The 85,278-nt window shown below is 74.0% G+C and carries 77 protein-coding genes and 1 tRNA gene; 34 read left to right on the top strand and 44 right to left on the bottom strand.

Annotation, left to right across the window (positions count from 1 at the left end):
• The coding region (locus tag KMZ30_RS19535; RefSeq protein ID WP_264318927.1) for an acyltransferase family protein at window positions 1-1,177 on the top strand (1,177 nt) is incomplete at its 5' end.
• Here KMZ30_RS19535 and KMZ30_RS19540 read toward each other — a convergent pair.
• The 6 genes from KMZ30_RS19540 to KMZ30_RS19565 form a co-directional block, all read right to left on the bottom strand.
• The gene (locus tag KMZ30_RS19540) at window positions 1,167-3,173 is read right to left on the bottom strand and encodes an ABC transporter ATP-binding protein (protein WP_215512877.1); all 2,007 of its coding nucleotides are present in this window, start codon (window positions 3,171-3,173) and stop codon (window positions 1,167-1,169) included. The two genes, KMZ30_RS19535 and KMZ30_RS19540, sit on opposite strands and share 11 nt — an antisense overlap.
• Window positions 3,170-4,903 carry an ABC transporter ATP-binding protein gene (locus tag KMZ30_RS19545; protein WP_215512878.1) on the bottom strand — a complete coding sequence of 578 codons (1,734 nt, stop codon included), beginning with the start codon at window positions 4,901-4,903 and terminating at the stop codon, window positions 3,170-3,172. Before KMZ30_RS19545 ends, KMZ30_RS19540 begins: the two co-directional genes overlap by 4 nt.
• The gene (locus tag KMZ30_RS19550; protein ID WP_215512879.1) at window positions 4,903-5,505 is read right to left on the bottom strand and encodes a TetR/AcrR family transcriptional regulator; all 603 of its coding nucleotides are present in this window, start codon (window positions 5,503-5,505) and stop codon (window positions 4,903-4,905) included. Before KMZ30_RS19550 ends, KMZ30_RS19545 begins: the two co-directional genes overlap by 1 nt.
• Before the next feature lie 239 nt (window positions 5,506-5,744).
• Window positions 5,745-7,253 carry a DUF7059 domain-containing protein gene (locus tag KMZ30_RS19555; protein WP_215512880.1) on the bottom strand — a complete coding sequence of 503 codons (1,509 nt, stop codon included), beginning with the start codon at window positions 7,251-7,253 and terminating at the stop codon, window positions 5,745-5,747.
• A gap of 84 nt (window positions 7,254-7,337) precedes the next feature.
• Window positions 7,338-9,701 (bottom strand): sodium-translocating pyrophosphatase, encoded by a 2,364-nt coding sequence (locus KMZ30_RS19560; protein WP_215512881.1) that lies wholly within the window; start codon window positions 9,699-9,701, stop codon window positions 7,338-7,340.
• 200 nt (window positions 9,702-9,901) lie between these two features.
• Window positions 9,902-10,237 (bottom strand): STAS domain-containing protein, encoded by a 336-nt coding sequence (locus KMZ30_RS19565; protein ID WP_215512882.1) that lies wholly within the window; start codon window positions 10,235-10,237, stop codon window positions 9,902-9,904.
• Window positions 10,238-10,325: 88 nt separating this feature from the next.
• Here KMZ30_RS19565 and sftH point away from each other — a divergent pair, with 88 nt between their 5' ends.
• Window positions 10,326-12,608 carry a DEAD/DEAH box helicase gene (gene sftH, locus KMZ30_RS19570; protein ID WP_215512883.1) on the top strand — a complete coding sequence of 761 codons (2,283 nt, stop codon included), beginning with the start codon at window positions 10,326-10,328 and terminating at the stop codon, window positions 12,606-12,608.
• Window positions 12,609-12,740: 132 nt separating this feature from the next.
• Window positions 12,741-13,223 carry a hypothetical protein gene (locus KMZ30_RS19575; RefSeq protein WP_051750060.1) on the top strand — a complete coding sequence of 161 codons (483 nt, stop codon included), beginning with the start codon at window positions 12,741-12,743 and terminating at the stop codon, window positions 13,221-13,223.
• Between the two features lie 23 nt (window positions 13,224-13,246).
• Here the strand turns inward: KMZ30_RS19575 and KMZ30_RS19580 are convergent, their stop codons facing one another.
• From KMZ30_RS19580 to KMZ30_RS19620, 9 genes are all read right to left on the bottom strand, one after another.
• Window positions 13,247-13,597: an Rv3654c family TadE-like protein gene (locus KMZ30_RS19580; RefSeq protein ID WP_215512884.1), complete on the bottom strand. Its 351-nt coding sequence runs from the start codon at window positions 13,595-13,597 to the stop codon at window positions 13,247-13,249.
• Window positions 13,594-13,962: a TadE family type IV pilus minor pilin gene (locus tag KMZ30_RS19585; protein WP_215512885.1), complete on the bottom strand. Its 369-nt coding sequence runs from the start codon at window positions 13,960-13,962 to the stop codon at window positions 13,594-13,596. Before KMZ30_RS19585 ends, KMZ30_RS19580 begins: the two co-directional genes overlap by 4 nt.
• Window positions 13,959-14,111 (bottom strand): DUF4244 domain-containing protein, encoded by a 153-nt coding sequence (locus KMZ30_RS19590; protein ID WP_308279734.1) that lies wholly within the window; start codon window positions 14,109-14,111, stop codon window positions 13,959-13,961. Before KMZ30_RS19590 ends, KMZ30_RS19585 begins: the two co-directional genes overlap by 4 nt.
• Window positions 14,112-14,331: 220 nt before the next feature.
• On the bottom strand, window positions 14,332-14,880 hold the full coding sequence (locus tag KMZ30_RS19595) for a type II secretion system F family protein (protein WP_215512887.1): 549 nt from the start codon (window positions 14,878-14,880) through the stop codon (window positions 14,332-14,334).
• Entirely contained in the window at window positions 14,880-15,437 is a 558-nt protein-coding gene (locus KMZ30_RS19600) for a hypothetical protein (RefSeq protein ID WP_215520175.1), read from the bottom strand. The genes KMZ30_RS19595 and KMZ30_RS19600 overlap by 1 nt, the downstream gene beginning before the upstream one ends.
• 164 nt (window positions 15,438-15,601) lie before the next feature.
• Window positions 15,602-16,795: a TadA family conjugal transfer-associated ATPase gene (locus tag KMZ30_RS19605; RefSeq protein WP_308279735.1), complete on the bottom strand. Its 1,194-nt coding sequence runs from the start codon at window positions 16,793-16,795 to the stop codon at window positions 15,602-15,604.
• A complete protein-coding gene (locus tag KMZ30_RS19610; protein ID WP_215512889.1) occupies window positions 16,792-17,520 on the bottom strand; it encodes a CpaE-like family protein in 729 nt (242 codons plus the stop codon). The genes KMZ30_RS19605 and KMZ30_RS19610 overlap by 4 nt, the downstream gene beginning before the upstream one ends.
• 853 nt (window positions 17,521-18,373) lie before the next feature.
• Window positions 18,374-19,240, bottom strand: a complete 867-nt coding sequence (locus KMZ30_RS19615) for a Fic family protein (RefSeq protein WP_215512890.1) — start codon at window positions 19,238-19,240, stop codon at window positions 18,374-18,376.
• Window positions 19,241-19,249: 9 nt separating this feature from the next.
• A complete protein-coding gene (locus KMZ30_RS19620) occupies window positions 19,250-20,122 on the bottom strand; it encodes a thioesterase family protein (RefSeq protein ID WP_308279736.1) in 873 nt (290 codons plus the stop codon).
• A gap of 57 nt (window positions 20,123-20,179) precedes the next feature.
• Here KMZ30_RS19620 and KMZ30_RS19625 point away from each other — a divergent pair, with 57 nt between their 5' ends.
• The 4 genes from KMZ30_RS19625 to KMZ30_RS19640 are packed head-to-tail and all read left to right on the top strand — an operon-like array spanning window position 20,180 to window position 24,094.
• A complete protein-coding gene (locus KMZ30_RS19625; RefSeq protein WP_030526549.1) occupies window positions 20,180-21,376 on the top strand; it encodes a sensor histidine kinase in 1,197 nt (398 codons plus the stop codon).
• 22 nt (window positions 21,377-21,398) lie between these two features.
• Window positions 21,399-22,181, top strand: a complete 783-nt coding sequence (locus tag KMZ30_RS19630) for a LytR/AlgR family response regulator transcription factor (protein WP_215512891.1) — start codon at window positions 21,399-21,401, stop codon at window positions 22,179-22,181.
• Between the two features lie 3 nt (window positions 22,182-22,184).
• Window positions 22,185-22,565, top strand: coding sequence for a DUF485 domain-containing protein (locus KMZ30_RS19635; protein ID WP_215512892.1), 381 nt, complete (start codon window positions 22,185-22,187; stop codon window positions 22,563-22,565).
• Complete coding sequence (locus tag KMZ30_RS19640) at window positions 22,562-24,094, top strand: sodium/solute symporter (RefSeq protein ID WP_215512893.1); 1,533 nt, start codon at window positions 22,562-22,564, stop codon at window positions 24,092-24,094. The genes KMZ30_RS19635 and KMZ30_RS19640 overlap by 4 nt, the downstream gene beginning before the upstream one ends.
• 106 nt (window positions 24,095-24,200) lie before the next feature.
• Here KMZ30_RS19640 and KMZ30_RS19645 read toward each other — a convergent pair whose 3' ends face one another.
• A complete protein-coding gene (locus tag KMZ30_RS19645) occupies window positions 24,201-25,394 on the bottom strand; it encodes a glycine C-acetyltransferase (RefSeq protein ID WP_215512894.1) in 1,194 nt (397 codons plus the stop codon).
• 162 nt (window positions 25,395-25,556) lie between these two features.
• The gene (tdh, locus tag KMZ30_RS19650) at window positions 25,557-26,597 is read right to left on the bottom strand and encodes an L-threonine 3-dehydrogenase (RefSeq protein ID WP_215512895.1); all 1,041 of its coding nucleotides are present in this window, start codon (window positions 26,595-26,597) and stop codon (window positions 25,557-25,559) included.
• A gap of 212 nt (window positions 26,598-26,809) precedes the next feature.
• Between tdh and KMZ30_RS19655 the strand changes: the two genes are divergently transcribed.
• The 3 genes from KMZ30_RS19655 to KMZ30_RS19665 all read left to right on the top strand — a co-directional run bounded on the left by KMZ30_RS19655 (window position 26,810) and on the right by KMZ30_RS19665 (window position 29,523).
• Window positions 26,810-27,148, top strand: a complete 339-nt coding sequence (locus KMZ30_RS19655) for a DUF485 domain-containing protein (protein WP_215512896.1) — start codon at window positions 26,810-26,812, stop codon at window positions 27,146-27,148.
• Window positions 27,149-27,150: 2 nt separating this feature from the next.
• Window positions 27,151-28,800 (top strand): monocarboxylic acid transporter, encoded by a 1,650-nt coding sequence (locus KMZ30_RS19660; RefSeq protein WP_215512897.1) that lies wholly within the window; start codon window positions 27,151-27,153, stop codon window positions 28,798-28,800.
• Between the two features lie 150 nt (window positions 28,801-28,950).
• Window positions 28,951-29,523 (top strand): AMIN-like domain-containing (lipo)protein, encoded by a 573-nt coding sequence (locus KMZ30_RS19665; protein WP_215512898.1) that lies wholly within the window; start codon window positions 28,951-28,953, stop codon window positions 29,521-29,523.
• Between the two features lie 22 nt (window positions 29,524-29,545).
• On the opposite strand, the gene KMZ30_RS19670 is transcribed toward KMZ30_RS19665, so the two are convergent.
• Entirely contained in the window at window positions 29,546-30,442 is an 897-nt protein-coding gene (locus KMZ30_RS19670; protein ID WP_215512899.1) for a phenylalanine 4-monooxygenase, read from the bottom strand.
• 383 nt (window positions 30,443-30,825) lie between these two features.
• On the opposite strand from KMZ30_RS19670, the gene acs reads away from it, so the two are divergent.
• The 3 genes from acs (at window position 30,826) to KMZ30_RS19685 (ending at window position 34,824) form a co-directional block, all read left to right on the top strand.
• On the top strand, window positions 30,826-32,793 hold the full coding sequence (acs, locus tag KMZ30_RS19675) for an acetate--CoA ligase (protein ID WP_215512900.1): 1,968 nt from the start codon (window positions 30,826-30,828) through the stop codon (window positions 32,791-32,793).
• 225 nt (window positions 32,794-33,018) lie between these two features.
• Window positions 33,019-34,386: a Na+/H+ antiporter NhaA gene (gene nhaA / locus KMZ30_RS19680; RefSeq protein ID WP_215512901.1), complete on the top strand. Its 1,368-nt coding sequence runs from the start codon at window positions 33,019-33,021 to the stop codon at window positions 34,384-34,386.
• Between the two features lie 48 nt (window positions 34,387-34,434).
• Window positions 34,435-34,824, top strand: a complete 390-nt coding sequence (locus KMZ30_RS19685) for a phage holin family protein (RefSeq protein WP_215512902.1) — start codon at window positions 34,435-34,437, stop codon at window positions 34,822-34,824.
• 16 nt (window positions 34,825-34,840) lie between these two features.
• Here the strand turns inward: KMZ30_RS19685 and KMZ30_RS19690 are convergent, their stop codons facing one another.
• Together KMZ30_RS19690 and KMZ30_RS19695 are read right to left on the bottom strand one after the other, a co-directional pair.
• Entirely contained in the window at window positions 34,841-36,052 is a 1,212-nt protein-coding gene (locus KMZ30_RS19690) for a MarP family serine protease (RefSeq protein WP_215512903.1), read from the bottom strand.
• On the bottom strand, window positions 36,049-36,744 hold the full coding sequence (locus tag KMZ30_RS19695) for an NUDIX hydrolase (protein WP_226902457.1): 696 nt from the start codon (window positions 36,742-36,744) through the stop codon (window positions 36,049-36,051). Before KMZ30_RS19695 ends, KMZ30_RS19690 begins: the two co-directional genes overlap by 4 nt.
• Window positions 36,745-36,925: 181 nt before the next feature.
• Between KMZ30_RS19695 and KMZ30_RS19700 the strand changes: the two genes are divergently transcribed.
• A complete protein-coding gene (locus KMZ30_RS19700) occupies window positions 36,926-38,647 on the top strand; it encodes a thiamine pyrophosphate-dependent enzyme (RefSeq protein WP_215512905.1) in 1,722 nt (573 codons plus the stop codon).
• Between the two features lie 3 nt (window positions 38,648-38,650).
• Here KMZ30_RS19700 and nth read toward each other — a convergent pair whose 3' ends face one another.
• Entirely contained in the window at window positions 38,651-39,439 is a 789-nt protein-coding gene (nth, locus tag KMZ30_RS19705; protein WP_215512906.1) for an endonuclease III, read from the bottom strand.
• Between the two features lie 113 nt (window positions 39,440-39,552).
• Between nth and KMZ30_RS19710 the strand changes: the two genes are divergently transcribed.
• Window positions 39,553-40,230 carry a Crp/Fnr family transcriptional regulator gene (locus tag KMZ30_RS19710; protein ID WP_286175981.1) on the top strand — a complete coding sequence of 226 codons (678 nt, stop codon included), beginning with the start codon at window positions 39,553-39,555 and terminating at the stop codon, window positions 40,228-40,230.
• A 135-nt stretch (window positions 40,231-40,365) separates the two neighbouring features.
• Here the strand turns inward: KMZ30_RS19710 and KMZ30_RS19715 are convergent, their stop codons facing one another.
• The 4 genes from KMZ30_RS19715 to sp36 form a co-directional block, all read right to left on the bottom strand.
• The gene (locus tag KMZ30_RS19715) at window positions 40,366-41,202 is read right to left on the bottom strand and encodes an MBL fold metallo-hydrolase (RefSeq protein ID WP_215512907.1); all 837 of its coding nucleotides are present in this window, start codon (window positions 41,200-41,202) and stop codon (window positions 40,366-40,368) included.
• A 139-nt stretch (window positions 41,203-41,341) separates the two neighbouring features.
• Window positions 41,342-42,049, bottom strand: coding sequence for an NUDIX hydrolase (locus KMZ30_RS19720; protein WP_308279737.1), 708 nt, complete (start codon window positions 42,047-42,049; stop codon window positions 41,342-41,344).
• A complete protein-coding gene (locus tag KMZ30_RS19725) occupies window positions 42,042-42,515 on the bottom strand; it encodes a RidA family protein (RefSeq protein WP_215512909.1) in 474 nt (157 codons plus the stop codon). Before KMZ30_RS19725 ends, KMZ30_RS19720 begins: the two co-directional genes overlap by 8 nt.
• Before the next feature lies 1 nt (window position 42,516).
• Window positions 42,517-42,669 (bottom strand): Sp36 family protein, encoded by a 153-nt coding sequence (sp36, locus tag KMZ30_RS19730; RefSeq protein WP_157577275.1) that lies wholly within the window; start codon window positions 42,667-42,669, stop codon window positions 42,517-42,519.
• A 47-nt stretch (window positions 42,670-42,716) separates the two neighbouring features.
• On the opposite strand from sp36, the gene KMZ30_RS19735 reads away from it, so the two are divergent.
• Genes KMZ30_RS19735 through bagB form a run of 3 tightly spaced genes read left to right on the top strand, consistent with a single transcriptional unit; the run spans window position 42,717 to window position 45,723 of the window.
• Entirely contained in the window at window positions 42,717-43,505 is a 789-nt protein-coding gene (locus tag KMZ30_RS19735; protein ID WP_215512910.1) for an alpha/beta hydrolase family protein, read from the top strand.
• Window positions 43,506-43,534: 29 nt separating this feature from the next.
• Window positions 43,535-44,548: an ATPase BagA gene (gene bagA / locus KMZ30_RS19740; protein ID WP_215512911.1), complete on the top strand. Its 1,014-nt coding sequence runs from the start codon at window positions 43,535-43,537 to the stop codon at window positions 44,546-44,548.
• The gene (gene bagB / locus KMZ30_RS19745) at window positions 44,548-45,723 is read left to right on the top strand and encodes an ArsA family ATPase (protein WP_215512912.1); all 1,176 of its coding nucleotides are present in this window, start codon (window positions 44,548-44,550) and stop codon (window positions 45,721-45,723) included. Before bagA ends, bagB begins: the two co-directional genes overlap by 1 nt.
• A 145-nt stretch (window positions 45,724-45,868) precedes the next feature.
• Here the strand turns inward: bagB and KMZ30_RS19750 are convergent, their stop codons facing one another.
• Window positions 45,869-46,192: a WhiB family transcriptional regulator gene (locus tag KMZ30_RS19750; RefSeq protein ID WP_051750177.1), complete on the bottom strand. Its 324-nt coding sequence runs from the start codon at window positions 46,190-46,192 to the stop codon at window positions 45,869-45,871.
• A gap of 235 nt (window positions 46,193-46,427) precedes the next feature.
• Here KMZ30_RS19750 and KMZ30_RS19755 point away from each other — a divergent pair, with 235 nt between their 5' ends.
• Window positions 46,428-48,842, top strand: coding sequence for a penicillin-binding protein (locus tag KMZ30_RS19755; protein WP_215512913.1), 2,415 nt, complete (start codon window positions 46,428-46,430; stop codon window positions 48,840-48,842).
• 84 nt (window positions 48,843-48,926) lie between these two features.
• Here the strand turns inward: KMZ30_RS19755 and KMZ30_RS19760 are convergent, their stop codons facing one another.
• Window positions 48,927-49,391, bottom strand: a complete 465-nt coding sequence (locus KMZ30_RS19760) for a GatB/YqeY domain-containing protein (RefSeq protein ID WP_215512914.1) — start codon at window positions 49,389-49,391, stop codon at window positions 48,927-48,929.
• A 79-nt stretch (window positions 49,392-49,470) separates the two neighbouring features.
• On the opposite strand from KMZ30_RS19760, the gene KMZ30_RS19765 reads away from it, so the two are divergent.
• A complete protein-coding gene (locus KMZ30_RS19765; protein WP_215512915.1) occupies window positions 49,471-50,451 on the top strand; it encodes a metallophosphoesterase in 981 nt (326 codons plus the stop codon).
• Between the two features lie 109 nt (window positions 50,452-50,560).
• Window positions 50,561-50,634: transfer RNA gene (locus KMZ30_RS19770), tRNA-Pro, on the top strand.
• A 158-nt stretch (window positions 50,635-50,792) separates the two neighbouring features.
• Here KMZ30_RS19770 and KMZ30_RS19775 read toward each other — a convergent pair.
• Both KMZ30_RS19775 and KMZ30_RS19780 read right to left on the bottom strand, forming a co-directional pair.
• Window positions 50,793-52,691: a potassium transporter Kup gene (locus tag KMZ30_RS19775; protein WP_308284337.1), complete on the bottom strand. Its 1,899-nt coding sequence runs from the start codon at window positions 52,689-52,691 to the stop codon at window positions 50,793-50,795.
• A gap of 46 nt (window positions 52,692-52,737) precedes the next feature.
• Window positions 52,738-53,889, bottom strand: a complete 1,152-nt coding sequence (locus KMZ30_RS19780) for an ROK family transcriptional regulator (protein WP_215512916.1) — start codon at window positions 53,887-53,889, stop codon at window positions 52,738-52,740.
• Between the two features lie 94 nt (window positions 53,890-53,983).
• On the opposite strand from KMZ30_RS19780, the gene KMZ30_RS19785 reads away from it, so the two are divergent.
• Window positions 53,984-55,294 (top strand): DUF1479 domain-containing protein, encoded by a 1,311-nt coding sequence (locus KMZ30_RS19785; protein ID WP_215512917.1) that lies wholly within the window; start codon window positions 53,984-53,986, stop codon window positions 55,292-55,294.
• 46 nt (window positions 55,295-55,340) lie between these two features.
• Here the strand turns inward: KMZ30_RS19785 and KMZ30_RS19790 are convergent, their stop codons facing one another.
• Window positions 55,341-56,930, bottom strand: coding sequence for an alpha-amylase family glycosyl hydrolase (locus KMZ30_RS19790; protein WP_215512918.1), 1,590 nt, complete (start codon window positions 56,928-56,930; stop codon window positions 55,341-55,343).
• A 132-nt stretch (window positions 56,931-57,062) separates the two neighbouring features.
• On the opposite strand from KMZ30_RS19790, the gene KMZ30_RS19795 reads away from it, so the two are divergent.
• Window positions 57,063-58,505: an HNH endonuclease signature motif containing protein gene (locus tag KMZ30_RS19795; protein ID WP_215512919.1), complete on the top strand. Its 1,443-nt coding sequence runs from the start codon at window positions 57,063-57,065 to the stop codon at window positions 58,503-58,505.
• A 218-nt stretch (window positions 58,506-58,723) separates the two neighbouring features.
• On the opposite strand, the gene KMZ30_RS19800 is transcribed toward KMZ30_RS19795, so the two are convergent.
• The gene (locus tag KMZ30_RS19800) at window positions 58,724-58,915 is read right to left on the bottom strand and encodes a hypothetical protein (RefSeq protein WP_215512920.1); all 192 of its coding nucleotides are present in this window, start codon (window positions 58,913-58,915) and stop codon (window positions 58,724-58,726) included.
• 860 nt (window positions 58,916-59,775) lie between these two features.
• On the opposite strand from KMZ30_RS19800, the gene KMZ30_RS19805 reads away from it, so the two are divergent.
• The 3 genes from KMZ30_RS19805 (at window position 59,776) to KMZ30_RS19815 (ending at window position 61,299) form a co-directional block, all read left to right on the top strand.
• Entirely contained in the window at window positions 59,776-60,207 is a 432-nt protein-coding gene (locus KMZ30_RS19805) for a hypothetical protein (protein WP_215512922.1), read from the top strand.
• A 101-nt stretch (window positions 60,208-60,308) separates the two neighbouring features.
• Window positions 60,309-60,965: a hypothetical protein gene (locus KMZ30_RS19810; protein ID WP_215512923.1), complete on the top strand. Its 657-nt coding sequence runs from the start codon at window positions 60,309-60,311 to the stop codon at window positions 60,963-60,965.
• A gap of 118 nt (window positions 60,966-61,083) precedes the next feature.
• Complete coding sequence (locus KMZ30_RS19815; protein WP_372447514.1) at window positions 61,084-61,299, top strand: hypothetical protein; 216 nt, start codon at window positions 61,084-61,086, stop codon at window positions 61,297-61,299.
• Between the two features lie 65 nt (window positions 61,300-61,364).
• Here the strand turns inward: KMZ30_RS19815 and KMZ30_RS19820 are convergent, their stop codons facing one another.
• The 4 genes from KMZ30_RS19820 to KMZ30_RS19835 are packed head-to-tail and all read right to left on the bottom strand — an operon-like array spanning window position 61,365 to window position 66,743.
• Window positions 61,365-63,536 carry an alpha-galactosidase gene (locus KMZ30_RS19820; RefSeq protein WP_215512924.1) on the bottom strand — a complete coding sequence of 724 codons (2,172 nt, stop codon included), beginning with the start codon at window positions 63,534-63,536 and terminating at the stop codon, window positions 61,365-61,367.
• Window positions 63,533-64,465 (bottom strand): carbohydrate ABC transporter permease, encoded by a 933-nt coding sequence (locus KMZ30_RS19825; RefSeq protein ID WP_215512925.1) that lies wholly within the window; start codon window positions 64,463-64,465, stop codon window positions 63,533-63,535. Before KMZ30_RS19825 ends, KMZ30_RS19820 begins: the two co-directional genes overlap by 4 nt.
• Window positions 64,462-65,370 (bottom strand): carbohydrate ABC transporter permease, encoded by a 909-nt coding sequence (locus KMZ30_RS19830; RefSeq protein ID WP_215512926.1) that lies wholly within the window; start codon window positions 65,368-65,370, stop codon window positions 64,462-64,464. Before KMZ30_RS19830 ends, KMZ30_RS19825 begins: the two co-directional genes overlap by 4 nt.
• A 20-nt stretch (window positions 65,371-65,390) precedes the next feature.
• Window positions 65,391-66,743, bottom strand: a complete 1,353-nt coding sequence (locus KMZ30_RS19835) for an ABC transporter substrate-binding protein (protein WP_215520176.1) — start codon at window positions 66,741-66,743, stop codon at window positions 65,391-65,393.
• A gap of 235 nt (window positions 66,744-66,978) precedes the next feature.
• Between KMZ30_RS19835 and KMZ30_RS19840 the strand changes: the two genes are divergently transcribed.
• The 6 genes from KMZ30_RS19840 (at window position 66,979) to KMZ30_RS22535 (ending at window position 73,183) form a co-directional block, all read left to right on the top strand.
• The gene (locus KMZ30_RS19840; RefSeq protein ID WP_215512928.1) at window positions 66,979-68,967 is read left to right on the top strand and encodes a beta-galactosidase; all 1,989 of its coding nucleotides are present in this window, start codon (window positions 66,979-66,981) and stop codon (window positions 68,965-68,967) included.
• Window positions 68,967-69,770 (top strand): DeoR/GlpR family DNA-binding transcription regulator, encoded by an 804-nt coding sequence (locus KMZ30_RS19845; RefSeq protein ID WP_215512929.1) that lies wholly within the window; start codon window positions 68,967-68,969, stop codon window positions 69,768-69,770. Before KMZ30_RS19840 ends, KMZ30_RS19845 begins: the two co-directional genes overlap by 1 nt.
• A complete protein-coding gene (gene galT, locus KMZ30_RS19850) occupies window positions 69,767-70,885 on the top strand; it encodes a galactose-1-phosphate uridylyltransferase (RefSeq protein WP_215512930.1) in 1,119 nt (372 codons plus the stop codon). Before KMZ30_RS19845 ends, galT begins: the two co-directional genes overlap by 4 nt.
• A 247-nt stretch (window positions 70,886-71,132) precedes the next feature.
• The gene (locus KMZ30_RS19855; RefSeq protein WP_215520177.1) at window positions 71,133-71,765 is read left to right on the top strand and encodes a ScbR family autoregulator-binding transcription factor; all 633 of its coding nucleotides are present in this window, start codon (window positions 71,133-71,135) and stop codon (window positions 71,763-71,765) included.
• Window positions 71,766-71,802: 37 nt separating this feature from the next.
• Window positions 71,803-72,411, top strand: coding sequence for a flavodoxin family protein (locus KMZ30_RS19860; RefSeq protein ID WP_215512932.1), 609 nt, complete (start codon window positions 71,803-71,805; stop codon window positions 72,409-72,411).
• Window positions 72,412-72,511: 100 nt separating this feature from the next.
• Window positions 72,512-73,183: an HNH endonuclease family protein gene (locus tag KMZ30_RS22535; RefSeq protein WP_215512933.1), complete on the top strand. Its 672-nt coding sequence runs from the start codon at window positions 72,512-72,514 to the stop codon at window positions 73,181-73,183.
• A 69-nt stretch (window positions 73,184-73,252) separates the two neighbouring features.
• Here KMZ30_RS22535 and KMZ30_RS19870 read toward each other — a convergent pair whose 3' ends face one another.
• The 7 genes from KMZ30_RS19870 to KMZ30_RS19900 form a co-directional block, all read right to left on the bottom strand.
• Window positions 73,253-73,558, bottom strand: a complete 306-nt coding sequence (locus KMZ30_RS19870) for a hypothetical protein (protein ID WP_215512934.1) — start codon at window positions 73,556-73,558, stop codon at window positions 73,253-73,255.
• A gap of 47 nt (window positions 73,559-73,605) precedes the next feature.
• On the bottom strand, window positions 73,606-74,334 hold the full coding sequence (gene cuyB / locus KMZ30_RS19875; protein WP_226902459.1) for a cysteate racemase: 729 nt from the start codon (window positions 74,332-74,334) through the stop codon (window positions 73,606-73,608).
• A complete protein-coding gene (locus KMZ30_RS22540) occupies window positions 74,331-75,614 on the bottom strand; it encodes a carboxylate--amine ligase (protein ID WP_215520178.1) in 1,284 nt (427 codons plus the stop codon). The genes cuyB and KMZ30_RS22540 overlap by 4 nt, the downstream gene beginning before the upstream one ends.
• Before the next feature lie 58 nt (window positions 75,615-75,672).
• Complete coding sequence (locus tag KMZ30_RS22545) at window positions 75,673-76,419, bottom strand: class F sortase (RefSeq protein ID WP_308279741.1); 747 nt, start codon at window positions 76,417-76,419, stop codon at window positions 75,673-75,675.
• Window positions 76,416-77,384 (bottom strand): DUF4397 domain-containing protein, encoded by a 969-nt coding sequence (locus KMZ30_RS19890; protein WP_215512936.1) that lies wholly within the window; start codon window positions 77,382-77,384, stop codon window positions 76,416-76,418. Before KMZ30_RS19890 ends, KMZ30_RS22545 begins: the two co-directional genes overlap by 4 nt.
• A gap of 71 nt (window positions 77,385-77,455) precedes the next feature.
• The gene (locus KMZ30_RS19895) at window positions 77,456-78,931 is read right to left on the bottom strand and encodes a hypothetical protein (RefSeq protein ID WP_215512937.1); all 1,476 of its coding nucleotides are present in this window, start codon (window positions 78,929-78,931) and stop codon (window positions 77,456-77,458) included.
• 283 nt (window positions 78,932-79,214) lie between these two features.
• Complete coding sequence (locus KMZ30_RS19900; protein WP_215512938.1) at window positions 79,215-80,894, bottom strand: phospholipase D family protein; 1,680 nt, start codon at window positions 80,892-80,894, stop codon at window positions 79,215-79,217.
• 46 nt (window positions 80,895-80,940) lie between these two features.
• Here KMZ30_RS19900 and KMZ30_RS19905 point away from each other — a divergent pair, with 46 nt between their 5' ends.
• Complete coding sequence (locus KMZ30_RS19905) at window positions 80,941-81,696, top strand: response regulator transcription factor (protein ID WP_443678501.1); 756 nt, start codon at window positions 80,941-80,943, stop codon at window positions 81,694-81,696.
• A gap of 2 nt (window positions 81,697-81,698) precedes the next feature.
• A complete protein-coding gene (locus KMZ30_RS22550) occupies window positions 81,699-82,919 on the top strand; it encodes a sensor histidine kinase (protein ID WP_215512939.1) in 1,221 nt (406 codons plus the stop codon).
• Window positions 82,920-83,145: 226 nt separating this feature from the next.
• Here KMZ30_RS22550 and KMZ30_RS19915 read toward each other — a convergent pair whose 3' ends face one another.
• Together KMZ30_RS19915 and KMZ30_RS19920 are read right to left on the bottom strand one after the other, a co-directional pair.
• Window positions 83,146-83,379, bottom strand: coding sequence for a hypothetical protein (locus tag KMZ30_RS19915; protein ID WP_215512940.1), 234 nt, complete (start codon window positions 83,377-83,379; stop codon window positions 83,146-83,148).
• A gap of 10 nt (window positions 83,380-83,389) precedes the next feature.
• Complete coding sequence (locus tag KMZ30_RS19920; RefSeq protein WP_215512941.1) at window positions 83,390-84,589, bottom strand: pyrophosphate--fructose-6-phosphate 1-phosphotransferase; 1,200 nt, start codon at window positions 84,587-84,589, stop codon at window positions 83,390-83,392.
• Window positions 84,590-85,278 lie beyond the last annotated feature (689 nt).

An 85,278-nucleotide genomic window follows, 5' to 3' on the forward strand; every position in this document is an offset into this window, starting at 1 on the left:
CGGCCGCATCTCCTACGGCCTCTACCTCTGGCACTGGCCCCTGCTCACCCTCGCCCCCACCTACCTCGACACCACCCCCACCCCCCTGCAGACCACCGCCACCCTCGCCCTGGCCCTCTGGCTCTCGACGATCTCCTACTTCGGGCTCGAGGACCCCGTGCGGCGGATGCGGGCGCTGGCGCGGCTGCCGTGGCGGGCGGTCGGCGCGGGCCTCGGCGTCGCCGGTGTCACCGCGTCGGTGAGCCTCGCCGCGGCGGTGCTCATCCCCGACCCGAAGGGGACGGGAGCGGAGGCCGCGAGCGTCGACCCCGCCCGGATCGTCGCCGCGGTCGACGCCGCGACGACGCTGCGCGCGCTGCCCGCCAACCTGTCGCCGGCCCTCGCCGACGTGCCACGGGACACCCCCTCCCCGACGACGGGCGACGGCGTCTCGTGCATGGTCGACCTGCTCGACACGACCATCGCCCGCGACCCGGCCGGCACCTGCGTCTTCGGCGACCCGGCCGCCGACACCACCGTCGTCCTCGCCGGGGACTCCCACGCCTACCAGTGGCTGCCCGCGCTCGAGGCCGTGGCGGTCCAGCGGCACTGGCGCGTCGTGTCGATGACCAAGTCCGGCTGCCCGCTGTACGACGTCCGGCTGGTCAACACCCTGCTCAAGCGCGACTACCGCGAGTGCTACGCCTGGCGGGGCGAGGTGCTCGCGCGGATCGCGGCGGAGAAGCCGGACCAGGTGCTGCTCAGCGCCTTCACCGGCTCCGAGAAGCCCGACCCCGGGTTCACCGGGCGCTGGGCCGACGGCGTGGAGACGACGGTCGGCGGCCTGCGCGCACAGGGCATCGGGGTGACGGTGATCGCCGACACGCCCTACCCCCGCCGCGACGTGCCCGAGTGCCTCGCCACCCACCTGGACGACGCCCGGTCGTGCGCGGTCGCGCGGAGCGAGGCCCTCAGCGACCCGACGCGCCGAGCCGCGACGCTCCGGGCCGCGCGAAAGGCCGGCGCGAGCACCGTCGACCCCACCGCGTGGTTCTGCACGCGCAGCACCTGCCCGGTGGTCGTCGGCACGACGGTCGTCTACAGCGACAACAGCCACATGAGCGCAACGTGGTCCACGGCCACGCGCCGGCTGCTGGCCGACGAGCTCGCCCGCGTCTCGCCGGTCCTCAGGGGCTGACCGCCGCCTCCTCGAGGTCGCCGACGGCGCCCTCGAACTGGGCGGCGTGCAGCCGGGCGAACGCGCCGCCGGCGGCGAGCAGCTCGGCGTGCGAGCCGCGCTCGACGATCCGTCCGGCCTCCATGACGAGGATGAGGTCGGCGTCGCGGATCGTCGAGAGCCGGTGCGCGATGACGAAGCTCGTGCGGTCGCTGCGCAGCGCGGCCATCGCGTGCTGGACGAGCAGCTCGGTGCGGGTGTCGACCGAGCTCGTCGCCTCGTCGAGGATGAGCAGCGACGGGTCGGCGAGGAACGCGCGGGCGATCGTGATGAGCTGGCGCTCACCGGCGCTGATGTTGTCGGCCTCGGCGTTGAGGACGGTGTCGTAGCCGTCCGGCAGCGAGTGCACGAAGCGGTCGACGTACGTGGCGCGGGCGGCCTCGAGGATCTCGTCCTCGGTGGCGCCCGGCCGCCCGTAGGCGATGTTGTCGCGGATCGTGCCCGCGAACAGCCACGTGTCCTGGAGGACCATCCCGGTGCGCGAGCGCAGGTCGTGACGGGTCAGCTCGCGGATGTCCTTGCCGTCGAGGGTGATCCGCCCGCCGTCGAGCTCGTAGAAGCGCATCACGAGGTTGACCAGCGTCGTCTTGCCGGCGCCGGTCGGGCCGACGATGGCGACGGTCTGGCCGGGCTCCACGAGCAGGTCGAGGTGCTCGATGAGCGGCTCGTCGGGGCGGTACGAGAAGGACACGTCCTCGAAGGCCACCCGGCCGCGCGGGTCGTCGATGCGGGCCGGCGTCCCCGAGTCGGGCTCCTGCTCCGGGGCGTCGAGGACCTCGAACACCCGCTCGGCGGAGGCGACCCCGCTCTGCATGAGGTTGGCCATCGACGCCACCTGGGTCAGCGGCTGGGTGAACTGGCGCGAGTACTGGATGAACGCCTGCACGTCACCGAGGCTCATCGTGCCGCTCGCGACCCGCAGGCCGCCGACGACGGCGATGGCGACGTAGTTGAGGTTCCCGATGAACATGAGCGTCGGCATGATGACGCCGCTGATGAACTGCGCGCGGAAGCTCGCGTGGTGCAGCGCGTCGTTGGAGACGGCGAACTCGCGGTCGGCCTCGGCCTGGCGGCCGAAGACCTTGACGAGCTCGTGCCCGGTGAAGGTCTCCTCGACGACGGCGTTGACCTCGCCGGTGCTCTTCCACTGCTGGACGAAGTGCCCCTGCGAGCGCTTGCCGATGGCCGCCGTGACGACCATCGTCACCGGGATCGTCACGAGGGCGATGACCGCGAGCAGCGGCGAGATGTAGACCATCATCGCGATCATCGCGACGACCGTGAGCAGCGAGGTCACGAGCTGGCTGAGGGTCTGCTGGAGGCTCTGCGCGACGTTGTCGATGTCGTTGGTGACCCGGCTCAGCAGCTCGCCGCGCGGCTGGGCGTCGAAGAACGGCAGCGGCAGCCGGTTGAGCTTGTCCTCGACGGCCTCGCGCAGCCGGTAGACGGTGCGGTTGACCGCGCTGACGAGCAGCCTGCCCTGGACGAGCTGGAGCACCGCGGCGACGACGTAGATGCCGAGGACGAGCAGCAGCACCCGCCCGACCGCACCGAAGTCGATGCCCTGCCCGGGCACGACGTGGTCCATCGCGGCGAGCACGTCGGCGACGGTACCCTGCCCACGCTGCCGCAGCGCCTCGACGAACTGCTCCTGCGTGACCCCGGCGGGGATCTGCCGGCTGAAGACCCCGGCGAAGATCAGGTCGGTCGCCCGGCCGAGGATCTTCGGGCCGACCGCGTTGAGCACGACCGAGCCGAGGGCCAGGACGAGCGCCCCGACGACGACCGGGCGCTCCGGGCGCAGCAGGCCGAGGACGCGCTTGGCCGACGGCCCGAAGTTCTGGGACTTCTCGGTCGGCATCCCGAGCTGGGCGTGCGGCGGGCCGCCGCGGCGGGCCCCCGCCGGGCCGCGCCGGGCCTCGGCCGCCTTCTCCTCCTCGTTCTTCAGCTCGCTCATGCGACCTCCTCCATCGCCTGCTGGCTCTCGACGATCTCGACGTACGTGGGGCACGACGCGACGAGCTCGTCGTGGGTGCCGACCCCGACCACCGCGCCGTCCTCGAGGACGACGACCTGGTCGGCGTGGCGGATGCTCGACACGCGCTGCGCCACGACGACGACGGTCGCCTCGCGGGTGACCGGCCGCAGGGCCGCACGCAGCCGCGCGTCGGTGGCGACGTCGAGCGCCGAGAACGCGTCGTCGAAGAGGTAGACGGCCGGGCGCCGGACGAGCGCCCGGGCGATGGCCAGCCGCTGGCGCTGGCCGCCGCTGACGTTGGTGCCGCCCTGCGCGATCGGCGTCTCGAGGCCCTGCGGCATCGCCCGGACGAAGTCCTCGGCCTGCGCGATGCGCAGCGCCTCCCACAGCTCCTCGTCCGTCGCGTCCGGGTCCCCCTGGCGCAGGTTGCTCGCGACCGTCCCGCTGAAGAGGTAGGGCCGCTGCGGCACGAGCCCGACCCGCGACCACAGGTCCTCCGGCGCGGCGTCGCGCACGTCGACCCCGCCGACGAGCACCGCCCCCTCGGAGACGTCGTGCAGGCGCGGGACGAGGCCGACGAGCGTCGTCTTGCCCGAGCCCGTCGAGCCGATGACGGCCGTCGTCGTGCCCGGCCGCGCGGTGAACGACACCTCGCGCAGGACCGGCGCGTCGGCGCCGGGGTAGGCGAAGGTCGCGGCACGCAGCTCGACGGCGACCGGGCCGTCCGGGAGGGCGACCGGCTGCTCCGGCGGGTGCACCGACGAGCGGGTGTCGAGCACCTCGACGATGCGCCCGGCCGAGACGGTGGCCCGCGGGATCATCATCGACATGAAGGTCGCCATCATCACCGACATGAGGATCTGGATCAGGTAGGACATGAAGGCGGTCAGCGCCCCGATCTGCATGGCGCCGGAGTCGATCCGCATCGCCCCGAACCACAGCACCGCGACGGTCGAGGCGTTGAAGACGACCATGACGATGGGGAAGGCCAGGGCCATGAGCCGGCCGACCGCGAGCGCGGTGCCCGTGTAGGTGTCGTTGGCGTCGGCGAACCGCTGCCGCTCGACGTCCTCGCGGACGAAGGCGCGCACGACGCGGATGCCGGTGATCTGCTCGCGCAGGATCCGGTTGACCGTGTCGACGGCCTTCTGCATCGCGCGGAAGTGGGGGATCATCCGGCTGATGACGAGCCCGACCGAGGCCCCGAGCAGCGGGACCGCGACGGCGACGAGCCACGAGAGCCCGATGTCCTCGCGCAGCGCCATGACGACGCCGCCGACCATCATGATCGGCGCCGACACCATGATGGCCAGCCCCATGTAGACGACCTGCTGCACCTGCGTGACGTCGTTCGTCGAGCGGCTGATGAGGGTCGGCGCGCCGAACCGCGAGACCTCGCGCGCGGAGAACGACCCGACCCGGCTGAACACCGCCGCCCGCACGTCGCGACCCATCGACGCCGCGGTGAGGGCGGCGATCCGGGTCGCGGCGATCGTCGCGACGACCTGGAGCAGGGAGACACCGAGCATGAGCATCCCCGCGTTCAGGATGAACCCGGTGTCCCCCACCGCGACTCCCTCGTCGATGATGCGCCCGTTGAGGCTCGGCAGGTAGAGGGAGGCCAGCGTGCCGGCCAGCTGGAGGAGGAGCAGCAGCGCGAGCGGACCGGCGTACGGGCGCAGGTGCGTGCGGACGAGGCGGACGAGCATCAGCGGGCCTCTCGGTCGGTGTGGTGGCGGGTGCCGTCGAGGACGACGGAGACGATCTCGGCCGGCGTCATCGACCGGACGGGGAACATCGGGTGGGCGCTCGAGAGCGTCAGGTGGGCGAGGATGTTGACGACGGTCGGGGGGTCGAACCTCAGGGAGTCCGCGTCGGGGCCGATGAGGTCGACGAAGGCGGCGTCGACGGCCGGGTCGCTCATCGAGCGGCGCTTCGGCGGGCCGTCCGGCGGGCGCTGCGGCGGCACCGCGGCCGAGTGCAGGGTCGCCATGAGCCCGATGGCCCGCTCGAGGTGCGCGTGCATCACGGCGACCCCGGCGGCCAGGCGCTCGTCGAGCGTGAGCCCGGGGTCGATGCCCCGCAGCCGGGCCACCGCCGCCGTGGTGTCGAAGACGGCTGCGGCACAGGCGCCGACGAGCTCCTCCTTGGTGCCGAAGGCGCGGAACACGGTGCCCTCGGCGATGCCCGCGGCCTCGGCGACCTGCTTCGTCGTCAGCGCCGGGCCGTGCTCGCGCAGGAGTGGGATCGTCACCTCGACGATCGCCGAGCGACGGTCCTCGGGGCTCATGGCGGGGGCGCGGGGGGTCACGAGCAGCCATCGTAAGTGAGTGAGCACTCACTCACAAGCGGTTTTCCCGGACGCGGCAGACCCCGCCCTCCGGGCAGGGGTGGAGGGCGGGGTCGAGGAGCCGCGGGTCGGGCGGGAACACGTTCCCGTGCAGGGGGTCCCGACCGCAGCGCGTTCATCCTGTCCGGAGGTGGACACGGGTGCCCCACCCCGGCCCGGCGTGCCGCTGTGGCCTGCGTCACACCGGACGGACGGGCAGGTCAGCGGGTCTCGACGAGCAGCCCGTCCTTGACCGCGTCCCGCAGGAAACGGGTGACCTCGGTCCGCACGGCCGCGTCGTCGGCCCCGAGCAGCCCGCCGATGGCCGCGGCCGCCTGCCGCGCGGTGAGCTCGCCGTCACACACCGAGACGAGCGCGGCGGTCACCGTCGACAGGGTCAGCTGGCGACGCAGCCCGCCGCCCTGGCGCAGGAGGACGAGCAGCGCGTCCTCCTCCCCCGGCGTGCGGTGGGTCTCGACGTCGACGTCGGCGGCGCACCGCCAGGCGACGTCGAGGAGCGCGTCGTCGTCGTGCTCGGCGAGCCACGTCCGTGCGTCGAGCCCGGCGAGGACCGTCGGGCCCATCGGCGTGGCCACCGGCCAGCCGACCTCGACGAGGTCGCGGAAGGGCGCGCGGTCGGTCCGCGGACGCTGCAGGGTGATGACGCCGAAGCCGATGGACTCGACGTCGCGCGCGGCGAAGTCGTCGAGCCACGCGGCGTACATGGCGTTGAAGTCGGCCGTGCCCGGGTGGTGCCCGCCGTCGCGCGACCACGTCTCGGCGTACTCGGCCGGGTCCTGGACCTCGCGCTGGACGACCCACGCGTCGAGGCCCGTCCCCTCGAGCCACTCCTCGACCCGGCTGCGCCAGTGGGCGCCCCGCGGCACCTCCCAGTTGCCGAGCAGCTGGGCGATGCCGCCCGGCTCGAGGTGCTCGCCCACGGAGCGGACGAGGTCGCGGACGACGTCGTCGCCGGAGGCCCCGCCGTCGCGGTACTCGAAGAGCGGGACCGCGCCCGAGCGCGGCGTGATGACGAAGGGCGGGTTGCTCACGACGAGCCCGAAGCGCTCGCCCGCCACCGGGGCCAGCATCGAGCCGGCGCGCACGTCCCACTCGGCGCCGTCGAGGAGCGCGTTGAACCGGGCGTAGCCGAGGGCCCGCTCGGACAGGTCGGTGACGACCACCTCGTCGGCGTGGTCCTCGAGGTGCAGGGCCTGCACCCCGCACCCCGTGCCGAGGTCGAGCGCCCGCTCGACGTGCGGCCGGGGCGTCCACGCCGCGAGGGTCGCGGAGGCGCCGCCGATGCCGAGGACGTGGTCGGGCTCGAGGGGTCGGCCGAGCGCGAGCTCCCCGAGGTCGGAGGCCACCCAGCGGTCGCGTCCGTCGGCGGCGTAGGGACGCAGGTCGCAGAGCGCCACGAGGGCGTCCCCCTCCGGCGCGACGAGCCCGAGGGCGACCGCGCCGTCCACGCCGAGGCTCGGCAGGGCCGTGGCCACCTCGGCGGCGTCGACGGGGTCGCCGAGCGTGAAGAGGCGCACGAGCACGGCACGCGGGTCGGTGGAGTCGGCGGTGGCGCGACGGGCGGGCAGGGCCTGCTCGCGGTCGAGCGCGGCGGCCGCCATCGGGCCGAGGAGGTCGGTGACCCCGCCGACGGTGAAGCCGGTCGCGGTGAGGTCGTCGCGCAGGCGCCCGACGAGGTCGGCGTCGGCGAGGGGCGGGTTCGCGGTCATCGGGACGAGCCTAGGGGGTCCGCCGGGACGCGACGAGGGGCCGGCCCCGGGTGGGACCGGCCCCTCGTCGAGGGTGGGCCGGGGTCAGACCTGCGCGGGGCGGGTCTCTTCCGCCGGGGCCGCCTCGGGGTCCTCGTCCCCGCCGATGGCGAGGTCGCGGCTCTTGGAGACCGCGACCGCCGCGACGACGACGACGAACGCCAGGGCGGCGATGCCGAAGCGGATCGGCGCGGAGGCGTCGGGACCGATCGACAGGGTGACGATCGCCGGCGCGATGAGCACCGAGACGAGGTTCATCACCTTGATGAGCGGGTTGATGGCCGGGCCGGCGGTGTCCTTGAACGGGTCGCCGACGGTGTCGCCGATGACCGTCGCGGCGTGGGCCTCGCTGCCCTTGCCGCCGTGCGCGCCGTCCTCGACGATCTTCTTCGCGTTGTCCCACGCGCCACCGGAGTTGGCGAGGAAGACGGCCATGAGCGCACCGGCGCCGATGGCCCCCGCGAGGAACCCGGCGAGCGCCCCGATGCCGAGGCCGAAGCCGACCGCGACCGGCATGAGCGCCGCGAGGAGGCCGGGGGTCGCGAGCTCGCGCAGCGAGTCCTTCGTGCAGATGTCGACGACCTTGCCGTACTCGGGCTTGGCCGTGCCCTCCATGATCCCGGGGATCTCGCGGAACTGGCGGCGCACCTCGAAGACGATGGCGCCGGCGGCCCGGGTCACCGCGTTGATCGCGAGGCCCGAGAAGAGGAACACGACGGCCGCCCCGATGATGAGGCCGACGAGGGTGCCGGGCCCGGTGACGAGGCCGTAGGCGTTCTGCAGCCACTGGGCGTCCTCGATCGAGCGCGGCGCGAGGCCCGGCAGGACCTCGTCGACCGCGGTCTGCCAGGCGTCGGTGTACGAGCCGAAGAGCGCGGTCGCCGCGAGGACGGCCGTCGCGATCGCGATGCCCTTGGTGATGGCCTTCGTCGTGTTGCCGACCGCGTCGAGCTCGGTGAGGATCTGCGCGCCCTCGCCGTCGACGTCGCCGGACATCTCGGCGATGCCCTGGGCGTTGTCGGAGACCGGGCCGAAGGTGTCCATCGCGACGATGACGCCGACCGTGGTCAGCAGGCCGCACCCGGCGAGGGCGATGAGGAACAGCGCCAGCGCCGTCGAGCCGCCGCCGAGGAGGAAGGCGAGGTAGACCGCACCGCCGATGATCGCCGCGGTGTAGACGGCCGACTCGAGGCCGACGCCGATGCCCGAGAGCACGACCGTGGCGGCACCCGTGAGCGAGGTACGGGCGACGTCCTTCGTCGGACGCTTGTCGGTGCCGGTGAAGTGGCCGGTGAGCCAGAGGATGACGCCGGCGAGCGCGATGCCGATGACGACCGCGAGGACCGCCGCCTGGCGCGGGTCACCGGAGAGCTGCTTGATCCCCTCGTTCGCGCCGTTCAACTCGGCGTAGGTGCTCGGCAGGAAGACGTAGGCCGCGACGGCCGAGAGGACGACCGAGACGCCGGCGGCGATGTAGAAGCCGCGGTTGATGGCGCTCAGGGGGTTCTCGCCCGGGCGGGCCTTGGTGATGTAGACGCCGAGGAGGGCGGTCAGGGCACCGATGGCCGGGACGATGAGCGGGAAGACGAGTCCCTTCTCGCCGAAGGCGACCGAGCCGAGGATGAGCGCCGCGACGAGAGTCACCGCGTAGGACTCGAAGAGGTCCGCGGCCATGCCGGCGCAGTCGCCGACGTTGTCACCGACGTTGTCGGCGATGGTCGCCGCGTTGCGCGGGTCGTCCTCCGGGATTCCGGCCTCGACCTTGCCGACGAGGTCGGCGCCGACGTCGGCGGCCTTCGTGAAGATGCCGCCGCCGACGCGCATGAACATCGCGAGGAGGGCGGCGCCGAAGCCGAAGCCCTCGAGGACCTTCGGGGCGTCGCCCTTGTAGAGCAGGACGACGACCGAGGCACCGAGCAGGCCCAGGCCGACGGTCGCCATGCCGACGACACCACCGGTGCGGAATGCGATCTTCATGCCGAGGTCACGGCCGCCCGGCTGGCGGGCCGCGGAGGCGACGCGGACGTTGGCCTTGACCGCGAGGCTCATCCCGAGATAGCCGATGGCCGCGGAGAAGAGCGCGCCGACGACGAAGAACGCCGAGCGGCCGACGCGGACCCCGAAGGTGTCGGCGGGGAGCAGGAACAGGAGGCCGAAGACGAGGACGACGAAGATGCCGAGGGTGCGGAACTGGCGGCTCAGGTACGCCTGGGCCCCCTCCTCCACGGCGGCGCCGATCTCCTGCATCTTCTCCGTGCCCGGGTCGGCGGCGAGGACCTGCCGACGGAACACGACGCCCATGACGAGGGACACGAGCGCGATGACCGCGACCGTCACCACCAGCGTCAGGTTCGTGCCCGTGAGGTCCAGGCCTCCTGACTCGGCGGTCGCGAGTGCGAGGGGTGCCATTCCATCCTCCTTGACGGCGTGGACCGCCCCCGAGCGCGAACAGCGCCTCGACAAGGGCGGACGGCACGGACCCTACCGGTCTCCTCCGCCGACCCGCCCGCGCAGGGCGGAGTGACGCGTTTCACACCCCGTGATGACGCCGCTGGTCAGGGGCGTGCGGCAGCGACCGCGCCGGCGTCCGGCGGGGACGTCGGCGCCGGTCAGGCGGCCAGGGCGTCGTCGAGCGTGCCGTGGATCCCGAAGACCTTGTCGAGGCCCGTGATCCGGAAGACGCGCAGGATGCGGTCGCTCGTGCAGACGATGCGCAGCCAGCCGCTGCTGTTGCGGACCGTCTTGAGCCGGCCGACGAGCACACCGAGACCGGTGGAGTCGAGGAACGAGACGGCGTCGAGGTCGACGACGAGGCGCGTGTGCCCCTCGGCGATCTCCTGGTCGAGCGTCTGGCGCAGCTGGGCCGCGGTGTAGACGTCCACCTCGCCCTCGACCGTGACGACGCTGACGTCGTCGTGGTGGGACGTCGTGACGGAAAGCTCCACGCGTCGTACTCCTCGGGTGGCTCAGGCAGGGGTCGGTGCTGGTCACCGGGCTCTGGGGGCGTCGGGACCAAGGATTACCGTAACCGGCGTGTCCAGCCCCGCGCAGCACCTCTCCCGGCTCGCCGGTGACGGGCCGCCCGGTCGGCTGGTCCACGTCGAGCAGATCCCGGCCCGCCCGGCACGCCTCGCGCAGTGGCCGGACGACCTCGAGCCGGCCGTCCTCTCGGCCCTGCTGGCCGGTGGGCTGGAGCGTCCGTGGAGCCACCAGCGCGAGGCCATCGACCTCGCCCGGGCCGGAGAGCACGTCGTCCTCGCCACCGGCACCGCGTCCGGCAAGAGCCTGGGCTACCTCGTGCCGGTGCTGTCCTCCGTGCTCGAGGCGTCGACCCGTGGTGGCGTGCGCGGCCCGACGGCGCTGTACCTCGCGCCCACGAAGGCCCTCGCCGCCGACCAGCTCGCGCGCATCGAGGCCTTCGCCGTGCCGGGCGTGCGGGCGGCGACCTACGACGGCGACACCCCACCCGACGAGCGCCGCTGGATCCGCGAGCACGCGAACGTCGTCCTCACCAACCCCGACCTGCTCCACCACTCGCTGCTGCCGGGGCACGCGCGCTGGTCGCGCTTCCTGCGGGATCTCCGGTACGTCGTCGTCGACGAGTGCCACGTCTACCGTGGCGTGTTCGGCGCCCACGTCGCCGCGGTGCTGCGGCGGCTGCGTCGAGTGGCCGGCCGGTACGGCGCGTCCCCGACCGTCGTCCTCGCCTCCGCCACCGTCACCGACCCGGCGGCCCACGCCTCGCGCCTGACCGGGCTGCCGGTGCACGCCGTGACGACCGACGGCTCGCCCCGCGGGGCGATGACCTTCGCCCTCTGGGAGCCGCTCACCGACGCCGACGGCACGCGGCGCTCGGCGACGACGGAGGCCGCCGAGCTGCTCGCCGACCTCGTCGGGCACGGCGTGCAGACGGTGGCCTTCGCCCGCAGCCGGGCCGGGGCGGAGTCATTGGCCACCGGGGCGCGACGCCGGCTCGAGGCCCTCGACCCGGGGTCGGGCGCCGCCGTGGCCGCCTACCGGGGCGGCTACCTGCCGCAGGACCGCCGCGAGCTCGAGCGCGGGCTGCGGTCCGGCGCGGTGCGGGGGCTCGCGGCGACGAACGCGCTCGAGCTCGGCATCGACGTCGCCGGCCTCGACGCCGTGCTCGTGGCCGGGTGGCCCGGACGGCGGGCGAGCCTGTGGCAGCAGGCGGGTCGCGCCGGCCGCTCCGGCGGCGAGTCCCTCGCCGTGCTCGTCGCCGCCGACGACCCGCTCGACAGCTACCTCGTGACCCATCCCGAGGCGATCTTCGAGGCGCCCGTCGAGGCCACGGTCGTCGACCCCGAGAACCCCCACGTCCTCGCCCCGCACCTCGCTGCGGCGGCCGCCGAGCTGCCGCTCGGCAAGGCCGACCTCGAGCTCTTCGGCCCCGGCAGCCGGCGCCTGCTCGACGTCCTCGTCGCGGGCGGCATCCTGCGACGCCGCCCGACCGGGTGGTTCTGGGCCCGGGAGGACCGGCCGGCCGAGCACATCTCGCTGCGCGGGGCCAGCGACGTCGTCGCCGTCGTCGAGACGCGCACGGGCCGGGTCGTCGGGACCGTCGACGAGGCCTCGGCGCACGCCCAGGTCCACACGGGGGCCGTGCACGTCCACCAGGGCGAGGCCTGGGTCGTCACCGAGCTCGACCTCGAGGGCCGGGCGGCGCACGTCGTCCGGGGGGACCCGGGCTGGTCGACCTTCGCGGAGTCGGTGAGCCGCTTCGACGTCCTCTCGACCGACCGGGTGGCGCAGCGGGCGCGGGTCCGTGCCGCGTACGGGTCCGTGCGCGTCACCGGCCAGGTGACCGCCTTCACGCGGCGGCTGCCGAGCGGCGAGGTCATCGGCCGGCACGCTCTCGACCTGCCCGAGCGATCGCTGACGACGAAAGCGGTGTGGTGGACGGTCGACCCGGACGTGCTCGTCGCGGCCGGGGTGGCCGAGGAGGCCGTCCCCGGGGCGCTGCACGCCGCCGAGCACGCGGCCATCGGGATGCTCCCGCTCGTCGCGACCTCCGACCGGTGGGACGTCGGCGGCGTCTCGACGGCGCTGCACCCGGACACCGGTCTGCCGACCGTCATGGTCTACGACGGCTACCCCGGCGGCGCCGGGTTCGCGGAGCGGGCCTTCGTCGCGTTCGAGGCCTGGGTCCGCGCGACCCGGGACGCCGTGCTCGGCTGCCCGTGCCGCAGCGGCTGCCCCGCGTGCGTGCAGTCGCCGAAGTGCGGCAACGGCAACGAGCCGCTGGACAAGGCCGGGGCGGTCGTCGTCCTCGAGCTGGCCCTGGCCGCCGCGGGCTGACCGCCCCACGGGCGCCGGCCGCCATCCCTCCCGCGGCCCGCTGCCGACGGCCCGCGGCACCGACCCTCGACACCGGACGACGGGTGCCACGCAGGGCGCTCCGCCGCTGGTCAGGGCGGTAGCCTCCGGGACATGGTCCTCCTCGGTGTCGTCCTCGTCGTCCTCGCCCTCGGCGTGGGGGCTCTCCTCGTCCTCGGCGCCGTCCGCCTCGACGACCCGGTGGTGATGAACGTGCTCGGCGGTCAGGTCGAGCTGCCGCCGATCGTCTTCCTCGTGAGCGGCATGGTCGTCATCTCCCTCTTCTGGCTCGGCTGGGTCGTCCTGCGCAGCGGCCTCAAGCGCGGCCACCGCCGCCGGGTCCAGGCCCGCGAGGCCGACCGCACCGCGCAGGAGGAGCGCGCCGCCGAGCAGAAGCGCCTCAAGGAGGAGGTCGACGCCCGCGAGCGCCAGCTCGCCGAGGAGCGTCGCCGCCACGAGGAGGAGGCCGCCGAGCTGCGCCGCCAGGCCGACGAGCGCGTCGCCGAGCAGCACGTCGCGACCGAGACCGCCCGCCGCCGGGCCGAGGTCGCCGAGTCCCGCACCGACGGCACGCCCACCGACGTCCGCCGCGACTGACCCGCCCCTCTCCGTCCCGCACGTCACCCCGGGCCGCCTGTCACGGGCCCGGCGCGGGCCGTCGCGTCGACCACCGAGGGCACGCCCGGCCGGCCCACGACGCCGAGCGGGACGGACACCCGCACGACGACCGACCCGTCCTCCCCTGTGCCACAGGCGACCAGCCGCGCCCCGTTGCGGGTCGCCACGTCGGCGGCCGCGGTGCAGTCGGGCGGGCCTCCACCCACGAGCGGACCGGCCGCCGCCAGCGCCCCGAGGTCCGCGGCGGCGCGGGCGCGGTGGACGTCCGTGGCGACCCCGGCGAGGACGAGGCCCCCGGTGGCCACCGCCACGACCGCCCCCGCCGCTCCGACCACGAGCACGGTGGCGCTCACGGGAGGGCCTGACCCGCGTCCTCGCGCCGCGCGACGACGACCGCCTCGGCGGGGGGCACCGTCCCGAGCGTGCCCAGCAACGGCGGACCCGCCGACCGGACCGCCACCTCGACCCGGTCGCCCGCCACCGACACCCCGATGACGGCGTCGCGCGGCGCGACCCGCTGCGCCGCCGCGCGCGCGAGCGCCTCGTCCTCGCCCCGCGCGAGCAGCCTCGCCCCGACCTGGGCGGCGTCCGCGCAGCGCAGCCGGTCGACCCCGAGCTGCAGCGCGGACAGGGCCAGGGCCAGCACGAGGAGGAGCGCCGGGACGGCCACGGCCAGCTCGGCCGTGACCGCCCCGCGCTCGGACCGACGACCGGTCACGTCCCGAGCGCCGACACGATGATGCTCGTCAGCGCACCCTTGACCGGGCCGGACTTGACCACCACCAGCAGCAGCGCCGCGAACGCGACCGCGGCGACGGTGCCGACGGCGTACTCGGCCGTCGTCATCCCGGCCTCGCCGCGCGGCACCCGACGGACCACCCTCCCGACCAACCGAACCACCCGTGCTCCCATCGGAGACCTCCCTGCGTCCGGGGCGCGACCGCTCGCGCCCTCCTCGCCCCACCGTCGCCCGCCGCGGTCCGCGGGTCGAGGGGCGCCGGCCGATCTGTGGACGACGGCGGCGCGTCGGTGCCCCTGTGGACGACGCGCCGGGTGCGCCGGCCCGGCACCCGTCGGCATCCGGGCGTCAGCCCCAGCGGGAGAGCAGCGTGAGGACGACGGGCACGACCGTCGTCGCGACGAACCCCGGGAGGAAGCACAGCCCGAGCGGCAGCACGAGCAGCACACCGGCCCGGGCGCCCGCGGCCTCCAGGCGGCGGGACTCGGCGACGCGCATCCGGTCCGCCGCGTGCTCCACGAGGTCCGCGGGCGGCGCCCCGGCGGACGCGGCGGCGTGCCACGCCGCCGCGGCGGGCGCCCACCCCGGGCCGACCCGGGCCCAGGCGCGGTCCGTGGGTTCGCCCCAGCGCTGCGCGGCCGCGACGACGCCGAGGGCGCTGCCGGCCGGCCCGTCGTCGACGGCCGCGACGGTCTCGAGGGCCTCGACCACCCCGCCACCGCCCCGGACGACGGCCGCGAGCAGGAGCAGGGCCGTCGCCGCCTCCTCGACCGTCGCCGGGGCCGACCCGTCGGGCCGTCGGTCCCGTGGCCGCCGCGGCCACGGGGCGCCCCGTCGGCGCCGCAGCAGCAGCAGGGCGAGCGCGGACGCGAGGGCCGCGAGGGCCGCGAGCAGCATCAGGTGCTCCCGTCGGTGCGGCCCGGTCGCCCGGCCGCCCCGACGAGGCGACGCGCCCACGCCCAGCCCGCGAGCGTCAGCAGGGCGCCGACGCCGGCGGAGAGCCGGGCCGCGGGCGTCGCGTAGAGGACGGCCGGTGACAGGCCCAGGGCGAGGCCCACGGCCGGCCCGACCAGCGGCAGTGCGGTGAGGACGCGCATCGAGGCCCGGGGCCCGGCGAGCGTCGCATCCCGGAGGTCGCGCGCCGTCGAGCGCGCGCGCAGCGACGCGGCCGCCGCGGCCGTCGTGTGCGCGGCACCCGCCCCGGTGCCCTCGGACAGGCTCCAGGCCCGGGCGAGCAGCCGCAGGTCCTCGCCCGTCCGCGGCGGAAGGTCCACGGACGGCGCCGTGAGGGCACCGGCCACGCCGTCACCGCGCGCCACGGCCGCCTCCAGGTGCGACGGCAGCCACGGCGCGGCCGCCACCACGCCGGGAGAGCGGGCCGCCACGAGCGCGGCCGCGGCCAGGGGCACGCCGGCGCGCAGCGCGACCGCGGCCACCTCGGCCACCTCCGCCACCCAGGACTCCTCCCCGCGCCGCCTGAACCCGGGCACCGACCGCGTGGAGGGCAACCCGGACCGTTCGCGTCCGCTCGGGCCCCGCCCGGCACCGGCGGAGTCGAGCGCGGGTCCGGGCCACGCCAGCAGGACCGCGGACACGACGAGGAGCGCGGCGACGAGGATCACCCCACCCCCTGTGGCAGGGGGCCGGTGCCCGGCGGCAGGAGCGCCGCGAGCTGCGGCCACGCCGGGCCGGCCCGGGCGCCCGCCGGCCCGTCCTCCAGCGCCACGGCCACCCGGACGAACCCGTCGGCGCCCGGTCGCAGCACCCCGACCGACCCGACCCGCCGGCCGCCCCCGTCACGCACGACGTGGACCACGGCGTGCAGGGCACCGCGCAGCTGGGCGTGCACCGCGGCCCGGGGCATCCCGACGAGCGAGGCGAGCGCCTCGAGGCGGGCCGGGACCTCCTCGGGGCCGTTGGCGTGCAGCGTCCCTGCCCCACCCTCGTGCCCGGTGTTGAGGGCGGCGAGCAGGTCGCGAACCTCGCCGCCGCGTACCTCGCCGACCACGAGGCGGTCCGGGCGCATCCGCAGCGCCTGCCGGACGAGCACCGACAGCGAGACCTCTCCGGCGCCCTCGACGTTGGCCGACCGTCCCTGCAGCCGCACGACGTGGGGGTGGAGCGGGTCGAGCTCGCGCACGTCCTCGACGACGACGATCCGCTCGGTGGCAGGACACTGCGCGAGCAGCGCGCCGAGGACGGTGGTCTTGCCGGCTCCGGTGCCGCCCGTGACGAGCAGGCTGCGCCGGGCCGCGACGAGCCCGCCCAGCACCGCTGCGGTCGCGGCGTCCGCCATCCCGTGCTCGACGAGCGAGGGCACCCCGGGGAGCCGCCGCCGGGGGATGCGCAGGCTGAGGTGCGCGCCGTCCTCGACGAGCGGCGGCAGGACTGCGTGGAGACGCACGCCCCCGGGCAGGAGGCCGTCGACCCACGGCTGGGCGTCGTCGAGCCGGCGGCCGGCCAGCCCGGCGAGCCGGGTCGCCAACGGCCGCACCCCGGCCCGCGGGACGCGGACGTCCGCGGCGTGGACGCCGTCACCGCGGTCGACCCACACGGAGCCGTCGCCGTTGACGAGGACGTCGGTGACCGCATGGTCCTCAAGGAGCGGGGCGAGGGGCCCCAGGCCGACGAGAGCGACCTCGAGCTCGCGACCGGCGCGGGCCCCACCCTCGTGCCCGAGCAGCGACACCGAGGCCCGGGCGACCGCGGCGATGCGGGCCGGGGTCGGCCCCTCCCCCGCGGCGATGGATCGCTCGACGGGGCCGGCGAACCGGACGGGCGGCGCCGGGCCCCGGCGACCGCCGGGCCTCACGACGCCTCCGCGAATGCCGCGGCGACGGCCTCGGCACACCGGCGCAGGGCCCCTCGGGTGCTGCCCGGCCACAGTCCTCGCTCGGCCTCGCGCTCCACCTGCGGGTCGTCCGGGAGGTGGTGCAGGTGCGGAACCCCGAAGTGGTGGCGAAGGTCGTCGAGCACCGCCTCGTCCGGGCGGGGCCCCCGGGTGACGAGCCGGAGCCCGGGCGTCTCCACACAGCCGTCGGCGACGTCGACGAGGTGGCCGACGAGGGCGTCCGCGTCGGCCAGCCGCCGTGTCTGCAACCCCGCGAGGACGACGACGAGGCCGGACCGGGGCAGGAGGTCGGACAGGTGGGGCGAGGCGGCGGGGAGGTCGACGACGACCGGTTCGCCGCCCTCGGCGAGGCAGGTGAGGGTGTCCGTCACCGCCTCGGGCGGGAGGTCGCGGGTCGAGGCCCCCGAGGCCGCGAGGACCCGGGCCCCGGACTCGGCCGGGAAACCGTCGAGGAGCGGCCGGGCGGGTGCGGTCCCCCGCAGGCGGGCGAGCGCCGCCCACCGATGGCCCGGCAGGTGCTCCACCCCGGCCGTGACGTCCAGGCCGCCGCGCCCGACATCGAGGTCGACGACGGTCGCGCCGCCGTGCGTCCCGGCGAGGCGCCGCCCGACGGCCAGGGCGAGGCTGCTGGCGCCGAGCCCGCCCGAGGCGCCGACGACGAGGAGGAGGGGTGCACGTGCGTCCATGGCGGCAGGCTGGCCCGCCGGCTCCTCGGCCCACCAGGGGTCCGCGCGCATCTGTGGACGAGCGCGCCCGCGTCCCTCACCTGTGGACGACCGAGGGCTGGGTGCGCAAGTGACCGGGTCCGGACATGGGACGGCCCCGGTCGGGGGCGGGGTCCCCGCGACCCGGGGCAGGGATGGGTGTGACCGGGCCCGGACATGGGACGGCCCCGGTCGGGGGGACAACCGGGGCCGTCGGCGAGCCGAGCTCCGGGGGGGAGAAGCCGGTTCGCCGGTCGCTCAACCCCGAAGGGGAGCGAGTGAGTACATCGTGACCCATGGATGGCCTCGCGCGCAAGCCCGGCGCATCGACTACGGAAAAGTACCTGAGAATGTCCTCAGGAATGCGGGATCCGTAGGTTTTGTCCGGCTTCTGCCACGATTGCCGACAGTTTGTCCCCGCCCATTCGTGATCGACACCGTCCACCGGCCGAGCACGAGTTCCGGCGGCCTGCTGCACCCCGGTTCGTGCACGAGACCCCGCCTCGGAACCGGGGTCTCGTGGACATCTCGGGGTCACCCCGACATGTGGAGGAGGGAGGGGCGCGAGGGGTGGCGACGACGGGCCGGGCCGGGCGCACGACGACGCCCCCGTCGGGGGACGAGGGCGTCGTCCTGCCGCGGTCTCCGGGCGACCAGGCGTGCTGTCGTGCCGTGGCCGTGGGACGAGCCCGACGGCAACCGGTCCATCAGTGGACTGCCCGCGCGTGGGTACCCGTCGTCCGCGGTAGGTCTGGCGTGAGGGCCGGGGCCCTCACCACCAGTTGTACTCCTGCGCACCGCCGCCGACAACCGGTCGCGACGGACCGGGTGGGGCTCAGCCGAGGCGGCCGGCGAGCACGGCGTCGGCGACGAGCACGCCCTCGTCGGCGGCGGCGTGGACCGCGGTGCAGCAGTGCGAGACCCAGAGGCCGACGCCCGCCGCGTCCCCGCGTCCGTAGGCCGCGAGCGCGCCGAGGTAGGCCGCGCCACCGCCGGCCGCGTGCCCGGCCTCGGTCACCGCGACACCGGTCGGGTCCAGGCCACCGGCGTGGACGACGGCCCGGTCGAGGGCGCGGGCGACGACCGCGTTGCCCCGGACGAACGGGCGGACCGTCGCGAGCTCGGCGTGGACGACGGCCGCCGCGACGACGACGGGCAGGCGCGGGAGGGCGAGCAGCACCTCGGCGACCCCCCGCAGCCGACCGGCGACCTCGACGGCGGCCGGCGCCGGGCCGAGGTCGGTCAGCTCGCCGCAGTCCTCGCCGGGCAGCCGCGGGCGACCCAGGGCGTCGTCGGGCACGAGGCCGGCCGCGGCCACCGTGTGCAGCCGGGCGAGCGCCTGGGCCGGGGCGCGCAGGACGAGGGCCTCGACGTGCTCGGTCTCGGCGGTGGCCGCCACCGCGCCGCGCGCCACGCGCTCGACGGGGTCGGGCTGCGGCGTCCAGGTCGCCGCGCCGCGGACGATGTCGCGGACGGCGTCGAGCGGGACCGTCGCGCCCTCGAGCCCGGCGCTCGCGACGGCGCCCCGCACCCGGGACTCGGCCGCGGCCTCCGCGGTACGGCGGCGCAGCGCGTTGTGCCAGCGCAGGCGGGTGCACGCCTCGCGGGCGGCCTCGACCTGCTCGGGCAGCCCCGGCAGCTCGGCGAGCCGGGCGACGGCCTCGACGGCGGGCGACGGGCCGGACGGCGGGGCAGCAGGCACGCGCGCAGCCTAGCCAGCGGGGTCGACGAGGCCCCCGGCCGGGACCCGGATGCCCGCCAGCTGCCGGGCGCGGGCGACGAGCCGTCCGGTGGAGTCCCACACGTCGGCGTCCTCGACGTAGACCGAGCCGGCGACGGCGTCGGCGCGCAGGGCGACCTGCAGCCACCCCGGCGCGGGCCGGCCGAGCACCTGCCCGCTCATCTCGTACGTCGGGGCCCAGCCCGCGACCCCGAGGTCGAAGGCGACGGGCATGAGGCAGTCGACGACGAAGGGCAGCATCGCGACGTCGGGCTCGCGGCCGTCGGCCATCCGCACCCAGGCGCGCAGCTCGCCGCGCCCGGTCGGGCGTCCCACGGCGAACCCGGCCGTCGCGGGGTCGACGCGCACGTCGAGGCGGTCGAGCAGCGTGATGCCCTCACCGGGACCTCCGGCCTCGCGCCGCGCCGGCACGCAGGCCTCGGGCGGCGGCATCGCGGGCGCCGCGGGCCAGCGGTGCCCCGGCTCGGCGGTCACCGAGAGGTCGCCGAGCGTGGCGGTGACCCTGGCGCGCTCGACCGGCCCGTCACCGGCGTCCTGGAGCAGGCGCACCGCCCCGGTCGACACGGAGCGGCCGACGCGCAGCACCTCGGCGCGCACCTCGACCGGGCCGGGCTGCGCCGCCGAGAGGAAGAAGGTGCTCCACGCGAGGACGTCGGGATGCCCCGCCCCCGCCGGTCCCTCGACGAGCGCGCGCGCCCCGAGCGCCATGAGCACGCCGCCGTTGACCGCCGCACCGACGACCCATCCGTCGCCGAGCTCGCCGACCCCCACGGCCTCACCCGCGCCCACGGTCGCCGGCCCGTCGGGCCAGGACAGCCGCAGCACCTCGTCGAGCTCGCCCACGCACCACACCTCTTCGTCGCTCTGCCGCACCGGACCCCGCGAGCCTAGGGTGTGCCCATGACGGGCAGCATCCACTGGCCGACGGCGGTGCTCGTCGCCGGGACGATGCTGCTGCTCTGGCTCGGTGTCGCGCTCCTGCGGCGCAGCCGGCGGCGCGGCTTCATCTCCGAGACCGACCGCGCGACGTACGCCACGCTGCACACCGCCTCGCTCGCCTCGCGCCACCTCGCGGACGGCCTCACCCCCGAGTCGGCCGAGCGCGCCGGGCGCCACCTCCTGTCCATCCTCGGCGCCCACGCCGTGTCGCTCGCGACGCCCGGCAGCGTGCTGTCGTGGACCGGTACCGGCGAGCACCACCGCGACCTCGCCGTGCCCCTCGGCGAGCAGACCCTCGAGACCGGCCGCACCGTCGCGCACGGCCCCGACACCGTCGGCTGCTCCGACCCCGACTGCCCGGTGCGGATGGCCGTCACGGCGCCGCTCGTCTCGGACGACCTCGTCGTCGGCACCCTCACGGCGTGGACCGCGTACTCCTCCCCCGGCCTGACCCGCGCGACCCAGGAGGTCGCCGCGTGGGTCTCGAGCCAGCTCGCCCTCGCCGAGCTCGCGCGCACCCGCGGGCAGGTCGTCGAGGCCGAGCTGCGGGCGCTGCGGGCGCAGATCAGCCCGCACTTCATCTACAACAGCCTGGCGGCGATCGCCTCGTTCGTGCGCACCGACCCCGACCGCGCCCGCGAGCTGCTGCTCGACTTCGCCGACTTCACCCGGTACGCGCTGCGCACCGGCGGCACGTTCACGACGCTCGCCGAGGAGCTGCGCAACGTCGAGCGCTACCTCGTCCTCGAGCAGGCGCGCTTCGGCGACCGGCTCCAGGTGTCGCTCCTCGTCGCGCCGGAGGTGCTCACCGTCACCGTCCCCTACCTCGCGGTGCAGCCCCTCGTGGAGAACGCGGTCCGCCACGGGCTCGCGACGAAGGAGGGGCCGGGGCACGTGAGCATCACCGCGACCGACCTCGGCACCGAGGCCGAGATCGCCATCGAGGACGACGGCGTCGGCACCGACCCCGAGCACGTCCGGACCATCCTCGACGGCGCCCGGGCCACCGACTCGGTGGGCCTCGGCAACGTCGACGCGCGGCTGCGGCAGGTCTACGGCGACGAGTTCGGGCTCGTCGTCGAGACCGCCCCGGGGGCCGGGACGCGGGTCAGCTTCCGTGTGCCGAAGTTCGCACCCGGGGTCCACGCACAATCCTGACCGGTGGCCTAGGCTGCCCGGCATGTCCGCGGAGCGGGGGCTGGTGGTGCTCGTCGTCGACGACGAGCTCCCCGCGCTGTCCGAGCTCGGGTACCTCCTCGAGCGCGACGAGCGCGTCGCCGAGGTCATCACCGCGAGCAGCGGCACCGAGGCGCTCCAGGTGCTCGACGCCCGCGACGTCGACGTCGTCTTCAGCGACATCTCGATGCCCGGCCTGGACGGGATGGCCCTCGCGCGGGTCATCAGCCGGTTCAGCGAGCGGCCGCAGGTCGTGTTCGTCACCGCGCACGAGCGGCACGCCGTCGACGCCTTCGCGCTCGACGTCACCGACTACGTCATGAAGCCGGTCCGCGACCAGCGCATCGCCGAGGCCGTCCGCCGCGTCGTCGAACAGCGCGAGCGCGGCAGCGCCCGTCCAACGGCCGATGCGCCGCCCGCCGCCCCGGCGGTCGAGGACGAGACCATCCCCGTCGAGCTCGGCGGCGTCACCCGCTTCATCACGCGCAGCCAGATCCGCTACGCCCAGGCGCACGGCGACTACGCCCGCCTGCACACCGAGGCCGGCAGCCACCTCGTCCGCGTGCCGCTCAGCCTCCTCGAGGAGAAGTGGGCGGACTTCGGCTTCGTCCGCATCCACCGCAGCACCCTCGTCGCGCTCCCCCACGTCTCCGAGGTCCGGATGGACCACGGCCGCTGCTCGGTGCTCGTCGGTCGCGTCGAGCTGCAGGTCAGCCGCCGCCACACCAAGGAGCTGCGCGACACCCTCCTGCGCCGCCCGCTCGGCGAGCGCCACGCCGGGGACTGACCGGTGAGCACGCCCGCGCAGCCCCCGCCGCGGGTGCGGGTCACGAGCTCGCGCCGCGGCGCCGCCCCGCTGCGCTCGCGTCCGCCGGCCCGCGACATCGACGAACAGACCGAGCTCGGCGACGTCTACCTCGAGGGCCTGATGCGGGCCCAGCTGCGCCTCTCGCTGGCCGTCCTCGCGATCACCGTCGCGGGGCTGACCGCGCTCCCCGTCGTCCTCCTCCTCGTGCCCGCGACCCGCGGGGTGACCGTGTTCGGGGTCCCCTTCGCGTGGCTCGTGCTCGGCGTGGCCGTCTACCCGGCGGCCTGGGTGGTGGCCCGCTGGTACACCCGGCAGAGCGAGCGCGTCGAGTCGGACTTCGTCGACGTCGTCGAGGACCCGTGAGCCAGCCGCTGTCGCTCGCCGCCGTCGTCGCGGTGTGCCTGACGACCCTCGCCGTCGGCGGCCTCGGGCTGCGCCTCTCGCGCCGCACGAGCGACTTCTACGTCGCGGGCCGCACGGTGTCGCCGCGCCTCAACGCGTCGGCCATCGGCGGCGAGTACCTGTCGGCGGCGAGCTTCCTCGGGGTCGCCGGCCTGGTCTACGGCGGCGGGGTCGACCTCCTCTGGCTGCCGGTCGGGTACACGCTCGGCTACCTCGTGCTCCTCGTGATGGTCGCCGCCCCGATGCGCCGCTCCGGTGCGTACACGCTGCCCGACTTCGCCGAGGCCCGGTTGGGGTCCAAGGCGATCCGCCGCGTCTCGTCGGTCCTCGTGCTCGCCATCGGGTGGCTCTACCTCGTGCCGCAGTTCCAGGGCGCGAGCCTGACGCTCACCCTCGTCACCGGCGCCCCCGAGTGGGTCGGCGGGCTCGTCGTCATGGTCGTCATCGCCGCGGCCGTCGGCGCCGGCGGGATGCGCTCGATCACCTTCGTCCAGGCCGTGCAGTACTGGGTCAAGCTCACCGCGCTCGCGGTGCCGGCGTTCGTCCTGCTGCTCCTGTGGTTCCGCGACGGCCACCCCGCGCCGGTCGTCCCGCCGGAGTGGAGCATCCCCCTGACGCCCACCGGCCCCGAGGACCACCCCGTCTACCGCAACGCCTCGACCGTCCTCGCCCTCTGCCTCGGCACGATGGGCCTGCCGCACGTGCTCGTCCGGTACTACACGAACCCCGACGGCGTCGGCGCGCGCCGCACGACCGTCACGGTCATCGCCCTGCTCGGCACCTTCTACCTCATCCCCCCGGTCTACGGGATGCTCGGCCGGGTCGCCTTCCCCTCCCTGCCCGACGGGATGCGCTCGGACTCGGTCGTGCTCCGGCTGCCCGGCGAGCTCGTCGGCGGTCTCGGCGGTGACCTCCTCACCGCGATGCTCGCGGGGGGCGCGTTCGCGGCGTTCCTGTCGACGGCGTCCGGCCTCGCGATGTCGGTGACCGGCGTCATCGACCAGGAGCTGCTGCGCCCCCGGCTCGCGCGGTTCACCGGCGGCGACGCCCCGGGCGTCCGTGGCTTCCGGTTCGCCGCCGTCGTCGGCGTGGTCGTCCCCTACGTCGTCAGCCGCGTGGCCGAGCCGCTCGGTGTCGCGACGACGGTCGGGCTCGCGTTCGCCGTGGCCGCCGCGACCTTCGCCCCGCTCATCATGCTCGGGGTCTGGTGGCGGCGGCTGTCGACGACCGGTGCGCTGGCCGGGCTGCTCGTCGGCGGCGGCGCCACCGTCTCGGCGCTCGCGCTGACGATGACCACGAGCCACCTCGGTGGATGGCCCGCCGCGCTGCTCGCGAACCCGGCGCTGTGGGCGGTGCCGCTGGCCTTCGCGACGGCCGTGCTCGTGTCGTACGCGACGCCGGGCCGCGTGCCGGCGTCGACGACCCGCATCCTCGTGCGGCTGCACACGCCGGAACGGGTCCGGTTGGCGCGCAGCCGCGTCCGGGACTGACCCCACGATCGACCCCACCGCCGGCTCTCCTGCGAACGTGTGTGAAATCGCCGGGGACCCCCGGCGGTTTCACACGCGTTCGCGGGAGGTCGAGCCGGCCGAGCGGTCAGGCCACCGCGTCGCGCCCCGCCACGAAGGCCTCGACGCAGCGCCGCACGTCGGCCTCCGAGTGCGCCGCCGACAGCTGCACCCGGATGCGCGCTTTGCCTCGCGGGACGACCGGGAAGCTGAAGGCGATGACGTACACGCCGTTCGCGAGCATGTGGTCGGCGATCTGCGTCGCCTGGCGCGCGCCGTCGTCGCCGGGGAACATCACGGGGACGATCGGGTGGCTGCCCGGCAGGAGGTCGAAGCCGGCCTCGTCCATCAGCTCCCGGAAGAGGGATGCGTTGCGCCGCAGCGTCTCCCGGGCGTCGTCGGACGAGGCGACGAGGTCGAGCGCGGCGAGCGAGCCGGCGACGACCGCCGGCGCGACGGAGTTGGAGAACAGGTACGGGCGGGAGCGCTGGCGCAGCAGCTCGACGACCTCGCGGTGGCTCGCGACGTAGCCGCCGGACGCGCCGCCGAGGGCCTTGCCGAGCGTGCCCGTGAGGATGTCGACGCGGTCGCGTACTCCGAACAGCTCGGGGGTGCCGCCGCCGTGCTGCCCGACGAAGCCCACCGCGTGGCTGTCGTCGACGAGGACCATCGCCTCGAACTCCTCGGCGAGGTCGCAGATCTCGTCGAGCGGCGCGTACGAGCCGTCCATCGAGAAGACGCCGTCGGTGACGACGCACACGCGGCGGGCGCCGGCCTCGCGCGCGGCGACGAGCTGGGCGCGCAGGTCGTCCATGTCGGCGTTCTTGTAGCGGTAGCGCGCCGCCTTCGACAGGCGCACGCCGTCGATGATCGAGGCGTGGTTGAGCTCGTCGGAGACGATCGCGTCCTCGGCGCCGAAGAGCACCTCGAAGACACCGCCGTTGGCGTCGAAGCACGAGCTGTAGAGGATCGTCGCCTCGGTGCCGAGGAACTCCGAGAGGCGGCGCTCGAGCTCGGTGTGCTGCGTCTGGGTGCCGCAGATGAAGCGGACCGAGGCCATCCCGAAGCCCCAGGTGTCGAGGGCGGCCTTGGAGGCGCCGACGACCGCCTCGTGGTCGGCCAGGCCGAGGTAGTTGTTGGCGCAGAAGTTGAGCGACTCCCCCGCCGTGGTCCCGACGTGCGCCGACTGCGGCGTCGTGATCTCGCGCTCGCGCTTGGTGAGCCCGGCGTCCTCGATCTCCTGCAGCGTCGCCTGCAGCTGGTCCTTGACAGCGCCGTACACGGGGGGGCTCCTCACGAGGTCGGGGTCGGGGCGGGCGTCGGGGTGGCCGACCGATCCAGCCTAGGCCCGCCGGCACATCGGTCGTCCCCCGCCGGCCCACGTCCTCGACAACCTCGCACGTGCGGGGTGGGCAGGAGCAGGAAGCCGTCGACGCCCCCGGCGTCAGGACCAGTCGAGGACGACCTTGCCGCCGGTGCCCGAGCGGGTCTCGGCGAACGCCGCCTCCCAGTCCTCGGCAGCGTGCCGGCCGGTGACGACGGACGACACCGCCGAGCGCAGCCGCTCCGACGTCGCGAGCATCGAGCCCATGAGGTACCAGGTCTCGAACATCTCACGGCCGTAGATCCCGCGCAGCGTGATCATGTGCGTGATGACCCGGCCCCAGTCGATGGCGTAGCGGTCCTTGGGCAGCCCGAGCAGCGCCACCTTGCCCCCGTGGTTCATGTTGTCGAGCATCTCCTCGACGGCCACGGGCGACCCGGACATCTCCAGCCCGATGTCGAAGCCCTCGAGCATCCCCAGCTCCGCCTGCGCCGCGCGCAGCGACCCGCCGCGGGCCACGTTGACCCCGCGGTCGGCGCCGGCGGCCTCGGCGAGCGCGAGCCGCTCGTCGGACAGGTCCGTGACGACGATGCGCCGCGCGCCGGCGTGCCGGGCGACGGCGGTGGCCATCACGCCGATCGGGCCGGCCCCGGTGACGACGACGTCCTCGCCGACGACCGGCCACTGCAGCGCCGTGTGGACGGCGTTGCCGAGCGGGTCGAAGAGCGCGCCGAGGTCGGGGTCGAGGTCGGCCGGCTGCACCCAGGCGTTCGTCGCGGGGATGACGACGTAGTCGGCGAAGGCGCCGTCGCGGTTGACCCCGACGCCGACGGTGTTGATGCACAGGTGCCGTCGTCCGGCGCGGCAGTTGCGGCACGTGCCGCAGACGAGGTGCCCCTCACCGGAGACGCGGTCGCCGACGGCCACGTGGTCGACGTCGGCGCCGACCTCGACGACCTCGCCGAAGAACTCGTGCCCGAGGGTCATCGGCGCCTGAACGGTCGCGGCCGCCCACTCGTCCCACTGCTCGAGGTGGAGGTCGGTGCCGCACAGGCCCGCCCGCAGCACCCGGATCTTCACGTCCTTCGGGCCGCACTCGGGCTCGGGCACGTCGACCAGCGACAGCCCCGGACCGGCGGAGACCTTCCTCAGCGCACGCACGGCGCCCATCATGCCGGGGCGACCGCTCGTCGCACCACGCGGCCCGTTCGGCGCACTGTGACCCACCGCACACCGTGGTCGGCGCCCCGCCCACCGACGCGGGGCGCCGCCCGCCGAGGGACCCGGCGCGGGGTCTCGCCAGCGCACCCCCGGGGCGCCCACCCTTGGGGCGTTCCGGGCAGAGCCGCTCGGACCCGACCCTGGAGGTGACCGTGAGCAACGAAGCTCGCACGCAGGCCGAGGACCCGTACCTCGCCCTGCAGACCACGTCGGAGTTCCAGGAGCTGCGCCGCAAGTTCCGGGGCTTCGTGTTCCCGATGACGGCGTTCTTCCTCGCCTGGTACTTCCTCTACGTCCTGCTGTCGATCTTCGCCCCGAGCTTCATGGGCACCAAGGTCGCCGGCAACATCACCATCGGCCTGCTCTTCGGCCTCGGCCAGTTCGTGACGACCTTCGCGATCACGATCATCTACTCGCGCTGGGCCACCCGTGAGTTCGACCCGGCCGCCGACGCCCTCGGCGCGCGCCTCGACGCCGGCAAGGAGCACTGACCATGGCGCTCACCCTCCCGATGGCCGACGCGGCCACGACGGTCGGCTCGCCGGCCCTCAACATCGGCATCTTCGCGGCGTTCGTCGTCGTCACGCTCGTCATCGTCATCCGCGTCGCCGCGGGCAAGAAGACGGCCGAGCAGTACTACACCGCCGCGGGCGCCTTCAACGGCCGCCAGAACGGCATCGCCATCGCCGGCGACTACCTGTCGGCGGCGTCCTTCCTCGGCATCGCCGGCGCCATCGCCCTCCAGGGCTACGACGGCTTCCTCTACTCGATCGGCTTCCTCGTCGCGTGGCTCGTCGCGCTGCTGCTCGTCGCCGAGCTGCTGCGCAACACCGGCCGGTTCACGATGGCCGACGTCCTCAGCTACCGCCTCAAGCAGCGCCCGGTGCGCATCGCGACCGCCATCTCGGTCATCGCGGTGTCGTTCTTCTACCTGCTCGCGCAGATGGCCGGTGCCGGTGGCCTCGTGTCGCTGCTGCTCGGCATCTCGGGCGAGACCGCGCAGGACCTCGTCATCGCGATCGTCGGCGTCATCATGATCGCCTACGTCCTCATCGGCGGGATGAAGGGCACGACCTGGGTGCAGATCATCAAGGCGGTGCTGCTCATCGCGGGCACCTTCGTCATCACGGTCTGGGTGCTCGGCAAGTACTCGTTCAACATCAGCTCGCTCTTCCAGGCCGCGGCCGACAACTCCCCGAAGGCCGGCGAGAAGCTCTTCGAGCCGGGCCTGAAGTACGGCAAGAACCTCACGACGAAGATCGACTTCATCTCGCTGTCGATGGCCCTCGTCCTCGGCACCGCCGGTCTGCCGCACGTGCTCCAGCGCTTCTACACGGTCCCGACGAGCAAGCAGGCCCGCAAGTCGGTCGAGTGGGCCATCTGGCTCATCGGCGGCTTCTACCTGCTGACCCTCGTCGTCGGCTACGGCGCCGCCGCCCTCGTCGGCCCGGCGACGATCAACGCCGCCCCCGGCAAGGCGAACGCGGCCGCCCCGCTGCTCGCCTACGAGCTCGGGGGCTCGGTGCTCCTCGGCATCATCTCGGGTGTCGCCTTCGCCACGATCCTCGCGGTCGTCGCCGGCCTGACCATCACGACGTCGGCGACCTTCGCCCACGACCTCTACAAGGAGGTCTTCAAGCGGGGCCAGAGCTCCCAGGAGCAGGAGGTGCGGGTCGCCCGCACCGCGGCCATCGTCATCGGCATCGTCGCGATCGTGGGCGGCATCTTCGCCAAGAGCCAGAACATCGCGTTCCTCGTGGCGCTCGCCTTCGCCGTCGCGGCGTCGGCCAACCTGCCGACGATCCTCTACTCGCTGTTCTGGAAGGGCTTCAACACCCGCGGCGCCCTGTTCTCCATCTACGGCGGCCTCATCAGCGCGATCGGCCTGATCATCTTCAGCCCGGTCGTCTCCGGCAAGCCGCCGCTGGAGCCGGGCGGACCCAGCCAGTCGATGATCCAGAACACGGCGATCGACTTCCACTGGTTCCCGCTCGACAACCCGGGCCTGGTCTCCATCCCGCTCGCGTTCTTCCTCGGCTGGCTCGGCTCGGTGACGAGCAAGGAGCACAACGCCGCGAAGTACGCCGAGATGGAGGTCCGCTCCCTCACCGGCCACGGCGTCGGCGAGGCGATCGACCACTGACCGGTCGGGTCGGGGGACCGCCTCCCCCGACCCGACCCACCGGCAGCAGCGGCCGCGGGGCTGGAGAGCCCTCCGCGGCCGTTGCGTCGTGTCCGGGGTCTGGCGCGTCGCCCCTCCACCGGCGTATACCGGCGGTGAAGGAGGCAGACCATGTCCACGACCCGACCCGCCCGCCGCCGTTCCTCCGTCACCGCCCGGGGCCGGGTCACGGTCCTCGTCGCGGCGCTCGCCGTCGCGGCCGCTCCCGCCCTCGTCACCGCCACCCCCGCCACGGCGCAGCCCACCGCCGCGAGCGCCTGCTCGACCGCCTGGGGGTCGCTGCCCAGGACCTCGGCCCCGCTCGTGACCGGACGCCTCACGGGGGTCCGGGCGGGCCACCACGCGTGCTACGACCGGCTCGTCGTCGACATGACGGGGGTCGCCCCCGGCTACGACGTGCGCTACGTGAGCAGCGTCCGTGCCGAGGGCTCGGGGTCCGTCGTGCCGGTGGCCGGCGGTGCGCGCCTCGCGGTCGTCGTCAAGAAGGGCGCGACGAGCGTGCCCTCGATGCCGTCGGTCGCCGGCTACCCGACGTTCCGGCAGGTCCGCTGGGCCGGCTCGTTCGAGGGGTACACGACGATCGGGCTCGGGGTGCGGGCCCGCCTGCCGTTCCGGGTCTACACCCTCGAGGACCCCACGACCCGCACGAGCCGCCTCGTCGTCGACGTCGCCCACACGTGGTGAGCGAGCACGGAGCGCGTCGGGGTCAGACCGCGGCGCCGGCCTGCGCGCGCAGCCGGGCGGCGAGGTCGTCGTCGACGGTCTCGAAGAAGGCCCCGACGACGTCCTCGAGCTGCTCGACGCTCTCGGCCCGGAACAGCACCGGCTGGTAGGCGGTGATGTCGTAGTTGAGCGTGCCCATCGCGACGAGGTCGAGCGGGCGGATGTCCATCGACCGGAACTCGTCCATCTCTCCGTAGCTGCTGAGGATGCCGGCGCCGTAGGCCTTGAGCTCGTCGCCGTCGGCCATGACCCCGAACTCCATCGAGAACCAGAAGACGTCGGCGACGAACTTGACGGCCTCGTCGGTCTCGAGGCGGGTCGTCGCCTCGCCGGCGGCCTGCGTCACGGCGGCGAAGCGGGGGCTCGCGAGCTGGTTCCCGTGACCGACGACCTCGTGGAGGATGTCCGGCTCGGGCGTGTAGAGCGGCCGGCTGTCGTGCCGCAGGTACTGCGTCGAGCTGAAGACCCGGCGGCCGAGGTCGCGGTAGAAGTCGCGCAGCGGGACCAGGCCCGGCGCGCACGTGTAGGACCAGCCGGTGAGCGGCAGGAGGCGCTCGGTCACCTCGTGCAGCTGCGGCACGTGGTCGACCGGCAGGTCGAGGGCGGCCTTGCCACGGAGGAACTCCGGGTGGGCGTAGCGCTCGTGCTTCGGCGCCAGCTCGGTGCTCACGGTGCGCCAGACGGCGTGCTCGGCCTCGGTGTACTCGATCGTCGGGACGGGGTCCCCGGGGCGGTGGGCCAGCGACACGGCGGCGATCTCGCCTCGGCGCCGCAGGTAGGCCTCGTCGTGCAGCCCGGGGTGGTTGTCCGACAGGTGCACCCTGACGGTGCCGTCGTCCTCGGTCGTCACGGCCGAGTACAGCTGTCCTTCCTCGAACACCGCGCTCACCTCCTCGTGAGTGGTCGTGGCCTCGTGGGCCGGACCTCCACGGAAGCATGCGATCGCGCAGAGCGGAACCCTTGACCCCGCTCCTGGGCAACGAGCGCACATTTTCGCCACCCCGTTCCGCGTGTCGCTGCACATCCTGTCCAGTCGTCGCCCGGGCCGCCTTCACCTCGCCCCGCCGCGTCCATCTCACCTCGCCGCCGCCACCTCGCCCCGCCGCCCGTCACGGCACCCCGGCACGGCGAGACACCACCCCGAGGATCCGCTCGGCGCGCCGCACACCCCGCTGGACCGGTCCCTCCGGACGGACGGTTGCCTCGCTCGCCCGCGTCGGGTTGGCTGTGGCCGTACCCGCCACTCGACGACGAGGAGGACCCGTGACCGACGACAGCCTGTCGAGCCACCTGCACGAGCTGGACCTGAGCCCCGACCCGGCGTTCACCGCGCAGGCCAACGGCACCGCGGAGATGTACGACGAGGCCGCGGCCGACCACGAGGGCTTCTGGGCGCGGCAGGCGCGCGAGCGGATCACCTGGGCCAAGGAGTTCGACACCACGCTCGACTGGAGCGAGGCCCCCTTCGCGAAGTGGTTCGTCGGTGGCGAGCTCAACGTCGCCTACAACTGCGTCGACCGCCACGTCGAGGCCGGGAACGGCGACCGTGTCGCCATCCACTTCGAGGGCGAGCAGGGCGACACCCGCACCATCACCTACGCCGACCTCCAGCGCGAGGTGAGCAAGGCCGCCAACGCGCTGGCCTCGCTCGGCGTCTCGACCGGCGACCGTGTCGCGGTCTACATGCCGATGATCCCCGAGACGGTCTTCACGATGCTCGCCTGCGCGCGCCTCGGGGCCCCGCACTCGGTGATCTTCGGCGGCTTCTCGGCCGAGGCGCTGCACACCCGCATCGCCGACGCCGAGGCCAAGGTCGTCGTGACGACAGACGGCCAGTGGCGCCGCGGCAAGCCGGCGCCGCTCAAGGCCGCCGTCGACGCCGCCATCCACCACGGCGACGACGCCTCCCCCGTCGAGAAGGTGCTCGTCGTCAAGCGCACCGACACCGAGGTCGAGTGGGACGACGAGCGCGACGTCTGGTGGCACGACCTCGTCGAGGGCCAGCCCGACACGCACGAGGCGGTGCCGGTCGACAGCGAGCACCCGCTCTTCATCCTCTACACCTCCGGGACGACCGGGAAGCCGAAGGGCATCTTCCACACGACCGGCGGCTACCTCACGCAGGCCGCGTACACGAACGCCGTCGTCCACGACCTGCACCCCGAGACCGACGTCTACTGGTGCACCGCCGACGTCGGCTGGGTCACCGGCCACAGCTACATCGTCTACGGGCCGCTGGCCAACGGCGCGACCCAGGTGCTCTACGAGGGCACCCCGGACAGCCCGCACCAGGGCCGCTGGTGGGAGATCGTCGAGAAGTACAAGGTCTCGATCCTCTACACGGCGCCGACCGCGATCCGCACGTTCATGAAGTGGGGCACCGACATCCCCGCCAAGTACGACATGTCCTCGATCCGCGTCCTGGGCAGCGTCGGCGAGCCGATCAACCCCGAGGCCTGGCTCTGGTACCGCAAGCACGTCGGCGGCGACCGGGCGCCGATCGTCGACACGTGGTGGCAGACCGAGACGGGCGCGATCATGATCAGCCCGCTGCCCGGTGTGACGACGCTCGAGCCGGGCTCGGCGCAGCGGCCCATCCCGGGCATCTCCGCCGAGATCCTCGACGACGACGGCAACCCGTTCACCGAGGGCGAGAAGGTCGGCTACCTCGTCCTCACGAAGCCGTGGCCCTCGATGCTGCGCGGCATCTGGGGCGACCCGGAGCGCTACAAGGAGACGTACTGGTCGCGGTTCGGGCCGAAGTACTACTTCGCGGGCGACGGCGCCAAGTACGACGACAAGGGCAACATCTGGCTGCTCGGTCGCGTCGACGACGTCATGAACGTCTCCGGCCACCGCCTCTCCACGGCCGAGATCGAGTCGGCCCTCGTGTCGCACCCGTCGGTCGCCGAGGCCGCGGTCGTCGGCGCCGCCGACGAGACGACCGGCCAGGCGGTCTGCGCCTTCGTCATCCTCCGGGGCGGCGCGACCGACCAGGGCGAGGAGACCGTCCAGGAGCTGCGCAACCACGTGGCGAAGGAGATCGGCCCGATCGCCAAGCCGCGCCAGGTGATGATCGTCCAGGAGCTGCCCAAGACCCGCTCGGGCAAGATCATGCGCCGCCTGCTCAAGGACGTCGCCGAGAACCGCGAGGTCGGGGATGTCACGACGCTCGCCGACAGCTCGGTGATGAACCTCATCAAGCAGGGGATGTCCTCCGGCTCCGACTGACGCCGGACCCTCCGGACGACGGGGCGCCACCCACGGCGGGTGGCGCCCCGTCGCGCGTCCTCCTCCGCGGCCCACGCCTCGACGGGCGGGCGTCCGGCCCGTGGCCGACCGGGAGGGGTCCGCCCGCGCCCCGGTAGACTCGGACGCGGTGCGCCGGGAAGTCTGGTCGGCAACGACCTCGCCGCGCCCGCCCGCGGCCACGCCCCGTCCGTCAGGAGCCGCCCGATGACCTCCGCACCGCCCGGCCGCCGCCCCGAGGGCCACCGCCTCCTCTCCCGCCCCTCGACCTGGGCCGAGACCCAGTTCGTCGCCAACGCCCTGCGCACCGAGACCATCGGCGGCGCCGTGCTCCTCGGCGCCGCGGTCGTCGCGATCATCCTCGCCAACAGCCCGCTGAGCGACGCCTACTTCTCCTTGCGCGACACCGAGATCGGCACCGACTGGTTCCACCTGCGGCTCAGCCTCGGCCACTGGGCGGCCGACGGCCTGCTCGCGATCTTCTTCTTCGTCGCCGGGCTCGAGCTCAAGCGCGAGTTCCTCGTCGGCGACCTCCGCTCACCGGCCAAGGCGGCCGTGCCGGTCGTCGCGGCGTTCTGCGGCGTCGCCGTCCCCGCCGTCGTCTTCGTCGGCGTCGTCACCCTCATGGGGGGCGAGGGGGACGCGCTGCAGGGCTGGGCCATCCCGACGGCGACCGACATCGCCTTCGCCCTCGCCGTGCTCGCCGTCATCGGCTCCCACCTGCCGTCCGGGCTGCGCTCGTTCCTCCTGACGCTCGCCGTCGTCGACGACCTCATCGCCATCACGATCATCGCGGTCTTCTACACCTCCGACCTCGACCCCGTGATGCTCCTCCTCGCGCTCGTGCCGCTCGCCGCGTTCGCGGCCCTCGTCCAGCGCCGGATCGCGGCCTGGTGGCTGCTCGTGCCGCTCGCCGCGATCACCTGGGCCTTCGTCCACGCCTCCGGCGTCCACGCCACCGTGGCCGGCGTCCTCCTCGGGCTCGTCGTGCCGGTCCGCCCGCGCAAGCGGGGTGTGCCCGCGGTGAGCACGCTGCCGGCCGACACCGACGTCGCGCACCGCTTCGAGCACCGCATCCGCCCGCTGTCGGCCGGCGTCGCGGTGCCCGTGTTCGCGTTCTTCGCCTCCGGCGTGGCCGTGCTCGGCGGCGGCTTCGGCGAGACGCTGCGCGACCCGGTGGCCATCGGCGTCGTCGCCGGCCTCGTCGTCGGCAAGCTCGTCGGCGTCCTCGGGTCGACCTACCTCATGGCCCGGTTCACCCGCGCGCAGCTCGACGACGACCTCGCGTGGTCCGACATCGCCGGCCTCGCCATCCTCACCGGGGTCGGGTTCACCGTCTCGCTGCTCGTCGGCGAGCTCGCCTTCGGGGCCGGCTCCGCCCGCGACGAGCACGTCAAGCTCGGCATCCTCATCGGGTCGCTCACGGCGGCCGCGCTCGCCTCGGTCATCCTCCGGCGTCGCAACGCCGTCTACCGGCGCATCCACGAGCAGGAGACCCGCGACGACGACGGCGACGGCGTGCCCGACTGCTTCCAGGAGGAGCACGCGGGCCCCGGCTCCTCCGGCACTCGGTAAGGTCGAGCCGTACCGCTCCGCAGGACCCACGACACGAGCTGAGGACGCATGGCACCCGAGAGCACCGAGCGCACCATCGGACAGCTCGTCGCCGACGCGACGCACGACCTCCAGGGCATCGTCAAGGGTGAGATCGCCCTGGCCAAGGCCGAGGTCGCGCAGGGCGCCAAGAAGGTCGGCGTCGGGGCCGGGCTGCTCGGCGGCGCCGCGTTCGTCGGGGTCCTCGGCCTCGTCTTCCTCTTCCACACCCTCGCCCAGGTCCTCGCGATCTGGCTGCCCCTGTGGGCCGGCTACCTCATCGTCACCGTGCTGATGTTCGTCGTCGCCGGCGTGCTCGCCCTCCTCGGCAAGAACGCGCTGCAGAAGGCGAAGCCCGCGCCCGAGAAGGCCATCGCGCAGGGCAAGGAGACGGTGGCCGCGCTCAAGCACCAGGGCTGAGCGCCGGCCGGTCCGCTCAGGCCGCCCCGCGGCACTGGCCGGTCGACACCGTCGGGTCGCCGACGGAGGAGCCGCGCACGACGGGTGCGAGCTCCGAGTACGTCATCGCGTAGCCGGTCTGCGGGTCGTCGAGCGAGGTCGCGAAGACCATCCCGACGACGTGGCCCTCGGGGTCCACCATCGGGCCGCCCGAGGCACCGCGGCGGACCTCCGCCCGCAGCGAGTAGATCTCGCGGACCGTGCCCGCGCCACCGTAGATGTCGCCGCCCTTCGCCTCGAGGACGCTGCGGACCCGGGCCGGCCCGACCCAGAGGCCGCGGTCGCCCGGGAAGCCCGCGAGGACGGCGTCGTCGCCCCGCCCGAGGGCGTCGCCCCGGGTCAGCGCGGGCGCGTCGAGCCGCGAGGTGACGACGACGGCGACGTCGCGGTCGGGGTCGAAGCGGACCACCCGGCCGGTCACCTCCGGGCCCGTGCCGCGCACGCTGAGCCGCACCGTCCGCGCCCCGGCGACGACGTGCGCGTTGGTGACGACCACCCCCGGTGAGAGGACCCACCCGGAGCCGACCTGCGTCTGCCCGCACCGCGGTGACGCGGCGCGCACGTGGACGACCGAGCGCAGCGCCCGCGACACCGCGGCGTCCTCGACGAGCGCGCGGTCCGGCGGCTGCACCGAGGCGATCGGCTCGGGACCCAGCCCCTCGAAGACCCGGGGGAAGCCGCCGCGGTCGAGGGCCTCCGTGAGGTCGTCGACGAGCGTCTGCGCCGAGCGCGGCACGACGGCGTCGACCGTGCGCACGACCGTCGAGGAGGCGATGGCGTTGCGCAGGCCCACCGGGCCGCTGACGCGCGCGGCCCCCGCGACGACCCACACGACGAGGACGGACGCCACGAGCACCGCGACCGCCCCGAGGAGGTTGTCGACGAGCCGCAGCCCCGCCATCCCGATGACCGTGCGGACCCGCGAGGCGAGCAGGAGCATGAGCCACTGCCCGAGCGTCGCGGCGACGAGGACGATCCCGATGAGGAGGAGCGTGCCGGCCGGGCTGCCGAGGTCGATGCCGCCCCGGCCGTCGATCAGCCCCGGGGTGACCTTGACCGCGGCGTAGGCCCCGGCGAGCAGCCCGACGAGCCCCATCACGGCGGCGACGAGGCCCTGGCGCCATCCGCTCCACGCGTAGGCGAGGAGCACGAGGGCGAGGACGACGTCGAGGACGGTCGAGCCGGTCACGGCGCGTCCTCGGTCTCCGGCGGGTCGGGGCGCTCCTCGGCCCCGCGCATCCACGGGGAGCGCACGCGGTCGGGCAGCGCCCGCTCGTGGGCGTGGTCCCACGGCCGGGTCAGGCCGGCGAGGTCGAGGAGGGTGTCGAGGAGCATCGCGGTGAAGCCCCAGACGAAGAGACCGTCGACCTCGAAGCCGGGGCCCCGGTAGGGACCGAAGACGGCGGTGAAGCGGTGGCGGGGGTCGAGCAGGTCCTCGACCGCCACGCGGTCGACGCGCGCGACCTCGGCGGTGTCGACGACCCCGACGGGCACCGGGCGCGGCCACCAGCCGAGGACCGGGGTGACGGCGTTGCCGCTCGGCGCCAGGTGCAGCGCCGGCAGGGCCGCGAGCACCTCGACACCCGCCGGCTCGAGGCCGACCTCCTCCTGCGCCTCGCGCAGGGCCGCGCCGACCGGGCCGTCGTCGCCGGGGTCCACCCGGCCGCCGGGGAAGGAGACCTGCCCCGGGTGCGAGCGCAGCGTGTGCGCGCGCTCGGTGAGCACGACGTCGGTGCGTCCGTCGGGCCCGGGGCCGAAGAGCACGAGGACCGCCGAGGAGCGGGCACCCTCCGGCGGCGCCGGGTGCTCGGCGAACCAGGGGTGGGCCGCGACGTCCGCCCGGGTGGCGAGCCGCCTCAGCCACTCGGGTGCGGAGGTCATGGGCGTCATCGTAGGCACGCCGGATGTGCGCGACCCGTGAGTCCACCGGGAGCGCCGGGGGCCGGTCCCGGACGGCCCGGTGGTGTCGCGAACGGCCGCGCCGGGTAGCGCTGCGGTGACGGGCCGGGCACCGCCCCGCGCGGTGCCCGGCCCGGACCCATCCGCCACCGGGAGGACCCTCATGAGCACCGTCGCCGAGCACATCGTCACCGCCCTCGCCGAGCACGGCGTCACACATGTCTGGGGCGTCGTCGGCGACGCCCTCAACCCGCTGACCGACGCCATCCGGCGCGAGGAGCGCGTCGAGTGGGTCGGTGTGCGGCACGAGGAGGTGGGGGCCTTCGCGGCGAGCGCGCAGGCGCAGCTCGGCGCCCCGCTCGGTGTCGTCATGGGCACGGTCGGGCCCGGTTCGGTCCACCTGCTCAACGGCCTCTACGACGCCAAGAAGTCGCACGCACCGGTGCTCGCGATCTGTGGCCAGGTGCCGTCGGGCGACATCGGCACCGACTTCTTCCAGGAGGTCGACAACGACGTCCTGTTCTCGGACGTCGCGGTGTGGGCCCGCACCCTGACCTCCGTCGAGCAGCTGCCGCACGTCCTCGAGCAGGGCGTCAACGCGGCGCTCGCGCAGGGCGGCGTCGCGGTCCTCACGATCCCCGGGGACGTCGGCGACCTCGAGCTGCCGCAGGACACCCCGCTCCCCCGCTTCGCCCCGGCCGGGGTCCCCGCCCCGGCGCCCGAGGTGCAGGTCGCCGCTGTCGCCGAGCTGCTCGCGGGCGACGCCGCGGTCACCCTGCTCGTCGGGCACGGCGCCCTCGGGGCGCGCGAGGAGGTCCTCGAGCTCGCCGAGCGCCTCGCCGCGCCGATGGTCCTCACCCTCAAGGCCAAGGAGGGGCTGGAGCGCGACAACCCCTACGAGGTCGGCCAGTCCGGGCTCATCGGCAACCCCGCCGCCGCGCACGCGATGGACTCCTGCGACGTGCTCGTGCTCGTCGGCAGCGACTTCCCCTACCGCGACTGGTACCCGAGCGGGAAGACCGTCGTGCAGCTCGACGTGCGCGGCTCGCACATCGGGCGACGCGTGCCCGTCGACCACGCGCTCGTCGGCGACGCCGCCGGGACGCTGCGCGCCCTGCTGCCCCGCCTCACGCCGCGCACCGACCGCGGCCACCTCGACGCGGCCCGTGGCGAGTACGAGCGCTGGCACGAGCGGCAGCGCTCGCTGCTCGACCCGGGCCACGACCGGCGTCTCCTCGGCCGGGTGCGGGCGGTGTTCGACAACCCGGACACGCGGATCCGGCCCGAGGCCGTCGCCGCCGCGGTCGACCGGTACGCCGCCGACGACGCCGTCCTCACCGCCGACACCGGCATGTCGACGGCCTGGGTCGCGCGCCACGTGACCATGCGCGGCACCCGTCGGCTCGTCGGGTCCTTCAACCTCGGGTCGATGGCCAACGCGGTGCCGATGGCCCTCGGTGCGTCGGCCCTCGACCGCTCGCGCCAGGTCGTCGCGATGGCCGGCGACGGGGGGTTGATGATGCTGCTCGGCGACCTGCGCACGGCCGTCACCTACCGGCTGCCGGTCACCGTCGTCGTCTTCGACAACGGGCGGCTCGGCATGGTCAAGCTCGAGCAGGAGCAGGGCGGCCTGCCCGAGTTCGGCACCGAGCTGGACAACCCCGACCTCGCCGCCGTGGCCACGGCGATGGGCCTGACCGCGCGGCGGGTCGAGGACCCCGCCGACCTCGACGACGCCGTGCGGTGGGCGCTCGGGCACGACGGGCCGACCCTCCTCGACGTCGTCACCAACCCGGACGAGGTCGCGGTGCCGCCGAAGCCGACGGTCTCGCAGGGCTGGGGCTTCGCCATCGCCAAGACCAAGGAGGCCTTCGAGAGCCGCTGACGGTCAGGCCTCGTCGGGCAGGGGGCCGGGCGGCGGGTCGGGCAGGACGGCGCCCGGGGCCAGCTCGAACTTGAGGAGCTTGGCGGCCTTCTCGGGATCGGTCTCGCCCTCGCCGTACGCGGGGCACCACCGGGTCACCGGGCAGGCGCCGCACGCCGGCTTGCGCGCGAAGCAGGTGCGCCGGCCGTGGAAGATGACGACGTGGCTGAGCATCGTCCAGTCGCTCTTCGGGATGATCGCGGCGACGTCGGCCTCGACCTTGACCGGGTCGGTCTCCTGCGTCCAGCCCCACCGGCGCACCAGGCGGCCGAAGTGCGTGTCGACGGTGATGCCGGGGACCCCGAAGGCGTTGCCCAGCACGACGTTCGCCGTCTTGCGGCCGACCCCCGGGAGGGTCACGAGGTCCTCGAGCCGGCCCGGGACCTCGCCCCCGTACCGCTCCACGACGGCTTGGGCGAGGGTGATGACCGAGTTGGTCTTGGCCCGGAAGAAGCCCGTGGGCCGCAGGACGGCCTCCATCTCGGCGCGGTCGGCCGCCGCGAGCGCCTCAGCGGTGGGCCAGCGCGAGAACAGCGTCGGCGTCACCGTGTTGACCATGACGTCGGTGGTCTGCGCGGAGAGGACGGTGGCCACGAGCAGCTGCAGCGGGGTCTCGAAGTCGAGCTCGCAGTGGGCGTACGGGTACCGCTCCAGCAGAGCGCGGTACGTGCGGCGGGCACGACGGGTGCGGGCGACCGGCGACTCGTCACCGGTGGCCGCGCGGCGGACGGCGGGCGAGGGACGGACGGGCACGGCGACAGCCTAGGGCCGGGCCCCGACAGGCCACCCGTGGCGACCGGTCCGGCGCTGCCCGGCGGCCGCGACCACCCGGCCCCCGACCTGCCCGTTCTGGCACACTGTGCGACGTGGACCACGACGTCGTGCGCAAAGCCCCGCTCCTGTCCCCCCTCGACGACGGTGCGGCGGAGGGGCTCATCGCGCAGATGAACCCCTCGCGGCTCGAGCGCGGCGACGTCCTCTTCCACGAGGGCGACCAGGGCGACCGGCTCTACGTCATCGGCGAGGGCAAGATCAAGCTCGGACGCACGAGCACCGACGGCCGCGAGAACCTCCTGGCCATCCTCGGCCCCGGCGAGATGTTCGGCGAGCTCTCGCTCTTCGACCCCGGGCCCCGCACGGCCACCGCGACCGCCGTCGCCGAGACCCAGCTGCTCTCGATGGGCCACGAGCAGCTCAAGGACTTCCTCCACGAGCGCCCCGGCGTCGCGCTCACCCTGCTCAGCGCGCTGGCCCGCCGACTGCGCCGTACCAACGACGTCCTCGCCGACCTCGTCTTCACCGACGTCCCCGGCCGCGTCGCCAAGGCGCTGCTCGACCTCGCCAAGCGCTTCGGCCGCCCGGTCGAGGAGGGCGTCATGGTCTCGCACGACCTCACCCAGGAGGAGCTCGCGCAGCTCGTCGGGGCCTCTCGCGAGACGGTCAACAAGGCGCTCGCCGACTTCGCCTCGCGCGGGTGGCTGCGCCTCGAGGCCCGCGCCGTCCTCCTCATGGACGTCGAGCGCCTGCGCCGCCGCGCCCGCTGACCAGCCCCCACCCCCGCGCGGCCCCACACCTCCCACGTCACACGCGTATCGGGTCACCCGATACGGGCGCGCTCTCCCCCGGAACGGTTCCCGGGTGCAGCGCAGGCGTATCGGGTCACCCGATACGCATGGGGTTCACCAGGGGATGCCGAGGTGGTCCAGCTGCGCCCGGATGGACATCCGCGCGGCCGGCCAGACGTCCGGTGACACCTCGGCGTAGACGCGCCGCAGCACGCCCTCGACCGGGTCCGCCTCGGCCGCGGCGCCGTCGCTCAGGGCCTGCCTGACCTGCTCGAGGCGCTGCGCGCGGTGCGTCCGGTAGAACGCCACCATCGCCGCGGCGTCCGGGACGACGGGGCCGTGCCCGGGGAGGATGCGCGTCACGTCGCCGTCCCCGGTGAGCGCGGCGATCCGCTCGAGCGAGGCGAGGTAGGCCTCCAGCTCGCCGTCGGGGTGCGCGACCACGGTCGTCCCGCGGCCGAGCACCGTGTCCCCGGTCAGCAGCGCGTGGTCGGCCGGCAGGGCGAACGACACCGAGTCGGCGGTGTGGCCCGGCGTCGCGACGACGCGCAGCTCGAGCCCGCCGACCGCGAGGACGTCCCCGTCGCCGAGGTCGTCGTGGCCGGCGCCGACCGCCCGGGTCGGGGCACCGGACAGCTCGGCGAAGCGCGGGGCGGCCTCGGCGTGGTCGTGGTGACCGTGCGTGAGGACGGTCAGCGCGACGTGTGCCCCACGGGAGGCCACGAGGTCGAGGACCGCGCGCAGGTGCGCGTCCCCGTGCGGCCCCGGGTCGACGACGACGGCCTCGGTCGAGCCCGGCTCGAGGAGCACCCAGGTGTTCGTGCCGTCGAGGGTCATCGGGCCCGGGTTGGGCGCGAGGACGCAGTGCGCCCGCTCGGTGACCGCTCCCCCGCCCCACGGGTCCCGCACCGAGGCCGGCGGCTGCGCGGGGGGCGATGACGACGGGGTCATCCGACCACCCTAGGCCCGCCGCCGGCTCTGGTCGGGTCCGCGGGCTCTGGTCCGGATCGTGGGGTGGCGGCGAGAAGCCACCGCCACCCGGGCGAGCGGACCAGAGCCGGGCGCGCCGGGGTCGGCGTCCCGAGCGGCGTCAGAGGGAGGTGACGAGGACGAGCGTGCCGTCCGGGTCCTGCTCGAGCACCGGCACGACACGGCGGATGTCGGGGCGGTCGGCGAGGAAGGCCGCGGCCGAGTCGAAGCGCTCCAGCGCCTCGAGGGCCCACACCTGCGGCGGCATCATCCGCACCTCGCCCCGCCCGGCGCGCTCCAGCAGGACCGACGCGCGGGCCCAGCCGCCACCGTCGCTCTCGCCGCTCGTCTCGCGGGCCTCCTGCCCCTGCGGCATCCCGGCGGCGAGGATCCACGTGTCGTAGCGCCGCGGCTCGAAGGCCGGCGTGACCCAGTGGCCGCGCCCGCGCAGGGCCGCGACCTCGACCCGCACCCCGCACTCCTCCTCGACCTCGCGGACGGCGGCCGCCGCGAAGGGCGCGGCCTCCTCCGGCGTCACGCCGAGGTGCGCGGCGAGGTCGGCGAGCCCGGGGGTCGCGGGGTCGAGCCCGGCGTCGGCGGGGTCGACGCGCCCGCCGGGGAAGACGACCATCGACGGCGCGAAGGCCATCGTGGCCACGCGCCGCTGGACGTAGACCTCCGGCCCGGCGTCGGTGTCGCGCACGAGCATGACCGTCGCGGCCGGCCGCGGCTCGGGCCCGTCACCGGACCCGGCCTCGACCCAGGCGCGGGCCCGCTCGAGCAGGCCGGCGTCGCGCACCGGCCGGCGCAGGACGGTCGGCTCAGTCACGGACGTGGGCGATGACCTCGACCTCGACCGGGGCGCCGAGCGGTAGCGCCGCCACCCCCACGGCCGAGCGGGCGTGGACGCCGGCATCACCGAAGACCTTGCCGAACAGCTCGCTGGCCCCGTTGACGACTGCGGGCTGGCCGGTGAACGACGGGTCGGACGCGACGAAGCCGGTGACCTTGACGATGCGCTCGACGCGGTCGAGGTCGCCGACGACGGACCGGATCGCCGCGATGGCGTTGAGCGCGCAGACGGCCGCGAGCTCGGCGGCCTTGTCGGGCGTCACGAGGCCGACGAGCTCGCCGACCTGACCGGTCGCGGGCAGCACGCCCTCGACGAACGGCACCTGCCCCGAGACGTAGACCCGCGAGCCGTCGAGCACCGCCGGGACGTACGCCGCGAGCGGCGGCACGACCTCGGGGAGGGTCAGGCCCAGCTCGGCGAGGCGGTCCTCGACGGCGCCCACGTCAGGCCTTCGCGCGCTTGAGGTAGGCGACGAGGTTGCCCTCGGGCATCGCGAGGACCTGGACGAGCTCCCAGCCGTCCTCACCCCACTGGTCGAGGATCTGCTTCGTCGCGTGGACGATGAGCGGCACGGTCGCGTACTCCCACTTCTGCATGCGCGCCACCCTAACCGCGGGGCCGGTCCGCGGCTACGGTGGCCGTGATGAGCGACGACGTCATGAGCCGACCCGCCCGCCAGCCCGACCGCACCGAGGTGACCGGGCCGGAGCAGACCGACGTCTACGACGTGTTCGAGCCCGACCCGCACCGGGCCCGCGGCTACACCGTCGCCCTCGTCCACGGCGGCTTCTGGCGGCCCACCCACGACCGCACCCACCTCGGCCCCCTGGCCGAGGCGCTGTCGCGCGACGGGTTCCACGTCGTCAACCTCGAGTACCCGCGGCCGGGGATGCCGGGCGGCGGCTGGCCCGGCACCGCCGACGCCCTGCTGGCGAACCTCGCGGCCGCCCACGCCGACACCGACCTGCCCGACGCCGTCGTGCTCGTCGGGCACTCGGCCGGCGGCCACCTCGTGACCTGGCTCGCCTCGGAGGACCACGTGCCCGACGTCCTCGGCGCCGTCGCGCTCGGCCCGGTCGCGGACCTCGCGACCGCCGACCGGCTGCACCTGGGCGACGACGCCGCCCGGGCCTTCCTCGGCGGCTCCCCCGACGAGGTCCCCGACGCCTGGGCCGCCGCGGACCCCGGCCGCCTGCGCCTCACCGCCCCGGTCGCCCTCGTGAGCGGCGAGCACGACGACGTCGTGCCCCCCGAGGTCGCCGAGGCGTACGCCGCGACCCGCACCGAGGCCGACGCGAAGGCCACGACCGCCCTCGCCCGCGGCGCCGACCACTTCGACCTCGTCGACCCCGAGCACCCCGCGTACCTCCTGCTGCTCGCCGAGGTCGAGGAGCTCACCCTCGGCCGCGGCGGCCCGCACCACCCTGCCTGAGCGCCCCGCGGCCGATCTAGGCTGGCCGCATGGCCGCCCCTCCTCTCGCGCGCGTCCTCGACGGCGTCCGGCTGCACGTCGTCACCGGCAAGGGCGGCGTCGGCAAGACGACCGTCGCCGGCGCGCTCGGGCTCACCCTGGCGCGTCAGGGCCGGCGCGTCCTCCTCGTCGAGGTCGAGAACCGGCAGGGCATCAGCCAGACCTTCGGGGTGCCGCCGCTCGGGACCGACGAGGTCCGCCTCGTGCAGGACCCCTCGGGGGGCGAGCTGTGGGGGCTGTCGGTCGAGGCCAAGGCCGCGCTGCTCGAGTACCTCCAGACGTTCTACAAGCTCGGGCGGGCGGGCGGGGCGCTCGAGCGGATGGGCGTCGTCGACTTCGCGACGACCATCGCCCCGGGCGTGCGCGACGTCCTCCTCACCGGCAAGGTCTACGAGGCCGTCGGCCGCACGACGGGCGGGAAGCGCGGCCAGGGCGCCCACGCCTGGGACGCCGTCGTCCTCGACGCCCCGCCGACCGGCCGGGTCGGCCGCTTCCTCGGCGTCAACGAGCAGGTGGCCGGGCTGGCGCGGGTCGGGCCCATCCACCAGCAGGCCGAGTCGATCACCCGGATGCTGCGCAGCCGCAGCAGCCTCGTCCACGTCGTGACGCTCCTCGAGGAGATGCCCGTGCAGGAGACCGCCGACGCCGTCGCGGAGCTGTCGGCGGCCGGCTTCGGTCTCGGCGTCGTCGTCGTCAACCAGGTGCGCGAGCCGCTGCTGACCGACGCCCTGTTCGACCGGTTGGCGCAGGACCCGGCCGGGCTGGAGGAGCAGGTGCGCGCCGACCTCGCGGCCGTCGGGGTCCGCTCCGGGGCGAAGACGGTCGGTGGGCTGCTCGCCGAGGCCGCCGACCACGCCGCGCGCGTGGCGCTCGAGCACGACCTCGGCCGCGAGGTCGACGCCCTGGGCCTGCCCACCGTCACCCTTCCGGCCCTCCCGACCGGCACCGACGACGGCGGGGTGTCCGTCCTCGCCGACGAGCTGGCCGAGCAGGGGGTCCGCTGATGTCCGCCCGCCCCGCCGCGGCCGCCTTCGACGTCGACGCCCTCCTCGCCGACCCCGGGACCGGCATCGTCGTCTGCTGCGGCAGCGGCGGCGTCGGCAAGACCACGACCGCGGCGGCGCTCGGCGTCCGCGCCGCGGAGGCCGGCCGGCGCGTCGTCGTGCTCACCATCGACCCGGCCCGACGGCTCGCGCAGTCGCTCGGCCTGACGGCCCTCGACAACACCCCGCGCCCCGTCGAGGGCGTCGGCGCCGGGGCCGGCGGCTCGCTCGACGCGATGATGCTCGACATGAAGCGGACCTTCGACGAGGTCGTGCTCGCCCACTCCACCCCCGAGAAGGCCGCCCAGATCCTGGAGAACCCCTTCTACCAGGCGGTCTCCAGCTCGTTCGCGGGCACGCAGGAGTACATGGCGATGGAGAAGCTCGGGCAGCTGCGCGCGCAGGCCGACGCCGACGGGACGTGGGACCTCGTGATCGTCGACACCCCGCCGTCGCGCTCGGCCCTGGACTTCCTCGACGCCCCGAAGCGGCTCGGCTCCTTCCTGGACGGACGCTTCATCCGCCTGCTCATGGCCCCCGCGAAGGCCGGCGGGCGGGCCTACCTCAAGGTCTTCTCGGTCGGGGCGAACCTCGCGGCGGCGACCCTCTCGAAGGTCCTCGGCGGCCAGTTCCTCACGGACGTGCAGACCTTCGTCGCCGCGCTCGACACGATGTTCGGCGGCTTCCGCGAGCGTGCCGACGTCACCTACGCCCTCCTCAAGGAGCCCTCGACGGCGTTCGTCGTCGTCGCCGCCCCCGAGCGCGACGCGCTGCGCGAGGCCGCGTACTTCGTCGAGCGTCTCGAGGCGGAGTCGATGCCCCTCGCGGGGGTCGTCGTCAACCGGATGCAGCGCCTCGCGGCCCCGGGGCTCAGCGGGTCGCGGGCCACCGCCGCCGCGGAGCAGCTCCTGGACCGCGCGGACGACGCCGACACCGTCGACCCGGGGGCCGGTCCGACGCCGGCCATGCTGCGCCTGCACGCCGTCCTCGCCGAGGTGGCGACGCGCCACGAGGCCCGGGTGCGGCGCTTCGTGGCGACCCATCCGGGGGTCCCGGTGCGGACCGTCCCGGCGGCCGCGACCGACATCCACGACCTCGACGGCCTGCGCGAGGTCGGCGCCGCGCTCGCGGGCTGACGACGGACGACCCCCGGACGCCGAAGGCCCCGGGGAGCCGACCGGTGCCCGTGACTGCAGGGGGTGCCACGGGCGTGCAGGGGGGTGGTCGGCCCCGCCGGGGGGTCTCGGGGTGGGAGGCGGCGCGCGCGGCGCCGCCTGCGGGTCAGGCGATGGCGCCCTCGGCGCCACGGGCCTTCGCGGCGGACAGCAGCGCCGTCCAGGAGCGCACGTCGGGACGGCGGCGCAGCAGGGCGCGACGCTCTCGCTCCGTCATGCCGCCCCAGACACCGAACTCGGTGCGGTTGTCGAGCGCGTCGGCGAGGCACTCGGCCACGACCGGGCAGCCCTTGCAGACGATCTTGGCGGCGCGCTGCGCCTTGCCCTGGACGAAGAGCGCGTCGGGGTCGCTGCCGGCACACTTGCCGAGCGGCGCCCACTCCGTGACCCACTGCCCCTCGGTCGGGGCCGTCACCGGTGAGATGCTCATGTCCACCTCTCTTCGCTGTCTCGGGGTCCTCGCCCCCCTCTCGGATGAGGACATGCATAAACCGTAGGTTGATACGTGACCTGCAGGTATCGGCCGAAGCGGTCCCCGGGCTGGCCGAACGGACGACCCCGCCCACCCGCCCCTGACCCAGCAGCCGCCAGGCCCGGGACGGCCACCCGCGCGCCGCCGTCTCGGCCCGCGGGCATCGTCAGGTCCCCGCGTTACCCTGTCGCGCATGGACGGACGTGCACAGAACTTCCCGGCCGTGCTCAGGCTGCTCCTCGGCTTCCTCGTGCTGAGCACGGTGGCCGGCCTGCTGCTGGCGGGCATCGCCGTCCCCGCGATCGGGGCGAGCGGGCAGGCGGCCAAGAGCGGGGTCGACTTCTTCAACGACCTGCCGAGCGACTTCGAGGTCTCCCCGCTCGCGCAGCAGTCGAAGATCGTCGACGCGAAGAACCACGTCATCGCCAACCCGTACGACGAGAACCGCATCATCGTCCCGCTGAACAAGATCTCGAAGAACATGCGCAACGCGCAGATCGCCATCGAGGACGCGCGCTTCTACGAGCACGGCGGCCTCGACCTGCGCGGCTTCACCCGGGCGGTCGTCTCCAACGCCCAGGGTGGTGACGTGCAGGGCGCGTCGACGCTGACCCAGCAGTTCGTCAAGGTCACCCTGCAGGAGCAGGCGCTCCGCGCGGGCGACGAGCAGGCGGCCAAGGCGGCCGTCGCCGAGAACTACGGACGCAAGCTCCAGGAGCTCAAGTACGCGGTCAACGTCGAGGAGAACTTCACCAAGGACCAGATCCTCCAGGGCTACCTCAACCTCGTCTACTACGGCGACCAGGCCTACGGCGTCGAGGCCGCGGCCCTCAACTACTTCGGCGTGCACGCGAGCAAGCTGTCGCTCGGCCAGTCCGCCCTCCTCGCGGGCATCGTCCAGCAGCCCACCGCGTACAACCCGGTCATCAACCCCAAGCAGTCGCAGGCGCGGCGCGACGTCGTCCTCACCCGCATGCAGCAGCTCGGCTTCGCGTCCGCCAAGGACGTCGCGGCGGCCAAGAAGCAGCCGGTCTCGAAGATGATCAAGAAGAAGCCGGTCCAGGGCGTCTGCCACCGCTCGTCCGAGCCGTACTTCTGCGCCTACGTCATGGCCTACCTCCAGCACGCCCCCGAGCTCTCGGCCCTCGGCAAGACCCCGGAGGAGCGCCTCAAGCGGATCAACCAGGGCGGTCTGACGATCCGTACCTCGCTCGACCCGTCGATGCAGAAGACCGCCCAGCAGCAGATCGAGAAGGCCGTCCCGGTCGGCAACAAGAGCAACCTCGGTGGGGCCGTGTCCATCGTCCAGCCCGGCACCGGCCGGGTCCTCGCGATGGCCCAGGCGGCCGACTTCGACAAGGACCAGACGAACGTCAACGTCGACCAGATCTACGGCGGCGGCCCGTACGGCTACCAGTTCGGGTCGACGGCGAAGATGTTCATCCTCGTCACCGCGCTCGAGCAGGGCATGCCCCTCAACGGCACGATCAACGTGCCGTTCGCGACGAACAAGATCGACCACGTCTTCGACGGCCCCAAGGTCGTCGGGGCCCCGTGCGGCTCCAACCTGCCGTGGAAGGTCGGCAACGACTACCCGATCGGCGGCGGCCCGATGACCCTCTCGGAGGGCATCTCGAAGTCGGTCAACACGTGGGCGGCCCAGCTGTCCATCGAGGTCGGGCCGTGCAACGTGCAGAAGACGATGACGAAGATGGGTCTGCACCAGGCCGACGGCAAGCCGATCGAGGGCACGCTCTCGAACGTCACGCTCGGCTCCGGCGTCACGACCCCGCTCAGCCTCGCCAGCGCCTACGCGACCCTCGCCGCGAGCGGCAAGTACTGCACCCCCAACCCGATCGTCTCCATCACCACCCCGGACAAGAAGGAGATCAAGGTCAAGGGGCCGGAGTGCAAGCAGGTCATCTCCAAGGAGTCCGCCGACGCCGCCGCGTACCTGCTCAAGGGCACGCTGCGGCCCGGCGGCACGGCCGACAACTTCTGGGACGTCAGCGCGCGCCCCGCGGCCGGCAAGACCGGGACGACCGAGAAGCACAACCAGGCCTGGTTCGCCGGCTTCACCCCGCAGGTGTCGACCGTCGTGTGGATCGGCAACGTCAAGGTCGCCGACAAGAACGGCAACTTCTACTCGCTCAACGGCAAGTGCTTCGGGTCCTACGGCTGCTTCCAGCAGGTCTTCGGTGGCACGGTCTCGGTGCCCGTCTGGACGGCGATCATGAAGAAGATCACCGCGGACATGCCCGCCGAGGACTTCCCGGCGCCGAGCGAGCAGGCGCAGCGCGGAAACCTCACGCCGATCCCCAACGTCTACGCGCGCAGCACCGACTCGGCCACGGCCATCCTCCAGGGTGCGGGGTTCGGGGCGCAGGTCGGCCAGAGGATCGCGAGCAGCGCCCCCGCCGGCACCGTGGCGGGCACCTCGCCCTCGGGCTCGGCGATGAAGGGCTCGACGGTGACCCTGCTCATCTCCTCCGGCGCGGCGGCCGCCCCGGCGGTCAACGTCAAGCCGACCCAGACCGCCAAGCCGCCGACCAAGCGCAAGCCGGGCAAGGGCAAGGGCGCGCCCAAGCCGCCGGGCGGCAAGGGCTGACCCGACCGTCCCCCGACGAGGGCCCGACCGGAGCATCCGGTCGGGCCCTCGTCGTCGGCGGGGTGCCGTCGGTGGTTCCGGGGGTCAGCGCCCCGCGAGGACCGCCTTGACGACGCCGGCGACCCGGCCGCCCTCGGCGCGTCCGGCGACCTCGCCCTGGGCGGCCTTCATGACCCGCCCCATGTCGGCCATGCCGCTCGCGCCCGTGGCGGCGACCGCCCGCTCGACGATCGCGCGCAGCTCCTCGTCGCCCAGCTGCGCCGGCAGGTAGGCCTCGAGCACGGCGAGCTCGGCGTCCTCGACCTCGGCGAGCTCGGGCCGCTGCGCGTCGCGGTAGGCCGCCGAGGCCTCGCGGCGCTTCTTGGCCTCCTTGGCGACGACCTTGAGGACCTCGTCGTCGTCGAGCTCGCGCGCCTCGTCGCCGGCGACCTCCGAGGTCGTCACGGCGGTGAGGGCCATCCGCAGCGTGGACGCGCGCACCTTGTCGCGCGCCCTCATCGCGTCGTGGAGGTCGCTCTGCAGCTGCGCCTTGAGGCTCTGGGCGTTCATGGGGCCACTCTCCCACCCGCGGCCCGGCGTGGTCACCCGGGTTCTCCCGGTGGTCCGGGGCGTTTGCGAGGATGGCCCGATGACGCCCCCCGCCCGCACCGCCCTGCGCGCCGTCGGCGGTCTCGTCGGCGCCGGACTCGCGGGGGTCGCGTACGCCTCCCTCGTCGAGCGCACCTGGTTCACCCTGCGCCGCTTCACCGTGCCCGTGCTGCCCGCCGGGTCGGCGCCGGTCCGCATCCTCCAGGTCTCGGACCTGCACCTGACGCCCGGCCAGCGCCGCAAGATCGACTGGGTCCGCTCCCTCGCCGACCTGCGCCCGGACTTCGTCGTCAACTCCGGGGACAACCTCGCGCACGTCGAGGCCGTCCCCCCGCTGCTGCGCGCGATGGAGCCCCTCCTCGAGCTCCCCGGCGCGTTCGTCCTGGGGTCGAACGACTACTTCGCGCCCATCCCCAAGAACCCGGCGCGCTACCTCACGGACCGCTACGCCATCGCCCCGAAGACGCGCAGCGACCTCCCGGTCGGCGAGCTCGTCGCGGGTCTGCGGGCCGGTGGCTGGGCGGACCTCGACAACGACCGCACCGTCGTCGGGATGGGCGAGCACCGGGTCGAGCTCGTCGGCGTCGACGACCCGCACGTCGACTTCGACCGCTACGAGCGCGTCGCCGGTCCCGCGAGGGACGACGTCGCCCTGACGATGGGGCTGGTCCATGCCCCCTACCAGCGCGTGCTCGACGCGATGGTCGCCGACGGGGTGGGCCTCGTCCTCGCCGGGCACACCCACGGGGGCCAGCTGGCGCTCCCCTTCTACGGCGCGCTCGTCACGAACTGCGACCTCGACACCGGCCGCGCCAAGGGCGTCTCCCGGTGGTGGACGGGCGCCGGTCCCGGCGGCGGGGACGGGCCGGTGCAGCCGTCCTCGGCCGCCCCGGCGGACGCCGCGTGGCTGCACGTGTCGGCGGGCCTGGGGACCTCGCCGTACGCCCCGGTGCGCTTCGCGTGCCGCCCGGAGGCGACGCTGCTCACCCTCGTGGCGCGCGGCTCGGACGACCTCGGCTGACGCCGCGGGGCCTCCCGCACGACCAGCGGGGGGACCGATTTCGGATGCTCGAGGGTGGTCGGCTATCCTCGGGTGTCGCGGCGGCCCTCGGGTCGTCGATGACGTGCCACGGGGTGTGGCGCAGCTTGGTAGCGCGCTTCGTTCGGGACGAAGAGGTCGCAGGTTCAAATCCTGTCACCCCGACTGCAGGAACAGCCGCTGTGGAATCGACGGAGTCGATCCACAGCGGCTGTTCCCTTGTCGGGGGACAGGGTGCCGGGAGCGCGAGCCGGCGCCGACGCAGGAGGCGACGGGGAGCGCGGCGTCCTGTCAGCCCGCCCGGCCGGGCGGGACGGCCCCGGTCAGACGTGCAGCTGCGCCCCGACGACGACGGTGCGCGCGATCGGCAGGTGGAAGTACTCCGTGGGGTCGGCCGCGTTGTGCGACAGCGCGATGTAGACGCGCTTGCGCCAGCGGGACATCCCCGGCCGGTCGGCCGCGTGGACCGACACCCGCGAGAGGAAGTACAGCGCGGTGTCGCGGTCGAAGGAGAGGTCCGGGGTCTGCGCGGCGAGCGAGAGCGCGGCCGGGATGTCCTGCTCGTCAGCGAACCCGAAGTGCAGCCGGACCAGGCAGATGCCGTCCCACTGGTCGCCGAGGTCGTCGACGACGACCCGCTCCTCGTCGGGCACGTGCGGGACGTTCATCCGGATCGTGTTGGTGATGATGACGTTCTCGTGGAGCACCTGGTTGAAGTCGACGTTCTCGCGCAGCGACAGCGGGGTCGTGTCGTGGCTGGTGTGGAGGAACACGGCGGTGCCGGGCACCCGGTGCAGCCCGCCGGCGTGCGCCTCCTCGAGGAACTCGGCGAGCGGCCGCTCGACCTTGACCCGCCGCGCCTTGACGACGCGCTGGCCCTTGGACCACGTGAGCATGACGAACGCGATGACCGTCGCGAGCAGCACGGGCAGCCAGCCGCCGTGGGTGATCTTCGTGGCGTTGGCCGCGACGAAGCTCAGCTCGACCCAGAGGAACAGCCCGCCGAACGCCCACAGCCGCCACCGGGGCCAGTCGAGCGCGGCGTCGGCGTAGACGAGGAAGAGGCACGTCGTGAGGGCCAGCGTCGCGGTGACGGCGAGGCCGTAGGCGACGGCGAGGTGCTCGGAGCTGCGGAAGCTGACCATGAGGACGAGGACCCCCGCGAAGAGCACCCAGTTGATCGCCGGCACGTAGATCTGCCCGCCCTCGTGCTCGGAGGTCTGACGCACGGTGAGGCGCGGCAGGAAGTCGAGCCGCTCGGCCTGCCTGGACACCGAGAAGGCCCCCGAGATGACGGCCTGCGACGCGATGACGGTGGCCGCCGTGGCGAGGACGACCAGCGGCAGCGTCGCCCAGTCGGGCGCGAGGTGGAAGAAGGGCCGGTCGATCGTCGCGGGGTCCTTGACGATGAGCTCGGCCTGCCCGAGGTAGTTGAGGGTGAGGCTCGGGAAGACGAGCCAGAACCAGCCCGTGGCGATGGCCGGCCGGCCGAAGTGGCCCATGTCGGCGTAGAGGGCCTCGGCCCCGGTGATCGCGAGGACGACGGCGCCGAGCGCGAGGAAGCTGACGAGCGGGTGGGCCAGCGCGAACTGGAGCGCGAGGTGGGGGCTCAGCGCGAGCAGCGCCTGGGGGTAGGCGAGGACGTGGGGCAGCCCGGGCGCGGCGAGCGTGACGAACCACAGGACCATGACGGGGCCGAAGAACCGCCCGACCCGGTCGGTGCCGTGCCGCTGGACGACGAACAGCACCGTGATGACGGCGGCACCGAGCGGCAGCACCCACGGCGTGAGCCCGGGCTGGACGACCTCGAGGCCCTCGACGGCGGACATCACCGAGATGGCGGGGGTGATGACCGAGTCGCCGTAGAAGAGCGCGGCCCCGATGACCCCGAGGACCATGACGAGCCGGAACCGCTTGCCCCCGGGGCGCACCGAGCGGCGCGCGAGGAAGGCGAGCGAGAGCACGCCGCCCTCGCCGTCGTTGTCGGCGCGCAGGACGAAGAGCACGTACTTGACCGAGACGACGAGCGTGATGGCCCAGACGACGGTCGAGACGACGCCGAGCGCGTTGTCCCGCGTCGGCTCGACGATGCCGTCGTCGAGGGCGAAGACGGTCTGCATCGCGTAGAGCGGGCTCGTGCCGATGTCACCGAAGACGACGCCCAGGGCCCCGAGCACGAGCGCGCGCCGGGTCGTGGACGAGGGGGCGGACGGTGCGTTCACGGTGCCGAGCGTAGGCCGCGGCGCCGGTCATCGACCGCGGAGCGGGTCAGTGCGCGGCGGAGCCGGTGACGACGTGCTCGCGCAGCCGACGCAGCGCCTCCTGCCGGGCGCCGGCGAGCGAGGGCTGGTCGCGCACCGCGGGCGGGCGCAGCGCGACCCGCCGGGGCATCGCCTCGACGTGGCGCGCCACCCGCTCCACGAACGCCGGGTGCGAACCCCACACCCCGCCGAGGACGACGACAGCCGGGTCGGTCAGCGCGACGAAGGCGGCGAGCACGCCGCGGACGGCGACCGCGAGCCCGTCGAGCGTGGCGGCGGCCGCGGCGTCCCCGTCCCCGGCCTCGAGGAGGCGCAGGACGGCGGCGGTGTCGACGGCGGTGCTGCCGGGCTCGCGCAGGCCGAGCGCGGCGACGACGTCGGTGAAGGTGCCCGCCCGCCCGTCGGGGCCGGTCGTCACGAGGTGCGCGACCTCCCCCGCGAGGCCGCGCGAGCCACGCAGCACGACGCCGTCGGCGACGACCGCGCAGCCGAGCCCGCGGTCGAGGTAGAGGTAGGCGAGCTCGCCCGCGCTCCCGCCGTCGTCCGGCCCCGTCGCGGCGAGCTCGGCGCGCGCGGCCCAGTTGACGTCGTTGTCGACGACCACCTCGCCGTCGACGAGCGGCGTGAGGAGCGGGACGGGCGAGAGGTCGCCGACGAGGAAGGGCGCGTCGGGCAGGTGCACGAGTGCTCCGCTCGCGCGGTCGACGGGGTCCGCGGCGCTGACGACGGCGACGCGGACGGCGCCGGGGGCCGCGGCCGCCGCCCGGGCGACGACGTCGGGCAGGACGCGCTCGAGCCGGTCGGGCGTGGTGGGCAGGACCAGCCCCTCCGTGGCCCCGCTCACCACCCGTCCGTGGACGTCGACGGCCTCGGCGCGCACGCCGTCGGGGGCGATGCTCACCGCCAGCGCGACCCCGAGGTCGGGGACGAGGTCGAGGATGGTGCCCGCGCGCCCGCGGCCGCCGGTGCGCTCACCGGTGTCGCGCACGACGCCGGCCTCGGTCAGCCGGCGCACGCTCTCGCCGACGGTGGGCTTCGACAGGCCCGCCCGGGTCGCGATCTGGGCCCGGGTCAGCGCCGGCTCCTCGAAGAGCACCCCGAGCACGTGCCGGTCGGACAGCTGCCGCAGCAGCCGGAGCGAGGGCTTGGGGGGCTCCACGACGGTGATCCTAGTAAGGAGTCTTGCCGAGATCGAGCCCTCGGGCCTACACTCGGGATTCAGTCAGGAGTCCTTACTGGATGGAGACCGGCCGATGACGACCACCGCCACACCCCGCGACCAGCACGCGCAGCCCCTGCCCGCCCTCCCCCACTGGGAGGAGCCCCCCGCGGACCTGCACGCCGCGACCCGGGAGGTCAAGGCCGCGCTGCGTGCCCGAATCGAGGCCTCCGGGCGCAGCGTCGAGGAGGTCTTCGCCGTCGTCGAGGCCCGTGTCCGGGCGGCCGTCGAGGAGGTCGAGGCGCAGCGGGCGCGGGGCGAGGAGGTCTGGCCGGTGCTCGACTACGCCGACATCGCCTCGGGCGCGGTGACCGCGGCCGACCTCGACCGGCTGCGCCGCCGCGGCTGCCTCGTCGTGCGCGGCCACTTCCCCCGCGAGCAGGCCCTCGCCTGGGACGCCGGCATCGTCGACTACGTCGAGGGCAACCGGTTCTTCGAGGACTACCGCGGCCCCGGCGACGACTTCTTCGGCAGCGTCGGCTCGCGGCCCGAGATCTATCCCGTCTACTGGTCCCCCGCCCAGATGGAGGCCCGCCAGAGCGAGCGGATGGCCACGGTCCAGCGCTTCCTCAACGGCCTGTGGCGGCACGAGTCCGAGGGCACGACGTGGTTCGACCCCGAGCGCGACTCGCTCTACCCCGACCGCATCCGGCGCCGCCCGCCGGGCGCCGACTCCGGTGGCCTCGGCACGCACCTCGACCCCGGCACCCTCGACCTCTGGATGACGCAGGCCTACCAGCGCGCCTTCCGCCACCTCTTCGACGGCAGCGTCGAGCAGTACGACCCGTGGGACGCCGCGCACCGCACGGCCGGCCCGCAGTACCCCGGGACGACGATGTGCTCCGCCTTCCGGACCTTCCAGGGCTGGACGGCGCTCTCGGACATGGACCACGACCAGGGCGTCCTGCACACCGTGCCGGTCCCCGAGGCGATGGCCTACCTCATGCTGCGGCCGCTGCTCACCGACGTGCCGGACGACGACATGTGCGGCGTCACGACCAACCAGGTCTTCCCGGCCTCGGAGCAGTGGCACGCGCTGCTGCTGCGCGCGGTGAGCGGTATCCCCGACGTGCGCGCCGGCGACTCCGTCTGGTGGCACTGCGACATGATCCACGGGGTCGACCCGGTCACCGACCAGCAGGGCTGGGGCAACGTCATGTACATCCCGGCGGCACCGTGGTGCCCGCGCAACGAGGCGTACGCCGCGTCGGTGCGCGAGGCGTTCGCGGACGGCAGCAGCCCGTCGGACTTCCCGGCCGAGCACTACGAGCGCTCGTGGCCGGACCGCTTCGCCCCCGAGCAGCTGAACCGCACCGGCCGCCGGGGCCTCGGCCTCGAGGACTGAGCGATGCGGCGCCGGCGTCCACGACGGACGCCGGCGCCGCTCGCGCTCAGGCGCGCTCGAAGATCCCGTACGAGAAGCCGGATGCCTCGGCGCGGCCGCCGTCGAGGCGGACCCCCTCGACCTCGAGGCCGCGCGCGCCGTCCCACCCGGCGGGCAGCGCGGCGGTGGCCGGCTCGCGCCGCGGGTTGACGACGACGAGGTGCGTGCCGCCCCGGACGTACACGAACGGGTAGTCCTCGGTCAGCACCTCGAGCGAGCCCTCCGGCTGCAGCGCCGGGGTCGCGTGTCGCAGGGCGAGCAGCCGCCGGACGAGGTGCAGCAGCGAGCCCTCGTCGGCGCGCTGGGTCGCGACGTCCGGGCGCTCGGGCGAGGGGTCGAGCGGCAGGTAGAAGTCCGACTCGGGTGCCATGGAGAAGCCGGCGCCGGGCCCGGGCTCCCACTGCATCGGCGTCCGTGAGCCGGTGCGGTCCTGCGTCGACTGCAGGAGGCTGCCCTCGCGGTCCGGGAGCCCCTCGACGTAGCGCATCCCGATCTCGTCGCCGTAGTAGATCGTCGGCAGTGACGGCCAGGTGGCGACGAACGCGAAGGCCGCGCGGGCCATCGGTGCGGTGCGCGGGCCCGTGACGAGGCGCGCGTAGTCGTGGTTGGCCGTCGGCAGGGCCACGTGCCCGCCGCCGACCCCGATGGCGTCCGTGGCCCGCCGCCACTCGCGCAGGAAGGTGTCGACACCGCCGCTGCCCTCGGGGTCGAAGAAGTAGCGGTCGGTGTCGGTCCACGACGGGTCGTACGTGCCGATCCCCGTGTGCCACAGGGAGCGCAGGCCGGGGCGGCCGAAGTGCAGGAAGAAGTCGGCGTGGAAGCCGGCGGGCACCGCGACCGCCGGGTCGCCCCACTCCGACAGCAGCGCCCGGTCGGGGTGCTCGCGGTCGAGCCACTCCCGCATCTCGGCCCACAGCCGCGCGGTCTCGACGTGCCCCGGGTCGTCCTTGACGAGCGAGGCCGCCATGTCGACGCGGAAGCCGCTGATGCCGAGGTCGAACCAGTGCGCCATGACGTCGCGCAGCGCCTGCCGGTTGGCCCGCGGGCCCTCGGCGTCGACCGGGTCGCGCCACGGCTGGTCGGGGTCCTGACGGGCGTACCCGAAGTTGAGCGCCGGCTGGCAGGGGTAGAAGTTCAGCTGGTAGTAGCCACCGCGGCGGCCCGGCACGGGGCACCAGATGCCGGCCGGGGTCCCGACCCGCTCGTTCCAGATGTAGCGCCCGTCGGCCGGGTCGTCGACCCACTCGCGGAACCACGGGTGCTGGTCGCTCGTGTGCCCGGCGACGAGGTCGAGCAGGACGCGGATGCCCCGGCTGCGGGCGGCGTCGACGAACGCGACGAGGTCCTCGTTGGTGCCGTAGCGCGGGGCGACGGAGAGGTAGTCGGCGACGTCGTAGCCGGCGTCCGCGAACGGCGAGGCGAACAGCGGGCTGAACCACACCGCGTCGACGCCCAGCCACGCGAGGTGGTCGAGCTTCTCCGTGGCCCCGGCGAGGTCACCGATGCCGTCGCCGTTGCCGTCCGCGAAGGTCTGCGGGTAGATCTGGTAGAGGACCGAGTTCGCCAGCCAGGCCGGCTGGGGGCGGGTGCTGGCCATCCGGCCACCATAGCCAGCCGCTGGTGGTCGCGGGCTGCTCGGTCGTCCACAGGTCCCTCGTCGCCTGCTCGTGGTCCACAGGCGGGTCCTCGGGCCTGGCCGACTGTCAGTGCCGGGTGGGATCATGGTGGCATGTCAACGGGGACAACCGAACTCGCGAAGCGCCACTTCGCGATGGAGGCTGCCGGCGATGCGTTGACGGGTATCTCGGAGGTGCTGTTCGGGGCGGCAGGTGCGGAGCTGGGTGAGCTGCTGGGAGTGGCCGACCGGCTCGCGGCGCTGGCCTCGGCGGCGCGGGTGGCGGTCGCGGTGGAGGCGGTTCGTCGGGGTGAGGTCGCGGGGGCCGGGGTGCAGGAGTGGGTGCGCGGGCACGCGCCGTCGCTGCGCCAGGGCGGGGCGGTCGCGGTGGCGCGGATCGCGCTGGACGTCGCCGCGGCCGGGTCGGGCCCGGACCGTCCCCCGGCAGAGGACTCACCGCTGGGGATCGTCTGGGACGCGGTCCGCGACGGGCGCCTGGAGGCCGGCACCGGGTGCGCGGTCCTGCGCGAGAGCGCCCGGGTGCAGCCGCTGCTGCACGACGAGGCGCTCCCGACCGTGGCCACCGCGCTCGTCGACCTCGCGCAGCAGCACGGGACGGCGCTGATGCGCGGGCTCCGGCCACGGCTGATCTCGCAGTACGGCCACCACGGCGCCTTCGACGACCTGCAGGCCCGCCTCGCGCCCTCGGCCCGGCTGTCGATGCCGCACGTGGAGTCCGGCGACCTGACCGAGTACCAGCTGTGGATGACCCCGGAGCAGGCGGCCGCCCTCGAAGCCGCGATCGGGCCGCTGTCCGCGCCCCGCCCGAACGAGCAGACCGGTCAGCGAGACCTGCGCCCGGCCGGGCAACGCCGCGTCGAGGCCCTGACCGAGGTCTGCACGATCGCGAGTGGCGTCGAGGCCGAGGCCCGTTCCGGGTCCCCCGCGACGCTGCACGTCACGATGAGCCTGGCCGACCTGCAGGCCGAGACCGGCGCCGGCGAGGTCCTCGGCTCGGTCGCCACCGGAACCCTCCTCGGCCCGGACACCCTGCGCCGCCTGACCTGCGACGCCGCCCTCGTCGCGCACGTCCTGGGCACCCAGGGCGAACCCTTGGCCCTGGCCCGGCTGCTGCGGCTCTTCACCCGGGGCCAACGCCGCCACCTCCAGCTCCGCGACCGCGGCTGCACCTACCCCGGATGCACCGCCCCCGCCGCCTGGACCCGCGCCCACCACGTCTGTCACTGGGCCGACGGCGGCCCGACCGACGTCCTCAACGCCGCCCTGCTCTGCCAACGCCACCACACCACGGTCCACCGACGTCGGCTCTGGGCCGAGGTTCGGCAACAGCCCGACGATCGCGGCCGCCACGTCGTCTGGGACCTGACCGACGGCTCCTACGACCGCGTCCTCGCCGCTCTGCCACCCCCGACGCCCGATGAGCCGGTCCTGTCGGCCACGGACCACTTCCCGGACGACCCCCCGGACCTGCACCTCGACACGTGGCGGCATAAGGTGGCTCACGGCAGCCGGGCCACCCGCGCCGCCGGACCGTAGGCGCAACCCAACCATCGCTCATGCCGATGAGCGCGAGCTTCCGCGTCATCCCAGTGATGACGGGGAAAGCGGCGGATGGCACGGTTGCATCCCCGTCACCAGCCGACTACCGCGTCATCACAGTGACGACGCGGTTGCTCGATCGCCTGCCCTCATCTGCCGCGAGCCGTGAAGGCGACAGCCAGGGGCGCCCCAAGACGAAACTAGTCAGACGTCAGTCACTGCCCAGTGATCTTCCAGGTCGTGGGGCAGGGAGCGTTTAGCGCGTCAACCGCATTCCCGTTCATGTCGAGTGCGACCAGCCTCCAGCTGGTGGCGCAACCGTCGTCGTCCATGGCCGCGATGACGACGCTGGCCGTCGATCCGGGTACCAGCCGAGCGACCACTTCTTCGCCCGTCGTCTCCTCCACCACTCGCAGCCTCAGCTCGGTTTCGTTACCGATTGTCAACGCCGGTGGTTGGCACGCGGACAGAAGCGCTGCCCCGATGCACATAACGACCGACAGAACGGCGCGCCGTCGCATCGCCTCACCCCCGTCCGACTACTCGGGCGAGCGTAGCTCGTAAGGACGAGTGTCGTCAGGCCGTCGTTCTGGTCGGGTGGAGAGACCACCGACGATCGTTCGCTCATGCCGCGTCTCGTACGACAGCCTTGGCCGCACAGAGGGCCCCGGCGCGGGCCAGGCCTGACCGGCCGACCGGGTGCGGGCACTCGCCCACCCACACCGCACTGAGCGCGGTGCTGAACTAGCCTCGCCGCGTGACTGAACCGCCCGTGCCCGCCGCTTCAACGGCGGAGCCACCGAGAGGCGTCGCCTCGCGTTCGCTCCGCGCGTTCGCGCTGGCTGCGGACTTTCCGCGGCCGTCCTCGGTGGGCAACGGGTGGAAAGCCTCTGTGTGGGCCAATGTCGGGTTGGCAGGCTGCTTGGCGCTGCTCTCCCTGCTCGGCCTCTGGACCCTCCGGGGCTGGTGGACCGCGGTGGATCTCTACTCTCCGCTCGGACAGTGGAAGACAGCCTTCGTCATCGCTGCTTGGTCCTGGTACAGCGTCTACATCACCACCGGAGCCTGGCGCCTACGGAAAGTCACCACCCATGGATCCGGTCGGTGTGGCGACGAGTCTTCGTCGGCTGCGCCGTGTTCTCGCTCATCGTGTTCGTGCTGGGCGCGATCATCCCCGGCTTGACGTAGAGCCTCCGACACTCGCCCTCATCCCGGCGACCGGGCGAGGGTGTGATGGCCCGGGCCGTCGGCTGTCAGACTGCCGGCCATGGGCGAGGTTCGGGTCGTACGAGTCGATGAGCGCGATTCGGGTTGGGAGGTCTCGCATCCCAGGTTCGGGGTCTACCTGCACGGCAGCGGCCCGGAATCCACGTTCGGATGGACCGACACCTACGACGTGACCGGGGCTGACGTTCTCCAGGTCATCGACTGGGCACAGCGCCAGGCCGGCGACACGCTCACGTACGCGGTGGCTCTCGTTCTCGACGACCCGGCACGGGGCCCGACGGCAGGGGCGTCCGGTCGGGGTCTGGTGTGGCTGGTCGGGATGGACGGAAACACCACCCCAGTCGACCTCGACGAGGCCGACGCCCTCGGGCGCATGCTCGCTCGGCGGCACGACGCAGTCCGGGTGCCGGATGCGGACCGCATGCCGCCCGAGGATCCAGACCCGTACGACGACGGCACTCGACGCCGCTAGTTCATCCACAACGCGGGACGTCGAGTCGCCTCGTGAGGACGCACGTTTCACCGCTGTCTAGAGGCCCGGGTTCTACATTGCCTCCATGCTGCGGAGCGCGAATGGCTGACGGCGATCTGGTCGACGAGCTGGCCCGGTCGCTGGGTGTCAGGCTCTCTGGGGAGGGATTCACGCGGCGCGGGCTGACGATTGCCTGCATCCTGCCGACGGGCCTTCGCGTCAAGGTGGGCCTGCGTCGCCGGCTGACGACGCAGGACTCGGCTCTGGTCGGCGCTCTGGTCACGGTGGAGCTGCGACTCGGCAGGAACCCGGGCAACAACGCGTCGTTCACGGATCTGATCTCTGACGACATCCGCCGCCCGGACCGTCGGAACGAGATGTTCACCCTCGAACGCGCCGACGGGGACAGCATTCAGCGGGCGTGCGTGGCCATCGCGGAAGCCGCCTTGATGTGGCTCGGCCGCGCACGAGCCGGTGATCTCATGGTCGAGCCAGAGGCGCTGGATGCGCGGCACGACGTATGGATCTGCGTCACGGCCGAGCAGTGGTCCTTCCTCTGGGAGCTGCTCAAGGACGGACCGCCACCGGGCGCCGTCGAAGCCGTGGAGTCGGTCCCCCGGACATTCGACCCGGCCGTGGGACCCCCGCCCATGGCCGAGCAAGGCATGAACGGGATCATCGAACGCCTGCGCCAAGAGTTTCGCCCCGACCTGGCGCCCTTCCTGCCCGACTTCCCGAGGCGGCGACAACGGCCCTGACTGCCGACGAACGGCAGGCGGCGGATCGTGATGCTGGACTCGTGCCAGCGGACCTCGGGCGATGCCGAAATCAGTCAGCCCGTCCGCCGCTCATGCCGCGGATGGCTCACCTCTCCCCGTGAAGCGGATGGTGGTCGACGGTGAGCGCTTCGAAGTCACCGAGCCTGCCGGCGAGCCCGGCGTCGACGACCTCCTCCGGGTCTCGGGGCCCCATGAGGGATACGGGTTCACCAGTTCCACCTACGGCGGTGACGTCCAGACAGATGCTGTGCTCGAGGACGCCGTCCGCAACTTTCTGAGCCAGGTGGATCGCAGGACTGGCTACATCGACTGAGCAGCCTCGGCTCCCGCGCTGGGGGCGGGTGCTGGTCATCGCTCCACCCTGGCCGCCGGGCGTGCTCACGCCCCGTCGACGGCGGTCAGGTGCAGGAGGTAGCCCTGGCCCGGCGCGAGGGCGGGGACGGGCAGCCCGTGGTCGTCGAGGACCGCGCCCGCGACGACCACGCCGGCCTCGCCCTGCGCCGCGTCGAACCACCGCGGGCCGCGCACCTGCTGGCTCTCCGGCAGGCCGGCCTCCGGCCGCACGCGCACCCGGTAGCGACGGGACGGGTCGAGCCCCGGCAGGGGTACCGCCCCGGGCGTGACGCCGCGCCCGCTGACGACGCGGACCACGGTGAGCGCGGCCTCGGACCGGTCGGCCGCCACGACGCCGCCGACGACGAGCGAGGGGTCGGGATGGTCCGAGCGCACGACGTCTCCGGTGTGCAGCAGCGGCCGCAGCTCGCGGTAGAGGCCGCTCCACGCGCGCAGGGCGTCGAGCTCCTGCGGCGAGCAGGTCGAGATGTCCCACTCGAGGCCGGCGTGCCCGCCGAGCGCGACGAGCATCCGCAGCGAGAGGTCGAGGTCGCGGTGCGTCGTGTGGGCGCGGGGCGGCCCGACGTGCGTGCCCATCCGCTCCGGCGGCACGAGCAGCCCGGTCCACCGCTGGATGGCGACGCGCTCGAGGGCGTCGTTGCAGTCCGAGGTCCACACACGGTCGGTCCGGGCGAGCACGCCGAGGTCGACGCGGGCACCGCCGCTCGAGCACGACTCGATCTCGAGCGCGGGGAACCGCTCGCGCAGCGCGCCGAGGAGCCGGTAGGTCGCGCGGGTCTGGGCCGCGACGGCGGGCCGGTCGGTGCCGGTGGCGTCGGTGCGCACGGCCTCGTGGAGGTCGCGGTTGTGGTCCCACTTGACGAAGTCGACGCCGTAGGTGCCGATGACGTCCGACATCGCGGCGAGGACGTGGTCGAAGGCGTCGGGGTTCGCGAGGTCGAGGACGTGCTGGTGGCGCGAGGGCGGCGTCGGGCCGGCGGCCGGGCCGAGGACCCACTCCGGGTGGGCGCGCACGACGTCGGAGTCGAGGTTGAGCATCTCGGGCTCGAACCACAGCCCGAACTCCATCCCGAGGCCCTTGACGTGCTCGACGAGCGGGCCGAGGCCGTCCGGCCAGACCTCCGGCGAGACTTGCCAGTCGCCGAGGCCGCGGGTGTCGTCGCGACGCGAGCCGAACCAGCCGTCGTCGAGGACGAAGCGCTCGACGCCGATGGACGCCGCGGTGTCGGCGAGCCGCTGAAGGTGGCCGAGGTCGGTCTCGAAGTAGACCGCCTCCCACGTGTTGAGGACGAGCGGGCGGGGGCGGCCGGCGCGGTAGTCCGCCCCGGCGCGCTGGTGGCGCACGAGGCGCGCGGTGAGGCCGTCGAGCCCGGCGTCGGACCAGACGGCGACGACGTCCGGCGCCGTCCAGGTCTCGCCCGGGCCGAGCCGGACCTCGCCGGGGCCCAGCGCCTCGCCCGCGCCGATGACGGCCGCGTGGGCGCCGGCGCCCTCGGGCAGCCGCTCGACGAGGTGCTCGTGGTGGCCGCTCCAGGCGGCGTGCACCGCCCAGACCTCGCCGTGGCGGAAGCCGAACCCCGCGGTGCCGGCGGTCATGAGCAGCGTCGCGTCGTGGCCGGTGCGGCCGCGGCGGCCGGTGCGCAGCCAGGTGCCGTCGGCGACGAGGCGGCGCTGCGGCGTGCGCTCGCGCACCCAGCGCCCGCTGAGGTCGAGCACCTCCTCGGCGCGGGCCGGCAGCGGCAGGAGGGTGCGCAGCTCCGCGACCTCGAGCGGCGCCGTGCCCGCGGCCGCGGTCGACGTGACCGACGTCGACGCCGTGAGCACACCGTGCTCGTCGAGCGCGAGGACGAGCTCGACGACCGCCTGGGTGTCCTCGGCCTCGGCCCGCACCGTCAGGCGCTCGCCCCCGCCGGTGACCTCCGCCACCCAGCGCGGGGCGGCGGCACCACCGGCACGGTGCAGGGCGATGCCCGGCGTCCCGAGCCAGCCGTCGCCGGAGGTCGGCAGGACGGTGAGGTCCCACGGCTCGTCGAGCGCGTTGTTCGCGACCGGGGTGTCGCGCAGCAGCACGAGGTCGGCGGCCGCCGCGTCGGGCAGGTCGGCGCCCCAGTGCAGGACGGCGGGCAGGCCGTGGTCGCGGTGGGCGAGGACGAGGGCGACGCCCCCTCCCCGGAGGACGGTGTGGTCGGCGCTCACCCCTTGGTCGACCCGAGCGTGAGGCCGGAGACGAACTGCTTCTGCAGGACGAAGAAGACGACGAGGACCGGCAGCGCCACGAGGATGGACCCAGCCGCGACGAGGTTGGTGTCGGAGAAGAACTGGCCGCGCAGGTTGTTCAGCGCGCTCGTCACCGGGTACTTGTCGCCGCGCGAGATGAGGACGGTCGCCCAGAAGAACTCGTTGTAGATCCACGTGACCTGGAGGGTCGCGAGGGCGGCGAGGGCCGGGCGCACGAGGGGCATCGTCAGCTGCCAGTACTGGCGCCACACGCTCGCGCCGTCGAGCTCGGCCGACTCGTAGATCTCGTGCGGCAGCGTCTTCATGTAGTTGCTGAGCACGAAGGTGCAGAAGCCCAGCTGGAAGGCCGTGTTGACGAGGATGAGCGCCCAGAAGCTGTTGAGCATCGTCCCGCTCGAGCTCATGAACTCCGGGAGGGGGATCTCGCGGAACATCCGGAACACGGGGATGAGGAGCGCCTGCGGCGGCAGCAGGTTCGCCGCGAGGAAGATGCCGAGGAGCGTGAGGTTGAAGCGGTACGAGAACCGGGCGAGGACGAACGCGACGAGCGAGGACAGGAAGAGCGTCAGCGCCACCGCCGGGACGGTGATGAGGATCGAGTTCTTGAAGTGCAGGCCGAAGTTGCCTCGGCTCCAGGCGTTCTCGTAGTTGGCGAGGGTCCACCCGCCGAAGGACAGGTACCCGTTGGTCTGCGTGTACGAGTAGTCGCGGAACGAGTTGTAGAGGGCCCACAGCAGCGGGAAGAGCCAGACCAGCGCGAGGACGAGCATGACGACCGTCGCGACCTTGCCGCGGCGCTTGTTGAGGACGCCGCCGGCCGTACCTCGCGTCGAGAGCGCCTTGCCCGTCGTGCCCGGGACGGCGGTGGGGGCGGTGGCGGTGGTCATCGGCGGTCCTCCCGGAAGACGATGCGCAGGTAGATGGTGATGAAGACCGACGAGATGACCATCATGATGACGGCGAGCGCCGACCCGAAGCCGTAGCGCGTGGCCTCGCCGATGACGTTCTGCGACACCAGCGCCGAGATCAGCTCGAGGCCGTTGCGGCCCTTGTTGATGATCCAGACGAGGTCGAACGCGCGGAGCGACTCGATGACGACGATGACGAGGACGATCATGTTGATCGGGCGCATGACCGGGAAGATGACGTTGAAGAACGTCTTGACCTCGCCCGCGCCGTCGACGGCCGCCGCCTCGCGCAGCGACCCGTCGACGCCCTTCAGGCCCGCCAGGTAGATGAGCATGATGTAGCCGGTGTGCCGCCACGCGGTGGCGACGAGCACGGCCCACAGGTTGACGTCGGGGTCGCCGTACCAGTCGACGTTGCCCTTGAAGAGCTCGTTGATGAGGCCCTGGTCGGTCGAGTAGAAGAGCTGCCAGATGAAGCCGACGAGCGCCAGCGACAGGACGACCGGCAGGTAGAACGCGGTCTGGTAGAACCGGCTCCCCCACATCTCGCGGTCGAGGACGACCGCCAGCACGACCCCGAGGATCGTCGGGAAGACGAAGAGGAAGACCAGCCAGACGAGGTTGTGCTGGATGGCCGGCCAGAAGGGCGGGTAGATCGTCGCGATGTCGACGTAGTTCTTCGTGCCGACCCACTCGATCGAGCTGAACTTGAACCCGTTCCAGCGCGTGAACGACAGCGCCACCGAGGCCGCGGCCGGCAGCCAGACGAGCCAGACCACGAGGAGCGTGGGGATCCCGATCATCAGGGAGATGACCAGGCGGTCGCGTGCTCCTCGTTTCTTCTCGACCCGTCGTGACTGCCGGCGTGCGGTCCTGGTGGCCATCGTTCCTCCTCGTCCCCGGCTCAGCCGAGGATGGACGCGGCCTGCTGCTGGATGGAGGTCGTGACCTTGTCGATGTCGTTCGGGTTCTTGATGAAGTCCTGGAGCGCGACGGTGACGACGGTGTTGGCCAGGTCGGCGTTGGTGTCGCGGTCGAGGAACTGGGCGATGTTCTTCGCGTTCTGGACGACCTCGACCGACTTCTTCTGCAGCGCACCGTACTTCGCGGTGCTGGCTCCCGAGTTGGCGGCGATGAACGGCGCCGAGCCGGCGTTGTTGCCCGCGTCCGCGGCCTCGGCGCTGCCGAGCCACTTGATGAACGCCTTGCCGGCCTCGGTGTCCTGCGCGCCCTCGGCGACGCAGAAGCCGTCGATCGGCGCGTCGAGCGCGTCGGCGCCGATGCTCGCGTCGAGCGCCGGGAAGGTGAAGAAGTCGAGGTCCTCCTGGGCCTCCGTCGGCACGCCGTCGACGACGAAGGTGCCGAGGAGGTACATGCCGCACTCGCCCTTGGCCATCGAGGTCGCGGCCTCCTGCCAGGTGCGGCCGAGCGAGTTCTCCTGGTGGTAGGGCAGGAGGGTCTTCCAGGTCTCGAAGACCTTCTTGACCTCGGGGCTGTCCCACTTCTGCTCACCCTTGGTCAGCTGCATGTGGAAGTCGAAGCCGTTGAGGCGCATGTTGAGGATGTCGAAGGTGCCCATCGGCGCCCAGGCGTCCTTGGCGGCGAAGGCGAAGGGGGTGATCTTCTTGCCCTGCATGTCGGTCATCAGGGCGTTGAGCTCGTCCATCGTCTTCGGCTCGGTCCAGCCGTTCTTCTCGAAGACCGACGGACGGTAGAAGACGGCCCACGGGTAGTAGCTGATCGGGACGAAGTACTGCTTGCCGTCCGACGCGGTGGAGGCCTGCTTGAAGGCGTCGCTCATGCCGTCGATGGGCCACACGTCGCTGAGGTCGGCGATCTGGCCGGCCTCGGCGAACTGCGACATGCGGTAGCCGGCGAACCACGTGAACACGTCGTCCGGGCTGCCCTGGAGGTAGGTGGTGATGCTCTCCTGGAAGGTGTTGTGGTCGACCGCGTTGACCGAGACCTGCACGCCCTCCTTCTTCGCGTAGGCGTCGGCCATGCCCTGCATGCGCTCGTAGGCCGGCCCGGAGCCCTTGGCCTCGTTGACGCCGAACTTGACGTTGCCGGCCTTGGCCGAGGCGCCGCCACCGCTCGTGGAGGGCGAGTCGTCGCTGCCGCAGCCGGCGAGGGTCCCTGCGCCGAGGAGGGCGCCGGCACCGAGGGCGCCCGACAGGAGGGTCCGGCGGTTCACCCCGCGGACGGAGGCGGGAAGGGAGCTCGCGAACCGGGGGTCGCGCGGGGCCGGGCGTGCCATGGGTGTCTCCTTTGACGAACGTGCCGCTCCTGACAGTTTCGATCAGAAACGAACAACCGATGGCTCCAGAGTGTGGAGTCGCGCCGCGAGGGTGTCAAGGGTCGTGACCAACCTTTGACCTTCGGAAACCACGGGCACAGGCGGATTGGCGTCCCGGCCGCTTCGGTCGACCGTCGCGTCGGCGGATGTTCGTATCTGTTGACAGATGTCGATTCCGCGCAACACACTGTCCGCCATGCGTCAATGGCCCGACGACCGCGTCGCCTTCGGTGGGGACTACAACCCCGAGCAGTGGCCACGTGCGGTGTGGGACGACGACATGCGGCTGATGGCCGCGGCGGGGGTCAGCTTCGTGACCCTCGGCGTCTTCTCGTGGTCCTGGCTGGAGCCGACCAAGGGCGAGTACGAGTTCGGCTGGCTCGACGAGGTGATGGACCTCCTCCACGCGCACGGCATCGCCGTCGACCTCGCCACCGCGACCGCCACCCCGCCGCCGTGGCTGAGCGCCGCCTACCCCGAGATCCTCCCCGTCGACCGTGAGGGTCACACCCTCTGGCCGGGCAGCCGGCAGGCCTGGTGCCCGTCGTCGCCGCTCTACCGCGAGTTCGCCCTCGCCCTCACCGACCGGATGGCGCAGCGCTACCACGACCACCCGGCGCTGGCGATGTGGCACGTCTCGAACGAGTACGCCTGCCACAACCTGCCCTGCTACTGCGACACCTGCGCGGTGTTCTTCCGGCGCTGGCTCGAGCGCCGCTACGGGACGCTGGACGCCCTCAACGAGGCGTGGGGCACGGCGTTCTGGAGCCAGCGCTACACCGCGTGGGACGACGTCCTGCCGCCGCGGCTCACGACGACGTTCGGCAACCCGACCCACGAGCTCGACTACCACCGCTTCGGGTCCGACACCCTGCTCGACTTCCACGTCGCGGAGAAGGAGGTCATCCGCCGCCACTCCCCCGACGTGCCGGTGACGACCAACTTCATGACGATGAGCAGCTTCCGGCTGCTCGACTACCACGACTGGGCGCCGCACCAGGACGTCGTGAGCACCGACCACTACGTCGTCGACGCGCTCGAGCACCCCCGCGCCGAGCTCTCGTTCCACGGCGACCTGACCCGTGGTCTCGCCGGCGGCGCGCCGTGGATGCTCATGGAGCACTCGACGAGCGCGGTCAACTGGCAGCCGGTCAACCCGGCCAAGCCGCCGCGCGAGACCCTCCTCGACAGCCTGACCCACGTCGCCCGCGGCGCGGACGCCCTCGGGTTCTTCCAGTGGCGGCAGTCGCGCGCCGGCTCGGAGAAGTTCCACTCCGCCCTCGTCCCCCACGCCGGCGAGGACAGCGACCGCTTCCGCGAGGTCTGCGAGCTCGGCGCCGTCGCCGGGCGGCTCGGCGAGCTCGTCGGCTCGCGCGTCGAGGCCGACGTCGCCGTCCTCTGGGACTACGAGGCGCAGTGGGCGGTCAGCGGCCCGTGCATGCCCTCGGCCAGGCTCGACTACCCGCAGGCCGCGCACACCGTCCACCGCCTGCTGCGCGACGCGGGCGTGACCTGCGACGTCGTCCACCCCGACACCGACCTGTCGGGCTACCGGGTCGTCGTCGTCCCGACGCTCTACCTCGTCTCCGACCCCGCCGCCGAGCGCATCGCGGCGGCCGCCGCGGCCGGGGCGCACGTCGTCGTCACCTACTTCTCCGGCATCTCCGACCCCGACGACCACGTCCGGCTCGGCGGCTACCCCGGCGCGTTCCGCGACCTGCTCGGCGTCCGCGTCGAGGAGCTGTTCCCGCTGCGGGTCGGCGAGCCCGTCGCTCTCGCCGGGGGCGGCGCCGGCTCGGTGTGGTCCGAGGACGCCCGCGTCCGCGACGCCGAGGTGCTCGACTCCTACGCCGACGGTCCGCTGGCCGGCCGGGCCGCCGTCACCCGCCGCACCGTCGGCGAGGGCGCCGCCTGGTACCTCGGCACGCTGCCCGACGACGCGACCCTCGCCGCCCTCCTCGCCCGGGTCACCGACGAGGCCGGCGTCGCGCCGGTCGCCGACGTCCCGGCCGGCGTCGAGGTCACCCGCCGCCGCTCGGCCTCGGGCTCCTGGCTCTTCGTCCTCAACCACACCGACGCCGGTTGCGAGCTCGCCGTCACCGGCCACGACCTCGTCGCGGGCGCCGACGTGGGCCCGGTCGCCACCGTGGCGGCGCGCAGCGCGGCGATCGTCCGGGAGGCCTGATGCTCGCCAGCCAGCGCCGGGCCGCCATCCTCTCCATCGTCGAGGAGCACGGCGCCGCCCGCGTCTCCGAGCTCGTCGACCAGCTCGGCGTCTCGGACATGACGGTCCGGCGCGACATCGAGCGGCTCGACGGCGACGGCCTCCTCGAGCGCGTGCACGGCGGGGCGGTGGCCATCACCCCCCGCGCCACGGACGAGCCGGGCTTCACCGCGAAGTCGACGCTCATGACCGCCGAGAAGCAGGCCATCGCGCTCGAGGCCGCGCGGCTGGTCCAGCCCGGCGCGACGATCGGGATCTCCGCCGGCACGACGACCTACGAGCTGGCCCGCGCCGTCCGCGACGTGCCCCAGCTGACCGTCGTCACGAACTCGGTGCCCGTCGCGCAGCTGCTCCACGAGTCGCAGTCGGCCGCGCACGTCGTCGTCCTCACCGGGGGCGTCCGGACGCCGTCGGACGCGCTCGTGGGGCCGGTCGCCGTCACGGCCCTCGCCGGCCTGCACGTCGACCGGCTCTTCCTCGGCGCGCACGGCATCGACCGCGCGGCCGGCCTCACCACGCCGAACCTCGTCGAGGCCGAGACGAACCGGGCGCTCGTCCGCTCGGCCCGCTCGGTGTGCGTGCTCGCCGACCGCTCGAAGATCGGCATCGTCGGCCTCTCGACGTTCATGGACCTCTCCGAGGTCGACACGCTCATCACCGACTCCGGCATCCCGGCCCGGGCGCGGCAGGTGCTCGTCGAGTCGGTCGAGCACCTCGTGCTGGCCGAGCCCGGGCGGACCCGCCAGGTGGGCGACGCCGGATGACCCGGACCCGCACGGTCCGGCGCACGGTCCGCTCGCTCGCCGACGGCCGCGAGATCATCTACTTCGACGACTCGCCGGACGCCCCGGAGCGCACCGCGGTCGACCGGCGCGAGCTCGGGCCTCGCGCCTCCGCCGGGCACGTCCGCTACGACGCGCTCGTCGGCGACTGGGTGGCCGTCGCCGGGCACCGGATGAACCGCACCTTCCTGCCGCCCAAGGACGAGTGCCCGCTCTGCCCGACCGGGCGTGGCAGCGTGCCGTCCGAGATCCCCGACGGCGAGTACGACGTCGTGGTCTTCGAGAACCGCTTCCCCTCGTACGCCCCCGTCGCCGACGACGACGTCGTCGCCCCCGAGGGGTACCTGCACCGTCCGGCGCACGGGCGCACCGAGGTCGTCTGCTTCACGAGCGACCACGACTCCTCGTTCGCGGCCCTCGGCCCGGAGCGTGCCCGCACCGTCGTCGACGTCTGGGCCGACCGCACGGCCGAGCTCGGCGCGACGCCCGGCGTCGAGCACGTCTTCTGCTTCGAGAACCGCGGCCAGGAGATCGGGGTGACGCTGCACCACCCGCACGGCCAGGTGTACGCCTACCCCTACGTCCCCGCCCGCACGGCCGAGATGCTGGCCCGGGCCACCGAGCACCACGCCCGCACGGGCCGGCTGCTCGGGGCCGACCTCCTCGCCGCCGAGCGCGCGGACGGCTCGCGGGTCGTCCTCGCCGGCGAGAACTGGACCGCCTACGTCCCCTACGCCGCACGCTGGCCGGTCGAGGTGCACCTGGCCCCCCACCGCGACGTCCCCGACCTCGTGGCCCTCGACGACGCGGAGCGCGACGAGCTCGCCCACCTCTACCTCGAGCTCCTGCGGCGCCTCGACGGCTACCACGTGCGCGAGGACGGCCCCGTGCGGCTGCCGTACATCGCCGCGTGGCACCAGGCCCCCGCGCGCACCGGCCGCGACGTGTCGCGCCTGCTGCTCCAGGTGATGTCGGTCCTGCGCGGCCCCGGCAAGCTCAAGTACCTCGCGGGGTCCGAGAGCGCCGTCGGCGGCTGGGTCACCGACACCCGGCCCGAGGCGGTCGCGGCGCGGCTGCGCTCGCTCGCGGGCGCGTGACGCCGGCAGCGGTGCCCGGCGGAGTCCCTGTGCTCCGCCGGGCACCGCCGTGCGGACCCCTCGCCCCTCCTCGAGCGGTCACGCACCCCCTGCGAGGCGTGGCCCGCATCGTACGACAAAACCGACCGTCCGGTCTGTTGTCGTCCGCGCCACGGCTGTCGCCCGCCGACGGGACGCACAGCCCGGCCACAGACGGCACGCGTAGCCTCGTCCGCGACCGACCCGGCCGACGACCACGAGGAGCCACGTGCCCCGGCAGCAGCGGGCCGTCGCCACGCGCAGCGGCATCCTGCGCGCCGCGGCGGCCGTCATCGAGCGACGCGGGTACGAGGCCGCGACGGTCGCCGAGATCGTCCGCGAGGCCGGCATCACCAAGGGCGCGCTGTACTTCCACTTCGCCTCGAAGGAGGCCCTCGCGGAGGCCGTCATCGCCGAGCAGGGCGAGTGGCGCACGCAGCACGGCCCCGACGCCGGTCCACCGGTGCAGGCCGTCGTCGACCTCGCCTACTCCTTCGTCGAGGCGCTGCTCACCGACCCGTTGATGCGCGCGAGCGTCCGGATGACGCTGGACCGCGTCGCCGCCGACGACGTCATCCGGGCCGGCTACCTTGGCTGGATCGAGGCGGTCGCCGACCTGCTGCGCGAGGCCGAGGCCGCGGGGTCGCTCGTGCCGGGCACCGACCCCGAGCGGTTCGCCTACGTCGTCACCTCCGTCGTCACCGGCATGCAGCTGACGAGCGAAGCGCTGACCGGGCGGGCCGACCTGCCCGAGCGGGTCGAGGACTTCTGGCGGCTCGTGCTGCCGGTCCTCGTGCGCCCCGAGGAGCTCGCGAGGGTCGACCCACGACCGCCGGGGTTGCGCACCGCCGAGGCCGGGTAGCACCGCGGGGACCGCACCCCGCGCCGATCGGAGAACCGTGCCCGACCTCACCGCCCTCGTCCTCAGCTGCACCCTCTCGCCCTCCCCCGCGCCCTCGAGCACCGAGCTGCTCTCGGGCCAGCTCCTCGAGGCGCTCGCCGAGCACGGTGTCACCGGCTCGACCGTCCGCGTCGTCGACCACGACGTCAAGCCGGGCGTCGAGGCCGACATGGGCGACGGCGACGCCTGGCCGGCCATCCGACGGCAGGTGCTCGCGGCCGACATCGTCGTCCTCGCGACGCCGACGTGGATGGGCCAGCACTCGAGTGTCGCCCAGCGCGTCCTCGAGCGCCTCGACGCCGAGCTCGGCGAGTCCGACGACGAGGGCCGGCTGCTCACGTACGGCAAGGTCGGCCTCGTCGTGGTGGTCGGCAACGAGGACGGTGCCCACCACATCTGCGCGGTCGCCTACCAGGGGATGAACGACGTCGGCTTCACGATCCCGGCCAACGGCTGCACCTTCTGGAACGGCGAGGCGATGACCGGCACCGACTACCGGGACCTCGACGAGACGCCCGAGCAGACGGCCTCGGCCACGCGGACCGCCGCCGCCAACGCCGCGCACCTCGCCCGCGCCCTGCGACAGAGCCCGTACCCGGCGTCCTGACCCGGGGCTGACCGACCCGGCAGACCCCTGACCGGACCGGTACCGGACGCTCACGCACGCTTGGGCCGGGGCTGACCCCCGCCGAGCAGGCTGTCCCCCCGTGAGCACTCCCACCACCGCCCCGCCCGCCAGTCGTCGCCTCCCCCGAGGGCTGCGTCGGGCGGCGGCCGCCCTCCTCCTCGCCGCGCTCGGCGCCCCCGCCGCCGCGGGCGCCGCGCAGGCCCTCCCGCCGGCGCCCCCGAGCGTCGCCGACGCCCGCGAGCAGCTGGCCGGGCTGCACGTCGGCTACGAGGACAACGTCGGCTACGACCGCAGCGCGTTCACGCACTGGATCACCGTCAGCGGCACGTGCGACACCCGCGAGACGGTGCTGAAACGCGACGGGTCGGGCGTCACGACGGACTCCTCGTGCCGCGCGACCTCCGGCACCTGGCGCAGCGTCTACGACGACACGACGTCCACCGACTCCTCGTCGCTCGACATCGACCACGTCGTCCCGCTCGCCGAGGCCTGGGGCTCCGGCGCCAACCTCTGGACCGACGCCGAGCGCAGGGCGTTCGCCAACGACCTGGCCGTCCCGCAGCTCATCGCGGTCTCGGCGTCGAGCAACCGCAGCAAGTCCGACCAGGACCCGGGCGAGTGGCAGCCCCCGGCGAGCGGCTGGCGCTGCGAGTACGCCCGCTCGTGGATCGAGGTCAAGTACCAGTACGACCTCGAGGTCGACAGCCGCGAGAAGACGGCCCTCACCGGGATGCTCGACACGGACTGCTGATTCCGCGGGGCCACCGCGGCCTCGCCTTGCCGCCCCGACCTCGCCTCACCGGGGCGTCTTGACGCACCGTCAGGACGAGGTGACCCCGGCACGACGGGACGTCCCCGGTGCGGCGGACGTCCGACGGCGCCGGGACCGGACGAACGCGACGACGGCGCAGCCGAGCATCCCCGCCGCGAGCAGGAACGGTGAGGCCATCATCCCGAGGAGGAGGACGCCGTCGGCCGGCGGGAGGGTGCAACCCCACCCGAGGCCCTCGCACTGGCCGCCGGTGTTGTGGTCGGGCAACGAGAAGTGCAGGACCACGACGAGCACCGCCGGCAGCAGCCAGAGCACGCCGAGCACGACGAGGTACGGGCGGAGGGAGCGCAGCATCCGTCCACCGTGCCACGGCGGACGAGAGCCCGCCCGAGCAGGAGTGCTCAGGCGCGCAGGCGCCCGCCGGCCCGGCGGATGGTGGCCGCGGCCACGGCGTCGATGGAGTCGACGACGAGCGGGTCCTCGACCCCGAGGTCGCCCCGCAGCACCGACAGCTCGGTGCAGCCGAGCGCGACGGCCTCGGCGCCCTTGGCCCGCAGGTGCTCGACGAGCGCGTCGAAGCGGCTTCGCGACACCGGGTTCCCCGCCTTGACGCCGTCGTAGATGACGCTCATCGTCTCGCGCTGCTCGTCGGCGTCCGGCAGGACGAGCTCGACGCCGGCGCGCTCGGCGGAGCGGGCGTACGTGCCGGCGGCGAGGGTGCCGTCGGTCGCGAGCACCCCGAGGCGACGCAGTCCCGGGACGGCCTCGCGGGCGGCGGCCACGGTCTCGTCGACGGTGTCGAGGACCTCGATGCCGACCGCGGCCCGCATCCGGTCCACCCAGACGAGGGCGGTGTTGCACGGGATGGCGACGAACGTCGCGCCGGCGCGCTCGAGGGCCTGCACGTCGGCGACGAGCGCGGGCTCGGGGCTCTCGTTCTCGCCGCGGAGGAAGCCGGTGCGGTCCGGGATCGAGCCGTGCTGCCAGACGAGCAGGTCGACGTGGTCCTGGTCGCGGCGGGCGTCGGTCAGCTCGACGACGCGGCGCAGGAAGTGGACGGTGGCGGCGGGCCCGAGGCCGCCGAGCACGCCGCCCGGCTGCCCCGGCACCGGCACGTCGGCGCCGGTCATCGACGGTCCGTGAAGTGCGCGCGGAACTTGCGGACCTGGTTGAGGTGGTAGGCCGCGTTGTACGCCCGCCGCTTGAGCGTGAGGTCGGGGCCGTAGACGTTGGGGTCGCTCGCCCGGCCGCTCCTCATGAGCCCGATCGCCTTCTCGCGCAACGCCTCGTCGAGGACGTAGTGCTTGACGACGTACTTCGGGACGAACGCGAAGAGGTGCTCGCCGCGGGCGATCGTCAGCCCCTCCATGGGCTCGTGGCGCACCCAGTCGCGGACGTACCACTCGGAGACGTTGTTCCCCCCGGCCGTCACGTAGAAGTTCGAGCGGCCGAGGCGGACGTTGATCTCGAAGAACTTGTAGGTGCCGTCGCGCCGGTCGTACTTGAGGTCGAAGTTGCTGAACCCGACGTAGCCGATGTGCTCGAGGAAGCGCTTGGCCTGCTCGACGACCTCGTCGATCTCCGTCGTGATGATGACGCACGGGTTGCCGATGGCCAGCGGGTGGTGCTCCTCGAGGAGGACGTGCCCGACCGACCCGAAGACGACCTTCCCGTCACGGTCGGAGTAGCAGGTGAGCACCCGCATGTTCGTGTCGTCGCCCGGGACGAAGTCCTGGAGGAGGAAGTTGCCGTCGTAGCTGCTGGCCCGCACCCGCCGCAGCGTGTCGGCGAGCTCCTCGGGGGTGTCGCAGACGTAGACCTTCTTCTTCCCCTCGAAGCTCGCGTAGTGGTACAGCGCGCTGTCGGCCGGCTTGGCGACGACCGGGAACTCCCAGGGCAGGTCGCGCTCCTCGCCGTGGTCGCCCGAGCAGTCGACGACGATCGTCGCCGGGTGCGGCACGCCGACCTCGTCGAGGATCCCGTAGAAGACGTCCTTGCGGACGATCCGGTCCAGCAGGTCGAGGTCGATGTAGGGGATGGTGAACCAGGCCCCGAGCCGGTCCTTGTGCTCGATGATCATCCGCACGTACCAGTCGCCGGCCGCGACGAGCAGCAGCGGCGGGCGGCCCTCTCCCCCGTGCTCGCGGCCGACCCGCTCGAGCTCGCGCACGAAGGTGTCGGCCTCCTCGAAGCCCGGCACGTAGACGTGGTCGCAGAGCGTCGAGAGGGCCACCGGCCCGCCCTCGCTCATGTTGACGACGAGCGGCCGGACGCCGTACGCGGCGTGGAAGGTGCGCACGAGCGTGTAGGCGGTGATGTCGCCGCCGAGGATGACGGGGCGGAAGTCGGTGGCGGGAGCGGCGGGGGGCACGCGGGGGTCCTTCGCGACGGGGGCGTCTGGCTCGGCCACCCATGATCCCCCATGGGGCGGACCGGGCCGAATCGCGGCACGCCCCGCGCCGACCGGGTCAGGAGGCGAAGACGACGGTGTTGTCGGTGTAGTGGCCGGTGACGGGGTCGATCTCGCCGCTGCACGTGACCAACCGCAGGACCGGACCCGGCTGCGGCCCGTAGACCGCGTCCGTCGGGAAGTCGTCCTTGGCCACCTGCACCGACGAGCGCACCGTGAAGGTCACGACGTCACCGTCGCGCTGGACGACCTCGACCTCGTCCCCCGGCCGCAGCTCCCGCAGCCGGACGAACACCGCGGGGCCGGTGTGCGTGTCGACGTGGCCGGCGATGACGGCGGGGCCGCGCTGCCCGGGCGCGGCCGCCGCCGTGAGCCACCCGGCGAGCGCGGGGTCGCGCGGCACCTCCATCGTCCCGTCCGGGGCGATGCCGAGGTCGACGAGGCGCGAGTCGACGCCGATGGCGGGGATGCGCACCCGGGCCGGGCGGTCACCGGGCGCGGCGGCGCTCCCGGTCGCACGAGCCGGCAGGGACGCGTCGTTGGGGCCACGCCGGGTGACGGCGACCGAGTCCGGCACGTCGGGGCTCGGCCACGCCTCCGGCGCGAGCTGGGCGAACCCGCCGGGTCCGGCGACCGTGGCCCGCGCCGTCGGTGAGGGGCTGACCGCCGGGACCGACCCGGCGACGACCGGGCCGGGGAGGCGGGCGGGCTCGTCACGGGTCGCGGCGACCGCCGCCACCGCCAGGCCGCCCGCGGCGGCCAGGGCCGCGCCGGCGGTCAGGAGGCGACTCGCCGCCGGGGTCACCAGACCGGCCCCGGGCGCGGACGACGGCGCCGCCCGACGATCGTCAGCAGGAGGAAGATGCTCGTGCTGAGGGCGCCGACGGTCAGGCCGCCGCGCACGGCCGCGTCGCCGGGCCGGCTCGCCGTGCCGCCGAACCCGGTCTGCACGCCGTCGACCGGGGCGGTACTCGCCCCCATCGCGTCCGAGACCGGCTTGAGCACGACCCCGCCGTTGCCGTCGCCGAGGACGAAGACGGTGTAGGTGCCGCCGCGGGCGACGTCGACGGTGGCGTCGATCGGGGTGAGGTCGGCGGTCCCGCCGGTGGTCGTCAGCGTGAGGTCCCACGACCCGACGGGCACCGTGCGGTAGGGGGTGGGCTGCCCGTAGGCGGCGTCCTGCGCGATGACCGGTCCGCCGTCCGCGCGCACCGAGAGCGCCGAGACCTCGGGCAGGGCGGGGACGAGGCGCACCCGGGCCGATCCCGAGTAAGCGCCGGACGGGCGGTCGGTGATGGTCTCGACGCGGGGGTCCTTCTTCGTCCCGCCGAGGGCGGCGAGGGTGACGGCCTCGCCGGCGCGGGCCTCGAAGGTGCCGGTGAGGACCGGGGGGCCGTCGGTGCCCGACCCCGCTGGGCGGATCGTCACGGCGTACACCCCGGCCGGCACCTGCCGGTAGTCCCCGATGCCGCCGTAGCCGACGGCGGGCTCGAGCACGCGGGTCTGACCCTCCGCGACCGCCTCCGGGACGGAGCCGGTCGGCACGTCGGCGAGCGCGCTGCCCGCGAACGGCACGAGGCGGATCGTCATCGTGCCCACGCCCGGGACGAGGTGCGCCGCCCGGACCCAGGCCGTCGACGCCGCCGCCGGCAGGCCGTGCGGGGCGGCGGAGGCGCCGGGTGCGGTCGCGGCGAGCGCGAGGACCGCCACCACCGCGGCGAGCATCAGGCTGACCGGGCCCCGGAGGCGACCCGCAGGGTGTCGAGACATGGTGGTCCTCTCGGGTCGGCGCCACCCCGGGGTGGGGCGGCCGCGCAGCGGCGGGGCAGGTCGGTGCGGTCTCACGCGTCCTCCAGCGGGAAGGTCAGCAGGAGCATCGGCACGGCGCCGGAGGCCGTGCGCTCGTAGTCGACGAGCGGGTGGAACTCGGCGCGCTGGGCGTCGAGGACGGCGAGGAGGTCGGTGGTCGCGGGCGTGCCGCGGTCGACCGGCCCCCCGTCGAGACCACTGATCCGGACGGAGCGCAGCAGCCCCGTGTCCGCGGCGTCGGCGGGCGGGAAGGCGTCGACCTCGACCGTCTGGGTCCCTGCGACGGTTGCGAGGGTGGCGAGGACCCGGGGGTCGACGCGCCCGGCCTCGAGGTCGGCCCGTGCCGCGCTGCTCAGGCGCAGCGCCGGGTTGGTCGCGAGCTGCGCCCCCGCCCGGGCGAGGCCGGGGTCGGCGGTCGGCGTGGACGTGGGCGGGGCGGGCTCGGGGTCGACCGTGGGCGAGGCCGGTCCCGTCGCGAGGGGCGTGACGCTCGGTGCGGGGGCCGGCGCCACCGGGTCGGCCGGGTCGGCCGGCGCCACCGGGTCGGCCGGGTCGCCCGGGACCGGCCCGGCCACGATCGTCAGGCCCGGGTGGGTCAGCCGCTGGGCCCAGGCGGGGACGACCGCCACGGCGGCGGCCAGTGCCGTGACGGCGGCGACGGCGAGCACGGGGCGCCGCACGTCGCGGCGCCAGAGGCGGGTGGGGCGGTAGCGGAGAAACCCGTCGACGACGCAGAGCGTGAGGACGACGACGACGGTGGCGGCCGCGACTAGCACGGCCGGGGAGTCGTTGCCCGCGGCCACCGCGGCCGCGAGCAGCACCGCTGCGGTGAGGGCGAGGGGACGGCCCCGGCGCAGCACGAGCCCGGCGGCGACGACGAGCACGCCGAGGAGGGCGGCGAGCCATCCGACGGACAGCGGGTCGGGGTCGACCGGTCCGACGACACCGGGCAGGCGCAGGCCGATGCCGAGGGCGGCGCCGGCCGTGGCGAGCAGCGCCGTGACCCGCAGCGCCGTCGTCCGGGGGGTGGCTGCGGGCGCCCGGTCGGCGGCCCGGCCGAGCGCGAGGGCCGGGCCGGCGAGGCCGACGAGGAGCGCGGGGGCGAGGACGACCGCACCCGCGAGCGCGAGCACGCCGACGACGAGGCCGGGCCCGGACACCGTCCCGGCCGCGAGGGCGGCGAGCCCGGCGAGGAGGAGCAGGCACGCCGTGACCCCGGCGAGGTCACCGGTGGCGGCCACGTCCGGGACGGGTGGGCAGACCGGCACGAGGACGGCGGCCGCGGCGGCCGCCCAGCGGGGCAGGTCGAGACGTCGCGCGAGGACCCACGCCGCGACGCACAGCAGGAGGACCAGGGCGGTCGCGAGGTCGTCGCGGACCTCGCCCCGCGCGGGCGGCGCGACCTCCCGGGCGACCGCGGCGAGGAGGAGCACGGGGGCGAGCAGCAGCACGTCGTGGGCCGCTCCGGCGCGCGCGTCGTCGACCATCCCGGCCTCCCTCCCGCGCACGGGGAACGGCAGGGTAGGGCGGATGGCCGTGGCGCCCCTGCCGCGCCGTACCACGAGGACCGTAACCCCGCGACCCGGGCGAGGGGAAGACCCCGGAGCCGGCGGATTCGCAGGTCAGGAGGGCCCTCCCGGGCGCCGGGTCGCAGCCGTGCGCCCACACCGCACGTGCGGGCTCGTCGCGGGCGACGTGACCAGCCAGCAGCGACAACCCCGCACGTGCGGGGTCATCGCGGTCCGGGAGTGGCCCGGAGGGGCCTGCTCCGTGCGCCGCCGACCCCGGGGGTCAGTCCTGCTCGAGGCCGTTCGTCAGGCCGAGGGTGCCGTTGGGGTCGAAGACGTCGTAGAGGCGGGGCGCCACGAGTTCCTGCCAGCGACCCAGCTCGGGCGGCCCGATGCGCCGCAGCCGCCCCGGCGGCCGGGGCACACCCGCGGCGCCGAGCGCGGGCCGGCCCCGCCGGCGCCAGCGGACCGCGGTGCCCTTGAGGGGTGCCTTGGGCCGCGGGACGTGCACCCGGCCGCGGGACGGACCGCCGTCGCCGTACCAGGCGTCGAGGGCGTCGGCGGTGCGACCCATCAGCTCCCAGACCTCCGTCGGGTCGTCCGGGACCTCGTCGGCGGGGAGGCCGACGTGCTCGCCGACGAGCTCGCGCCGCAGCCGCCGGACGAACGCGTCGCGGGGCGCGCCGTCGTCCCCGCGCGGCCGGTCGTCCTGGACCGCGAGCGACAGCTCGGAGTCGTTGGTCCACGAGCGACGGTTGAAGTTGTCGGACCCGACGCTGGCCCACACGTCGTCGACGATGCACACCTTGGAGTGCACGTAGACGGGGTAGCCGGTCGGGCTCGTCAGGCCGTAGAGCGCGACCCGGTCGGGCGCGGCCTCGAGGAGCAGGTCCATGGCCAGCCGCCGACCGTACAGCTGGGCGGCGAGCGAGAGGGCGCCGTCCATGTCCGGGACGATCGGGATGACCGCCACCAGGTGGAGGTCGGGCTGCTCGCGCAGCGCCTCGCCGAAGTGCCGCCCCACCTCCTCCGACCAGAGGTACTGGTCCTCGAGGTAGACCAGGCGTCGGGCGGAGCGGACCGCCTTCGCGTTGCCCCGCGCGATGCTCCGCTCCCCCTCGGGGGCGAAGTCGAAGCCCTTCGCGATGAGCTCGGGGTAGGTCCGCAGCACCTGGACCGCCTCGTGGCCGCCCTCGACCGGCGGCGGGGGCGGGGCCTGCTCGGGCAGCGGGCGGGGGTCGAGGTCCTCGCCCTGCAGGCGGCTCGAGGCGAAGCGTCCCGGGTTGCTCGTCAGCGGGGTCGAGTCCTCCCACCGCTCGCGGAACGTCGTCTCGACGTCGTGGACGGCGGGCCCGGTGAGCGCCGCGTGCACGTCGTGCCAGGCCGGGCGCGGCCCGAACACCTGCGGCATCGCGATCGGCTGGGGGTCCCCGTCGTGGTCCGCGGTGTCGCGACGGCTGTGGCACAGGTCGATGCCGCCGACGTAGGCGATGTCGCGCGCGGGGTCGTCGGCGTGCCGCAGCACGACGACCTTCTGGTGGTGCGAGCCGCCGGGCGCGACGCGCATGTCGCGCAGGCACTGACCGCCGGCCTCGTTGACCTCGATGCCGAGCAGCCGCGACTTCTCCGAGTGGAAGCCGAACCGGCGCCAGTGCGAGCGCCAGAGGAGGCCGCGGACCGTGACCCCGCGGCGGGCCGCGGCGGTCAGCGTGGCGCTGAGCGTCGAGCCCGGGTCGTCGGTGAGCCGCTCGTCCGGGTCGCCGCGCCAGTCGGCGAACAGGAGCAGGTCGCCGGGGCCGAGCGCCGAGATGCGCTCGTGGAGCTCGGCGAAGTACGCGGCCCCGTGGGCGATCGGTCGCACGTGGTTGCCGGTGCTCCAGGCGACGTCGTCGGGATGGCGGGCATCGACCCGGGTGTGCGGGTTGCCACGCTCCTGCGGCAGGAGGAAGACGTCGGAGAGCATCGGGCCCATCCTGTCGGACCGCGACCCTCCGCGGGAGGGGAGGGCCGTGGTCCGCGTCACGGACGCGGCGATCGGCGCAGGTCGGCGCCCCTACGATGCCCTCATGGCCGGGTTGCGGGTGGTGCTCGCCGAGGACAACGCGCTGCTGCGTCGGGGCCTCGCCGCGCTGCTCACCGAGCACGACGACGTCGCGTCCGTCGTCGAGACCGGCGACCTCGACGAGCTGCTCGCCGCGGTGGCCCGCGAGCGACCGGACGCCGTGCTCACCGACATCCGGATGCCGCCGACGCACACCGACGAGGGCATCCGGGCGGCCGCCGCGTTCCGCTCCACGGCACCGGACCTCGGCGTCGTCGTCCTCTCGCAGCACGCCGATGCCGACGGCGCGCTGTCGCTCGTCTCGGGAGGCAGCCGCGGCCGCGCGTACCTGCTCAAGGAGCGGGTCTCCGACGTCGACCAGCTCGTCGCCGCACTCACCGCCGTCCGACGCGGCGAGAGCGTCATCGACCCCCACGTCGTCGACGCGCTGATGCAGCACCGGATGCGCTTCGAGGGACCGGTCGCCCGGCTCACCGTGCGCGAGCGGGAGGTGCTCGGCCTCATCGCGACCGGCGCGTCGAACTCCGCCATCGCCGCCCGGCTGCACGTCACCTCGCGCGCCGTCGAGAAGCACATCAACTCGATCTTCAGCAAGCTCGACCTCCCCGAGGGCGAGGCCCTCCACCGGCGGGTCAAGGCGGTGCTCCTCTACCTCGCCGAGAGCGGCGCGGCCGGGACGGGCACGCGGCCGGCGAGGCGCTGACCGTGGGGCGGGTGCGGCTGCCCGGATGGGTCCGCGGGCCGGCGCCGGACGGCTCGACCGAGGCCCGGGTGCGGGCCTACCTCGTCCTCAACCTCGGGGCCATCTGGCTCTCGGTCCTGTTCCTCACGGTCCTCGACCGGGCCATCGGGACGTCGGCCTCGTTGCGGCAGAACATCGTCGCGCTCGTCCTGGCCGGGTTCTCGTACGGCGTCGCGCTCGTGCTCGCCCGGCGCGGTCACCTCCGGGGCGCCGCCGCGACGGCGCTCGTCGCGACGTGGCTCGTGGCCTTCTCGCTCGCGTGGGCCACGCCCTTCACGACACCGGTGGCCCTGCTCGTGCTCCACGTCCCCTCGCTCATCCTCACCGACGCGCTGGGGCTGCGCCTACGGACCGCCCTGCTCACCGCGACGATCGGGCTGACCGGGGCGCTCGTCGCGCTCGGCGAGTGGCGGCGCGCGGCGTGGCTGGCCGACCACCCGGACCTGCCGATGACGCCGCTGCTCGTCGGGTTCTTCACCGTCGTCGTCGCGGCCGTGCTCGTCCTCGGCATCCGGGACGCGGTGCTCCGGCTGGCCCGCAGCCGCGACGAGCTCGAGGACTCCCGGGCGCGCCTGGCCGGGGCGTCGATCGAGGCCCGCCGAGAGATCGAGCGCGACCTGCACGACGGCGCGCAGCAGCGCCTCACCACGCTCGCCGTCGACCTCGGCCGCCTCGGCCGCGCCGTGGAGCGGGACCCGGAGCAGGCCCGCGCCCTCGTCGCGGGCCTCCAGGAGCAGCTCGCCGAGGCGATCCGCGAGCTGCGCGACCTCGCGCACGGCATCTACCCGCCGCTGCTCGCCGAGCGCGGCCTCGCCGGGGCACTCCCCGCGGCGGCGCGTCGCACGACGCTGCCCTGCACCGTCGAGGTCGACCTGCGCGGGGGGCGACCCGCCCCGGAGGTCGAGGCGGCCGTCTACTTCTGCTGTCTCGAGGCGATGCAGAACGCCGACCGGCACTCCGGCGGGTCGCTCATCTCGGTGACCGTCGACGACGAGCGCGGGCTGCACTTCTCGGTGTCCGACGACGGGTGCGGCTTCGACGCCGTGGCGCGGGCCGACGCGAGCGGCATCACGGGGATGCGGGACCGGATCCAGTCCGCCGGAGGGCGGCTGGAGGTGTACTCGGTGCCGGAGGTCGGCAGCTCGGTCGTCGGCGTCTTCCCGCCCCGGTCGCTGCCGCACTGACCGACGGGCCGCGTGGGTGGTGCCAGCACCACCCACGAGCCGGGGGTCGACGCTACCGACAGCGGGGCCGGGATGCGCGAAAGTGAGCGCGTGGCCGTCGCAGGGGACGGCGCACGCACATCACACGGGCGAGCGCATGCGCCCCGGTGACGCCTGGTGGGCCCACGGACCGCTGTCCGTGGGCCCACCCGCGCGTCGGACGGTCCCGCGGCCGCTCCCGCGCCGGTCAGATCGCCAGCAGCGCGATGACGACGGCGAAGACCAGCGGGACGCCGAAGACGACGTCGAGGACGTGGAAGGGCACCCAGTGCAGGTGCGTCACCTTCCAGCCGTAGTCGGCGTCCGGCCACTCCGGCGGCACCCAGCGCCGGGCGCGGTAGAGCCGCTGGCCGAGGAGGAGGGCGGCGTAGATCGCGACGGCCACCCACCAGCCGTCGACGAGCCCCGTCGTCTCCCTCATCGCCCTCCGCTCACGCCTGCCCGAGCGACCCGAGGAGCTCGGTGAACCACGGCACGGTCGGGTCGAACGCCTTGCCGCCCCGGATCCGCGGGAACTCGACCGGACGCAGCTCGTCGCCGCGCTCCTCGTCGTGGCCGATGACGCCGGCCTCGCCGCGCAGCGCCGCGTCGACCGCGAGGTCCGTGCACTCCTTGATGAGCGCGAGGTCGCGGTCGTTCGCGGGCGCCGAGCGCGAGAAGTAGCCGGACTTCTGGACCATCGTCTTCTCGGCGCCGAGCACCTCCGCGAACTGCTTGGCGAACCAGGCACCCGGGTTGACCTTGTCGAGCTGCACGTGGCCGAACGGGTCGCGCGGGACCTCCTGGCCGCTCGCCTCGAGCTGCGCGACGACCTCCTCGACGCCCGCCCCCTCGGACAGGAAGATGTTGACGCAGCCGACCTCGTCCATGACCGTGCGCAGGCGGGCGCCCTCGGCCTCGATGTCGATGTGGCGCTCGGGCACGAAGACGGCGTGGACGTCCCAGGCGCGCGGGTCGTTGCCGATGCCCGGCACGAACTCCTGCTCACCGACCCAGCGGTGGTACTCGGCGGCCGTGGCGGCGGTCAGCCAGCCGCAGTGCCGGCCCATCACCTCGTGGACGATGAGCATCCGCGGGTTCGAGGAGTGCTCGGCGATGATGTTCTGCGCGAACCGGCTTCCCTGCTCGGCCGCCGTCCACGCGCCGAGCGACTGGCGGATCGGGACGACGTCGTTGTCGATCGTCTTCGGCAGGCCGACGACGGTCAGCTCGTAGCCGTTCTCGTGGAGGTACGCGGCGAGGTCGGCGGCGGTCGTGTTGGTGTCGTCGCCACCGATGGTGTGCAGGACGTCGACACCGTCGGCGGTCAGGCGCTCGGCCGCGACGTGCAGCGGGTCCTGGCCCTCCTGGACGAGGCCGCGGCGCACGCAGTCGGCGACGTTGGTCAGCTTGACCCGGCTGTTGCCGATCGGGCTGCCGCCGAAGCGGTGCAGGAGGTGCGCCTTCTCGCGGACCTCGGGCGTGACCTCGACGTACTCGCCCTTGAGCAGGCCGGTGTAGCCCCCCGTGTAGGCGATGATCCGCACGTCGGGCGCGACCTCGGTGTACCGCTCGATGAGGCCGCCGACGGCCGACGAGAGGCACGGGGCCAGGCCACCGGCGGTGAGCATGGCGACGGTGCGGACGGTCATGGTGCGGGCTCCTTCGATGGCTGACGGTGCGGCTGCGGCCATTCTGGCAACACCGGGGGTGCTCGTGTGGCGGCGGTCACCATCGGGGACGGCGCAGGGGGACCACAGGAACCTCCCTTAAAACTACGCAGCACCAGGGGACGCTCCTCGATAGTTCAGCAATCCGTCCCGGACGGACACGGCGTGGTGGCGCTTAGACCGCCCTTACGACCCCTGTTTGTCCTGTGCGGCATCGTTAAGACGGAGGCTGTATCGCCGGTAGGCAATCCAGAGAGACAGGCCAACCCACACGGCGTTTGATAGCGCAACAATATTGAGGAACACCCAGATGGGGTCGTGGATCAACAGTACGCTGGACTCCCAACGGGCATGCCGCATCACGGTCAAGAGCCCACTCGTCGATTCGTCTTGAGCGCGCGAAAGACTTACCAGCCAAAAGAGCGCCGAAAGAGCTGTCAGCAGGCTGATTGAATTGTGCACGAAGGTAGCAATCGATCCATACGCGACACCGGCACGCCGCATCGTCGCGAGCGACAACGCTAGCGCTGGACCAGCGACTAGGTGTACTCGGCCGGGACGTTGGTGACGCGTAGGCGTTGACGACGAGGAGAACCTCCGGGTGAGGTGTGGATTGTCTAGGTCCTACACCGCCCGGAGGTTCTCGTGGCCCACGCTAACGCTCGTCTGAA

Origin of the sequence: Phycicoccus mangrovi (genome assembly GCF_018729305.1) — a bacterium.
Classification (GTDB): Bacteria; Actinomycetota; Actinomycetes; order Actinomycetales; family Dermatophilaceae; genus Phycicoccus; species Phycicoccus jejuensis.

Coding starts and splice junctions, on each gene's coding strand:
- KMZ30_RS19625 (WP_030526549.1), top strand. CDS start 20,180: ATGACGGGCAGCATCCACTGGCCGACGGCGGTGCTCGTCGCCGGGACG.
- KMZ30_RS19920 (WP_215512941.1), bottom strand. CDS start 84,589: ATGACCGTCCGCACCGTCGCCATGCTCACCGCCGGTGGCCTGGCCCCG.
- galT (WP_215512930.1), top strand. CDS start 69,767: ATGACCCGGACCCGCACGGTCCGGCGCACGGTCCGCTCGCTCGCCGAC.
- KMZ30_RS19755 (WP_215512913.1), top strand. CDS start 46,428: ATGGACGGACGTGCACAGAACTTCCCGGCCGTGCTCAGGCTGCTCCTC.
- KMZ30_RS19595 (WP_215512887.1), bottom strand. CDS start 14,880: ATGCTGCTCGCGGCCCTCGCGGCCCTCGCGTCCGCGCTCGCCCTGCTG.
- KMZ30_RS19630 (WP_215512891.1), top strand. CDS start 21,399: ATGTCCGCGGAGCGGGGGCTGGTGGTGCTCGTCGTCGACGACGAGCTC.
- KMZ30_RS19810 (WP_215512923.1), top strand. CDS start 60,309: ATGGCTGACGGCGATCTGGTCGACGAGCTGGCCCGGTCGCTGGGTGTC.
- KMZ30_RS19825 (WP_215512925.1), bottom strand. CDS start 64,465: ATGACCACCGCCACCGCCCCCACCGCCGTCCCGGGCACGACGGGCAAG.
- bagA (WP_215512911.1), top strand. CDS start 43,535: ATGGCCGCCCCTCCTCTCGCGCGCGTCCTCGACGGCGTCCGGCTGCAC.
- KMZ30_RS19545 (WP_215512878.1), bottom strand. CDS start 4,903: ATGCTCGTCCGCCTCGTCCGCACGCACCTGCGCCCGTACGCCGGTCCG.
- KMZ30_RS19610 (WP_215512889.1), bottom strand. CDS start 17,520: ATGGACGCACGTGCACCCCTCCTCCTCGTCGTCGGCGCCTCGGGCGGG.
- KMZ30_RS19575 (WP_051750060.1), top strand. CDS start 12,741: ATGGTCCTCCTCGGTGTCGTCCTCGTCGTCCTCGCCCTCGGCGTGGGG.
- KMZ30_RS19790 (WP_215512918.1), bottom strand. CDS start 56,930: ATGGCCAGCACCCGCCCCCAGCCGGCCTGGCTGGCGAACTCGGTCCTC.
- KMZ30_RS19900 (WP_215512938.1), bottom strand. CDS start 80,894: ATGCTCTCCGACGTCTTCCTCCTGCCGCAGGAGCGTGGCAACCCGCAC.
- KMZ30_RS19870 (WP_215512934.1), bottom strand. CDS start 73,558: ATGCTGCGCTCCCTCCGCCCGTACCTCGTCGTGCTCGGCGTGCTCTGG.
- KMZ30_RS19835 (WP_215520176.1), bottom strand. CDS start 66,743: ATGGCACGCCCGGCCCCGCGCGACCCCCGGTTCGCGAGCTCCCTTCCC.
- nhaA (WP_215512901.1), top strand. CDS start 33,019: ATGACCTCCGCACCGCCCGGCCGCCGCCCCGAGGGCCACCGCCTCCTC.
- KMZ30_RS19840 (WP_215512928.1), top strand. CDS start 66,979: ATGCGTCAATGGCCCGACGACCGCGTCGCCTTCGGTGGGGACTACAAC.
- KMZ30_RS19830 (WP_215512926.1), bottom strand. CDS start 65,370: ATGGCCACCAGGACCGCACGCCGGCAGTCACGACGGGTCGAGAAGAAA.
- KMZ30_RS19735 (WP_215512910.1), top strand. CDS start 42,717: ATGAGCGACGACGTCATGAGCCGACCCGCCCGCCAGCCCGACCGCACC.
- cuyB (WP_226902459.1), bottom strand. CDS start 74,334: ATGACCGGCGCCGACGTGCCGGTGCCGGGGCAGCCGGGCGGCGTGCTC.
- KMZ30_RS19795 (WP_215512919.1), top strand. CDS start 57,063: ATGTCAACGGGGACAACCGAACTCGCGAAGCGCCACTTCGCGATGGAG.
- KMZ30_RS19685 (WP_215512902.1), top strand. CDS start 34,435: ATGGCACCCGAGAGCACCGAGCGCACCATCGGACAGCTCGTCGCCGAC.
- KMZ30_RS19890 (WP_215512936.1), bottom strand. CDS start 77,384: ATGTCTCGACACCCTGCGGGTCGCCTCCGGGGCCCGGTCAGCCTGATG.
- KMZ30_RS19695 (WP_226902457.1), bottom strand. CDS start 36,744: ATGACCTCCGCACCCGAGTGGCTGAGGCGGCTCGCCACCCGGGCGGAC.
- KMZ30_RS19760 (WP_215512914.1), bottom strand. CDS start 49,391: ATGAACGCCCAGAGCCTCAAGGCGCAGCTGCAGAGCGACCTCCACGAC.
- KMZ30_RS19660 (WP_215512897.1), top strand. CDS start 27,151: ATGGCGCTCACCCTCCCGATGGCCGACGCGGCCACGACGGTCGGCTCG.
- KMZ30_RS19785 (WP_215512917.1), top strand. CDS start 53,984: ATGACGACCACCGCCACACCCCGCGACCAGCACGCGCAGCCCCTGCCC.
- KMZ30_RS19915 (WP_215512940.1), bottom strand. CDS start 83,379: ATGAGGGAGACGACGGGGCTCGTCGACGGCTGGTGGGTGGCCGTCGCG.
- KMZ30_RS19750 (WP_051750177.1), bottom strand. CDS start 46,192: ATGAGCATCTCACCGGTGACGGCCCCGACCGAGGGGCAGTGGGTCACG.
- KMZ30_RS19700 (WP_215512905.1), top strand. CDS start 36,926: ATGAGCACCGTCGCCGAGCACATCGTCACCGCCCTCGCCGAGCACGGC.
- KMZ30_RS19560 (WP_215512881.1), bottom strand. CDS start 9,701: ATGGCACCCCTCGCACTCGCGACCGCCGAGTCAGGAGGCCTGGACCTC.
- KMZ30_RS19765 (WP_215512915.1), top strand. CDS start 49,471: ATGACGCCCCCCGCCCGCACCGCCCTGCGCGCCGTCGGCGGTCTCGTC.
- KMZ30_RS19805 (WP_215512922.1), top strand. CDS start 59,776: ATGGGCGAGGTTCGGGTCGTACGAGTCGATGAGCGCGATTCGGGTTGG.
- KMZ30_RS19555 (WP_215512880.1), bottom strand. CDS start 7,253: ATGACCGCGAACCCGCCCCTCGCCGACGCCGACCTCGTCGGGCGCCTG.
- sp36 (WP_157577275.1), bottom strand. CDS start 42,669: ATGCAGAAGTGGGAGTACGCGACCGTGCCGCTCATCGTCCACGCGACG.
- KMZ30_RS19665 (WP_215512898.1), top strand. CDS start 28,951: ATGTCCACGACCCGACCCGCCCGCCGCCGTTCCTCCGTCACCGCCCGG.
- KMZ30_RS19540 (WP_215512877.1), bottom strand. CDS start 3,173: ATGAGCGAGCTGAAGAACGAGGAGGAGAAGGCGGCCGAGGCCCGGCGC.
- KMZ30_RS19715 (WP_215512907.1), bottom strand. CDS start 41,202: ATGACCCCGTCGTCATCGCCCCCCGCGCAGCCGCCGGCCTCGGTGCGG.
- KMZ30_RS19845 (WP_215512929.1), top strand. CDS start 68,967: ATGCTCGCCAGCCAGCGCCGGGCCGCCATCCTCTCCATCGTCGAGGAG.
- bagB (WP_215512912.1), top strand. CDS start 44,548: ATGTCCGCCCGCCCCGCCGCGGCCGCCTTCGACGTCGACGCCCTCCTC.